Raw genomic sequence first — 115,343 nt, 5'->3', positions numbered from 1 at the left:
AGAATGGCATGATGAAAAATACAACACTTATGATATGTGCCGACCATGGGCAGGCTGACGGCATCGGCGGGCACGGGCATCTCGATGAAGGGGAACGATTCGTACCATTCTTCATCCACGGCCCTGCCATTAAAAAAGGAGTGAGAATCGACGAGAAGCATTCACTTGTTTCACTTGCTCCGACGATCGCTTATTTAATGGGTGCTCCTTATCCATCACATTCTAAAGGACCCGTGCTTACAGGAGCTTTAAAAAACAGCCGGAAATTTTCGCAATAAAGGAGCAAGTGGCAAGCATGATCGTTTCAAAACGAAAAATTATCGTCTTTCTTCCTGCGTTTAATGAAGAAGATTCAATTACAGAAGTTATACAGAACATCCCGCGTCATTTTCAACATGATCTTGAGGTAGAAGTTTTAGTGGTGGATGATGGATCAGCTGACAGCACGGTTATTGCAGCCAAAAATGCTGGAGCTGACCATATTGTTACTCATCCTGTTAACAAAGGCCTGGGAGCAGCGGTCAGGACGGGGCTTAAGGAATCTTACAGGCTTGGTGCTGACATCAGTGTCATGATTGACGCAGACAATGAATATCCGGCAGATGAAATCCCGCAGCTGATACAGCCTATTTTAGAAGGAGAGGCAGATTACACAATGGGTTCGAGGTTTCTCGGCACGATTGACGGGATGAAGCTGCACAGACGGCTGGGGAATTATTGCTTCACACTTCTTCAATGCCTGCTGCTGCAAAAGATAATTTATGACGGGCAGTCAGGTATGAGGGCATTTTCCCGTGCGGCTATGAAGGAAGCAGAAATAATCCATGACTATAATTACGCTCAGGTGGTTACGCTTAACCTAATGCGAAAAGGTTTCAGGATGAAGGAAGTGCCGATCACATATAAAGTGAGAACGACTGGCACTTCGTTTATTTCATTCAAAAAGTACATCGGAAATGTTTTGCCTGCTATATGGAAAGAGATGCGAAGACCAGTAAAAAAACGACAAATTCATGAACAGTTAGGTGAGCCGTGATTTTTGGCTCATCTTATATTGACATCGATGATGATAATCATTATCATTGAAATTGCGAGGTGCAAACATATGATACGTCTCATAACCGCAATGGCGGCATTTCTGTTTTTTTTCAACGTAACGAATAACAGTGCTTCCGCTTACTCATACGGTGACCCTGGTGAGGAAGCGATAGCTGAGTCCTACAAAGAGATAGAAGCATACACGAAAGAAAATCGATGGGATGAAGCAAAAACGGTCTACCAAGGATACGAAAAAGAATTTGATTTATATTTTAAAGAGGTAAAACCGTTTATTGACCGGGGATTTAAAGAGAAGGACCGCGAGCTTGTCCTTTCATCTTATAAGGCAGCGTTAAGGATGAATATTGAAAGACGCCTGCAGTTCGCTGAAAAAGAATTTGATAATTACGGACGCGCCAAGCTGCTGCTGGCAAAAGCAAACGGTACGTTTAAAGTGCTTTCTGGAACCCTGGACACTGAAGAAGAGAAAGATAAAGCAAAAAAAGTTGATGCTTCTCTGCAAAAAGCATTAAAGTCGCTTGGAAATCCTGGATTGTTCGGCATTGGCGAGAGCAACAGCGACAAAGCGGCATTTGACAAAGAAGTAAAATACATATCAAGCGAATTGAAACCGCTGTTTCCAGTGCCTGGTGCAGAAAAGGAATCTCAGTTTCAGGAAGAACACGGATTTTTTGATTTCGGAGATGCAGATGCAGGAGATAAAATCTGGCTTCTCATATCGGTTGGACTCGTGCTGATCCTAGCCGTTCTCATCATCATGGGGAAAATAAAGAAACGCCGTCAGCAATAATAGTAGGCTCGGGCTGCAGGCTGCAATAGGGGAGATGAAGCAAAATGAACTTTCAAGCTTTTTTAATCACGCTGCGGGAGGCGCTTGAAGCCATCCTGATCGTAGGTCTCATACTTTCGTATCTTTCCCGTCTTAAGGCGGAAAAGTTTAACAAATGGGTATATGCGGGTGTCGGTCTGGCGCTTGTTTCAAGCTTTTTAGTTGCGCTTATGTTTCAAGTCATCTTCACCGGATTTGCGAGCTTCGGTTCTGAGGTATATTTAAAAGTCGGCATTATGTTTGCTTCAGTCTTGCTGCTGACTCATATGGTTGGCTGGATGACGAAACAAACTAAAGACATTAAAGGCGATATGGAGAAAAAAATCAATGCGGCCGTTACGCTTGGAAGCGTCTCAGCTATGATCATCCATTCTTATTTAATCGTCCTGCGTGAAGGTGTGGAAACGGTTTTTTTCTTCGCTGCAATCAGCGGGGGTGAAGTACAGAAAGTCCTGACGAGCTATGGAGCGCTGAGCGGCCTCTTAACGGCTCTAATCTTAGGATATTTGTTCTTCAGCGGCACAATGAAAATCTCCCTGAAAGCATTCTTCAGAGTTACAGGAATGCTGATCATGTTTATTGCAGCTGGGCTCTTTGTACAGGCGGTCGGGATCGTTCAGGATCTCGGTCTTGTCGGCAGCGTGATGGAAACTGCAGATGGCAAGCCAAAAGAGCTTTATAACATTGTAGAATTTATGCCGGAGCATTTTGTTGATGAACAGCATTATGAACGCGATACTGGGAATGATGTTTTGATCAGCGGCCAGGTTGGGCTGTTCATGTCCGCGATGTTCGGATATAGCCACAACCCATCGGTTGAACAAGTTGCAGCTTACTGGCTGTATTTTATCGCAGTGTTCAGCTGGATCGGTTTCTATGTGAAAGGATTCGGCCGCAAGCTTTCGCCGGCGGAACAAAAGGAACAAAAGCCGGTGGAGAAGCGGGTCGCTCACTCAGCAAAGTCGGTTAATGCATAATGAAAAGGTCCGCTGTTAAAGCGGGCTTTTTTTAATGGATTTAATTTACGAAACGTGATTTTCCAATACTAATTTATCTGTTGAAAAGAGGAAGGCAGCATGGCGAAGAACAGTGAAAAAGAGAGAGGGCGCAATGGCCGCAGTTATTTTCTAGGAAATAATGTCGAAACGAAAGCTGCAGCTGCTCTTATTATTCTTTGTGTATTATATGGCTTCAGAATCTTCCAATCTGCCTCTTTTCCATCTACTTGGGACGAAGTGGATTTTGTTCTCGCTGTAGACCGTTTCAGCCTGGCAGATATGCAGCCCCATTTTCCCGGCTACCCGTATTTTATTCTTGGCGGAATGCTGTTTTCTGCATTTACTGAAAACAATACACTGTCTCTTGTACTATGGAGTCATTTTCTGCTTTTTTCTTCTGTGTTTCCTTTATTCTGGCTTTCTAAAAGAATGACTTCCTCTTTAGCTGGACGATTTTTCATAACAGGAACTGTTCAGGTCTCCTCTTATTTATGGTTTGTTTCATCTCAGCCAATATCTGAAGGTGCTGCTCTAGGAGTCATGTGGTGGTATATATGGTCGTTATGTTGGGCGGATGAGAAAAAAAATCTTGTGAAAAAATCTTTGCCGCTGTTTCTTTTCAGTATACTGATGGGAATAAGACTCTCTTATTTGCCTCTTGGAACGGGACTTTTGCTGTTATTTGTCTGGGAACTCCGAAAGCATCGTGACATTAACCGCATCGCCATCCTGCTGACCTTGGCTGTCCTCTTTCAATGGGTTTGGCTCAGTGCCTTGATTTTATCAGAAGGAGGTATTTTCTCCTTCCTGCATCTTGCATTCTCATTCACGGAAGGACATTTTACGGAATGGGGAGGGGCGATTACTGCCGCAAAGCTTACCCTTCTTGAAAGGTCATTATTGTTCATAAAGAATACTTGGTTTACAGGGATTGCAGGAGAAAATATCTTACTCCTTGTGATGAGTATCCTTCTGACCGTATTGGCCGTTAAGGAGCTGCAAGGAAAACGAATAAAAAAAGAAGGGGCATTGTTCGTTCTGCTTGCAGTTTCCTATGTTATTTATGCTTTTTTTGCCCAAAATCCAGAAAAGCCTAGGCATATGCTGCCTGTGGCCTCTTTGATTACATTTGGTGTATATGCTGTGTTAGCTGGTAAAAACAAAGGCATAAATCGATTGCTTGCCATCTTTCTTATACTGCAGGCAGCGAATGGTTTTTATTTGCTGAAGGAAGCTCGTACAGTTAGACCTGCCGTTTATCAGCTGGAAGATTACATTTCAAAGTCTGGAGAACCGTCTGTGCTTTATACGTGGGAAGAGACAAGGATGCTTCAGTACACCCGGGCTCCATTCACACATAAACGTATTGAAACGTTTGCCTTTTTTAAGGAAGATGAACAGAATTATTCAGGATATACTGTCTACCTGACCGGAAAAGCGTTAAGAGGGTTTGAACTGCAAGGTGCTGCTACTAAGGATTGTGCTAAAAAAGTGAAGACGTTTGAATCATCGCATCTTGTAGACCCTGTTTACAGCAGCATATCGCTATATGAGTGGACATGCAGACAATAAGCGGTTTTGTTTTTCGTTCAAAGCAAAAAATGGTATTCTATAGAAATGAAAAGAGGTGATATCATGGGAACGCTCAAGCAAAAGCTCGCCATTCTTCCAGATCAGCCGGGCTGCTATTTGATGAAAAATGAACACGGGAAAATCATCTATGTCGGAAAGGCAAAAGTGCTTAAAAACCGTGTGCGTTCGTATTTTACAGGTTCCCATGATGGGAAGACACAGCGCCTTGTCAGTGAAATTACAGATTTTGAATATATTGTGACATCGACTGAGATGGAAGCGCTCGTTCTTGAGATGAACCTCATAAAGAAGCATGATCCACGCTATAACGTCATGCTGAAAGACGACAAATCGTATCCTTATCTTAAGATTACGGCAGAAAAGCATCCTCGCCTCGTTTATACTAGAAAAGTTCTAAAGGACCGGGGAAAATATTTCGGTCCGTTCGTGAATGCTTTTGCCGCACAGGAGACTAAGAAGCTGCTAGACCGCCTGTATCCGCTTCGGAAATGTGACACAATGCCCAAAAAAGTCTGCCTCTACTATCATATCGGCCAATGCCTTGGCCCTTGTGTCTATGACGTGCCGGATGAAGAAAACGAAAAGATGGTACAGTCCATTCTTAGGTTCCTTAGCGGCGGTTTTGAGGAAGTTAAAAGCGACCTGACAGAAAAGATGCTTGCTGCATCAGAAGATTTGAACTTTGAACGGGCAAAAGAACTCCGCGATCAAATACAGCATATTGAAGCGGTAATGGAAAAACAGAAGATGATGACGGCGGATCTGGTGGACCGAGATGTTTTTGCGTATGACTTTGATAAAGGCTGGATGTGTGTACAGGTTTTCTTCGTCCGGCAAGGTAAAGTCATCGCACGCGACGTTTCCGTCTTCCCTTTTTACGGAGAAGCAGAGGAAGATATGCTGACTTTCATTGGTCAGTTCTACCTGCAAAAGAATCACTTGCTTCCGAAAGAAATATTGCTCCCTGCTGGTGTAGATGCAGATATGGTCAAACAGCTGCTCAACGTAAAAGCTTTACAGCCAAAAAAAGGCCAGAAAAAAGAGCTTGTTGACCTGGCTAAGCGGAACGCAACATTAGCATTAAACGAAAAGTTTTCGCTGATTGAACAAGATGAGGCCAGGACCATCAAGGCAGTCGAGCAGCTTGGAGAACAGCTTGGCATACCTGCGCCATACAGGATTGAGGCATTCGACAACTCTAACATTCAAGGAACGAACCCAGTTTCAGCCATGGTCGTTTTTCAGGATGGAAAACCGTATAAAAAGGAATATAGAAAATATAAGATCAAGACGGTCGAAGGGCCAGACGATTATGCTTCCATGAAGGAAGTTGTGCGGCGCAGGTACGCGAGAATGCTTAAAGAAGGACTCGAACCGCCAGGCCTTATTATTATCGATGGAGGGAAAGGACAGATCAAAGCTGCCCAGGACGTGCTTGAGAATGAACTGAACTTGTTTATTCCTGTTGCGGGTCTAGCAAAGGATGATAAACATAGAACATCCCAGCTTTGGACGGGCGATCCGCCGGAATATGTGCCGCTTGCACGGAACAGTCAGCCTTTCTACCTATTGCAGAGAATTCAGGATGAAGTCCATCGTTTTGCTCTGTCTTTCCATCGCCAAGTGCGCTCTAAAGGGATGTTTGAATCTAAACTTGATGAGATTGCAGGCGTGGGCGAGAAAAGAAAAAAAGCGCTCATGCGTCATTTTGGCTCGCTGAAAAAAATGAAAGAGGCTTCCTTGGAGGAGATTGTCGCTGCTGGAGTGCCAAGGCCTACAGCGGAGCTAATCGTTGCTGCGCTAAACAGTGAAGAATAAAGTATTGCAACAGCTTCTTTCATTTGATAAAATAAACACAAATTTTATAAACAAAATGCCATTCTTCTTTTTGAAGTGATGGTAGAGGAGCAAAAACCAAGAGTAAACCACCTGAGAAGCAGGAGCTTTTAAGACGGTGGCGGAAAGGGGATTTTTGCCGAAGTGCGAAGAAACTCCTGAATCTTCAAGCTGGACCTGCATTGAACAAATGCAGGGCTGTCACGCTTTTCTTCCCGGGAGGAGCGTGGAGAACTATCTCACAGAGGGGAAACAAACTTGGCTTAGCTTATAAAAGCAGCAATAAGGTTTTTTCCTTTTGCTGCTTTTTTTATTTGTTTTTCTGATGAGAGCATAAAGGTCGGAGAGGATGTTTGTATCATGGGAATCATCGTACAGAAATTTGGCGGAACGAGTGTAGGGAGCATCGAGCGCATCCGCAGCGCGGCACAAAGAGTAATCAAGGAAACGGAGCAAGGCAACCAGGTGGTCGTCGTTGTATCGGCTATGGGAAAAACAACCGATGCTCTCGTATCGCTTGCGGCTCAGCTGTCAGACAATCCATCGAAAAGAGAGATGGATATGCTGCTTTCTACTGGAGAACAAGTTACGATCGCCCTGCTGTCTATGGCGCTTCAGGCTGAAGGAAAGCAAGCGGTATCGCTCACTGGCTGGCAGGCTGGAATAGAGACGGAAGAATTTCCTTCAAACGCTAGAATTGTAAACATTAAAACAGAACGTATTATTGGACTGCTCGATAAAGGGAACATCGTCATCGTGGCAGGTTTTCAGGGAATGGTGAAAGAAAGCGGAGAGATCACAACGCTTGGACGCGGCGGATCAGATACAACGGCCGTAGCTCTCGCTGCAGCACTTGGCGCTGCTAGGTGTGATATTTATACAGATGTTACCGGTGTGTTCACAACGGATCCAAGAGTGGTATCTTCTGCTCGTAAAATTCCATCCATTTCTTATGATGAAATGCTGGAAATGGCAAACCTAGGTGCGGGTGTTCTTCATCCGCGTGCAGTAGAGTTCGCCAAAAATTATCAGGTGAAATTAGAAGTCAGGTCCAGTCAGGAAGAAGAAAGAGGAACACTAGTAGAGGAGGAAGCAACAATGGAACAAAATTTAATGGTGCGCGGATTAGCATTTGAAGGGAACATCACGAAAATAACGGTGTCAAACCTGCCGAATGGCATCGAAACATTATCGAGTCTTTTTTCCACCCTTGCAGACAATGGCATCAACGTAGATATTATTATTCAAAATGTAGTCAATGAAAGCACAACAAATATCTCTTTTTCTATTGATTCTTCTGTTCTTGCTGAAACGCAGGAAGTTCTGGCTGCTTGTCAAGAAGAGCTTGGCTTCGAATCAATCATCACGGAAGGGGGACTAGCGAAAGTTTCAATCGTAGGTTCCGGTATGATCTCTAACCCCGGAGTGGCCGCAAAAATGTTCAAAGGCCTCTCTCAAAAGGGCATCATGATCAAGATGGTCAGCACATCAGAAATTAAGGTTTCAACAGTAGTAAGCCAGGCAGATATGGTCAATGCCGTTGAAACGCTTCATGATGTATTTGAGCTTGATGTAAGACAGCCTGCTCATCAGCTTTAATAAAAACAGGCTCCAGAAGCTTACGCTTCTGGAGCCTGTTAAGCAATCAGCAAGTTTCTTTTTCAGGGAGAGCACTATATTCGATTTCAAATCCGAGGTCTTCGAGCATTTTATGATCCGCAGTGGATGCCTGGCCGTCAGTAGTCAGATAGTTTCCGACAAAGATTGAATTGGCGGCATAAAGTCCAAGCGCCTGAAGGCTCCGAAGATTCACTTCACGTCCGCCGGATATGCGGATTTCTTTTGTCGGGTTCACGAAACGGAACAATGCAAGGACCTTCAGACAGAATCGAGGATTCAATTCGTCAAGATGCTCGAGCGGCGTACCCGGTATGGCATGAAGGAAATTGACTGGAATTGAATCTGCATCTAAAGCTTTTAATGCAAAAGCCATCTTGACGAGGTCTTCATATGTTTCGCCCATTCCGACAATGACGCCCGAACAAGGTGAGATTCCAGCTTCTTTTACCTTTTCAAGCGTTGCCACTCTGTCATTGTATGTGTGAGTGGTGGTGATGGACGAATGGTGGTCTTCCGAGGTGTTGATATTATGGTTGTAACGCTCCACACCAGCTTCTTTCAAGCGCTCGGCCTGACGAGAATTAAGGATGCCGAGGCAAGCGCAGATTTTCATAGGATAGTTTTCTTTTATTTCTTTTACAGCGTCAACGACCGTCTCAAAGTCTCGCGGCAGAGGACCGCGGCCGCTTGCCACGATGCAATAAGTGCCAACCTGCAGTTCATGAGCCTGCTTTGCTCCTTTTACGATTTCCTCTTTCGTAAGCATCGTGTATTTTTCAATAGGTGCTGATGAGATAGAAGACTGCGAACAATAGCCGCAATCCTCTGGGCAGTAGCCTGATTTTGTATTGATGATCTGGTTCAGCTTTACAAGTTTTCCGTAATATCTTTTCCTGATGGTGAAAGCGGCGTGCATCAGTGGGAGCAGTTCATCGTCATCTGCTGTTAAGATGGAGAGTGCTTCCGTTTCATTTATAGGGTTTCCGTTTAAAACACTTTCAGCCAATGTGTTCCAGTTCATGTAAATCACTCCTTATGTAGATGTTCAAAAGAATCTGACAAATAAAAGATATGACAGCATCCTCTATATTGTCAACTTCTTATCGTTTCAGGTTGACAATTATCGTGTAAAAAAAACCACCCTTGAGAAGGGCGGTCCAGTTCAGTGGCACAGTGCATTTTGCATGACGCTCTTTTATTCAATGATATCTTTTTTGTCCCATTGGACAGTAATCGTGACACGTGATTTTTTCATTGTTTCATACGCTTCTGTTATACATTTTTTTTGTGACTGTATCTGTTCAGCTAGAAAACCGGCTTCGAGTCCGAATACAGGATTGCTGAAGTTTTCAAAGCGCTGCTTAACAAGCTGCGATGAAAGAATAAACACCATTTCATTCTTAGAGGCCTCTTCTAGTTCGAGTGTTCCCCAGCATGCATCCTGAAAGAAAGCCTGAACTTCTTCAAGAGACGATAGCGGAAACTTGCGTGCGAGGTGACGGCCAGTCCAGTAAAGGATGTTTCTTTCTTCCTTGCCGAGCAACTCCGGCAAGATCTCGCTGCGGAGCAATTCAAAGCCAAAGTCAGTCACGCCTGTCTGTTCACTCTGTTCGTATTGTGCTTCTGTGTTTTGTTTAGACATTTGCATCCCTACTTTCTTGTCCTATTATAGCGTGTAAATTTAGATAACTCTATACTTTGATTTGCAAGAAATGTCGAATAAAACCAGGCCGGAAAAGTGTTGATGCGTCTAGAAATTTTGGTCATTTAGGTGACAGCGTTTTCTTGACCTTGTCAAACGATGGGAGTAAAATGGACATGTTGCATAGTTTCATAGCAATAATTATTGAAACGGATTATTTTTTTATGTAAGAAGGAAACGCTTACAGAGAGATGGAGAGAATCGGTTTTAACAGCCGGAGAAAGAAAATTGAAAGGGGCAACAATTATGGCTGTCGGTAGAGATTTTGCAATCAGAAGGCTTCATTCATTGCTGGGTGTCATCCCAGTAGGACTTTTTTTAGTTCAGCATTTAGTGGTCAACCATTTTGCGACAGGAGGAGCGGAATCGTTCAACAAAGCCGCTCACTTCATGGAAAGCCTGCCTTTCCGCCTAGTGCTGGAAACATTCGTGATTTACCTTCCGCTTTTGTTTCATGCTGTTTACGGGCTTTATATCGCGTTTCAAGCGAAAAATAATACGACGCGTTACGGCTATTTCCGCAACTGGATGTTTACGCTTCAGCGGGTTTCAGGTGTCATCACTCTGATTTTCGTCGCATGGCATGTTTGGGAAACACGCGTTCAGGCAGCATTTGGAGCAGATGTAAACTTCTCCATGATGGAAGATATCTTAAGCAATCCGTTCATGGTTGCGTTTTACCTGATCGGTGTTTTATCAACTGTGTTTCATTTTGCAAATGGTCTATGGTCTTTCTTTGTCAGCTGGGGTCTTACCGTTTCGCCTCGATCACAGAGAATTTCTACTTACGTGACGCTTGGCGTTTTCATCGCATTGTCCATTGTCAGCGTCCGCACAATTTTTGCATTTATTCAATAGAGGGGTGAAACATTCATGAGCAATCAGAAAATCATTATCGTCGGCGGAGGTCTCGCCGGTTTGATGGCAACTATAAAAGCAGCTGAAGCAGGCATGAACGTTGACCTGTTTTCCCTTGTGCCGGTAAAACGGTCGCACTCCGTTTGTGCACAGGGTGGAATTAACGGTGCCGTAAATACAAAAGGGGAAGGAGATTCTCCTTGGGAGCATTTCGATGACTCTGTATACGGAGGAGATTTCCTTGCGAACCAGCCTCCGGTTAAAGCGATGTGCGATGCGGCTCCGGGCATCATTCACTTGATGGACCGCATGGGTGTTATGTTTAACCGTACAGCAGAAGGTTTGCTTGACTTCCGCCGTTTTGGGGGCACTCAGCATCACCGTACAGCTTTTGCTGGCGCAACAACAGGCCAGCAGCTTCTTTACGCTTTGGACGAGCAAGTAAGACGCCATGAAGTTTCAGGCCTTGTCACAAAGTATGAAGGATGGGAATTCCTTTCCGCGATCGTGGATGACGAAGGTGCATGCCGTGGTATCACGGCTCAAAACCTGAAGACGATGGAGATCGTAAGCTTCGCTGCAGATGCTGTCATCATGGCGACTGGCGGTCCTGGAATCATCTTCGGTAAATCTACAAACTCAGTCATTAACACAGGTGCAGCAGCTTCATCTCTATACCAGCAAGGCGTCTATTATGCGAACGGTGAGTTCATCCAGATTCACCCGACAGCAATTCCTGGCGATGACAAGCTTCGCCTTATGAGTGAATCGGCGCGCGGAGAGGGCGGCCGTGTCTGGACTTATAAAGACGGAAAACCTTGGTATTTCCTTGAAGAGAAATACCCTGCATACGGAAACCTCGTGCCGCGAGATATTGCGACACGCGAAATCTTCCACGTCTGCGTTGATCAGAAGCTTGGTATTAACGGAGAGAACATGGTTTATCTTGACCTTTCTCATAAGGACCCGAAAGAGCTTGATATTAAGCTTGGCGGAATCATTGAAATCTATGAAAAATTCATGGGTGACGATCCGCGCAAAATGCCAATGAAAATTTTCCCTGCCGTTCACTACTCAATGGGCGGTATGTGGGTTGATTATGATCAGATGACAAATATTCCTGGACTTTTTGCTGCCGGTGAATGTGAATACCAATACCATGGTGCGAACCGTCTTGGCGCAAACTCTCTTCTTTCTGCTATATTTGGCGGAATGGTAGCAGGGCCAGCTGCAGTTTCCTACGTTAAAGGACTGGATAAGGCCACTGCTGATGTTTCTTCACAAGTATTTGACCAGCAAGTCCGCAAAGATCAAGAAGTGTTCGATAACATTCTGAGCATGGATGGCTCAGAAAATGCATATGTCCTTCACAAAGAACTTGGTGAGTGGATGACAGACAATGTAACGGTTGTACGCTACAACGACAAGCTGAAAGCGACTGATGAAAAAATTCAGGAACTTATGCAGCGCTATAACAAAATCAACATTAACGACACATCAAAGTGGAGCAACCAGGGCGCTTCGTTCACACGCCAGCTATGGCATATGCTTCAGCTAGGCCGCGTCATCACGCTTGGCGCGCTTAACCGTGACGAAAGCCGCGGTGCTCATTATAAGCCTGACTTCCCTGAACGTAATGACGAAGACTGGCTCAAAACAACTAAAGCGAAATTTAATCCAGAAACAAACGGTCCTGTATTTGAATATGAAGACGTTGACGTTTCACTCATCCAGCCGAGAAAACGCGACTATTCTAAAAAGAAAAGCGGGGTGAACTAACATGAGCACAAAAACAGTGAAATTTAAAATCACTCGTCAGGACAATCCGGATACACCGTCATATGTAGAAGAGTTTGAAATCCCTCACCGCCCGAACATGAACGTGATCTCGGCGTTGATGGAGATCCGCCGAAACCCGGTCAACTCAAAAGGCGAAGCCACTACTCCAGTATCTTGGGAAATGAACTGTTTGGAAGAGGTATGCGGAGCCTGCTCAATGATCATCAACGGCAAACCTCGCCAATCGTGTACAGCGCTCGTCGATAAGCTCGAACAGCCGATCACGCTTGAGCCTATGAAAACGTTCCCTGTCGTTCGTGACCTTTCTATCGACAGAAGCCGTATGTTTGACGCTCTGAAAAAAGTAAAAGCATGGATTCCGATTGACGGAACGTATGATCTTGGACCAGGTCCGAGAATGCCAGAAACAAAGCGCCAGTGGGCATACGAGCTTTCTAAGTGTATGACATGCGGTGTCTGCCTTGAAGCGTGTCCGAACGTAAACTCCAAGTCTGAATTCATCGGACCAGCTCCTCTTTCTCAGGTGCGCCTGTTTAACGCTCACCCAACTGGAGAGATGAACAAAGCTGAACGTTTAAACGCGATTATGGATGACGGCGGACTCGCAAATTGCGGAAACTCTCAAAACTGTGTTCAGTCTTGTCCGAAAGGGATTCCGCTTACAACGTCTATCGCGGCGCTTAACCGTGACACGACGTTCCAGTCATTTAAGAATTTCTTCGGCAGTGACCGTTAATCCTGATAAGAAAATAACAAGCAGCGATAACAGAAAAGCCTTCCTCAACCGGAAGGCTTTTTTACACTTTAGACATATAAAAGCGCATGAACCAAGATCATGACTATTGGTTAGGCTGCTCTTTATTGTTTGCGGCATCAGTTTCACTTTCTACTATATAAAAGGGGGAATTTTGAATGGATGGAAGGTCTTCCTATATTGGTGAAGATAAAGAGAAGTGGGCAAGTGAATTCGAGTTCGAATACTCTTTGAGAGTAAGGTTTGGCGAGATTGACGGTTTCGGCCACGTGAATAACACTCGTGTTTTTGTTTATATGGAAGAAGCAAGGATCGCATTTTTTCGTTCTCTCGGACTTATGAATGACTGGGGCAGCCAGGGCAGCGAGTTTATTCCTGTTGTCGCGGATCTTCAATGCGATTATGTCAGACAGATACTTTATGGCGACACGGTAAATGTTAAAGTAAAGCTGAACGAGATAGGCTCGAGTTCGTTTGACCTTCATTATCACGGAGTAAACGGAGAAGGCAAAACGGTTTTCACGGGAAGAGGCCGGATTGTGCAGATCAGCCGATCTACTGGCAGACCGGCTTCATGGGAGCTAGAGACAAAAGAAAAACTTCTTCAGAGAATCGAAAAAGCCCGGGCATAAGCCCAGGCTTTTTCACATTTTATGATAAAAAGCATAATCTGTTTTTAATAAATTGAAGAAAAAATTGTGTTTAAACATTTCTTTTCATAATTTTTCAAGACCAAGTCACTCAACAAGAAAAGATTACATACTATATGTTGACTAAATACTTCCAATTGATGTTGGCAGTTCCAAAACCCTAGCAAGGAGGGGTGAATTCATTGAAGGAGAAACACTACCGGCCGAAGCCTTTACTTACAAAGAGAGAGAGAGAAGTATTCGAACTCTTGGTCCAGGATAAGACGACAAAGGAAATCGCAGAGCAGCTGTTCATCAGTGAAAAAACTGTTCGAAATCATATTTCGAATACGATGCAGAAGCTTGGTGTTAAAGGGCGGTCTCAAGCAGTAGTCGAATTGCTGCGGCTTGGAGAACTAGAGATCTAGTCTGGAAACGGCTTTCACACGAAAGCCGTTTTTGCTGTTTACCTGGTCTTTTTTCACAGTGCTGAAGGATTGCATACGGTGTAGCTTTTCGCTATGATAAAAGCACTAAAGTGATGATTTTATGTCATTACGGAAGGACTAAAACATGAATGATTCATTATTAATCAAGAAAATACTAAATAATAATGCACTGATCGTGACGGACAACTCACAAAAAGAGTCCGTAGTGATCGGAAAAGGAATCGGCTTTGGCAAAAAAACCGGCGACCTCATCCAAACTTCAAGTGCAGATAAATGGTTTGTTTTGAAAGATGAAAAAGAGCAAGAACATTATAAGCAGCTGCTTCATTCGGTTGACGAAAAAATCATAGATGTCATGAATGACGTAATTACTCATATACAAAAACGAAGCGGTTCTGATCTGGACGAGCATATCCATATCGCACTTACGGATCATATCGGATTTGCGATTAAGAGACTCGAACAGGGCCTCGATATCAAGAACCCTTTTCTTGTCGAGACGCAGACAATGTATCCGATGGAATATACGATAGCGGAAGAAGCCGTGGAGATGATAAATAAGCATCTATCCATTCATCTGCCTGAGGGTGAGATAGGCTTTGTTGCTCTTCACATTCACAGTGCTATCACCAAAAGAACGATTCACCTCATCAACCGCAACTCTTCGCTTGTCGCCAAGCTGATTTCGCTGGTCAGCTCTGGGCTTGATATTGAGATTGATCCGAAAAGCATCAATTATTTGAGGCTGGTGAGGCATCTTAGGCACGCGATCGAGAGAATTGAGCAAGGTGAGATCGTAGAGAACCAAGATAAATTAGCAAATGTATTGAAAGAAGAGTATCCTCTGTGCTACAATCTTGCTTGGAAGTTGATTAAAGTCATGCAAAATGACTTGCAAAAACCCGTTCCAAACGCAGAAGCGGTCTACCTGACCATGCATTTGCAAAGGCTCTCAAGAAAATAAAATATCACTTAACATATAGCGTGTTACTGATTCGATCAGGCATAAGCAAATGAAAAGTGTAGGAAGTGCAGAATTCGGTTATTCTAAACCATAGAATTCATGCTCAATCCTGCTTTCTTTGCTTATGTCTTTTTCTTTTTATTCTGAGTCAAATGGAAAGGGTTACAATTTAAAAGGAGGAAATAACTATGTGGAAAAGTTTTTTCGGTGTTCTGCAGCGCGTAGGTAAAGCCTTAATGCTGCCAGTCGCTATCTTGCCAGCAGCAGGACTTTTGCTTGCGTTTGGTAACGCTTTTAAGAACCCTGCACTGCTTGAAAAGCTGCCTGCATTAAATGCAGAGTGGTTCCAGCTAGTCGCGACCGTAATGGAAAAATCGGGCGACATCGTTTTCGCCAACCTTTCCCTGCTGTTCGCAGTAGGTGTAGCAGTTGGACTGGCGGGCGGTGAAGGTGTTGCCGGACTCGCAGCTATTATCGGGTATCTCATCATGAACGTAACGATGAGTGTCATTGAAGGTGTAAAGCCTGAAGACATCGGTGCAGATCCTTCATTTGCCAATGTTCTTGGTATCCCGACACTTCAGACTGGCGTTTTCGGCGGTATCATCGTGGGGATATTAGCTTCCTATCTCTATAAAAAATATTACAATATTGAATTGCCATCTTACTTAGGATTCTTTGCTGGTAAGCGTTTCGTACCGATTATCACGGCGGTTTCCGCACTTGGTCTCGGTATTGTCATGACATTTATCTGGCCATATGCTCAGACAGGACTTAATACGTTCTCAGAGAGCATGATTGACGCGAACCCTACACTCGCTGCATTTGTTTTCGGTGTGATCGAGCGTTCATTGATCCCGTTCGGCCTTCACCATATTTTCTATTCGCCGTTCTGGTTTGAGTTCGGCAACTATACAAGTCAAGCGGGTGAAGTCATCCGCGGTGACCAGAAGATTTTCTTTGCTCAGCTAAAAGACAATGTTGAACTGACTGCAGGAACATTCATGACAGGTAAGTTCCCGTTCATGATGTTCGGTCTTCCAGCAGCAGCACTTGCGATGTACCATGAAGCTCGTCCTGAACAGAAGAAGATTGTTGCCGGTATCCTTGGATCAGCAGCATTGACTTCGTTCTTGACAGGTATTACAGAGCCGATCGAATTCTCGTTCTTATTCGTAGCACCTGTACTCTTTGGAATTCATGCGATCTTCGCGGGCCTTTCATTCATGATCATGCAGATTCTTAATGTTAAGATCGGTATGACGTTCTCTGGCGGTATCATTGACTACCTGCTGTTCGGAGTGCTTCCGAACCGTACCGACTGGTGGCTGGTTATCCCGGTAGGTCTAGTGCTTGCAGTCATCTACTATTTCGGATTCCGTTTTGCGATCCGCAAATGGAACCTTAAAACGCCTGGACGTGAGATCGTTGATGATGAGGTTGAAACGAATGTCGGCCCTTCAAACAAAGATTCACTAGCAGCAAACATTCTCGAAGCGCTTGGCGGAGAACCGAACATCGCTAACCTTGATGCATGTATTACTCGTCTCCGTGTATCTGTTAAAGATGCGAAGGATGTTGACAAGAACCGTTTGAAAAAGCTTGGGGCTTCGGGTGTGCTTGAAATGGGCAACAACATTCAGGCCATTTTCGGAACGCGGTCTGATACGATCAAGAGTGAGATTCAGGATATTATTAAAGGCAAAGTTGTCGCTAAACCTAAAAATGAAGAAAAGCTTCCTGAGCAGGGCATAGTACAGGAAACACAAGAAGTTCCAGCTCCAGCTGCTGAAGATGGAGATAAATTCATCGCTCCGATTGAAGGACGTCTGCTTCCTATCACTGAAGTTCCAGACCAAGTGTTCTCTGGCAAAATGATGGGTGACGGTTTTGCAATCGAGCCATCAAGCGGTACAGTTGTTTCTCCTGTTAACGGAAAAATCGCGAACATCTTCCCTACAAAGCACGCAATCGGCATCATTTCAGACAGTGGAAAAGAAATTTTGATCCATTTTGGTATTGATACGGTAAAATTGAAAGGTGAAGGTTTCGAATCCTTTGTAAGTGAAGGGGATAAAGTTACTGCAGGTCAGAAGCTTCTCGAAGTTGACCTTGACTTTGTCGGCAAGAACGCACCATCTCTTATCACGCCAATCGTTTTCACTAACCTTTCGGGTGAAGAGATTGTTCTTGAGAAAACAGGGAATGTAACACGTAATGAGGAAAATATTATTTCTTTTAAAAAATAATCTTAAAGGAGTTTTTAACAATGGCACAAAAAACATTTAAAGTTACAGCAGACTCAGGAATTCACGCACGTCCGGCAACAGCACTAGTAAACCAGGCGGGTCAGTTTTCATCTGACATCAACCTTGAATACAACGGAAAAACTGTAAACTTAAAGTCCATCATGGGCGTTATGAGCCTTGGAATTCCTTCTGGAGCAGAGATCACTGTTAAAGCTGAAGGCAACGATGCAGATGAAGCGATCGCAGGCATCGAGAATGTTATCAAAACAGAAGGACTTGGTGAGTAATGTCTGAAATTATTTCAGGTATAGCTGCATCAGCAGGCATCGCGATCGCAAAAGCCTTCCTGCTGGAAAATCCAGAACTTGAGATTGTAAAAAAGACAGTTGAAAATACAGATCAGGAAATCAATCGCTTCCAGCAAGCGGTCGATAAAGCTAAAACAGAGCTTGCGGCCATTAAAGACCGTGCTTTCGCTGAACTTGGAGAGGACAAGGCAGCAATCTTTGCTGCTCACCTTCTTGTCTTAGATGATCCTGAACTCATTGATACGGTAAAGCAGAAAATTGAGAATGAAAAAGCGAACGCAGAAAGTGCGATGGATGAAATATCATCTATGTTCATCACGATGTTTGAACAAATGGATAACGAGTACATGAAAGAACGTGCTGCCGATATCCGTGACGTATCAAAGCGTGTGCTGTCACACCTTTTAGACGTGAAGTTCGCGACTCCAGCAAGTATCTCTGAGGAAGTCATCATTATCGCGGAAGATTTGACACCGTCTGATACGGCTCAGCTCAACCGCCAGTTTGTTAAAGGTTTTGCTACTGACATCGGCGGCCGCACTTCCCATTCAGCGATCATGTCCCGTTCAATGGAAATCCCTGCAGTGGTTGGAACAAAATCAATCACAAGCCAGGTCGAAAACGGTGTAACGGTGATTATCGATGGACTTGGTGGCAAAGTAATCATCGATCCTTCAGATGATGTTGTAAAAGAATATCAAGAAAAACAGGAAAGCTACGCACGCCAAAAAGCAGAATGGGCAAAGCTCGTGAATGAAGCAACCACTTCAGAAGACGGACATCATGCTGAGCTGGCTGCAAATATTGGTACGCCTGCTGATGTTCAGGGTGTGCTCGAAAACGGCGGGGAAGGTGTAGGTCTATACCGCACTGAATTCCTATATATGGGCCGTGACCAGCTGCCGACAGAAGAAGAGCAGTACAATGCTTACAAAGAAGTACTTGTGAAAATGGGAGAGAAGCCTGTAGTCATTCGTACGCTTGATATCGGCGGAGACAAAGAGCTACCATATCTTGATCTTCCTAAAGAAATGAATCCGTTTCTTGGCTTCCGAGCGATTCGTCTATGTCTGGAAGAACAGGACATGTTCAGAACTCAGCTCCGTGCCCTTCTTCGTGCGAGTGCGCACGGCAACCTGAAGATCATGTTCCCGATGATCGCAACTCTCGATGAGTTCCGTTCTGCTAAAGGCATCCTTCTTGAAGAGAAGGAAAAGCTTAAAGCTGAAGGAACTGAGGTATCGGACAGCATCGAGATCGGTATCATGGTCGAGATCCCTTCAACTGCTGTTATGGCTGATATATTTGCCAAAGAAGTGGACTTCTTCAGCATTGGTACAAATGATTTAATTCAGTATACAATGGCAGCCGACCGTATGAACGAACAGGTTTCTTACTTGTATCAGCCATACAGCCCGGCCATTCTTCGTCTTGTGAAGATGGTCATCGATGCTGCTCACAAAGAAGGCAAATGGGCTGGTATGTGCGGAGAAATGGCTGGTGATCCGATTGCGATCCCGATCCTTCTCGGACTAGGACTGGATGAGTTCTCGATGAGTGCAACATCTATCCTTCCTGCAAGGAGCCAGATCGCCAAGCTTTCAAAAGAAAAAATCGAGAGCAGTTTGGACCAGATTTTAAATATGAGCACTACTGCTGAAGTCGAAGCGTTCGTAAAAGAAAATTTTTAATAGTACTTTGAGGCAAACGGGGAGAACTTTCCCGTTTGCCTTTTTCTAATCCAGCTCTAAAGCAATGGAGGATTATTAGGGATTTGCTTGCATTTTTTATTTTGGATGTGCAAAATAAGAATCAGCAATTTTAAAAGAGGCGATATATTTTGGACAAAGCAATAGGTGTTATCGATTCGGGTGTGGGAGGTTTAACTGTCGCACGCGAAATCATGAGACAGCTGCCGAAGGAAAATATAATCTATCTAGGTGATTCAGAGAGATGCCCGTATGGTCCAAGACCATTTGAGGAAGTCAGAGAATACACTTGGCAGATGATTGACTTTCTTCTGAAAAAAGAAATTAAAATGCTCGTAATAGCATGCAACACAGCGACTGCTGCCGTGCTCGAGGAAGCGAAAGAAAAGCTGGACATCCCAGTGATCGGTGTAATCTCTCCCGGTGCACGGGCAGCCGTCAAGCGGACGAAAAACAAGCATGTGGGTGTAATCGGTACGCTTGGGACAATCAGGAGTGCCTCCTATGAAAAAGCACTAAAGGATATTCATAATGGAGTGACCGCAGAAAGCTTGGCATGCCCGCCGTTCGTACCTCTTGTTGAAAGCGGCATGATAGAGGGGGAAGAGACAGAAAGAATTGTCAGAGAGACTTTGAAGCCCCTTCAAGGCCTTTCCATTGATACTCTCATTCTAGGCTGTACACACTACCCGATACTAAGAGGCGTCATTTCAAAGGTTATGGGAGAACACGTATCTGTTATTTGTTCTGGTGCTGAAACTGCCAGGGAAGTGTCTGCTATACTAGAATACAGCGGCATTCTTCGCACAGACAGCAGCAAACCTGTGCACAAGTTTTTCACGACCGGAAGCGAGGAAGATTTTCTCGCCATCGCCAACCATTGGCTTGACCAGAAAATCAAACAGGTGGAAATAGCCGTCTTATCTTAATCTACAAAATTGGAGACAGGTAATGCAGAAGTTTTGCAGACCTGTTTTTTTATTTGCTCTCTTCCTCTTCCGTCAATTGGTTGTTTTCACTTTTGATATTCCTTAAACATCTTGAGTTCTTTCATAACCTATCATGATTGCGGAAAAAGCATCTTTTTTAAAACGTTTTTTGAATAATAATTGTAGATTCTTTAGTCACACCCCGTACATCACCTTGAATCCATCATTGAAAAAGTTGATCGAAGTGTAAGGCGCCGACTCCAGCGGGATCAGTGGGACAGGTGAGACCCTTTAAGTCGCGCAGCGGCAAAGGGGCTCACCGCCCGCCCCGCGGAAAGCGTGCGCCTGAAACGGAGATCAACGGCTTCTCTGATTTCTTCCAAAAAATATAGTTTACGAAAAATCTTAATTTTTTTTGCAGGTAAAGTAGTTGGTCTAAAAGAAACGAGGGCTCGTATACATAATAGTACAAACCACTGAAGGAGGGTAAAGTATGCGGAAATCATGGAGAGCCGGTATGCCGTTTGTTGCATTATCGCTGTCTTTAATGGTCACTGGATGCGGCATAGGGGGAGAAAAAACAGGGAATGAACTCGATCCCCCTAAAGTGAATTATGTAAAAGAAGGGAAATCGCTAGATAAGAACGGACAAAAGGCTGCTGCGGAAAACGGGGTGAAACGACAGCTGTACTTGTTTGACAGCAACAACATGGTCGTCCCGCAGGTTATGGCACTGCCAAAAAATGATGCTTCCGCTAAACAAGTGCTCCAATATCTCGTAAAAGACGGTCCTGTCAGTAACATGCTGCCGAATGGCTTTCAAGCGGTCCTTCCTGCTGACACCGAAGTTATGGGTGTAAGTATCAAGGATGGAACAGCGGTAGCGAATTTCTCTAAAGAATTCAAAGATTATCGCGCTGAGGATGAATCTAAGATTCTGCAGGCCATTACCTTTACACTGACTCAATTTAAAGATGTTAAAAACGTAAAAATTCAAATTGAAGGAAAAAATCAGAATGCTATGCCTGTCAACAACACGCCGATACATTCAGGTGTAAGCCGGGCTGATGGCATCAACCTTGAAATGGGAAGTACAGCTGATGTGACAAACAGCGAGCTCGTCACGCTATATTTCTTGGCGCAGACGAATGACCAGACATATTATGTTCCTGTGACACGCCGTATTGCTGATACGGGCTCAGACCGCGTTACGGCGACGATACAGCAGCTGATCGAAGGGCCGTCAGAAAGAAGCGGACTGCTTTCCGATTTTCAAGGCGATGTGAGTCTGCTAAGCACGCCTGTCGTGAAGGATGGCGTCGTTACTTTAAACTTTAATAAAGCTGTACTTGGAAACAAGGAAGAGCACATGATCACAGATGCCGTACTAAATTCAATCGTTCTGTCTCTGACAGATATTAAAGGAGTCAAGCAAGTAGCGATTCAGGTGGATGGCAAGTCGAAAGTGATGAACGAAAAAGGCAAACAGCTGACTGCACCGGTTTCAAGGCCGGAATCTGTCAATACAGGCGAGTTTTAATATAATTATTTAATGATGTGGTACGATATAGAGAGGGTGTACACCCTCTCTATTTATTTATGTTGTTCCATTGCGGAATACTGATTGAATGGAAGTTTATATGGGAAAAGACTATATATACAGATTGAGCCTGGAGGATAAATTACAATGAACACAATCGTAATCGCTACAAAAAACATTGGAAAAATTAAAGAATTCCAAACCATGTTAGAGCCTGAAGGGTTTCAAATTTTGTCTTTGCTGGATTTTGAAAGCATTACAGATGTTGAGGAAACGGGGACTACGTTTGAAGAAAATGCAAAGTTAAAAGCGGAGACGATCTGCGAATTGATTCAAAAACCCGTGATCGCGGATGATTCCGGCCTTGAAGTGGATGCTCTGAACGGAGAACCCGGCGTTTATTCAGCTCGCTATGCAGGTGCTGCCAAGAATGATGATATGAACATCGATAAGCTGCTAAAAGAACTTGAAGGTACCGAGAACAGGAGTGCAAGATTTGTTTGTGCGCTGGCTGTTGCGATCCCGGACAAGCCATCTTCCGTATTCAGAGGTACATGTGAAGGCGAAATTGCTTTAATGAGAAGTGGAAGCAACGGTTTCGGTTACGATCCGGTCTTTTATCTGCCTGATAAGAAAAAAACGATGGCCGAGCTGGAAAAGGAAGAAAAAAATAAGATCAGCCATCGTGCAGCCGCGCTCAAACATTTGCAGGAAACGCTGAACTTAAATGACTTAAAATAAAATTGGAAGGAGAGGATCTGATGAGTGTGAAAGCTTTGATTGTAAGCGACAGCCATGGCTTGACTCAGGAATTGAACATAATAAAAGAAAGACACCGCAGCGACGCGGACATTATGATTCATTGCGGTGATTCTGAACTCCATCCAAAGTCTGGGGAATTAGAGGGCTTTGTCACCGTTAAAGGCAATATGGATTACAGCAGCGAGTTTCCAGCGGAAGCGATTGAGCCGCTTGGGGATGCGGCAATGTACATCACGCACGGGCATCTTTATAACGTAAAGATGGGGCATCTTGCCCTTGCTTACAGGGCTGAAGAAACTGGTGCGAAAATTGTCTGTTTTGGACACTCGCATGTAGCCGAAGCTTTTGAACGCAGCGGTACTGTTTTCATCAATCCAGGCAGTATCCGAATGCCGAGGGGAAGAAAAGAAAAAACATATGCTTTATGCGAAATCCAAGACGGTCAGATGGTTGTTGAGTTCTATACCTTGGATGGTGAACGGCTTGAAGAAATGAAAAAAAGATTCAGCATTGCTTGAGGCATGTTGAATCTTTTTTCAAATAGATTGTTGACATAGAATTAATGATGGTGTATATTAAGTTATGTCGCTGTTACACTTCTTATTGCGGGTGTAGTTTAATGGTAAAACAAGAGCCTTCCAAGCTCTGGTCGTGAGTTCGATTCTCATCACCCGCTCCATTTGTATTTTTCTCACGCAGCAAATGGCACGAATAGGTTTGACCAACTAAAAACTTAAATTAAAATGTAGCAGTTTATAAAACAGTTTCCGAGTCGACGAGGGAAACGAACCTGTGTGCCCGCAGCGTAGAATAATAGCGGAAAGCGCATTATTTTGCGAAAAGGGCTCCAATACATATTTGTCCCAGTAGCTCAGCCGGATAGAGCATACGCCTTCTAAGCGTACGGTCGGGAGTTCGAATCTCTCCTGGGACGCCATTTTATCTCATACATAACTTTAATCTTTAGACTTCAGCTTTTATGCTGAGGTCTTTTTTGTGTTCCTGTATAGCCTCTTCTGTTAATAATGTAAGCGTTTTAAAAACATTTACAATTTGGCTGGCGTATGCCGGAAAAGCCTATTGCAGACAGAAAGAAAACGCTTGCAATATAACTTATTTTTCTGAAATTTCAAATTTGAACAAAAAAAGACGGTTGACCCCTCTTTGAAAGGGGCGTAATATAGTCAACATTATCAAGTTGTTATTTAAATATTCTAAAAATAAGACAAGGAGGATCATGATGTCCGAACAATGGGTTTATGTAAACGGTGAATTTGTTGAAAAGGAAAATGCTAAAGTATCCGTGTATGATCACGGCTTTTTATACGGAGACGGGGTGTTCGAAGGCATTCGTGTGTACGACGGGAACGTTTACCGTTTGGATGAGCATCTTCAGCGGCTTTATGAGTCGGCGCAGTCAATCATGCTTAATATTCCACACACTAAAGAAGAGTTGACGGACATCATCGTTGAAACCTTGAAAAGGAATTCACTGCGTGATGCCTATATCCGCTTGGTGATTTCAAGAGGGAAAGGCGATTTAGGACTTGATCCATTTAAATGTAAAAAGCAGGGGGTCATCATTATCGCCGAAAAACTGGCAATCTTCCCTAAGGAACTTTATGAAACAGGGCTTGAGATCATCACTGTTGCGAGCAGGAGAAACAGACCTGACGTACTTAGCCCGAAAGTGAAATCACTGAACTATTTGAATAACATTTTAGTGAGGATTGAAGCAAGTCTAGCTGGAGTAAGCGAAGCTTTGATGCTTAATGATCAAGGATACGTAGCAGAAGGTTCTGCAGACAACGTCTTTATCGTTAAAAATAACGTGATCAAGACGCCGCCGGGCTATCTCGGGGCATTGGAAGGAATCACAAGAAACGCGATCATCGAGATCGCAGCTGAACAAGGATACGATGTCAGGGAAGAGCCATTCACTCGTCACGATGTGTATGTAGCAGATGAAGTGTTTCTTACAGGAACGGCAGCTGAGGTTATCGCGGTTGTAAAGGTAGACGGAAGGACCATTGGTGATGGTTCGCCAGGACCGCATACAGCTAAAATTCTTCAATATTTTAGAAAGAGTGTCGTGAAAGAAGGAGTAAAGGTTTATCCAGAATCAGAAACCGTTCATGCGGTTTAAACGGAATAGGAGATGTAGCTGATGCGCAGCAATATGATCAAAAATGGTATAGACAGGGCGCCGCATCGCAGCCTTCTTCATGCTGCCGGGGTCAGCCCGGAAGATATGAATAAACCGTTTATCGGCGTCTGTAATTCTTATGTTGATATCATCCCGGGCCATATGCATCTGAACAAAGTGGCTGAAACGGTTAAAGAAGCGATTAGAGAAGCAGGCGGTATCCCGTTCGAGTTCAACACCATCGGGGTAGATGACGGTATTGCAATGGGACATATCGGGATGAGATATTCCTTGCCAAGCCGCGAGCTGATCGCAGATTCTGCTGAAACCGTAATAAACGCACACTGGTTTGACGGTGTTTTCTACATCCCGAACTGTGACAAGATTACCCCTGGGATGCTGATGGCAGCTGTAAGGACGAATGTACCAGCTGTGTTCGTGTCCGGCGGACCAATGGAAGCAGGGAAATCTTCAGCAGGGAAATCCTTGTCTCTCGCATCTGTTTTCGAAGGGGTAGGATCACATCTGTCAGGAAAAATGAGCCGCGAAGAGCTTCTCGAGCTTGAAACTAGTGCTTGTCCTACTTGCGGATCCTGCAGCGGGATGTTTACAGCAAACAGCATGAATTCAATCATGGAAATGCTGGGAATCGCGCTTCCGGGCAACGGGACAATTGTCGCCACGTCCAAAGAACGACAGAATTTAATAAAAGAAGCGGCAAAGCATCTGATGGATATGGTCGAGAAGGACATTCGCCCTCGTGACATCATCACGAAGGAAGCTATCGATGACGCATTTGCGCTCGATATGGCGATGGGTGGATCGACAAACACCGTGCTTCATATGCTTGCTATCGCACATGAAGCAGAAATCGACTATGACTTGCGCGGTGTCAACGGCATAGCTGAAAGAGTCCCATACTTGTCGAAGATCAGTCCCGCATCAGATTATTCAATGCAGGATGTTCATGATGCTGGCGGAGTGAGTGCGATCATTAATGAGCTATGCAAAATAGAGGGAGCAATCCATACAGACCGGCTGACGGTCTCAGGGAAAACGATCGGCGAGTCAGTCGCTCTTGCTGAAGTAAGCGAACATGATGTTATTAGGTCAAAGGAGACAGCATATTCCCCGACAGGAGGTTTGAGCATCTTGTATGGGAACCTGGCGCCTGACGGCAGTGTCATAAAAGTTGGGGCGGTTGACCCTTCTATCCGTGTCTTTGAGGGTGAAGCTATCTGTTATGAGTCTCAGGATGATGCACTTGCCGGCATCAACAGCGGTGAAGTGAAAGAAGGCCATGTGGTTGTTATCCGCTATGAAGGGCCTAAAGGAGGACCAGGTATGCCCGAGATGCTCGCTCCTACTTCAGCCATTGCTGGGCGGGGCTTAAGCACAAAGGTAGCGCTTATAACGGATGGCAGATTTTCAGGAGCATCACGAGGGATCTCCATCGGACATATCTCTCCTGAAGCCGCAGAGGGCGGCCCCATCGCATTTTTGCAAAACGGTGACCGCATCATAATTGATTTAGTAAACCGTACGCTTCATTTTTCTTTAACAGAAGAAGAGCTTTCGAAGCGGGCTGAGGGCTGGGTAGAGCCTCCGCCAAAAATTAAATCAGGTTATTTAGCCAGATACTCAAAGCTTGTTACTTCCGCCAATACTGGGGGAGTTCTGAAAATTTAACATTTCAAAACGATGACGGAGAATAATGGTATGAACAGATGCCCGCAGAGAGCCGGAATTGCTGGGAACCGGCGGCATTGCATTCCAGGACATCCCTCCCGAGTGACTCTTTGAAAGCTAGTGCGATTAGGAGAGTCCGGGTGCAGCATCCCGCTGTACCTGTTATAAAACGAGCGATAATTGCTCATGAGGCGGCATTTGAAGCCGTGAATAAGGGTGGTACCGTGGAAATAAGCTTTTCACCCCTTATGACAGGAGAAATCTGTCATAAGGGGTGGAAGGCTTTTTTTCTTCATTTTTTTTAATAAAAGGAGGAATGAGAATGAGAGCCAGCAGTTGGGCTGGAGAAGAAAAAACAGACTGGCAGCCTGAAAAGGTATCCGGTGCAGACCTTTTGATCCAGCTTCTCGAAGAGCAAGAAACAGAAATGGTGTTTGGCTATCCCGGCGGAGCCGTGCTGCCGATCTACGATTCGATTTACAGGCATCCAATCAAGCATGTTCTTACACGGCATGAGCAAGGCGCCATCCATGCTGCTCAAGGTTATGCAAGAGTGACAGGGAAGCCTGGTGTTGTTATCGCTACGTCTGGTCCTGGTGCAACCAATCTAGTAACTGGCATTGCGGATGCGATGATCGATTCGATTCCTCTTGTTATCTTTACTGGTCAGGTAGCGACAAGCGTCATTGGAACAGATGCATTTCAGGAGGCAGACATCGTCGGAATCACGATGCCTATTACGAAACACAACTATCAGGTCCGCAGTGTCGACGATCTGCCGCGTATCGTTAGAGAAGCATTTCATATCGCTAAGTCAGGCCGGCCAGGCCCTGTTGTAATCGATATACCTAAAGATGTTTCCGTGTCTGAAGGGGTGATGGAACAACCGACTGAAATCAGCCTTCCTGGCTATCAGCCGAATACTCAGCCAAACCTGCTGCAGGTAAAAAGACTGCTAGAAGCGCTTCAGCAATCACAAAAGCCTGTTATTTTAGCAGGTGCAGGAGTACTCGCGGCAGGGGCGAACAGTGAACTGCTGTTGTTCGCCGAGCAGCATCATATTCCCGTTGCTAATACACTGCTCGGTCTCGGAAGCTTTCCAGGAGATCATCCGCTTCATCTAGGAATGGCCGGGATGCACGGAACATACAGCGCAAATATGGCCATCTATGAATGCGATCTGCTGATCTCTATCGGTGCACGCTTTGATGACAGGCTGACAGGCAACCTCGCCCATTTTGCTAAACAGGCAGTAGTTTCTCACATTGACATTGATCCGGCTGAGATCGGCAAGAATGTTTACACACATATTCCGATTGTAGGCTGTGCCGAGGCCACCCTGACAGCTTTGCTGCAAGAGGGACCTGCAGCAAATGATACGCAAACCTGGAGACAATATTTGGAGCAGATGAAGGATGAATATCCACTCTGGTATAGAAGCGAGCCGCAAACGTTAAAGCCTCAAAGGCTGATACAGCTTATTCATGAAGCGACTTCCGGTGATGCAATCGTTACGACAGATGTTGGGCAGCATCAAATGTGGGCAGCTCAGTATTACCCGTTCCGCAATCCTAACCGCTGGGTGACGTCAGGGGGGCTTGGGACGATGGGATTCGGTTTCCCGGCTGCCATCGGAGCTCAGCTGGCACAACCTGAATCACCAGTCGTCGCGATCGTTGGTGACGGAGGATTTCAGATGACGCTGCAGGAACTATCCGTTGTTCGTGAACTGGAGCTTCCAATCATCATTGTCATCGTCAATAATGCATCACTCGGGATGGTCAGGCAGTGGCAGGAGATCTTTTATGAAGAAAGATATTCAGAATCAATCGAAAGCCATCAGCCTGATTTTGTGAAGCTCGCGCAGGCATACGAAATTGAGGGAATGAAGGTCACAGCTGAAGATCAAATTACAGCCTGCATAAAAAAGGCGCTAAAGCTGAAGAAGCCTATTCTGCTAGACTGCCGAGTGACAAAAGAAGAAAACGTTTATCCGATGATCGCTCCCGGAAAAGGGATTCATGAAATGATTGGAGTGAAACCATGAGAAGAATCATTTCAGCAACAGTACTAAATAGAAGCGGTGTGCTGAACCGGCTTACCGGACTGCTCACTAAGCGCCAATTCAACATTGAGAGCATCACCGTCGGTCAGACAGACCAGCCAGATGTTTCAAAGATCACAATGGCGGTTCATGTGAACGATGACAATAAAGCAGAACAGCTCGTCAAACAGCTGCACAAACAGATTGACGTTTTAAAAGTAAAGGATCTGACAGAATTAGCAGTAGTGACGAGGGAACTGGCACTCATTAAAGTGATGACGGTTCCTGAAACGAGAAGCGAGATCAAGATGCTGATCGAGCCCTTCAGGGCAGTCGTGCTTGATGTCAGCCACGAAAGCATCACAGTCGAAGTAACAGGGGAAAGCAAGAAGATCGAAGCGCTTATCGAACTGCTTCGGCCCTATGGAATCAAAGGCATCTCACGTACAGGAATCACTGCGATGCCACGAGGAAGCCAGAAATCGGTGTTGGAATTTAACAGCTACTACATTGTCTAAAAGGAGAGGATTTAAGATGGCGAAAGTATTCTATGAAAACGAAGTAAATGAAGGTGTATTAAAAGGGAAGAAAGTAGCTGTCATTGGCTACGGGTCTCAAGGCCATGCGCATGCGCAAAACTTGAATGAAAGCGGCTATGATGTCGTTGTCGGGGTAAGGCCAGGGAAATCAAGAGCACAGGCTGAAGCAGACGGCCTTCGTGTATATGACGTCAGCGAGGCAGCAGAACAGGCGGATGTCGTAATGGTCCTGCTGCCGGATGAGCTGCAGCCGGCTGTGTATAAAAATGAAATCGCTCCATACTTATCCCCAGGAAACGCTTTGGTTTTTGCACATGGATTTAATGTCCATTTTCATCAGGTTGTGCCTCCTGAAGATGTTGACGTGTTCTTAGTCGCTCCTAAAGGGCCAGGTCATCTAGTCCGCAGAACGTACGAATCCGGTGCGGGAGTGCCCGCTCTTGTGGCTGTCTACCAGGACGTAACAGGTACAGCGAAGGAGACCGCCCTTGCTTATGCAAAAGGAATCGGATCCGCCCGTGCAGGTGTATTGGAAACGACTTTCAAGGAAGAAACAGAGACTGATTTATTCGGAGAACAGGCCGTCCTTTGCGGAGGATTGTCATCTCTCGTAAAAGCAGGATTTGAAACACTGACAGAAGCGGGGTATCAGCCTGAAGTCGCTTATTTTGAATGTTTGCATGAATTAAAACTGATCGTGGACCTTATGTATGAGTCAGGTCTTGAGGGGATGCGCTACTCCATTTCGGATACTGCTCAGTGGGGAGACTTCCAATCAGGGAAACGAATCGTAACGGATGAGACGAAAGCTGCGATGAAACGTGTACTGCAGGATATCCAGTCAGGAGAATTTGCAAAAGGGTGGATTCTTGAAAACCAGGCGAACCGTCCGGTATTTAACGCTGTAAATGAACTGGAGAAGACGCATCCGATCGAAACTGTCGGAAGGGAGCTAAGGGCAATGATGCCGTTTGTTAAGCCTGTCCGAAAAGAAAAGGAGGCAGTAGGCGGTGCGTAAAATAGATATCTTTGACACGACACTCAGGGATGGAGAACAGTCTGCCGGTGTGATGCTGACGCTGCAGGAAAAGCTGGAAATCGCAAGGCAGCTTGAACGTCTCGGAGCAGATGTGATCGAAGCAGGATTTCCTGCCGCTTCAAAAGGCGATCAAGAAGCAGTAAGAAAAATAGCCAGCATCGTAAAAGAGTCCTCTGTCACTGGATTAGCGAGAGCGAATAAGAAGGATATTAACACAGCCTGGGAATCTTTAAGGAACTCGGCTGAACCTAGGATTCATTTGTTCATCGCCACTTCTCCAGTTCACATGACATACAAGCTGAAGAAAACACCTGATCAAGTTCTTGAAGAAGCTGTTCAATCCGTAGCTTATGCAGGCAGGAATTTTCCGGTCGTGCAATGGTCCGCAGAAGACGCTTGCCGCTCCGATAAAGCCTTTTTAGCCAAAATTATTGAAAAAGTGATCGATGCAGGCGCGTCCGTCATTAATATTCCAGATACGGTCGGTTTCATAAATCCGATAGAATACGGGCAGCTGTTCCGGTATTTGAAAGAAAATGTAAAAAACATTCACAGAGTTAAACTTTCGGCACATTGCCATGATGACTTGGGGATGGCTACCGCCAACTCGCTGTCAGCCATCGAAAATGGCGCAGATCAAATTGAATGCACGATTAACGGGATAGGAGAGCGTGCAGGAAACGCCTCGTTGGAGGAAGTGGCCGTCGCATTAAAAATAAGAAGTGAACATTATCAGGCATATACAGATCTTTCTCTTCATGAGATAAGCAGAACAAGCCAGCTAGTCAGCAGATTGACCGGTTTGGCTGTACCGCCAAACAAAGCCGTTGTCGGCAAGAATGCCTTCGCCCATGAATCCGGTATCCATCAGGATGGGGTGTTAAAAGAGAGATCCACTTACGAGATCATCACGCCAGAACTTGTCGGGCTATCATCCAATTCTCTTGTGCTTGGGAAGCATTCAGGCCGTCACGCGTTCCGTAAACAAATTACACAAATGGGCTTCTCTCCAGCTGAGGATAAAGTTAACGAGCTATTCTCGGAGTTTAAGAATCTTGCAGATAAGAAAAAGGAGCTCACGGAAGAAGATTTATACGCGCTTCTTATGGAACATCAGATGAAGCCTGCGATTCCTGTATATGAGCTTTTGGACGTGCAAGTCACGTATGGCACTAATAATATTCCTACTGCGACTGTGCAGCTGAAAACACCACAAGGAAAAAAGGTACAGGAAGCTGGAACGGGTACAGGAAGTGTTGATGCCATCTATCATACACTCGATAAAATGATGCCGCTGGAAGTGAAGCTGAAAGATTACCGGCTGCAGTCTGTCGGATCTGGGCGTGATGCACTCGCGCAGGTTCATGTACTTCTTGAAAAAGAGAACAAAGAATATAACGGAAGCGGAACAGCGCAGGATGTTCTAGAAGCTTCTGCGAGAGCGTATGTGTATGCCTTTAATAAAGTATGGATGAATGCGGCAGAACCTCAGCAGGAAAGAGCAACGATTTAAAAAACGAGGAGGGCGGAACATGAAAAAGACGATAGCGTTATTGCCGGGAGACGGAGTTGGGCCAGAAGTAATGAAAGGTGCCGTACAGGTGCTTAAGGCGATCGAAAAACGGTTCGGCCATGAATTTAACATGAATGAAATGCCGGTAGGAGGCAGCGGAATTGATACATCAGGAACTTCTCTTCCTGATGAAACATTGCAGATGTGCAAAAACAGTGACGCTGTACTGCTCGGAGCAGTTGGCGGACCAAGATGGGATGGACACAGCGAGCGGCCCGAAAAAGGGCTGCTGAAACTCAGGAGCGAGCTTGGAGTATACGCCAATTTTCGCCCGGTCAAATCAAATGCGGCTTTTCAGGATATGTCTCCTCTGAAAAAAGAGATCGTAAAAGATACGGATTTACTGATCGTTCGGGAATTGACAGGCGGCATATACTTTGGAGAAAAAACGAGGGTAGATGAACGGGCAGAGGATTCTCTTGTCTATCATAAATACGAGATTGAAAGAACAGTAAGAATCGCTTTTGAAGAAGCACGAAAAAGAAAGAAAAAGCTGACGAGTGTAGATAAGGCGAATGTACTGGAATCCAGCAGGCTGTGGCGCGAGACGGTGGTAGAACTGTCAGCTGAATACAGCGATGTAGAAACAGAACATCTGCTTGTAGACCATGCGGCAATGAAACTCATCCAGGATCCGTCGCATTTTGATGTGATCGTGACGGAGAACATGTTCGGCGATATTTTAAGCGATGAAGCTTCCGTCTTATTAGGATCAATCGGGGTATTGCCATCTGCTTCTTTAAGAGAAGACGATTTCGGGCTGTTTGAGCCTGTTCACGGCTCTGCGCCTGATATCGCAGGGAAAGATCTGGCAAATCCTGCAGGGATGATCATGTCGGCTGCGATGATGCTGAAATATTCGTTTCATATGAATCAGGAATCTGAAGCCGTAGAAAAAGCATTGCAGGAGGCATTCAATGCGGGCTACAGGACAGGTGATATGAGGACAGGAAAGTTTCAGCACGTTTCCTGCAGCCAGCTGATAGATCAGGTTGTTTACAGGATTGAAGAAGATGCAGTCTCTGCTTCATTGTTAGAACTTTATGTGTGAGGGGTGTAAGGATGGGTAAAACAATCGTCCAAAAAATTTGGGAAAACCATCTTGTAGCTGCTGAAGAAGGCAGACCTGATCTGTTATATATAGACTTGCACCTTCTGCATGAAGTGACCTCGCCGCAAGCGTTTGACGGTCTGAGGGAGAAAGGGCGCACTGTCAGAAGACCGGAGCTTTGTTTTGCTGTGATGGATCATAATGTACCGACGATAAACCGTTCAGTGATAGAGGATGAGACAGCGAGGAAGCAGCTCGCTGCACTTGAAACGAACTGCCGCGAGTTTGGCATCAAGCTTGCAGGACTGGATTCCGAAGAACAAGGAATCGTTCATGTTACAGGACCTGAGCTTGGGCTTACATGGCCCGGGAAAACAGTTGTGTGCGGAGACAGTCATACGTCAACGCACGGAGCTTTTGGAGCTCTTGCCTTTGGGATCGGAACAAGCGAAGTAGAGCATGTTCTCGCTTGTCAGTCGCTTTATCAGAAACGTCCGAAAGTGCTGGAAGTTCATGTTTCTGGGAAAAGGCCGTTCGGCGTTACGGCAAAGGATATTATCCTCAATTTTATTGCTCAGAATGGAACGAATGCAGGAACAGGATTTGTAATCGAATTTACAGGAGACACCATTGCTGAACTGACGATGGAAGAAAGAATGACGGTTTGCAATATGGCCATCGAAGCGGGTGCGAAGGCAGGATTAATCAGCCCTGATGAAACAACATTCCGTTATTTAAAAGACCGTAAATATGCACCTAAAGACAGTGAATTTGAAAAATATAAGCAGCAGTGGAGTGGGCTCGCATCAGATCAAGATGCTGTTTATGATAAAACGATTAAAATGGATGCAGCGGATATTGCCCCAATGGTCACTTGGGGCACGAACCCTGGGATGGCGGTGCCGATAACCGGACATGTACCGGACGTCAGCGGTACAGATTCGAAATATAAGGCTGATGAAATCCGGCATGCTGCTTCTTATATGGGGCTGTCGCCAGGAGAACAGCTTGAAGGCATCCCAGTTCAGCATGTGTTTATTGGATCTTGCACGAACGCCCGCCTCAGTGATTTGAGAGATGCGGCAAATGTAATTAAAGGAAAAAAAGTTTCCTCCGGTGTCAGAGCTCTTGTTGTGCCTGGTTCGCAATCAGTCAAAAGAGCGGCCGAAAAAGAAGGGCTGCACGAAATCTTCTTGAATGCAGGCTTTGAATGGAGAGAGTCGGGATGCTCCATGTGTCTTGGGATGAATCCTGACATTGTTCCTCAAGGAGAAAGGTGTGCCTCCACTTCCAACCGGAACTTTGAAGGCAGACAAGGAAAAGGAGCGCGCACCCACCTTGTCAGTCCGGTTATGGCAGCAGCAGCTGCAGTCGAGGGGCATCTGGCTGACGTGAGAAAGCTCTCAATTCAGGAGGAGGTGCTTCATGCGACATTATAAAAGCATCCAAGCAAAATGTGCCGTTTTAAAAAGAGACAATATCGATACTGACCAGATCATTCCAAAACAGTTTTTAAAACGAATCGAGAAAACAGGATTTGGAGATTACTTGTTCAATGACTGGAGGTACTTGGATGACGGAGCGGAGAACCCGGATTTCGAGCTGAACAAAACACATGCAAAAGGAGCTGAGATCCTCATTGCCGGAGCCAACTTCGGCTGCGGTTCATCAAGAGAGCATGCCCCATGGGCGCTGAAGGATTATGGATTCAAAGCGGTCATTGCTCCAAGCTTTGCTGACATCTTCTATAATAATTGTCTTAAAAACGGGATTGTTGCAGTTTCTCTCGATGAAACAGTGATCTCCGGATGGATTCGGCAATACGAAAAACAGGTCGTTGAAATTGACGTTGACCTTGAAAAACAAGTGATATCAGGTCCTGACGGAAAGAAGCAGTCCTTTGAGTTCGATCCTTTCTGGAAAGAGATGATCATGAACGGATGGGATGAAATTTCTTATACTTTGCAATCTGAATCGAGCATCACACAATATGAAGATGAAAAGGAAGTGGATAAATTGGGAATTCGATCGTAACGGGAAGTATGGTACTTGAAGCTGCGGAACTCGTGATGAAAAGCGCTAAACGAACGCCGCTCAAAACCTCATCTACGCTAAACACGCTTTGCGGCAGAGAAGTTTACTTAAAGCTCGAAAATCTGCAAAAGACGGGTTCATTCAAGATCAGAGGCGCAGCCAATAAAGTGCAGCGTCTTACGGAAAAGGAAGCAGAGCTTGGTGTTATCGCGGCTTCTGCGGGAAATCATGCCCAGGGCGTTGCTTACTCTTCTTTTAAAAAGGGGATATCTGCTGTGATCTACATGCCTGAGTCTGCTCCCCTTGCCAAAATAGAGGCGGTAAAAGCATACGGAGCAGAAGTCGTCATTTCGGGGCAAACCTATCAAGAATCTTACCGAGCGGCGCTTCAGAAGCAAAAAGAAAGCGGACGATATTTTATTCATGCATTCGATGATCCAGATGTTATTGCGGGTCAGGGAACGGTTGCGGCAGAAATGCTCCAGCAGCAGCCGGAACTGGATACAATCGTGATTCCTGTAGGAGGCGGAGGGTTGATCGCCGGAATGGCAGCCTGCATCAAAACGCTCAAGCCAAGTGTCAAGGTAATAGGCGTTCAAGCTGCGGGTGCCGCCGCTTCTTATAACCGGTTCAAACGAAAGTTTCCTTACACACTTGTAAATGCCGTTTCTATTGCCGACGGCATCGCTGTAAAGGAACCTGGCATGGTAACTTTTCCTCATATTGAAGCATACGTGGATGACATGGTGACTGTAAGTGATGAGGAAATTGCTTCAGCGATCGTCTTTATGGCAGAACGTGAAAAAATGCTAACAGAAGGGGCAGGGGCTGCGAGTCTTGCCGCAGTCTTGTATAAATCACATCTGTTCAGCAGCAGTGCAAAGACCGGTGCTGTAATCAGCGGGGGGAACATGGATATCGATACGATGCTTGCATGCAGGAGATTAAACGCAGCATTCAAAAAAAGCCAGAAGATTGTTTAGTAAATAGTCTCTACCATAATAGTGTGGCGCCACGCCCTGCGGAAAGCGTGCGCCTGAAACGGAGATCAACCTCTTCTATGAGTTCTTTAAAAGCGGAACAACATTAATGAAAGTAAAGACCGGCTTAAGAATATGAAGCCGGTCTTTGCTGTTCTTTCATATGCGGAAACGGCCTTTCTTGAGTTAAAAACGGCAAACTGTTACACTATTTCAAACGACACTGCATATGGAGAAAAATGCATGACAAACGAAATGGAGAAAGACAAGAAAATTGTTCCATTCCCCAACTTGGATTCCAGGCTTGTTGAAAAGGGGATGAGTTCGCTAAAAGCGAAAAAATTCAGGGAAGCATTAAACTGTTTCGAACAGCTTCTCGAAATTGATCCTGTACATCCGCAAGGCCATCTTGGGACGGTACTTAGCCTAGTTGAGCTAGGAGAGCTGACAAAGGCGAAAGTACGCGCTGAAAAGATGCTGAAGCAGGATATCGGTGATTATTTTGATGTTCTTCAGATTTATTTAAGTATTTTAATACAGCTGTCAGAATATAAGACAGTCGTGAGCACGATAGAAGCCGTATTAGAAGAAAATCAGCTGCCTGCTGATAAGGCTGAAACCATCTATCAGCTTCTTCATTTCAGCCGGAGAGTAATGGAGCAGGAAAACTGGCCGCATGCAGCAGAACAGCCTGGCAGAGCGGAGCAGGAGAATGACCTTCATACATATCAGAACATGCTTGAAAGCGATAAGCCATCCTTTCAATGGCTGGCGGTGCAGCAGCTCAAATCCTTCCCGGCAGATGACACGTATGAACTTTTTATCCGTTTTCTCTCAGATGAGAAAAAGCACCCTGCCGTTAAAAGTCTGATTCTGCAGTATTTTAAAGAACAAGGAATCAGCAGGACAATACCCGTACATAAAAATGGTGACATTATACAAGTGAACGTGCAGGAGCTTTATCAGTGGGACGCTCATCCATTTCATTTAGAAGTGAAAAAGAGAATTAAAAGCATTCTCGAGCAAGAAAACCCATCATTAATGGATTTTGCCGAAGCTGTATGGCGGGATTATATGCTTTCATCTTATCCGGTCGTCCCTGATGAAGGGACTGAACAATTATGGGCGAATGCTGCCGTAGGTGCGGCTGAGATTTTGTGCGGGCAGAAAGAGCTTCCTTCAGAGCAAGAAATACAGAGTAATGAACTGGACCAATGCATACATAAGCTCCTTGAGATGGAGCGCATCTTTTTAGAAAACGGTTAATGAGTGTAAGCTGTTGAAATACATGTTTCGTATGCTATAATGAAGTGGTTGTAATTTATAAGGTATATTCAGAAATACCGATGTTGGAGGGAATAATTTTATGAGCGCAAAGTGGGAAAAGTTAGAAGGCAACCAAGGGGTCTTAACGATCGAAGTTGAGGCTGCTGAAGTAGATACAGCTCTAGACCAGGCATTTAAGAAAGTTGTTCAAAAAGTAAACGTACCAGGATTCCGTAAAGGGAAAATGCCGCGCAAACTTTTCGAACAGCGCTTTGGTGTAGAATCTCTTTATCAGGATGCATTAGATATCATCCTTCCAAAGGCTTATGGCCAGGCGATTGAAGAGACTGGAATCGAGCCGGTTGACCGTCCAGAAGTAGACGTTGAAAAAATGGAAAAGGGCAGCACACTTGTTTTCACAGCTAAGGTTACGGTTAAGCCAGAAGTTAAGCTCGGTGAATACAAAGGCCTTGAAGTTCCGGCTGTAGATACTAACGTAACGGATGAGGATGTAGACAACGAATTGAAGCGTCTTCAAGAGCAGCAGGCCGAGCTTGTTGTTAAAGAAGAAGGCACAATTGAAAATGGCGACACTGCTGTTATCGATTTCGAAGGATTCGTAGATGACGTAGCTTTCGAAGGCGGAAAAGGCGATAACTATTCTCTTGAAATCGGATCTGGTTCTTTCATTCCAGGATTTGAAGAGCAGCTAGTAGGCGAAAAAGCAGGCGCTGAAAAGGATGTTAACGTAACATTCCCAGAAGAGTACCATGCAGCAGAGCTTGCAGGGAAATCTGCAGTTTTCAAAGTGAAAATCCATGACATCAAAGCGAAGCAGCTTCCAGAACTTAACGACGATTTCGCTAAAGAAGCGGATGAGGAAGTAGATTCTCTTGATGCGCTTAAGACAAAGCTTCGCACAAAGCTTGAAGAAAGCAAGAAGCACGAAGCTGAGCACACAACTCGTGACACAGTTGTGGAAAAAGCGGCTGAAAACGCTGAAATCGAAATCCCTGAAGCAATGGTTAACACAGAGCTTGACCGTATGATGCAGGAATTCGCACAGCGTCTTCAAATGCAGGGAATGAATCTTGATCTTTACTTCCAGTTCTCAGGTACTGATGAAGCAGCACTTCGCGAACAAATGAAAACGGACGCTGAAAAACGCGTACGCACTAACCTTGTTCTTGAAGCAATCGCAGAAGCAGAAAACCTTGAAGCTACTGAAGAAGAGATCAACGCTGAGTTCGAAAAGATGGCTGAGATGTACAATCTTGAAGTTTCTAAAATCAAGGAAATGCTTGCTGCGCAAGGCGGAGAATCTGCTGTTGCAGCAGACCTTAAGGTCCGTAAAGCAATTGACTTCCTTGTAGAAAACAGCAAAACAGCTGCATAAATCATATAGGAAACAAGGCGCGATTTAATCGTGCCTTGTTTTCTACCTATATACATAAAAAGAGCGTTATTATGAAATACAGGTTTTAAAACGTGCGCGTTTGTTCATACTTATATAATACACAGCACCTCTTAAGGGTTTTCATTTCCGTTAATAGGGTAAAATGTGTTAAAATCCATACATACAAAATCGGTAATGATTAACGGGAGAACGTATCGTTTATAACGATTGCCCGAGATATTCGCACTGTTTTTAAATAGATAGTGCAGAGGCACACGTTTCATCCATATTAATGTTTTAGGGGTGATCTCATTGTTTAAGTTTAATGATGAAAAAGGACAGCTTAAATGTTCATTCTGCGGGAAAACACAAGATCAGGTAAGAAAACTGGTAGCAGGTCCAGGTGTATATATTTGTGATGAATGTATCGAGCTATGCACGGAAATCGTTGAAGAAGAGCTTGGCACTGAAGAGGATGTTGAACTGAAGGAAGTTCCAAAGCCAATGGAAATCCGCAAGATCCTGGACGAGTATGTCATCGGTCAGGAGCAGGCTAAGAAATCCCTCTCGGTTGCCGTTTACAATCATTATAAGAGGATCAATTCTTCACAGAAATCTGAAGATGTTGAGCTCTCTAAAAGTAATATCGCGATGATCGGACCGACAGGAAGCGGTAAAACCTTACTTGCTCAGACGCTTGCGCGTATCTTGAACGTGCCTTTCGCCATCGCCGATGCGACATCACTTACAGAAGCTGGTTATGTTGGGGAAGATGTTGAGAACATCCTTCTAAAGCTCATTCAGGCAGCTGATTATGATGTTGAAAAAGCAGAAAAAGGCATCATTTACATTGATGAAATTGACAAGATCGCGCGTAAATCGGAAAATCCTTCTATTACTCGCGATGTATCTGGTGAAGGCGTTCAGCAGGCACTGCTCAAGATTCTTGAAGGTACAGTTGCGAGTGTACCTCCACAAGGCGGACGCAAGCATCCGCATCAGGAATTCATTCAGATTGACACAACAAATATCCTCTTTATATGCGGAGGAGCGTTTGATGGGATTGAACAGATCATCAAGCGCCGTCTCGGGAAGAAAGTGATTGGATTCAGTTCTGAATCCCGTCAGACAGATTTAAAAGCAGGGGAATATTTATCTAAAGTACTTCCTGAAGATTTGCTCCGCTTCGGGCTGATCCCTGAATTTATCGGGCGTCTTCCGGTTATCTCTAACTTGCTGCCGCTTGATGAAGAAGCACTCGTGCAGATTTTGACAAAGCCGAAAAATGCGCTAGTTAAGCAGTATCAAAAGCTATTGGATATTGACGGAGTGGAGCTTGAGTTTAATGAAGAAGCCCTTCTGGAAATCTCCAAGCAGGCGATTGAGCGTAAAACTGGAGCGCGCGGACTGCGTTCCATCATCGAAGGAGTCATGCTTGATGTTATGTTCGAGCTGCCATCCCGAGAAGATGTTGTGAAATGCATCGTTACGAAAGAGACAATCGCCAATAAGGTTCCTCCGATTCTTGAGCTAGAGGACGGAACAGTAGTGAAACAGAAGAAAGAAACACCAAAAGAAAGCGCGTAAATACCATACGAAAAACCGGCCATTGGCCGGTTTTTTTGTATTCTAAATAAAGGGGGTACGGTACCATTCAAGCAGCAGAAGCTTAACAGCTGCATTATTGAGGAATGGTACCGTACCCCAAGCCTTTACAAGCCTTTAAACATGCTCTTTTATAATTTGACCGTTTAGCAAAGAAGTGAGGGGGAGATACTAGTCCCATAAGATGTTACATAACGGGAGGATTTATATGAACTGGACGACGATAGCGCTTATTATCCAGCTCTTTTTTGGAGTGGTGATCGGGCTGTACTTCTGGAACCTGTTAAAAAGCCAGCGGACTCAGAAAGTAAGCATAGACAAGGAATCAAGAAAAGAGATGGACCAGTTAAGAAGGCTGCGCTCTATCTCGCTGTCTGAACCTTTGTCAGAAAGGGTCAGGCCAGGTGATTTTTCTGATATTGTCGGGCAGGAAGACGGCATTAAAGCATTAAAAGCGGCAATATGCGGGCCGAATCCGCAGCATGTCATTGTATATGGTCCTCCCGGTGTAGGAAAAACAGCAGCAGCAAGACTAGTACTAGAAGAGGCGAAACGGAATAAAAACTCACCATTCAGACCTAGCGCTGTGTTTGTAGAACTTGACGCTACTACAGCAAGATTTGACGAACGCGGAATCGCAGATCCGCTTATCGGTTCTGTTCATGATCCAATTTATCAGGGTGCAGGTGCCATGGGGCAGGCAGGCATACCGCAGCCAAAGCAAGGCGCAGTAACAAATGCTCACGGTGGTGTATTGTTTATCGATGAAATAGGAGAGCTTCATCCGATTCAAATGAACAAGCTGCTTAAAGTTCTCGAAGACCGTAAAGTGTATCTTGAAAGTGCTTATTATCATGAGGAGAATGTAAATATCCCGCCGCACATACATGATATCTTTCAAAATGGACTGCCCGCTGACTTTCGCCTGATCGGTGCGACAACAAGGATGCCGGAAGAAATTCCGCCCGCCATCCGCTCACGCTGCTTAGAAGTTTTCTTCAGTGAACTGAAGCCCGGAGAAGTCAAGCGAATTGCCAGAAGGGCGTCTGAAAAGATAAAACTGGGAATGGAAGACTCAAGCATCGATTTTATTTCACAGTATGCGAAAAACGGACGTGAAGCGGTGAATATGGTACAGATTGCTGCTGGTCATGCAATCACCGAAAACCGTGATCATATCGAGAAATCGGATGTAGAATGGGTCGTGCATTCAAGCAGAATGTCTCCAAGACCAGAAAGAAAGATCGGAGACGAAGCGAAAGTTGGACATGTAAACGGCCTGGCTGTTTATGGTCCAGCAAGCGGCGCCCTTCTTGAAATAGAAACAACGGTTTTGCCGGCGAAGTCAAAAGGTGCTATTACTATTACAGGAATAGTTGAAGAAGAAAGCATTGGCAGCCAGTCGAAATCGATTCGCAGAAAAAGTATGGCTAAAAGCTCAGCTGAAAATGTGCTGACTGTTCTTAAAATGATGGGGGTCAACACGAGCAGCTATGATATACACGTGAATTTTCCGGGCGGCGGTCCTGTTGACGGTCCTTCTGCAGGAATAGCGATGGCCGTTTCGGTTTACTCAGCCATTCATGAAATTAAAGTAAGCCATGAAGTGGCGATGACTGGTGAATTGAGTATTCATGGAAAAGTAAAGCCTGTCGGCGGTGTACTTGCAAAAGTGCAGGCAGCAAAGGAAGCCGGTGCCAAACGGGTCATTATTCCAGAGGAGAACTATCAGAAAATCCTTGAGTCGGTGGAAGGTATAGAAATCCTTCCGGTAACAAAGTTAAGCCAGGTGTTTCATTATGCATTCACGGAAGAAGAAACGGAAATGTCTATCACCGCCTCAGCCATATTAAAGAACCCTCCTGCTTCCTTATGATAGGAGGGTTTTACTTTGTTGAATGCAGCGTTCTGAATAATGAAGGAATGAAGAGGCAAGGTTCAAGGCGCAATAGTAAAACCAGAGCCAGGATTTTAGTTAATAAATAAACAGTGAGTCTTTTTTTCAGTGAATACTGGAATTAGACAAAACCGCGCTTTATCGGTAGAATTGTACAAAGGCTCACACTTATTACATTAAGCAACTAGTATGTTCGGAGGTGTTTTTTATGGGGGAAATCCGTACCCTTCCGCTGCTTCCTTTAAGAGGATTGCTTGTTTATCCGACGATGGTGCTTCATCTTGATGTGGGTCGGGAGAAATCGGTACAGGCTCTGGAGAAAGTTATGCTAGATGACCAGACGATCTTCCTGGCTACACAGAAAGAAGTATCGGTTGAGGATCCGGCACAGGATGAAATATATGAGATCGGAACACTGTCAAAAGTAAACCAGATGCTGAAACTGCCTAACGGGACGATCCGTGTCCTCGTAGAAGGAATCAGCCGGGGCAAGATCAGCCAGTTTACAGACTTGGAAACGCATATTGAGGCGGAAGTAGAAATTATCGAAGAAACAGAAGAAGCGGGTGCTGAAACGGAAGCGCTGATGCGTTCTGTTCTGGCTCAGTTCGAGCAATACATAAATCTATCGAAAAAAGTAACGCCTGAAACATTGGCGTCTGTACAGGATATATCAGAGCCGGGCAGACTGGCTGATGTTATCGCTTCTCATCTGTCGCTGAAGATCAAAGAAAAACAAAAGATTCTCGAGATGACTGACGTTAAAGAGAGATTAAACCATCTTATTTCTATCCTTAACAACGAAAAGGAAGTTCTCGGACTGGAGAAAAAGATCGGACAGCGTGTGAAAAAGGCGATGGAAAAGACGCAGAAAGAATATTATTTGCGAGAACAGATGAAAGCCATTCAAAAGGAACTCGGAGATAAGGAAGGCAAAACAGGAGAAGCGATGACGCTGAAGGAAAAGATTGAGGCGTCTGATATGCCGGAAAATATCCGGGCTATTGCCTTGAAGGAAGTAGACCGATATGAAAAGATGCCTGGTTCTTCTGCCGAAAGCTCTGTTATCCGCAATTATATCGACTGGCTGCTGAACATTCCATGGAAAAGCGAAACGAAGGACAATCTTGATATACGTCATGCACAGCAAGTTCTTGACGAAGATCATTATGGACTAGAGAAGGTAAAAGAGCGGGTTCTTGAATACCTTGCTGTCCAGCAGCTGACGAACTCCCTTAAAGGTCCTATCCTTTGTCTTTCAGGTCCTCCAGGTGTCGGGAAAACCTCCCTTGCCCGTTCTATCGCACGTGCTCTCGGCCGTAATTTTGTCCGTATCTCCCTTGGCGGTGTGCGCGATGAAGCTGAAATCCGCGGGCATAGAAGAACATATGTCGGTGCCATGCCGGGACGGCTGATACAAGGGATGAAGAAAGCCGGAACCGTCAATCCTGTGTTCCTTCTCGATGAGATCGATAAGATGAGCAGTGATTTCAGAGGTGATCCATCATCTGCACTGCTTGAGGTGCTTGATCCAGAACAGAACAATACGTTCAGCGACCACTATATCGAGGAACCGTATGACCTTTCGAAAGTTATGTTCATCACAACAGCTAATTCTCTTGCGACGATACCAGGTCCTCTTCTAGACCGTATGGAAATCATTTCGATCGCGGGCTATACAGAAGTAGAAAAGCTTCATATTTCTAAAAATCACTTGCTTCCTAAACAGCTGAAAGAACACGGAATGAAAAAATCTCAGCTGCAGATGAAGGACGAAGCCGTGCTGAAGCTAGTACGAAACTATACTCGTGAAGCTGGTGTCCGCGGCCTCGAACGCCAGATTGCGGGCATTTGCCGTAAAGCCGCAAAGCAGATTGTCGGCGAAGATAAGAAAAAGGTGACCGTGTCAGCTAAAACACTTGAGGCACTTCTAGGAAAACCTAAATTCCGCTTCGGCCAGGCTGAGCTAGAAGATCAGGTCGGTGCGGCTACAGGTCTAGCGTACACAACTGCAGGCGGTGATACACTTTCCATCGAAGTCGCACTTTCTCCAGGGAAAGGCAAGCTAATTCTTACTGGAAAGCTTGGCGATGTGATGAAAGAATCTGCACAGGCTGCATTGAGCTATGTCAGGACAAGAGTTGAAGCGTTCGGCATCGAACCGGATTTTTATGAAAAAACCGATATTCATATACACGTTCCTGAAGGCGCTACGCCAAAGGATGGTCCGTCCGCAGGGATAACAATAGCGACAGCACTCGTTTCTGCACTGACCAAACGCCCCGTTAGGCGGGACGTCGGTATGACGGGTGAGATCACTCTCCGCGGAAGAGTTCTTCCGATCGGAGGATTAAAGGAAAAATCACTGAGCGCGCACCGTGCGGGCATTCATACAGTCATTCTTCCAAAAGAAAATGAGCGGGACATCGACGATATTCCAGACACAGTAAAAGAAGGACTTAACTTCATTCTCGTGTCCCATCTCGATGAAGTGCTCAAGCATGCATTGTCAGGAGATAAATTATGAAAGTAACAAAAGCAGAAATTGTAATATCAGCTGTTAAACCTGAGCAGTATCCAGAAGGCGGGCTGCCCGAAATTGGGCTTGCTGGCCGTTCCAATGTTGGAAAATCGTCGTTCATCAATAAAATGATCGCCCGTAAAAATCTCGCAAGGACCTCTTCACGTCCTGGTAAGACACAGACGCTAAATTTTTATATCATCAATGATGGTTTATATTTTGTCGATGTGCCAGGATATGGTTTTGCAAAGGTATCTAAAACGGAGCGTGAGGCATGGGGTAAAATGATCGAACGCTACATCATGCAGCGTGAACAGCTGAAAGCGGTCGTTCTTCTCGTTGATATCCGCCATGCTCCATCATCAGAGGACGTTATGATGTATGAGTGGCTCAAACACTATGAGATACCTGTTATTGTTGTTGCCACTAAATGTGACAAGATTCCTAAAGGGAAATGGGAGAAGCATTTAAAGGTTGTCAGAGATACATTGAAAAAGCATCCTGATGATCCGCTAATCAAGTTTTCTTCTGAAACCGGACAAGGAAAAGATGAAGCATGGGGAACAATCATGTCTTATATTAAGAAGAAGTAAAAAAACAGCCTGAACGGAGCAACCCGTTCAGGCTATTTTTTCTTTTTAAATATAAAGATTGCTCCAACGGCGATAAGCGCTGCCGGCCATAAACCTTCAACTCCTGAAAACAAGTCCTGAACAGGAGACGAGTTAGTCTTGAAGAATAGAAGCCACATTGAGATGGCAAACATGATGATTCCGGCGATAAGACCTTCCTTTGTTTTTTTATACTGATAGAAAAAGGCGGCTGCCATGATAAGGATGAACATTCCGAGACCCTGCGGCCAGCCTTCAACTCTGCCGGAAGCGTAGAAATGAATCCCTAATCCTGTCAGAAGGATGCCGCTGAACGCACCCGATCCATCTTTTGCTGAAGCGCTCTGTACGAGAAAAGCGACCCCTACGATTGCTAAGAGTGCAGGCCAGGAAAGATACGGCAGAAGTGCTGTCACCTGCATCTGTGTAGCTAGAAAAAACAATCCTGTACCGAGTATGACAATACCTGAAAAGACTGACTGCTGTTTCATTTTCTCCTCCAATGTACAACCTTTGCTAATCCGGTCGAAATTTGGTATTTTATATAGTGTTGGTTTTCTTATTTAGGGAAACTTAATATGTAAGGCTGACACATGTATCATAACATAAACGTTTAAAGACTGTTCACAATTCTAAAGGAGTGCTGACAGGAGCACATGTTATACTATAAAAAGACAAAGACGTACATAAAGGAGGTGAGCGCATGCATATCGTCATTATTGGACTGAACTATAAAAACGCACCTGTTGAAATTCGCGAAAAGGTTTCTTTTCAGCCAGCAGAACTTCCAGAAGCGATGAAGCAGCTGAGAAGCAAGAAAAGCTTGCTTGAATGTGTGATCGTATCCACTTGCAACCGCACGGAAGTATATGCGGTTGTGGATCAGGTCCATACTGGACGCTATTATATCAAAACATTCCTGGCGGACTGGTTCGGCATAGCACAAGAGGAGCTCTCTCCATATTTGATGATCAGAGAAAGCGATGCCGCGATCGAGCATTTGTTCAGGGTCGCAGCTGGCCTTGATTCCATGGTTCTAGGAGAAACTCAGATCCTTGGACAGCTGAAGGACAGCTTTCTTGCCGCACAGGCAGAAGGTACAACAGGTACGATTTTTAACCGTTTGATGAAGCAGGCGGTCACCTTCGCTAAGAAATGCCATTCAGAAACTGAAATAGGCGAGAACGCTGTTTCTGTCAGCTATGCAGCTGTGGAACTGGCGAAAAAGATTTTTGGCGGGCTGCAGGATAAAAATATTCTCGTAATTGGTGCTGGCAAGATGGGGGAACTTTCAGCCAAGCACTTGCAAGCAAGCGGGACAAACAAGGTTAATGTAGTCAACAGAACATTTGAAAAAGCAAAAGAACTTGCCTCTAAGTTCCAAGGCATCGCTCATCCGATGGAAAACCTTCCTGTTCTTCTGGCAGAGTCTGACATCGTGATCACATCAACAGGTGCAACTGATTATGTGGTAACGAAGCAGATGATGCAGCCGGTAGTGAAAAAGCGCAAAGGGAAACCGCTGTTCATGGTAGATATCGCCGTGCCAAGAGACCTTGACCCTGCAATTAACGACCTTGACGGACTGTTTTTGTATGACATCGATGACCTTCAGGGAATTGTTGATGCCAACCTTGAGGAGCGGAAAAAAGAAGCTGAGAAAATCGGTATTCTTATTGAAGAAGAGATTGTCGTATTCCAGCGCTGGGTGAACATGCTTGGAGTTGTACCGCTTATTTCGGCATTGCGGGAAAAGGCGCTGAACATTCAGTCTGAGACGATGGAGAGCATCGAACGCAAGCTGCCTCATCTGACAGACAGAGAGAGAAAAATCTTAAACAAACATACAAAGAGCATCATCAATCAACTTTTAAGAGATCCGGTCACACGTGTTAAGGAGCTCGCGGATTCCCCCGGAGCGGAAGAGAACTTACAGCTATTCACGAAACTATTTGCTCTCGAGGAGCTTGCAGACAAGCACCGCCAGGCAGAAAACATCAAGCAAGTACAGCGGGAAGATTCTCAAGAAACATTAGGCAGTCCGGCTTCTGCTGCAAAAGGGATGACACTCCGTTCATAAATGACAGCCGGACATGCCCGGTAGGTGGGCTGATAAAGAGATGAATTTGATTTATGATTTTACCATCGTGCTGTATGCACTGAGCATTATTGGATATTTTATTGATTTTTTGCAAAACAACCGGAAAGCAAACAAGTTTGCTTTCTGGTTGCTTTCTATTGTCTGGGTACTGCAGTCGGTCTTTTTTGTGATGAGAATTGTGGAGTATAATAGATTCCCAATCTTAACACCTTCTGAAGGCCTGTTTTTTTATGCCTGGATATTGGTCACTTTTTCGCTGATCATGAACCGGTTTTTTAGAGTCGATTTCTTTGTGTTCTTCACGAACTTGCTTGGCTTTATGCTGTTATCCATCCATTTATTCGCACCGAGTGAACAAGTCAGTGAAGTGCTCTCACAGCAGCTTGTGTCTGAACTGCTGATCATTCATATCACGATGGCATTCGTATCTTATGGGGCATTTTCATTATCATTTATTTTTTCGGTCATGTATTTAATTCAGCACAGCATGCTGAAACGGAAAAAATGGAACAAACGCCTTCAGCGTTTCGGCAGCCTCTCACAGCTAGACCGGCTGCCGTTCATGCTTAATATGGTAGGTGTTCCGCTGCTCCTGCTCAGCCTGATATTAGGGGTTATCTGGGCCCATCTGAAAGTCCCTGATTTCTCATTTTTTGATGCGAAAGTAGTTTCATCCTTTATCGTCATCGCTGTTTACAGCACGTTTCTGTATCAGAAAACAGCGCGCGGGCTGCAGGGGAAAGCTCTCGCTCAATGGAATGCGGCAGCGTTTCTTATCGTCCTCATCAACTACTTTTTATCATCTGCATTTACGGAATTTCACTTTTGGTACAGATAAATTATTCGGAGGTAATATTACATGAGGAAAATCATTGTTGGCTCAAGAAGAAGCAAACTGGCTCTCACTCAGACCAACTGGTTTATCAGCCAGCTTAAGGAACTTGGTCTTCCTTACGAATTTGAGGTGAAGGAAATCGTCACAAAGGGTGACATCATCCTCGATGTCACGCTTTCAAAAGTAGGAGGCAAGGGACTTTTTGTAAAAGAGATCGAGCAGGCTATGCTTGATAAGGAAATTGACATCGCGGTTCATTCGATGAAAGATATGCCTTCAGAACTTCCTGAGGGGCTTGAGATCGGATGCACGCCAAAACGTGTTGATCCAAGAGATGCCTTTATTTCAAAGAACTACAGCAGCCTGCGCGAGCTTCCGGAAGGTGCGGTCGTCGGGACAAGTTCATTGAGACGAGCTGCACAGATTCTTGCTATCAGACCAGATGTGGAGATCAAATCCATTCGCGGGAATATTGATACACGTCTAGGAAAGCTTGAAAATAAAGAGTTTGATGCCATTATTCTTGCTGCTGCAGGGTTAGAGAGAATGGGCTGGAGCAAGGAGACGGTTACAGAGTTTTTAAATGTGGAAGATTGTCTTCCGGCGGTCGGCCAAGGCTCACTCGCCATTGAATGCAGAAGCGAAGACACTGATGTGAAAGCGCTTTTGGACAAGTTGAACGATGCTGAAACAAGAGAGACGACAACGGCAGAAAGAACGCTCCTTCACGCTCTTGAAGGCGGATGCCAAGTTCCTATCGCTGCATTCGGCATTCAAAAAGACAGCATGATTGAATTGACGGGTCTCGTTGCAACACCAGATGGTAAAGATATCATTAAAGAAACACTGCAGGGAAGTGATGCAGCCGCACTTGGGCTTGATCTAGCAGACAAGCTGAAACAGCGCGGAGCCGCAGAGATCTTAGATGCGGTCAAGCGCGACCTGAACAGTTAAATGCCATCTGAAAAATGGTTAAAAGGAAAACAGATCGGAATCATGAGGGAAGCAGAGAAATCGGCTTTCCTTTCTTCTCAAATTCATGAGTATGGTGGCACGCCGCTTTTTTTTCCGCTCATCAAGGTATCGTTAGCGGAAAGCCGTGAAGCATATGAGAAGATACGCAGTCTTGACCGCTATGACTGGGTCGTGTTTACAAGCTCTAACGGTGTAAAATTCTTTTTTGAGCATCTTAATAAGTGGCAAAGGATCTGGCCTGAACACGTTAAGGCAGCAGCTGTTGGACCAAGCACAGCACGTACACTGGCTGAATATGGAGTAAAAGCAGACAGTGTCCCAGAAAGCTTCAGCGGAGCAAATATGGCCAGCACATTAAAAAAAGAAGCACATGGAAAAAAGATTCTTTTTCCGAAAGGCAATCTCGCTCCACAGCTCTTAAAAGAAGAACTTCAAGGGATCACAGACGTTGATGAATGGATCGTTTATAATACCGCTGCTTCAGACACTGTTCTTGATGGAGTCGAGGAAATGGACAGTCTCGTGTTCATGAGTCCTTCAGCTGTATCAGTATTTGCTGAAAAAAAGCCGTTCCTCTCATTTGACTGGAGCAAGCCGGTATTCTGCATTGGTCCATCTACTGCCATACAGGCAAAAAAGGCAGGCTTTTTGCAGGTGAGAGCACCGGAAGAATATACTCAAGAAGGCATTTTTCATAGTATTTGCCGTTATTACAAGGAGGAGTAAGTATATGATGTTTCAGCGAAACCGCAGGCTGAGAAAAACAGATTCAATGAGGGCGCTTGTGAGGGAAACCCAGCTCGCCAAAGAAGATTTTATATATCCAGTATTCGTCGTAGAAGGAAATAACGTTAAGAACGAAATTCCGTCCATGCCTGGTGTGCATCATCTATCGATGGATATGCTGAAGACAGAGATGGAAGAGGTCGTTTCTTTAGGCATCCAATCGGTCATTGTGTTCGGCGTGCCAGATGAAAAAGACGAGTGCGGAACTTCTGCATATGACGACAACGGCATCGTCCAGAGGGCATTGAAGCAAATAAAAGAATGGCATCCTTCTCTTACACTTATCGCGGATACTTGTCTCTGTCAGTTTACAGACCATGGGCATTGCGGCGTTATTGAAAACGGCGAGGTGCTGAATGATGAAACGCTCGAACTGCTTGCCAGAACCGCGGTTTCACAAGCAAAAGCTGGCGCAGATATCATCGCTCCTTCCAACATGATGGACGGCTTTGTTGCAGCGATCCGCCACGGACTCGATGAAGCAGGCTTTTATGATGTTCCGATCATGTCATACGCTGTAAAATATGCATCATCGTATTACGGGCCGTTCAGAGACGCAGCTCACAGCACACCTCAGTTCGGCGACAGAAAAACGTATCAGATGGACCCGGCTAACCGGATGGAAGCTCTGCGCGAGGCGGAAGCCGACATGCAAGAAGGTGCAGATTTCCTCATGGTCAAACCAGCGCTTTCGTACATGGATATTATCCGCGAGCTAAAGGACCGGTATCCTGTTCCAATTGTGGCGTATAACGTGAGCGGAGAGTATTCCATGATTAAAGCGGCTTCACAGAACGGATGGATTGATGAACAAAAGGTGGTCTTAGAGACATTGACGAGCATGAAACGGGCAGGCGCGGACCTGATCATCACCTATCATGCGAAGGATGCTGTAAGATGGTTGCAGCAAAATAAATAAAAAAAGGAGTGGAGAGCATGAGGCAGTTCGATAAGTCCAGCGCGGCATTTGCTGAAGCGAAAAAATATATGCCAGGCGGCGTAAACAGCCCTGTGAGGGCGTTTAAATCGGTTGAGATGGATCCTGTTTTTATGGAAAGAGGAAAAGGCTCTAAGATATACGATATTGACGGCAATGAATATATCGATTATGTCCTTTCTTGGGGACCTCTCATTTTAGGTCACGCGGATGATGAAGTTGTAGAAGCGCTTAAAAAAACCGCAGAGATGGGTACGAGCTTTGGTGCTCCGAGTGAATGGGAAACAAAGCTAGCTAAGCTTGTCATCGACCGTGTTCCTTCGGTTGAAGTGATTCGGATGGTGAATTCTGGTACAGAAGCGACGATGAGCGCACTTCGTCTTGCAAGAGGATACACTAGCCGAAGCAAGATCTTGAAGTTTGAGGGCTGCTATCATGGACATGGAGATTCACTTTTAATAAAGGCAGGTTCCGGTGTTGCGACACTTGGCCTCCCGGATTCTCCAGGTGTTCCTGAAGCTGTTGCCAGCAATACGATTACTGTGCCATATAATGACCTTGAAAGCATAAAATACGCCTTTGAACAATTCGGTGAGGATATCGCTTGTATTATCGTTGAGCCGGTAGCAGGCAACATGGGGGTTGTTCCTCCACAGCCAGGTTTCCTTGAAGGCCTCCGCTCTATCACGGAACAGCATGGCTCACTTTTAATCTTTGATGAAGTTATGACAGGATTCCGTGTGGACTATGGGTGTGCACAAGGGTATTTTGGGGTTACACCAGACCTGACTTGCCTTGGAAAAGTGATCGGAGGCGGACTTCCGGTTGGTGCATATGGCGGAAAACGCGAGATCATGGAACAGATTGCCCCGAGCGGTCCGATTTATCAAGCTGGAACATTGTCGGGGAATCCGCTTGCGATGGCAGCGGGCTATCATACATTGAGTCAGCTTACTCCAGATACTTACAAAGAATTTACAAGAAAAGGGGACAGACTTGCACAGGGAATTGCGGAAGCCGCTGCCAAATACAGCATCCCGCACAGCATTAACCGCGCAGGCAGCATGATCGGCTTCTTTTTCACAGATGAAGAAGTGACGAATTATGACAGTGCAAAATCGTCTAACCTGGATCATTTCAAAAAATATTTTAAGCTTATGCTTGAGAATGGCATCTCACTTCCTCCTTCTCAGTTTGAAGGACTGTTCTTATCGACAGCGCACAGTGACGAAGACATTGAAAAAACGATTGCTGCGTTCCACACTGTTTTTGCGCAGCTTTAGAATAAACAAAAAGAAAAACCGGCCCTGGCTGGTTTTTCTTTTTTTTTTTGAACTACTCCACTGTACTTGATAAAAAACAACCTGTAATCATACCTCAGAAGGTTGGAGCATATACCTTAAGTGTATAACTATATGCATTGAAAGGAGGAGAAGGGCATGAATCAATCCAAATTGCGTTTCTCCATTGAGGAGTCTGTCTGGCTAAAGAAGGGACAGGAAGTGGCAGAGGTTTACGCATTATCGCTGGATCCAGAGATAACTATTACGGAAGAAAGCGGTCAAATTTCCATCACTGGTGCTCTGGTGCTGAGCGGGGAATACGAGCCTGCTAATACGGTAGAAAATGAGAATTCGGATATGGGTTCAAGCAGTTTCAGCGAGCAGGTTTCATACCGTTCGCTAACACAGCTTTCTGTTAAAGAAGATGGTTTAATGGGGATCAAGCATCGTTTTCCAGTAGATATTACGATCCCATCCTACCGGGTAGAGCGTGCAGATCAAATAATGGTTGCGGTAGAATCGTTTGATTATGAACTCCCGAATCCTGCTTGTCTCGAGCTATCCGCTTCTATCTGCATTACAGGTATTAAAGATGAAAGACCTGCAGAGCCAGAAACAAAACCTGCCGCAGAGGTTAACAGTACTGAACAGGCTGAATACAGTGCGCCTGGAAAAATGCAGGCAAAGGGTGAGTCATCGTCTATATTTGCACCTTTTCAATTCGAAGCAAGAGCGAAATATTCAGAAGAGGACAGTGTGACTCCAGAGCCTCTGTATTTTGAACCTGCTGAAGCAAGAAATCCCATCAAGGAAACGGTATTTGAATTTAAAGCACAGGGTGAGGATAAAGAAGGATATTATGACAATTCGCTTCACTCGTTAAAATCTATCGCATTTCAAGATGCGGCTGATACTCAATATGCTAGAAATGAGGAAGCAGAAGAAACACCGGATGTCCAAGAAGAGTTTGAAGGACAGCCAAATGAAGAGTCATCATATGAACAGCAGCAGTACGAAGAACTAGCGTATGAAGAACAAACATATAATGCGGCTTATGAAGCTCATTATGAGCCTGTCTCCTACCAAGAATCCTATTCTTCTTCCTATAATCCTAATCACCGCCCGCAACAATGGGCCGAACAGCAGCAATGGGGTGCCGAACAGCAGCAGCAATGGGTTCCGGAACACCAGCAGCAATGGGGTGCCGAACAACAGCAGCAATGGTCAGCCGAACAGCAGCCTGCAGCTGAAGAATACGCAGAGGAAACGGTCTACACAGCTCCTCCTGTGCAGCAGACAGAACAGGAAAAACCGAAAAAATCATACACTCAAGATGAAAATGCGCTTTACTTGACTAAGATGCTTGACAGGAATGAAGAGAAATTTTCAAAAATGAAAATGTACATTCTGCAGCGCGGCGATTCACTGGATAGAATTTGTGACCGTTATGATGTTTCAATCAATACACTGCTGAGAGTTAACCGTTCCATCCAGCAAGACCAGGTTTGCGCAGGACAGATCATATATATTCCTGTATCTTCATCCAGGTAGCCGGCAGAGCTATGGATATTCTTGACATTGTCAAAGAAGAATACGGTCTCCGCGAAGTATCCTGGATGGAGAACCCTTTTATTCTGCTCACAGACAGCGGGTGTAAGAGGATCCGGTATTGGGCCGACGAAAGTCTGCTGAAATGGCATACAGAATGGCGTGATGAAGCAGGTAAAAAAGATGGTCCTATGCTTGACCGGATGATACGCACGAAAAAAGGAGAAAGCAGGATTTCTGTTAACAAACAATGGATTACACTTCATGACAGCTGCATCGAGCCATTTGGACTGCTGGGAAATGAAAAGCAGTGGGGGGCACTTGTTGCAAAAATTTTAGCCGCGGGGGAAATGGAGGCACGCGGGCTGGAAGTTTTAGCAGAGACGGATGAGTTTGATTTCCAGTCACTGCTGGAGCTTGCTAAGCCCGTGGCCAGCAGCGGCGGAAGCTTCAGTTTGATCAGAATGAGTCTGACAGAAGCAAGGAAGAGGGCAGTGCAGGCTAATAAGTTGATTGAACTGGCTGGAAACAGCGTCCCGCCTCTTCTTGATCCTCAGCTAAGCACGGACAGCGGCCGGAAAGTCATGGATTTTCTTTTCTATGAAGCTGGTGACCAGATGCCAGTGCGAACCTATAAACCGTTAAGGAGATTTCTGCAGGAATGGATAGCTGCATGCGGTACTCCATCTTTAAAAAGACTGCTGACTGCAGCAGATCGTGATTATCCATTGCATTCAGAACAGGGGTTTCTGCTGGCTGCTGAGATTATGATCCCTTGGGAACTGAAGGAATGCCTGCTGAACCTGCAGGGTGGAGATCTTGAAGAAGCCGTTTCCAGTCTTGACCGTTTTTCAAGAGAATGGGAAATCAACCGGCGTCTGCTTATGGCAGTCACAGAATGGATGGATGAAAACAGAAAGAAGGTGGCCCTGTGACAACAGGAGGGGAAATTCAGAATTACGGGCCTGTGCTGTTTTATTACGATCTGTACCCAGAGAAAATCGAATCAATTGGAAAAGTAAAAAAAGTAATAACGAAAAGGGGAACGTTCGCGTTAAAAGAAGCGGTGATGGAGGATGGAGAAAGAGAGTGGTTCACTCATGTGATACAAAGACTTTCTGAAATCGGATTCCATCAAGTGGTCCCCTTGTATCCTACCAAATATGGTGATTATACGGTAAAGCAAGGCTCTAAAGTATACTACCTGATGCCGTGGTTCCCTTCTTCTGGAGAAAGAAGAGGAGCTTATCAGGATGAAGTGCTCATCGATCACATTGCAAGGATCCATGCACTGACCGTAAAAGAACAAGATTTCTCTCCAGAAGTAGCTGAGCATTCATTGCAATACTTGATGGGGCGGTGGGAGAGCCGGCAGTATGAAATGGAGCGTTTTACGGAAATGGCGGAGCAAAGGACATATATGTCGCCATTTGAGCTGACATATTTGAGCCATTTTCATCAGACGATGAGGATGGCTGAGGATGCCAAACGGTCTCTGAATAACTGGTATGAAGGATGCAAACGTGAAAAGAGGTACCGCAGTGTACTGTGTCATGGCAAAGTTTCAAGAAGCCACCTCTTATACAGCCAGACAGGAGAAGGCCATCTTTTTAACTTTGAAAAAGCTGTGCTTGATACGCCAGTCCGTGATCTGGCCATGTATTTCCGAAAAGCTGCGCATAAAAGCTCCTGGAACAGAGACGACGGATTATCGATGCTCAGACAATATGAAAAGCAATTCCCATTAGTTTATGAGGAAAGAGAGCTTCTGATCAGTTATCTTTCCTTCCCAGAGCCGATCTTTAACGCCGTTGACGCTTATCAGAATAATTCAAAGCTGTCTCAGATTGAAATGGTCCATGTGCTGGAAAGCAGGCTATCGGCCATGAAAAGAATCCGCGATTTTTGTGAGCACTTATCCCGATTTCCGCTTGCAGGCGAGCAGAATCCTGCAGATCCAAACATTCATAATAAAGATGGTCACATATAGGATTGCTATATGTGACTTTTTTTGTTCTTTAAGCAAATTTGATTTTTTACAAGGATGTTTCGTAAACTATATTGCTTTCAGAAACCATAGAAGCGGTTGATCTCCGTTTCAGGCGCACGCTTTCCGCGTGGCGAAAAGCAGAAACGGCTCGTTCAGCCCCGACAAGCAAAAGGGAACGGGGCCGGTAAGTCGCTCTTTGACTTATTGGACACTTGCCCTTTTGACCTCGAGGGGCTAGCCGTTTTCTGCTGGACAGGTGAGCCCCTTTGCCGCTGTGCGCCCTAAAGGGTCTCACCTGTCCCACTCGTCCCGCAGGATAAGGAAGGCGACGCAGCAAGACATCGCACGAAGAAAATGCGACCTTCATTTTCGAGGAGTCGGCACCTTACACTCCAATCAACCATATCAATGATGAATTCAGGTTGATCAAACGAAATAATGATTGAAACGGCCAATGTATCTACGAGAGGTTTAAAACACTTCTCACGCTTTAAACGTTGGATTATTAAGAGGTATCACGATGAACTTTCTTAATAAACAAGTCGTTCAATTGCAAAAAGCTTTAGGAAAGTGCTTTTTACAAAGAAGAGACTCGGTGTCTTCAAAAAGATTTCAAAGTCTTTTCGACAGCCGGTGTTTTCTAATCAAAGTACTTCATAAGAAAAGATAATGTGAAAAATCAGCAGGACGAAAAGCAGGAAAAAATCGACGGATGTTGGAAAAAGGATTGTTCTGATCAGTTGAAAGATAAAAAGAGGGATCGTCAGCTGGCCGACCGCTGCTTTTAACGACTGAAACCATCTAGGACTCCTGAAGCGGGCTGTAAAACGGCGTCTCATACTATCACCCTCACCTATTATTAGTTCTAGCCTATAGGCATATGGCCATATGGATTTATTGTAGTGTATGCAAAACGGTTTTTCTGGTGAAAATGACTATACTAATTCTAATAAACAGCATATACTGATCCTCACAACCCTTTTTCTATTGACGGGGCTGTGAATTGCATTATAAAATAATGACATATTTCATATGAACGCTAAGAAGGGGAAGAGTACATTTCCGCACCTTTAAAGAGAGGGAAACACATGGTGAAAGTTTCCTAAGGACTGCGGCATGGAAGGTCGCCCTGGAGCATTTTCTTTGAACAGGTCTAACCTGCTAGAAGAAGACGGGTTCAGCCGTTATCTGTTAAGAGTGCACATTTTTTGATGTGCAAATTAAGGTGGTACCGCGGAAACAGCTTCTTTCGTCCTTTGTGATGAGAGGAGCTTTTTATGTTTAAATGAGCTTTTAAAGAGCTTTTAAAAGGAGGAAGTTGTATGACAACGGAACAGAATGAACTGACAATGCCTACAAAGTATGATCCAAAAGCAACAGAGAGCAGCTGGTATGAATATTGGCTTAAGGGAAAATTTTTTGAAGCGACTGGTGATGAAAAGAAAAAGCCTTACACCGTTGTAATCCCGCCGCCGAACGTAACAGGGAAACTTCACCTCGGGCACGCCTGGGATACGACACTACAAGACATCCTGACAAGAACAAAAAGGATGCAAGGCTATGACGTATTATGGCTTCCAGGGATGGACCATGCTGGTATTGCCACTCAGGCAAAGGTTGAAGGAAAGCTGAAAGAAGAAGGAATTTCCCGCTATGATCTTGGACGCGAAAAGTTTCTTGAGAAATCATGGGAATGGAAAGAAGAGTATGCGGAATTCATCCGCAAGCAATGGTCGAAGCTCGGTCTTGGCCTCGATTATTCAAGAGAGCGTTTCACGCTGGATGAGGGACTTTCTGACGCGGTTAAAGAAGTATTCGTCAAGCTTTATAATAAAGGCTTAATCTACCGCGGGGAATATATCATCAACTGGGATCCGCAGACGAAAACGGCACTTTCCGATATCGAGGTTATCCACCAGGATGTGCAGGGAGCCTTCTATCATATGAAGTATCCTCTAGCTGACGGAAGCGGCCACATTGAAGTGGCAACAACCCGTCCGGAAACGATGCTTGGCGATACAGCGATCGCTGTTCATCCAAAAGATGAGCGCTATCAGCATCTGATTGGCAAAAAAGCAATCCTGCCGATCGTTGGACGCGAGATCGAGATTGTCGGCGATGATTATGTTGACATGGAGTTCGGTTCAGGCGCAGTTAAAATTACACCGGCTCATGACCCGAACGACTTTGAAATTGGAAACCGCCATAATCTTGAGCGTATTCTCGTAATGGATGAAGGCGGAAAGATGAACGATAATGCAGGTGTCTATAAAGGAATGGACCGTTTCGAGTGCCGTAAACAGATCGTCAAAGACCTCCAGGAGCAGGGCGTTCTTTTCAAAATTGAAGAACACATGCATTCTGTCGGACATTCTGAAAGAAGCGGAGCAGTTGTTGAGCCTTATCTTTCAACACAATGGTTCGTTAAGATGAAGCCGTTGGCTGAAGAAGCGATCAAACTTCAGTCATCCGATAATAAAGTCAATTTTGTTCCGGACCGTTTCGAGAAAACGTATATGCGGTGGATTGAAAACATCCGTGACTGGTGCATCTCCCGCCAGCTTTGGTGGGGGCACCGTATTCCTGCCTGGTATCACAAAGAAACAGGCGAGATTTTTGTAGGGCACGAAGCACCTGAATATATCGAAAACTGGGAACAGGATACAGACGTGCTTGATACATGGTTCTCTTCAGCGTTGTGGCCGTTCTCAACAATGGGCTGGCCAGATAAAGAGAGTGCAGACTTTAAGCGCTACTTCCCGACCGATGTACTTGTAACAGGATATGACATCATTTATTTCTGGGTTGCGCGCATGATCTTCCAGTCACTTGAATTCACTGGTAAGCAGCCGTTCAACGATGTGCTGATCCACGGACTGGTGAGGGATTCTGAAGGCCGCAAGATGAGCAAGTCGCTTGGCAACGGTGTCGATCCGATGGATGTTATCGAAAAGTACGGAGCAGATGCTCTCCGCTTCTTCCTCTCAACAGGAAGCTCGCCGGGCAACGACCTCCGCTTCTATTGGGAGAAGGTTGAATCGACTTGGAACTTTGCTAATAAAATCTGGAACGCCTCCCGCTTTGCGCTCATGAACATGAACGGAATGACATACAGCGAGATTGATCTTTCAGGTGGAAAATCCCTTGCTGACAAGTGGATTTTAACAAGACTCAACACGACAGCAGAGGAAGTTACCCGTCTGATCGACGCCTATGAGTTTGGCGAAGTAGGAAGACTGCTTTACAACTTCATCTGGGATGATCTTTGTGACTGGTATATTGAAATGGCTAAGCTTCCTCTTTACGGTGAAGATGAAGCGGCGAAGAAAACGACACGCTCTGTTTTGGCACATGTGCTTGATCAGACGATGAGGCTTCTTCATCCGTTCATGCCGTTCATTACAGAAGAGATCTGGCAGCACCTTCCTCATGAAGGAGAGTCAATCACAGTTGCTTCATGGCCGGTAAAAAGAGAAGATCTCCATTTCCCTGAAGCGGCAAAAGACATGGCGCTCATTACAGAAGTGATCCGTTCTGTGCGAAACATCCGCTCAGAGATGAACGTTGCGCCAAGCAAGCCGATCGAGCTTCAGATCAAGCCGAAGGACGCCGAAGTTCAGAAGGCATTGGAAGCGAACCGCACGTATCTTATGCGTTTCTGCAACCCGAGTGAGCTCGTGATTGACGAAAAAATCACTGCGCCGGAAAAATCTATGAGCTCTGTACTGACAGGGCTTGAGATGTATCTTCCGCTTGAAGGCTTGATCAATATCGATGAAGAGATTCAGCGCCTGGAAAAAGAGCTGGAGAAATACAATAAAGAAGTAGAACGTGTTCAGAAGAAACTGAGCAATGAAGGTTTCGTAAAGAAAGCACCAGAAAAGGTGATTGAAGAAGAACGCGCGAAAGAAAAGGATTATATTGAAAAACAGCAGCTCGTCAAGCAGCGCATCGCTGAACTAAGAGTTTAAAGTTAATAAAAAACCCGGCAGATCAGTGATCTGCCGGGTTTTTAAGTGTGTCGGTGATATGTTCTAAATACAGTCTGACGATGTTGATGTCAGAGCAGGCTGACAAGGTACGGCTGCCCGCCACATCCTCGATCTCGTTAAAAAGGAACTTCCCGTTCTCATCAAACAAAAAATCAATGCCTGCCATTCCGACCGGAAGCAGCGATGCAATGTTTTCAACAAGCGTCTTTTCTTCATCGTTCAGATAGTAAAGTTCGGCCGTTCCGCCAAGTGAAAAATTTGCCCTGAAATCTGACTCTGAACTCCGGAGAACGGCTCCCGCTATTTTTTGTCCTACTATAAATACACGAACATCCTTTCCAGGGGTCCCAGCCAGCCGCTGTGCCACCCAGCTTCTGCTTTCAGATGATGTTACAAGTTCCTGCAGCTCTTCTATGGTATGAACAAGGTGAACATTTTTTCCGCCTCTTCCACCGGATTCTTTTAGTACGAATGGAAAATCAAGAGGAATAAGTTCTTGTTTGCAATGCACTTTATCAATAAAGTATGTTTCTGTCATCGGAATATGATGCTGGGCAAGGAACTGGTGTGTTCTTGCTTTATCATTTGCAATTTCAGAAACAAGTGACGGGTTAAAGACCTTTATATCCATAATTTCCAGGTGATGAGAGAACAAAGAATCGATGCATCTCACTACAGCAAAATCGGGCAAATTCAGCTCTTTCCCGTCATATAACAGGCAATTGCGGCCGTTTTTCACACCGATGATAAATCGTTCCCTCTCCAACAACCTTAAAGAAAGCTTAAGCAATGAAGCTTCTTTTAAAAACCATTCAATATATTCTTTGTTTGTCTGCGCATCTTGTTTTGTATAAATGATCCAGCCTGACGCATTCGTTTTTAACTCAGCCATACATTTTCTCCTTTATATATGAAAGGATATGGTCAGCTACATTTATCCCTGTACAGCTGTAAATACTGCGAATATGCGCGTTTGAGTTCACTTCGCAGACAGTCGGCGAGCCGTCTTCAGTAAAGAGCAGGTCGACTCCTGCAAAATCAGTGCCGGCTGCTCTAGCAGCGGCTGCGGCAAGTTCTGATTCTTCCTTTGTAGGTGCATAGGGCTCCATCGTACCTCCTGCGCTTACGTTCGCGCGGAAATCAGTTAAAGAACGGCGAAGCATGGAAGCGACTGGACGGCAGCCGACGATGTTGACTCTTATATCTCGGCCGCTGCTGGCTTTGATAAATTCCTGTACGATATATTCTTTAGAGCCGAGCTCCTGTATTTTTTCCTGCAGCTCTTCTTTTGTTGAAACAAGGTACACTTGCTGTCCGAACGAACCGTAAGCTTCTTTCAGCACCATCGGAAATCCGATTTCCTTGGTGAACGACTCTAAATGAATATCATCTGTTACATTTCCGAAAATTTTAGGAGAGACTGCGGTTTTCGGAAATGGAATTCCTTCCAGCGCTAGCCTTTCATACATCAATATTTTGTTATCGCATATTTCAATGGCAGAAGAAGAGTTAAAGACACGTATTCCCATTCTTTCAATCTGCCTTGCAAGCAAAATGTCCTTATCAGTAAAAAGCACGAAATCAGGAAGCGGGCTGTTCTGTTTGTTGCCTGCCAAGAAACAGCTGCCGTTTTGGAAAAAAGTCAAGATTTCATTGTTTGCGATAAGTTCGGCGGTGATGCCAGCTTTTCTTGCTGCTTCAGCAAGCCACTGTGCATAGTCTAAAAACTTCTCTGTTTTCAAGTTGCCGTTATAAACGATCCAGCAATTTCGTTTCATTCAAGTGTCTCCTTGTTTGCGGGGTAGAATGCAGGAAAGCTATACTGTTAAAGAAATAGTTTGAGTTAAATACCTTCCATATTCACTATAAACAAGCATAGAGCTGATGAAAAGGATATATAAGAATGGAGCAGGAGAGAAATGAAAAGTTATCAGGAAATGAACGAATTTTTAGGACTTGTAAAAGGAGGCAGGATCAACCCCGGTCTTACTGGTATGGAACGGCTGCTGCAAAAGCTGGGGAATCCTCATGATCACTTAAAGATCATTCATATAGCCGGAACGAATGGAAAAGGATCAACAAGCGCTTTTATTCAGAGCGTCCTTTTACAATCTGTCTATAGTGCAGGCTCGTTTACCTCTCCTTTTTTAAACAGTGTGAATGAACATATTCAATTTAACGGTGAAAGCATCAGCGAGAGTGATTTTCTCAGGGTGCTGAATGATATGAAATCTGTAATGGACGATGAAGATAGGACGCTGACTGAATTCGAAGCTGTCACAGCGGCAGCTTTATATTATTTTGGTGCTGTTGCAAAACCGGATTTCTGTATCATTGAAGCTGGTATGGGCGGGCGATGGGATTCAACGAATGTCGTGAGCCCGATTTTATCTGTCATCACGAATGTAGGGATGGATCATTGCGGTTTTCTTGGAAACACGCTGCAAGAAATCGCAGCAGAAAAAGCGGGTATCATCAAAAGCGGCGTACATGCTGTTGCAGGGTATACGAGTTCGGAAGCTTTAGCTGTCATAAGACAGCAAGCCGAAGCGAAACAAGCGCCACTTTTTACTTGGGGAGATGATTATTCTGCAGTACGAACAAAGGACATTTCTGGCGGGCAAACTTTTACGTACCGATCGCTTTATTCGATAGAAGGACAAAATTACAGTGTGTCGATGCTTGGGAATCATCAGATCCGCAATGCTGCACTGGCATTGATGGTGCTTGAAAACCTGCAGCAACGTTTTCTCTTGAACATCAGCAGCAAAAACAAAGCGGAAGGACTTAAGCTCGCGTTCGTGCCTGGAAGGTTTGAACAGATGTCAGACCATCCGCTTGTATTTATAGACGGTGCTCATAATCCTGAGGGAGCTGCCGCTTTAAAAAACACTTTAAAAGAAAATTTTATTTCGAAAAAAATACATGTTATTTTTGCAGTTCTTGCCGATAAAGAAAAGGAAGAGATGCTGAGTCATCTGTATTCTGCCGCTTCCACACTTACTTTTACTGATTTTGAACATCCGCGGGCAGGCAGCATGAAAGAGATGTATGAAAAATCCTCGTTTCCTTTTAAGCGCTATAAAAAGGATTGGAAAGCAGCAATTGCTGAGTCTGTTGAATCCGCTTCTGAAGACGAAGTTATCATCATAACCGGTTCGCTGTACTTTATTGCCGAAGTCCGAAGATTTTTGAAAGATTTTTCACTTTATAATTGAAATTTTCCGAACTTTTGGTAAAATGAATGAATAATACAATTTACCTATAATTTTACAATTATCATACTTTCGGAGTCCTGCTTTAGAATCAGGGAAGGAGACAAGACATTAATGGAGAAAACGATGCGGTTGTACGTTATAGCAGGATGGCTCGTTTTATATCCGATTGCTATATATATAGCTTATCAATCAAGCGGCTCTCTAGCAAACTTAAGTACCACCAGACTTATCGACATCGTTATTTTTGGCGCTCTGGCTGTCGTGGTCTCAATGTTCCCGATTAAAGTATTGGATTCTAACATCTCTCTTATTCAAGGGATCTCGCTCGCTGTGTTTCTGTCATATGGATTGTTTGTTTCTTTCTTCATCACCCAGCTCTCGGTGATTGCGCTTTTTTTAATCTTAAAGAAATCGCTTATTAAAGAATATTATCGGTATCTGGCGATGACGCTGATGTTCGGGTGGATTACCGTTTCATCCGGCTACGTATTCCAGCTGCTTGGCGGTGACACTGGTCCTTTAGGCAAGGGAGAGGCTTTTCCGCTCCTTCCGACGATTGGGTACATAGTGACTTATTTCATACTGAATCACATATTACTTTATCTTATCTCAAATTATTTATATAAAATGAAGAGCGCGTTTATTGACCGTGACATGTGGTGGGATATTGCATCTGAGATTGTTGTCCTTCCAGTAGGCATCTTGCTATTCATGATGTATTCTCAATATGATCGTTCTGCAATCTTTTATGTCGGCTTCCCATTCCTTTCATTATCGATCATCATCAACCTTTATCACTCCTCTCAGCAGGTGAACGTCCTTCTTCAAAAATCATCTGAAATAGGACAGCAGCTGACAGAGCATTTAAAAGTGAACGATATCCTTGATGTGTTTATTGAAAAGATGATCACGATCATGAAAGCAGATTATGTGTTCATTTTTGATACAGAGAATGGAGAGTATTTTAAAACCATCCGCAAATACGAGAAAGAGCCGGGAATCATACCGTTTATTAGGCTGAAGCGGCATGAAGGGGTGAGCGGCAGAGTATGGTCAACGGGCAGAAGTGTAAGGTATAGTACCGCAAAGCAATGGGGAGAGATATCTAACCGCTACTTCCAGGGAAAAGCTCAATCTATCATGTCGGTTCCTATGATCCGGAACCAGCAAATCGTTGGAATCATCACATTTGCTTCAAAAGACAAATGGGCTTATCAAAAGCATCATCTGATGATCATGGAGATATTAGCTAACTATCTTGCCGTAGCCATCGATAACGCGAAAAATTATGAATCAACAAAGCTCAAGAGCGAGCAATGTCCTCTAACGGGGTTATATAATTATCGTTATTTCGAAAATGTATTAAGCGGTATGTTTCAGCAATATGACTATTTAAGAAGACAGTTTTCTATCATTCTTCTCGATATTGACCATTTTAAGAGAGTGAACGATACATACGGCCACCAAAGCGGCAATGAAGTGCTGTGCCAGCTCGCTGAGAGGCTTGAGAGCACGATTGGAAAGAAAGGTACGGTTGCCCGCTATGGCGGCGAAGAGTTTATCATCCTTCTGCCGGAAACAGGCAGCACGGAATGCTTTGAAATGGCGGAGAGGCTTAGGTTTATTATTTCCAATCAGGCATTCCGGATTAAAAATGATCTGACTGACAAAACAGATACATCGCTTTTCATTACAGCGAGTATTGGAATCGCCACAGCTCCAGACCAAGGTGAAGACGCTCTTACCCTTATCCGAAACGCAGATAGAGCAATGTACACTGGAGCAAAGCAGCAAGGAAGAAACAAGGTAGCCTGCTATTCAGGTTAACTTTTTGGAAGAAGGCTTAGTTAGCCTTCTTCTTTTTTTGCAGAGTTTTACAGTTCTATTAAAAGTCGCCGCTGCATACCATTTACTAGATACTAGAAAAGGAGCGGTGGACTGTGGAAGACAAAAATAGAATCACGATACTGATTAACGGCAAGGAAAGATCGCAGCAGCCAGAACAAACCGTTGTACTTGTGGAAGAGCAAAATGGACGAGCAGAGGCCGCTGCTGCTTTGGCTGATTATCATAGTGTGAGAGCATCTTTTGCAGCGAAAGTGAAGGCACTTGCAAAACGGAAGAACAGGACATATGGGCTGCTTAAGAGACCGCAGCAGCCTATATGGAGAGGCAACATGTTCTGGAGGAAGAAGATTGCTGTTTCAATTGCTGGAGCAGTTGTGACCGGACTGCTTTTTGGAGCAATCGTCTTAATGGTTTTCTCTTCACCTGCTGCAGAATCGGAAGCAAAAGAGATACCTGCTGCAGCAGCAGATAATCAAAACAAACAGCATGTTCAGCTGTCTGATATATCTCTATCTTTTTCTATCGTACAATCAGGTGTTTTTACCTCTAAAGAGCGGGCCGAGAAAAGAGCAAAAGAAATAAAGAGCAGCATCGGCGCAGCGGCGGTTGTCAAAATAGAAGATGAAAAGTATGCCATCATCAGCGGAATCGGCAACGAAAAGCACCAAACGTCATCACTCGTTTCTTCTTATGAAGAACAAGGCATTGATGTATGGGAAAAGAAACAGGAATTCACATTTAAAAATCTATACACAGCCGACAAACTCGATGAACCATATTTCGTGAATGGGAAAACGCTTTTGCAAAATGTGATCACTTTGTCGTATCTGCCAGCTGGGGATAACCGGTCCAAAGCAGTAGCCTCCACGCTGCGGGATTATGAAAAATGGAAGACGTTTGGGAGTCAGCAGAGTAAAAATTGGAGTACCGGAGTAAAAAAACAATCGTCTGCTTATGAGAAGAACATGTCAAACCTGCTTGAGATGATCAAGCAGGAAAAAGATAAGAAAGACATTCAGCCTCGATTTCAGCAGGAAGCACTCGATGCGCTGCAAAATTATGAACAGCTTATGAAAGCCATGCAAAAAGGAGCATAATTGCTCCTTTTTCGCATTTTAGCAAAAAATGAGGATGATATTCTCTGTTTTTGAGTATTTTTTTAGGGGAAATCGTCATAAAAGAGCAAGGTTTGCCGAAAGATTAAAAGAAACAATTGTTTATTATGTATAGGTTTGTCTAATGAAACTGGTTCTGCTATGCTGAAGTCAGCCTTCAACATTAGACAGGACCCTAATCCTGCATTGAAGGGTGATGCAATGAAACGCCTCATTTTAGCCTCTTCTTCACCTCGAAGAAAAGAACTTCTGTCTTATGCACTTCTCCTATTTGATGTCTGTCCCAGCAAGATCGAAGAAGTGATGGATCCGGGATTATCGGCCGAAGAACTGGTCTGCTCGCTTGCAGAACAAAAGGCGAGAGATATTTTCTCTCAGCATCCTGATGCTGTCATTGCTGGTTCAGATACGATTGTAGTACTCGATGGAAAACCTTTAGGAAAACCGAAGGACAAGCAAGAAGCACGCGATATGCTGCAGATGCTTTCTGGGAGGACTCACGAGGTATATACGGGTGTCTGTCTGATAGATAGTGACCGGTCCAGCGTTTTTGCGGAAAAGACGGAAGTCCGTTTCTGGCCGCTGACAGCAGAAGAAATCGAATGGTACATATCAACCAAAGAACCATTTGATAAGGCTGGTGCTTATGGCATCCAAGGCAAGGGTGCTGTATTTGTTCATTCCATTACAGGAGATTACTATAATGTGATGGGGCTTCCTATTTCGAGGGTAGTAAGAGAATTAGAGGGCTTCGGCATCTTTCGCCATCTCGGTCAGTCATAAAACCGCAGATACAGGAGGAAGATGAAATGGTAAATGCTCCCGCTTTGATTAAAGATTATCCCGTACAAGAGAGGCCTCGTGAACGTCTCGTTGCTGAAGGCCCGGAAAGTCTCGCCAATCATGAACTGATCGCTATCTTGCTTCGTACAGGCACGAAGAAGATGTCGGCACTTCAGCTTTCTCACCATATTATCCAGCAGTTTGAAGGACTTCGTTATTTGAAGGATGCAACTATTGGAGAGCTCACTCAGATTAACGGCATCGGCACTGCGAAAGCGGTAGAACTTCTCGCAGCAGTCGAGATCGGAAAACGAGTAAGCAGGCTTCAGTTTGAAGAACGGTATGCGGTGAGGTCGCCGGAGGACGGCGCGAAGTACATGATGGATGATCTTCGTTTTTTGCAGCAGGAGCACTTTGTCTGTCTGTACCTGAATACGAAGAACCAGATTCTTTATAAGAAAACAGTCTTTATCGGAAGCCTCAACACCTCCATCGTTCATCCGCGGGAAGTGTTCAAGGAAGGCTTTAAGAGATCTGCCGCTTCCATCATCTGCTTCCACAATCATCCGAGTGGAGATCCGACGCCCAGCAAGGAAGATATAGACGTGACGAAACGTCTGGTAGAATGCGGAAAGCTGCTTGGTATTGATGTGCTTGACCATATTATTATCGGTGACAAAAAATACGTTTCGCTTAAGGAAAAAGGATATGTTTAACATTGTCTTTTTCGCTTTTGTTAGCGTATAATCTAATCTATGAGTTTTGCTCGATGAAAGGAGTTTACATATATGTTTGGTGGATTTTCAAGAGATTTAGGAATTGATTTAGGAACTGCAAACACACTTGTTTACGTGAAGGGCAAGGGTGTTGTTGTGCGTGAACCTTCCGTTGTAGCGCTGCGAACGGATACAGGATCTATCGAGGCAGTAGGAAACGCTGCAAAAAACATGATCGGCCGTACGCCAGGTAACATCGTGGCAGTCCGCCCGATGAAGGACGGAGTCATCGCAGACTTCGAAACAACAGCAACGATGATGAAATATTTCATTCAGCAGGCACAGAAGAACCGTTCTGTTTTTGCCCGCAAACCGAATGTGATGGTATGTGTTCCTTCTGGTATAACAGCGGTTGAAAAACGTGCAGTTGAAGATGCGACAAAGCAGGCAGGTGCTCGTGAAGCATATACAATCGAAGAACCTTTTGCAGCGGCAATCGGTGCAGACCTTCCGGTTTGGGAGCCGACAGGAAGCATGGTTGTTGATATTGGCGGAGGAACGACTGAGGTCGCTATCATCTCATTAGGCGGAATCGTAACGAGCCAGTCGATTCGAATCGCAGGAGATGAGATGGATGATGCTATCATTCAGTACATTAAGAAAACATATAACCTGATGATCGGTGAACGTACTTCAGAGACACTGAAGCTTGAAATCGGTTCTGCAGGTTCTCCTGAAGAAATCGAAGATATGGACATCCGCGGACGCGATCTGTTAACTGGTCTTCCTAAAACGATCACAATTACAGCTGATGAAGTAGCCGGCGCCCTGCGCGATACGGTAAACAGCATCATGGACGCAGTAAAAGTTACGCTTGAAAAAACACCGCCGGAACTTGCTGCAGATATTATGGACCGCGGTATTGTTTTGACTGGCGGAGGCGCACTGCTGCGCAACTTGGATAAAGTGATCAGTGAAGAAACAAAGATGCCAGTTATCGTGGCTGAGAACGCCCTTGACTGTGTAGCTGTCGGTACTGGACGTGCATTAGAAAATCTGCATCTTTTCCGTTCAAAAGCTGGAATTACTTCACGTTCTAAATCCAAGTAAGAAGGTGTAACTAATGCCTCAATTCTTTTCCAACAAACGGCTGATTATATTACTGGCGAGTATCATTGTTCTCGTTGCCATGATTGGCTTTTCAATGAAGCAGCGCGAAGAATTATCCTGGCCGGAACAGTTTTTGAAAGATACCGTCGGTTGGACTCAATCAGTCTTTTATAAACCCGCTAATTATATAGCGGGTTTCTTTGAGAATGTCAGTGAAATGAAACAGATCTATCATGAAAATAAGCTATTAAAAGCAAGACTCGATGAGTATGCTCAGCTTTCAGCGGATTATCAGGAGCTGAAAGACACGAATGACACCTTGAAAGCCCAATTGGACAAACAAGAAGACTTGACGGACTACAAGATCAGAGAAGCTTCTGTGATCGGCAGGTCTCCAGACAGCTGGAACCAGTTTGTTTTCATCAATAAAGGCTCAAAGGACGGGATCGAGCCGAAGATGGCAGTTATTTCTCCTCAAGGATTCATTGGCAAGATTAGCAAAGTATCACCCTTCCATTCTACTGTCCAGCTGATCAGCGACAATGACAGAACGAACCGTTTTTCTGCTATCGTACAGGGGAACGATCGTATTTTTGGAACGATTGAAGGATATGATTCGAAAAAGCAGAAGCTGATGTTTAAGAAGATCCCGATGGACGCTAAAATTAAAAAGGGACAGCAGGTCATTACTTCGGGCCTCGGCGAGGTGTTTCCGCGCGGCTTGCTGATCGGTGAAATAACAGAGGTTGAACCTGATGAGGTCGGACTTACACAAACCGCTTATCTTAAGCCTTCTGCTAATCTATTTGACCTTGATCATTTAATGGTCCTTGAACGGAAAATGGAAACACTTGATGAAGATGAATTTACAAAGGAGGAAGAATGATGAACCGTATTCTTCTTCCTTTTCTTGCCTATGTTGCTTTTGTAGCAGAGAGTACAATCATGCAGGTCATGCTGCCTGAATATAACGGAGAAGGCTGGCTCATGGTGCCAAGATTCACTTTAGTAATCATCCTCTTTATCTCGATGTACCTTAAGCCTCAGGTTGGAATCGCTTATGCACTTGTGTTCGGCCTTCTTACTGATCTGCTGTATACTGATATTATCGGTGTGTATATGTTCTCTATGGCCTTGACTGCCTATTTGACTTCAGTATTTTCCCGATTAGTTTTCGGGAACGTCTTTGTGGCTTTCTTTTTATCATTGATCGGAGTGACATGCCTTGAAACCCTTGTGTTCGGCCTGAACTCATTGGTCGGAGTAGCGGATATGGCATGGGGTATCTACCTTTATGACAGACTGCTTCCTACACTCCTGTTAAACGGAGTATTTACGCTGGCAATCTATTATTTTATTGATAAGCACCTGCAAAAAATCAAGGATAGGTTGAACTAATTTAAAAGGATTTTTCTTCTCTCTGTCGAATCCTTGTATCTTGAGGTGAATTATGGGAATGGCACAGAAAATGCATCATTATGTAACGATAAAAGGTACAAAAAACGGCCTCGTTCTGATTCTTGATGATACATGTTCGTTTCAGCAGATGCTAGATGAACTCTATGACAAACTGACGGCAGACAGCGGTCAATTTCTTGACGGTCCTGCAGTCTCGGTAAGAGTACAGGCGGGGAACCGTTTTTTAACGGATGATCAGGAGAAAAAAATCATCAGCGTGCTTCAAAATAAAAAAAACCTTCTTCTAGAACGGATTGAATCCAACGTCATTTCCCGTGCAGAAGCAGAAGAAATGCAAAAAGAAAAAGAAGTTACGACTGTATCGAAAATTATCAGGTCAGGACAGGTTCTTGAAGTTCAGGGGGATCTCCTTCTTATTGGAGACGTGAATCCTGGCGGAACGGTCATGGCTTCAGGTAATATATTTGTTATGGGGGCAATCAAAGGCATCGCGCACGCAGGCTGCAAGGGAAACAGTGAAGCCGTGATTGCATCATCTGTAATGAAACCTTCACAGCTGCGCATCGCAGATATGATTAACAGGTCTCCTGACCACTATCCGGCAGGAGGGCATGAAATGGAATTTGCTTACATATCTCATGATGAGAACCAGATCAGAATTGACCGCATCAGTAATGTATACAGAATCAGGCCAGGCTTAAACAGCTTGCTGCAGAAAGGGGAATAATGCATGGGAGAAGCTATTGTAATTACTTCGGGTAAAGGCGGAGTCGGTAAAACGACAACGTCTGCAAATATTGGAACTGCTCTGGCTCTGTCCGGGAAAAAGGTCTGTCTCGTCGATACTGATATCGGGCTTCGCAATCTCGATGTTCTGATGGGTCTTGAAAATAGAATTATTTACGATCTGGTAGATGTAGTGGAAGAGCGCTGCAAGCTGAACCAGGCGCTTATTAAAGACAAGCGCTTTGAATGTCTGTTTTTGCTGCCTGCTGCTCAGACGAAAGATAAAAGTTCAGTACAGCCTCACCAGATGAAAAAAATTATTCAGGAACTGAAGCAGGATTATGATTATGTTATCATCGACTGTCCTGCGGGAATAGAGCAAGGATTCAAAAATGCGGTGGCCGGAGCAGATAAATCTATCGTAGTTACGAATCCAGAAAAATCATCAGTTCGTGACGCGGACCGTATCATAGGACTGCTCGAGCAGGAGGAAATGGAGCCTCCTAAACTGATTGTCAACAGGCTGAGAAATCATCTAGCGAAAAGCGGGGATATGCTTGAAATCGACGAGATCGTTGCCGTGCTTTCTATTGAACTTCTTGGCGTTGTTATAGACGACGAGAGCGTGATAAAAGCAGCCAACAAGGGAGAGCCAGTAGCCCTGCATCCTGACTCGAAAGCTTCAATCGCATACCGCAACATCGCACGCAGAATACTTGGTGAATCCGTGCCGCTTCTTTCACTTGATGAAGAAAAAGGATTTTTTACTAAAATTAAAACACTTCTCGGAATGAGATAATAAGAACAGCGCCAATATGGCGCTGTTTTTTATTTTCACCAACTTTTTATAATTAATGAGGTTTATCTAATGCTGAATGAATGCCATCGAGCCGGTCATATCCTCCGCGGACAAGTCATAGAATGACATATAACGAGTATGAGCGGGGGTTGAGAGATGAGGAATCGAGCGGATGAGATACGCAAAAGGCATGAAGCTCGCATGAAAGCAGGGGGCGGGAATAATAAACCTGACAGAGCACCGGTAATTGCAGGCGGAGGACATCCTTTATTTAAAGGTCATTTGTTTTTAATGCAGGTGATGGGTGCAGTCTGTTTGTTCCTTCTTGCTGGAATTCTATTCAAACATGATAGTGCGGCAGCTTTGAAAGGCCAATCTTATATTAAAGAAGCGTTCAGTGAGGAATTTCAGTTTGCTGCAGTAAAAGGTTGGTACGAAAAGCAGTTCGGAAAGCCTCTCGCTCTACTCCCTGGCGGTTTAGAGGAGAATTCTGGAAAAAAAGAGACCGCTTCTCAAAAGCCATATGCGATACCGGCTGCTGGCGGGAAGGTTTATCAGTCATTCAATAAAAACGGAGAGGGAGTTGTGGTTTCAACCGGAGAGAGGCAGACAGTGGAAACCGCCAATGAGGGCTACGTCATTTATGCAGGAAAGAAAGATAAAACAGGATATACCGTGATCATCCAGCATGAAAACGAAGAAGAATCATGGTATGGAATGCTTGAAGAAATTGATGATTCGATTAAATTATACGATTACATCAAACAAGGTACGGTGCTCGGCCGTGTCTCGCAAAGTGAAGACGAAAAGAGCGGCAGATTTTACTTTGCTCTTAAGAAAGGTGATGAATTTATTGATCCGAGTAAGGTGATTCCTTTTGATTAAACTATTTTTACACTTTTTTTATAAATTAAAAATCAGTCCGCTGCTCTGGCTTTTAGCAGCAGGGGCGATTATTACAGGACATTTCAGGGAAATTCTTATTTGGTATGTTGTCGTCCTGGTGCATGAGATGGGTCATTTTGCCGGGGCTCATCTTTTTAAATGGAGAATACAAAAAATCGAGCTCATGCCGTTCGGCGGGGTAATGGCGGTTGATGAAATTTCCGCTAAGCCGCTGCGGGAAGAAGCCGTAGTGACCATACTAGGTCCTCTTCAGCATATATGGATGATAGGGCTATCCTATTTTTTGGCTGAAATATCGGTATTGGATCAATCGTCGCATCAATGGTTTGTTTATGTGAATCTTGCCGTTTTTACCTTCAATCTTCTGCCGGTCTGGCCGCTGGATGGCGGCAGGCTCCTGTTTTTATTTTTTGCTAGCATCCTTCCTTTCCATAAGGCGCAAAATCTTTTTCTTTTATTTTCATTCATCTTTTTTATGGTACTTTTTCTATTTTATATCCTGAATTTTGAATTTCATCTAAACTTATGGCTGATCGCTATATTCATGCTTACAACTCATTATATTGAATGGAAGCGGAGGAAGTATGTATTTATGCGCTTCCTGTTGAACCGCTATCATCACCCGCGAAGCTGCAAAAAAAAGGTGAGGGTCCTCGTTCATGGAAGCACCGAAGTCGCCGCCGTCCTTAACTTATTTTATAAATCGTGCAATCATGAAATTGTTGTGAAAGACATGGCTCCTCTTCAGCTGAAAGAACACGATTTGCTGCACGCATTCTTCCATAAAGGGCAGATGAGATGTGCATTACGGGAGATTTTCCGCTAAAATAACTATAAATCGAGCAGGCGGAGGACTTACATGCATCACATTTTAATTGAAGCACGCGGAATTGAAAAAAGAATAGCACTTTTAAAGAATAAAGTATTGCTTGAATGCCATATTTTCAGACCAGATAACCACCCCAAGTCCGGACAAGTTTATAAAGGAAGGGTGCAAAAGGTGCTTCCAGGCATGCAGGCGGCTTTTATTGATATAGGTATGGAGAAAAACGGATTTATTCACCGTGACGAAATCCCTGCATTTCAGGAAATGTCTAAAGAAAAACAAAAGAACTCTTCTGTTTCACATCTGGTGCGCCAAGGAGAAGAAATTATTGTCCAGGTCATTAAAGAAGAGAACAGCGAGAAAGGCGCTCGTCTAACCGGCATTCTTTCTTATTCCGGACAGAACCTTGTTTATTTTCCGACCGGTTCTTATATTGGAGTTTCAAAAAAAATGAGTGAGACTGAGCGAGAGGATTGGAGAGAATGGGGAGAATCGGCAAAACATGGATCGGAAGGCATGGTTTTACGGACTTCCTGTGCAGCAGCAGGTAAAGAGGCTGTCCTCGATGAATTGAATGAACTGCGGCAAAGACATCAAGAGCTGCTGAACGCTGCCGGCCAGAAAAAGACGCCTTCTCTTATTAAGGATGAACCCTTTTATGTTCCTCTGCTGAAAAAATGGAGCTCCATAGAAAGCGAGATAACGGTTGATGACACGGCTATTTTAAAACAGATAAAGGAACTCCATACAGGGAGTGTTAACCTTCATCGCGGGCATGAAATGCTGTTTGAGCACTGGAATATTGAAACCGAACTTGTAAATGCCGGAAACCCGCAGGTGCATTTGAAAAATGGAGCTTCGCTCGTGTTCGATCATACAGAAGCGCTAACCGTCATAGATGTGAACTCAGCCAAATTTACAGGGAAATCTGACCGTCAAAAAACCGTGCTGCATGTAAACTTAGCAGCTGCTGAAGAGATTGCCAGGCAGCTGAGGTTAAGGGGCATCGGAGGAATGATCGTCATCGATTTTATCACCATGACCTCTAAGGAAGATCAGTTAAAGGTAACAGAACGGATGAAAGCGCTGATGAAGGAAGATCCGGTCACAACGAACCTTCACGGATTTTCTGCGATGGGTGTATTTGAGATGACGCGGAAAAAGGAAAGACCGCCGCTGAGGCAGTTTCTGCCGGTTCAAAAATCGGAGAATACGGATGAAAGAGAGCGTCAGCATAATGAAGCACTATTTTTTCAGCTTGACCGAAATATACGTTCGCTTCAGTTTGATGAAAGTGAAGCGATTTGGTTTGAACTCCCCTCAAGCCTCCTTGCTTTAGGTAAGGAGGCTGTGTATAAGCTGATTATCAATCAGTGGCTTGAGGAGATGCCATTTAAACTTTACCTGACAGAGCGTGTTGGCGCGGCTTCATTTTCATTGCGCCATAAAGGAACGATCGCAGAAATTGAAAAGCGAATTTCTAATGAATAAGGTTGACTCAAAGGAAGGCGCTATGGTATGATTTTTCCGTTAGTGTTTTGGGGCACCCGCTCCAACCGCACATGACACAGGTTCTGGAAGATTCTCTTTCTTGAAGAGGACACCTGCGATGGCGAGTCTGAGTATAAGAGGAGGTGCAAGTATGTACGCAATCATTCAAACAGGTGGAAAGCAAGTCCGTGTTGAAGAAGGACAAGTAATCTACATTGAAAAGCTTGATGTTGAAGCTGGTGAAACTGTAACTTTTGAAGATGTTCTAATGGTAGGCGGTGACAGCCTTAAGGTTGGTGCTCCACTAGTAGAAGGTGCTTCTGTAACAGGAACAGTTGAAAAGCATGGCCGCGGAGAGAAAATCGTCGTTTACAAGTTTAAAGCGAAGAAAAACTACCGTCGTAAGCAAGGTCATCGTCAGCCATACACAAAAGTTGTAATTGGAAAAATCAACGGTTAATTCCGTATGATTACAGTGCGAATTTACCGGAACAAAGCAGATGAGATTACCTCGTTTGTGATGACCGGCCACGCTGATTATGCGCCTCATGGACAAGATCTTGTCTGTGCAGCTGCTTCGGCAGTCTCGATTGGAACGATTAATGCGATTGAGAAACTTTGCCACATCACTCCCGATGTTTCGATGCGTGATGAAGGCGGGTATCTTACGCTTAACGTTACACGTGATGGCTTGGAACCGGATACTTACAGCAGTATTCAATTGCTTTTGGAAGGCATGATCGTCTCGCTTGAATCCATTCAAGAGGGATACGGAGAATACATCACCATTCTTAAAAATGAAGGAGGTGCAACGAATGATTAAATTAAACCTTCAATACTTTGCATCCAAAAAGGGTGTAGGTAGCACAAAGAACGGACGTGACTCACAGTCTAAGCGTCTTGGCGCTAAGCGTGCGGACGGACAGTTCGTTTCAGGAGGATCAATCCTTTACCGTCAGCGCGGTACAAAGATTTATCCAGGTCTAAACGTTGGTAAAGGCGGAGACGACACATTGTTCGCGAAAGTGGACGGCGTTGTGAAGTTCGAGCGTTACGGACGTGACCGTAAAAAAGTAAGTGTATACCCAGTCGCACAAGAAGCGTAAGAGGGATAAGAAGCTCTAACCACTGATGGGTTAGAGCTTTTTTATATGAGGAAGCAAGGAAGAAACAACATGGGGTGGATCAACTTTGGGGTCCGGCACCATCTTGAGGAAATACAGCGTCAGCGGCTGTCAGCCGCGAATCGTACCGGACCCCTGACTATATAAGCTAGATAGCCAAAACTTGTACGGGGAGTGCGATTATGGCAGATAAGTGGACACCAGTAGAACTGCTTCGTCATGCTAGGCATGACTGGCTGAATCAGGTTCAATTGATCAAAGCAAACCTGTCAATGAACCGTCCTGAACGTGTAAAAGAAATCATTGAAGAAATCATTGAAGCATCCAGGGAGGAAGCGCGCCTTTCCAACCTGAAAATGCCGAAATTTGCTGAGTTCCTGCTTCTGTTTAACTGGAATAATAACGCACTGAGGATTAAATATTCAGTAGAAAGTGAGCAGGCAGACCTTTCAGAGAAGGATGATATTCTGTTTCATGCCGCTTCATATATTGCTGAAGCAATCGTTCCTCATCTTTCAGGATTTGATGAACCGGTGCTGACCATTTCGCTTGATCCAGAAGCCATGCAGACAGAGTTTATTTTTCATGGCGGACTATCCGGGCACGATGCTTTAAGTGACAAAGTAAAGAGCTATTTTCTTGCACATAAAAGCTTAAAGGTTATCGAAACCTATACAAAGGAAAAAGAATTTTATACGTGTATTTCGTTTTAATATGTTAAACATAAATGCACGGGAGGAGGGCTGAAAGATGTTTGTCGATCAGGTAAAAGTATATGTAAAAGGCGGAGACGGCGGCAATGGTATGGTTGCCTTCAGACGCGAAAAGTATGTTCCGGATGGCGGACCTGCCGGCGGAGACGGCGGTAAAGGAGCAGATGTCATCTTTGAAGTAGAAGAGGGTCTGCGTACACTTATGGACTTCCGTTTTACGCGTCACTTTAAAGCTCAGCGCGGTGAACACGGGATGTCAAAAGGGATGCACGGGCGAAAAGCCGAGGATATGATCGTGAAAGTTCCGCCGGGAACAATTGTCACAGATGCGGAGACAGGACAGGTTATCGCGGATCTTGTTCATCACAAGCAGCGTGCAGTAATTGCCAAAGGCGGACGCGGAGGACGCGGGAATACCCGTTTTGCGACACCTGCTAACCCAGCGCCAGAAATTGCTGAAAAAGGTGAACCAGGAATCGAGCGGGACATCGTGATGGAATTGAAAGTACTGGCAGACGTAGGTCTTGTCGGTTTCCCGAGCGTAGGGAAGTCTACACTGCTTTCAGTAGTTTCATCTGCCAAACCAAAAATTGCGGCTTACCACTTCACGACGATCACGCCAAATCTTGGAGTTGTCGCAGTTGATGAAGGCAGAAGCTTTGTCATGGCTGATCTTCCGGGATTGATTGAAGGAGCTCATGAAGGCGTCGGTCTCGGTCACCAGTTCCTTCGCCACATTGAACGCACGCGGGTTATCCTGCATGTGATTGATATGAGCGGAATGGAAGGACGCGATCCTTATGAAGACTACTGCAAGATCAACGATGAGCTTCGTCAGTATAATATGAGGCTGACAGAACGGCCGCAGATCATCGTGGCAAACAAGATGGACCTTCCTGATGCAGAAGAAAACCTTCAGGCCTTTAAGGAAAAAGTAGGAGATGAAGCGCTTGTCTTCCCTATCTCAGCTGTTACCCGCCAAGGTTTGAAAGAAGTATTGTATGCTACTGCCGATCTTTTAAAAGTCACACCGGAATTCCCGATGATTCATGAAGAGAAAGAAGAAGGCAGCCACCGAGTGATCTTCAAACACGAAAAAGAAGAATCCGGATTCTATATTACACGCGATTCTGACGGTACGTTTGTCATTAACGGACCGAAGATTGAAAAGCTATTTAAGATGACAGACTTCACAAGAGATGAGACAGTCAAGCGTTTTGCACGCCAGCTGCGCTCACTTGGCGTTGACGAAGCGCTCCGTGCAAAAGGCGCAGAGCACGGCGACAGCGTAAGGATCTTAAAATACGAATTCGAATTCGTGGAATAGACTATCAGCTGATAGTCTATTTTTTTTGTGGTTTTTTTATAGATTTTTTTATGGGGTACGGCACCATTGAGTATTCCTATTGTTTTTGCGCCGTTTTCAAATAATGGTACCGTACCCCGCACTTGTGCCTCAGGCTTGTACTAAGCTTGCTCTGCCGTATGTAGACAACCCTTTTAAGACTGTCTATACTGAAGATATGACTACGTTTTGAGAGGGTTATTATCATGAAGGATGAGAAGCAATTTTACATGGTCCGTGAAGATTTACTGTCAGAATCAATGCAGAAGGCTTTAGAAGCAAAGTCTATGCTTGAACGGGGAAAGCTGAAGACGGTCGCAGAGGCAGCGGAGCATGTGGGGTTAAGCAGAAGCGCTTTTTACAAATATAAAGACGGGATTTTCCCTTTTCATACGATGGTGAAGGAAAAGATCATAACGCTTTCTGTCCACCTCGAAGACCGTTCAGGTGCACTCTCTGGCCTGCTGACAGTTGCAGCATCGATGGGGTGCAACGTACTGACGATCCATCAGACGATACCGCTGCAAGGACGCGCCCATGTTACGCTTACAATCGAAACGAACGCCATTCAAGGCAGCATCAAAGAGTTTCTTGCCACAATCAGCCGCATGGAAGTAGTAGAGCGTGTTGAAGTGCTCGGTACAGGAGCTTAACAAGCTTAATAACAGCATACGCTTTCTAATCTGCTTAACTAAAAAAGCCTTCCGCTGCCGGAAGGCTTTTTAATGCGGTCATTTTCAGCTAAGAATATACCCTTTTTGCCTGAGGGCTTCGATTGCAGAGTTCAATTTGGCAGTGCTGTCGGCAGATAGTGTATGCAGGTGAACTCCCTCTGTTAGTTCACTGAGCAGGCTTGCTTTTGTATCCTGCAGCTTTTTGATAAAATTCCTGACTTCGTTCCTGTTGGAGAGCATCAAGGATGCGGTTAAGTGCCCATATACAGGGTGGTCGACGATAACATCCCGTATCAGCACCCCATGATCAACCATAGTATTAAGTTCATCTTCCGTTTCTTCAGGACTATGACGAGAAGCAACGACAGCGCAATGTTCCTGCTTTTCCTCAGCCTGCATATAAACGTACCCTTGTGCGGTCGCCATGATCGGTTCGTTTGCAGCCTTCAGCAGGGAGATATCTTGTACGATTACCTGACGGCTGACGTTCGTTTTTTTTGCAAGCCATGAACCTTTTAATGGCTGAGAATTTTCTTTCAGCCATTGAAGGATCAGTTCTCTGCGATCGCTTCCTTTTATCTTTTCATCTGATTTCATCTGGTATATCCCTCACTTTATGGCGGCGGCGGTTTTGGACACTTCAAGCAGGCTCAAACCAAGCTCGGTGACCTGCTGTTCTGTATTTTTCGTTCCTAGCGTGATGCGGACGAGCTCGCGGGCTTCATCTTCCGTTCTTCCGAGTGCAAGCAGCGCTTTTGACGGCTCCTGATGACCTGCCTTGCAGGCGCTGCCAGGGGAGACTGCATGCCGCCTTCTGTTCAGCTCAAGCATGGCATACTGTCCTTCCATCCCTTTTATCCTGACAGGGATAAAATGAGGCAATACAGAAGCGTGGTTCCTTTCCACAGCAATATGCTCATTGTCCATTATAATCGATAAAAGAATGTTGCGCATGCTGTTAATACGTTCTTGCCATAATGGAAACTCCTCGATGGCAAGCATAGCCGCTGTCACAAATGCAGCAACAGCCGGGACGTCAACCGTTCCTTGTTTAAAGCCTTTTTCATGCACGGCATTTGGAACGATCGGGCTGAATCTGATTCCTGGTGATATGAAAACGGCACCTGTTCCTTTCGGGCCGCCAATTTTATGAGAGGAAATGGTTAAAGACCCTGACCATCGAGCAGCAGAAAGAAGAGGTGCCTTGCCAAAGCTCTGGCAGCAATCACTGTGCAGCAGCACGTTTCTTTCCTGCAAGAACGCTCCTATCTCCTCGATCTTCTGAATAGTGCCGATTTCGCTGTTCGCATGCTGTACTACGGCAAGGATGGTATCTGGACGAATAAGCTCAGCGATATCTTCAATGTGTATTAACCCATCCTTCCTCACGGGAAGAAACGTGATCTCAAAGCCTTGTGACTGTAAAAAACGAAGGGTGTTCAATACAGAGGGATGTTCAAGAGGCGATGAGACGATATGCTTTCCTTCATGCTGTCTTCCGTACGCGAGCGATGTAATCGCTAAAAAATTCCCATCTGATCCTCCGCTAGTAAAATAAATTCCGTCCGGACTTACCTTCATCATCTCAGCGAGTTTATTTCTAGCATGTAAAAGAAAGTCCTGAGAAGCAGCTCCCAAATCATGCAGGCTCTCTGAGTTGGCAAAAAATTGCTCAGAAGCGTCACAAAAGGCTGCTAATGCTTCGGATCTCATGGGTGATGATGCCGCAAAATCAAAATAGTTCATCTCTCTGGTGTCCTCTCCTGAAAAATTCTTGTCATTAGTTTAATATTGTGTAAATATAGGTGTCAAGACACATATAAAGACATGAGGTGCGGACATGAAAGCCGTTTATACTGATGTGCTGATCATTGGGTCTGGCATTGCGGGACTCGTTTGCGCTGAAAAACTCAGCAGGACTTTGAATGTGAGAGTTGTCACACATTCGAAAATGCAGTCGTGCAACAGCTATTTTGCACAAGGAGGAATCGCCGCAAGTATTGGCAGCGAGGACAGCTGGGAAGAGCACCTTGCGGATACGATGGAAGCTGGTGCAGGCCATTGTAACTTTCACGCGGCTCATCTTTTATTAAAAGAAGGAAAAAACATATACCAATATTTATCCGAGATAGGTGTAGAGTTCGATACGAACGAAGACGGGTCTATTATATTCGGACTTGAAGGCGGTCATAGAAAAAAGAGAATCCTCCATGCAGGGGGAGATCAGACAGGAAAATTTATTGTCAATGCCCTGTACAAGAAACTTCAAGAACGAAAGGTTTTTACTTACGGAACAGCTGCAGATCTCATCATGAAGGACGGAAGGTGCTGTGGAGCATGGTACAAAACAGAATCTGGAGCTGATATAGCAGTTTTCGCTGCATACACCATAATGTGCACAGGCGGTTTTGCGGGACTTTATGACACAACAACGAATGTACGGCAGGCGTCAGGCAGTGGTATTGCTATGGCGTATAGAGCGGGAGCAGCCTTGTGTGACCTGGAGTTTGTGCAGTTTCATCCTACATTGTTAAAACAAAACGGCAAGGTATGGGGGCTTATTTCTGAAGCAGTAAGAGGTGAAGGGGCTCGGCTGATCGATAATACAGGCAAGTTATTAATGGAGAAAATCCATCCGCTGAAGGATCTCGCTCCAAGAGATGTTGTTGCCAGAGAAATTCAGCGGGCTCTGGAAGCAGGGAAATCAGTATTTTTGGACATTTCGGTGATAGCGGACTTTGAAAGCCGCTTTCCTTCTATCACTAAAATGTGCCGGGCTGCTGGTATAGAGCCGGGACAAGGAATGATTCCGGCAGTCCCTGGTGCCCATTTTACAATGGGCGGCATTATAACCGATGACAGGGGCAGATCCACAATAGAAGGTCTTTATGCAGCTGGAGAGTGTGCACGGACCGGAATACATGGTGCAAACAGGCTAGCGAGCAACTCCTTGCTTGAAGGAGCGGGAATGGCTATGAAAATATCAGAAACGATTCTGCAGCAGACAGCACTTGAAAAAATGCCCGAGAACCACGGAAATGCTGCTTTTCCAGTTGAATTTGCGGGTAACGGAGGCTGCAGCCTTCCTGAACTTCATGTTATCAAAGAAGGACTGAGCCGCTGTGCAGGTATCGTAAGAAAAGAAGAAACAATGGCCGGGTTTGCAGATTTTTTAGAGCGGTATCCTTCTATAAAACCTGACGTCAATCACAGTCTTTCAGATTTAGAGAAAATCAACGCTCATGTTATGGCATGGCTGGCAGTGACATCTGCTTTGAAGAGGTGCGAGAGCAGAGGCGGTCACTATAGAAGTGATTATCCGCATCCAAGAGAAGAATGGCATTTCAAAATAATAGAAAGAAGGATTGATATAGATGAACAGACTGCTGCTCTCAGAGAAGCTGCGGGAATTTTTTATTGAAGATATCGGGACTGGAGACTTGTCAGCAAGCGTCTTAGCCAATCAAGAGATACGTGCTTCTTTTATCGCAAAGGAAGATGGTGTTTTTTGCGGAAAAATCATCGTGTTAGAAGGATATCGCATGCTGGACTCTGCAATTCAAATCACCTGTCTGGCTGAGGACGGAGAAAGCGTAAAAGCTGGGTCTGTGCTGATCGAGGTGTCCGGTCCTGCGGAAGCCATACTTTCTGGAGAACGTGTCATCTTGAACCTTGTTCAGCGGATGTCTGGCATTGCTACAGAAACAAAGCGTGCATGTGTGATTGCTGGCGATCAAGTTAAGATCGCTGATACTCGCAAAACAGTTCCGGGGCTCCGGATGTTCGATAAGTATGCAGTAAAATGCGGAGGCGGACATAACCACAGGTTCGGATTATATGACGGCATCATGCTGAAAGAAAATCATATTGCCGCTGCAGGAGGAATCATGAAAGCTGTTTCTGAAGCTAAAGAAAAATCAGGGCATATGCAGAAAATAGAAGTCGAGATTGAGACTTATGAACAGCTGTCTGAAGCGGTAAAAGCAGGAGCGGATATTATTATGTTTGATAATGTTACTCCGGAAGTGATAGCAAACTGGCTTTCAATTGTTCCTGATCATATTCTGACAGAAGCTTCCGGCGGCATCACATTGGAAAACTTGAGCATGTACGCTGGTTCCGGCGTAGATGTAATATCACTTGGATACTTGACGCACTCGGTGAAAAGCCTCGATATAAGTTTAGTTGTGAAAGGAGCGGTCAAACATGACACTGCTGCAGTCCTATAAGAAAAATGCTGTTCTGCCGAGCGAATATTATCAGTTGCCGGAACAAGAGATGAGAGATCGAATCAAAAAAATAAAGGAAAAGATGGGAGAATCGCTGTATATTCCTGGTCATCATTATCAAAAAGATGAAGTTATCGATTTTTCTGATGATGCGGGGGATTCTCTTCAGCTCGCTCAGCTGTCTGCGAAAACAAAAGCAGAGTACATAGTCTTTTGCGGTGTTCATTTCATGGCAGAAACGGCGGATATGCTCTCTAGCCCAGATCAGACTGTCATTCTGCCTGATTTAAGAGCCGGATGTTCGATGGCAGACATGGCTGATATCTATCAAACGGAAAGAGCTTGGAGTAAATTAACAGAGTTCTTCGGGAACAGCATTCTGCCACTCACATATGTGAACTCCACAGCGGATATTAAAGCGTTCTGCGGAATGAACGGCGGGGCTACTGTCACCTCTTCCAATGCAGAGAAAATGCTGAAATGGGCGTTCAGCGAAAAGGAGAGAATCCTGTTCTTGCCCGACCAGCACCTTGGACGCAACACAGCTTACAACATGGGAATCCCTCTCGAAGAAATGGCGGTGTGGAACCCTCAGACTGAAGAGCTGGAAACAGAACAGCCGATTGAAAACATTAAAGTGATTTTATGGAAAGGGCATTGTTCTGTCCATGAAAAGTTTACAGTAGAGCATATTAGAAGCTTCCGCTTGCGTGATGATAATTGGAATATAATCGTTCATCCAGAATGTACACACGACGTCGTTACGGCAAGTGATTTCAGCGGATCTACTCATTACATTATTGAAACTCTGAAAGCAGCTGAAAAAGGAAGCAAGTGGGCAGTCGGGACGGAGATGAACCTCGTGAACAGACTTTCATCACAATATCCTGATATTGACGTTCAATCATTGAACCCGAACATGTGTCCTTGCCTCACTATGAATAGAATTGATCTGCCTCATTTACTATGGAGCTTGGAAAATATAGAAAACGGAAATCCGCAGAATATCATCACAGTTAATGGAGAAACCAAATCTTTTGCTTTAATGGCATTAAACCGGATGCTTCAGCGGGCTTAATTGACCGCTGTCGGCTCCTCCCTGTCTGTCATACCGTTGATTCAACGGGCATATGGTATTAAGGATGAAGCAATGGCTGCTTATTTGCAAAAACATAAGTAGCACGATGCCCAATTTTTCATATACTGTAATGAAATTAGGCAGGAGGGGAGTTTTGGACGTGAGAATTCACATAGTTCAAAAAGGGGATACATTAGAACGGATTGCAGAGAAATACAAGGTACCGCTATCAGATTTACGTAAAGCAAACAATGGATTGGCACATTCAAGCGGCGAGCTTGAAAGAGGAGCAAAAGTTAAAATTCCTGTGGCCGAAACAGCTGCCAGAGCGGAAAAAATGAAAATGCCTTTCATGTCTCCGCAAAAAAAGAAAGAAATGCCTATCAAGAAAGAGGCTCCTGTAGCACCGGTTCAGGAAACAAAGCCAGCACCTGCACCTGCTCCTAAACCTGAGGTAAAGCCAGAAATGAAGCCTGCGCCTAAGCCGGAAATGAAACCTGCACCCAAGCCAGAAATGAAGCCGGAAATGAAACCAGAATTGAAACCGGCGCCTCCTAAACCAGATTACAAGCCAGCACCGCCAAAAATGGATATGCCTTCTTATCCAGCAAAAAAAGATAACGTTATGAAAGCACCTTTAGCTCCAATATCAAATAAAGACCATGCGTCCATGATGGAATCATCGGCACATATGCCTTGGAATCCCAACATGGCGCCTATGCATGGAATGGGAAAGGACAATTATGGTGTAAAACATCCATATTTAAAAGATGAATCATCTGGGATGATGAATCATATGTATGGCGGATATCCGTCCATGTTTCCTAAACCGCAGCCTTATGGAGCTATGCCTCAAGGATATGGCATGATGCCTCAGCAGCAGGGTTACGGCGGCAGTCAGCAATACCCGCAAATGGGTTATATGCCTCAGCAAGGTGCACAAGGATATGGGCAAAGCCAAGGTATGCCGCAGCAAGGCTCACAAATGATGCCTGATCAGCTGCAGCCTGTTGCAGGTGCACAGCAAGGGCAAATGTTCGGGGAGTTTCCTCAGTCCATGATGGACCAATTGAGCACCGGCGGTCAGCAGCAAGGCGGAATGCCACAGATGGGTGGAGACATGCAAGGCGGAATGCCGCAAATGGGCGAAATGCCGCAGATGGGCGAAATGCCGCAAATGGGCGGAATGCCGCAGATGGGCGGAATGCCGCAAATGGGCGGAATGCCAGGAATGGGCGGAATGCCACAGATGGGCGGAATGCCACAGATGGGCGGAATGCCGCAGATGGGCGGAATGCCAGGAATGGGCGGAATGCCGCAGATGGGCGGAATGCCAGGAATGGGCGGAATGCCGCAGATGGGCGGAATGCCAGGAATGGGCGGAATGCCACAGATGGGCGGAATGCCAGGAATGGGCGGAATGCCGCAGATGGGCGGAATGCCGGGAATGGGCGGAATGCCGCAGATGGGCGGAATGCCAGGAATGGGCGGAATGCCGCAGATGGGCGGAATGCCGGGAATGGGCGGAATGCCGCAGATGGGCGGAATGCCAGGAATGGGTGGAATGCCGCAGATGGGCGGAATGCCGGGAATGGGCGGGATGCCGCAGATGGGCGGAAACGAGCCGGGCGGAATGCCGCAGATGGGCGGGATGCCAGGAATGAGCGGACTGCCGCAAATGGGAGATCAGCAAGGCACGATGCCATGGATGACCGGAATGCCAAATCCTTATCAGGGAGCACAAAGCCGATCACAAGATCAAGAGAACGAAAATGAAAACGAATAAACCGCAGCCGGACGAAAACGGATGGGAACGTTTATTTTCCAAGATATTACCGGGAAATGGTGTAAATGTAACCAACTATATGTTTTACAGAGATAATGTTGTTAAAGTTATAACGGAAAATGGAACGTTCATCATGAAAGGTTTCGAAAGCAAATATGAATGCAAGCTGCAGCTGGAGCTATCTGAATGGTTTAAACAGTACGAAAAGCCGTCTATCGGTCCGATCGGTAATTTTCCTTCCAAAAAGGAGTCAATAAAATACGGTGAGTATCATTGGGTGATCATGCCTTTTTACGAAGGAAGAGATCTTCATTACGGTAATATAGATGATGTTCGCTATGCAGCTGAAGCGATCGTTTCTTTTCATGAGCAAGGGCGTGTTACAAGCGAGCTGCATGAGCAGGTTTCTGAGTATAAGCTATTTGAAAAGTGGAAAAAAAGACTTGCCAGCTTTAAAGAACGAGCACAGGAAGTTGAATGGCCGAAAGAAATTGCGCCGCTTTTGCCAGAAATAATATTCTGGGGAGATTATGCACTGGATGAATTCAACCATAAGCAGTATGAAAAGCTGTTTCAGTCCGAAAAGCTTGACTGCCAGCTTTGCCATGGTGATGTCGCTCCCCATAATTTTCTGCTGCCGCGGAATGGAGAAGCCATGCTGATTGATTATGATCTGATAACAGCGGCACCTCGCGTGATTGACTGGCTGCAGTTCACGAACCGCATCCTGCCTTTTTGGAAGTGGCGGTACGAAAAAATCGTGCCAGCTCTTCCTGATGAATGTCTGCAATACTTCAAGAAAAGGTGGTTCCTGCAGGCGCTTGTTTTTCCTACCGATCTATACCGAGAATGGAACAGGGCGTTCTCCAGCAGCTCGCCGATCAGTGTGGATCAGGTAACGAGGTTTACGCTTAGTGACTTTGCCCACAGAAAAAATTTTATTAAAAAGATCATTAATCATCTTGAACAAAAACAAACAGGATGATGTGAGAGCTATCCTATATTTTACAGATATAATTTTAGCCTCCGATTGCCATTCTAGTGGTGAAAGGAGGTTTTTGCATTGAACAAAAAATTAGCAGGAATTGCCGCCCTTTTGCTGGCTGGAGGTCTAACAGGCTGTAACGGTGGTGACAAAGGCGCCATGGACCGAAATTATGGGAATGACGCACGCCCGATCGGCTACAACACCAATGAAGGTGATAGAGGGGTCGACATGAACCGCGACATGATTGATCAGAATGCGGGTTATGACGAAGGTTATAATGGTGATCTGGCACAACGAATTCAAAAGAAGGTCAATGACATGAACAACGTAGACGATGCTCACGTTATTTTGGATGATAACAACGTCATTGTCGGAATAGATACGAGCGAAAAGAACAAGGGCGCGATGGATCGTAAAGTTGAGAGAGAAATCAAGCCTTTGGCTGCTGGACGCGATGTTAAGGTGACTACGGATGATTCGATTGTCGGACGTATCGAGAACGTTGATATGGACCTTCAAAACGGCAAGGCCTATAACGAGGTTCAAAGTGACGTCAAAGCCATTATGACTGATATCGGAAATGCAGGAACAGATCTTGGGAATGCAATCAAGCGTCCTTTCGAGAATAATCGTTAAAGAGAGCATTTTGCTCTCTTTTTCTTTTTGTACCCTCTTGTACGTTTAGAGCCGTATAACTTCAATATAAAAATATCTCTCTCTTATGGTACAATAAAAATAGAAACGTATGTCCGCTTAAGGGAGAGGTTAAGGTTTGATCGAGTGTTTGTCAGGAAGAATTGAACATGTAGCGGCAGGGTACATCTCTGTGCAGATCGGCGGGATCGGATATAAAGTTTTTTGTCCTAATCCGTTTGCGTACCGCGCAGGTTCAGAGACTAAGGTATATACATATCAGTACGTGCGAGAAGATATATTGGCATTGTATGGCTTTTCATCAAGGCAGGAAAGGGACATGTTCATCAAGCTGCTAAACGTATCAGGAATAGGCCCAAAAGGAGCAATGGCGATCATGGCTTATGGCCAGCCAGAACAGGTGGCTTGTGCCATCGAGGATGAAGATGAGCGCTTTTTAACGAAGTTTCCCGGCGTCGGCAAGAAAACAGCCAGACAGATCATTTTAGATCTGAAAGGAAAGCTGGCTGATTTTACTAATGGCGTTCCAGTTACTGAAGGGCTGTTTTCAAATGACAGCTTTACAGATGAAGCTTCGGCACAGCTTGACGAGGCTGTCGAAGCTCTAATTGTATTGGGCTATGCTAAAAAAGAAATTCAAAAGATTCTTCCAGATTTAAAGAAGGAAACCGGGACGGCTGATGAATACGTGAAAAGAGCGCTCCGAAAACTGATGACTGTATAGGGGGTGGCACACATGGAAGACCGTATGCTTTCGTCTGAAGAAAGCCATGAAGACGCCGCAATTGAGCTGAGTCTTAGACCGGAACGCTTAAAGGAATATATAGGGCAGACTGCTGTAAAGGATAATTTAAATGTCTTTATCAAGGCAGCGAGGCTGAGAAACGAGCCGCTGGACCATGTGCTGCTGTATGGCCCCCCAGGGCTTGGTAAAACGACTCTGGCCGCTATAATCGCCAAGGAGATGGATGTGGGGTTCAGGACGACAAGTGGTCCTGCAATTGAGCGGCCAGGAGATCTCGCCGCCATTTTGACTTCTCTTGAAGCAGGAGATGTGCTGTTTATAGACGAGATCCATCGGTTATCAAGAGCGATAGAAGAGATCCTTTATTCAGCGATGGAGGATTTTTGCCTTGATATCGTCATTGGCAAAGGAGATACAGCAAGGTCAGTCAGGCTTGAGCTGCCTCCTTTCACTTTAGTCGGCGCCACAACAAGGGCGGGCTCGCTGTCATCGCCTCTGCGCGATCGATTTGGCGTTATGGCAAGGCTAGAATATTATCAGGAAAGCGATTTGAAAGAAATCGTTAAAAGAACAGGTGATGTTTTCGGTGTTACTGTCGGTGATGAATCAGCAGAAGAAATAGCACGCCGTTCTAGGGGAACTCCGCGGATCGCAAATCGTCTGCTGAAAAGGGTACGTGATTTCGCACAGGTAGAAGGAATGGATCATATACCCGTTCAGACTGCCCATAAGGCGCTTGAACTTCTGCAGATTGACCGTTTAGGACTTGACCATATTGACCATAAATTATTACAAGGGATCATCCACATCTATAAGGGCGGTCCTGTCGGCCTTGAAGCTATTGCGGCAAGCATCGGAGAAGAATCCGAAACGATTGAGGATGTTTATGAGCCATATCTTCTTCAGGTCGGCTTATTGCAGCGGACTCCGCGCGGTCGGATGGTCACTCCGAAAGCGTATGAATATTTTGGTCTGGAGGACATACAGCGTACATGAATAAAATGCTGATTGTTGCAGGCATCGTACTAATTGTTATAGGATTATTATGGTCGTTCGTCGGAAAATTGCCTGGAGACTTTGTATGGAAAAAAGGAAACACAACTGTGTATTTCCCTCTTGTCACTTCCATCATTGTTTCTATTGTGCTGTCCTTGATTTTTATGCTGATCGGCCGCTTTAAATAGACAGGAGTATTTTATAATGGATTTGAACTTATTTGATTTCGATCTGCCGGATGAACTGATCGCACAGACGCCATTAAAGGACAGGACGAGCTCTCGCCTTATGGTGCTCGACAAACATACCGGTGATGTTACACACGATATCTTTTCAAATGTTACACAATATTTAAAGGCTGGAGACTGCCTAGTATTGAACGATACGAGAGTATTGCCTGCAAGGCTTTATGGCCAAAAAGAAGACACTGGCGCTAAGATTGAGGTTCTACTGTTAAAAGAACAGAACGCTGATGAATGGGAAACTCTCGTTAAACCTGCAAAAAGGGTAAAAGTCGGAACAAAGGTTATGTTCGGCGACGGACGTCTTTCAGCTGTCTGCACCGGAGAGCTTGAAAATGGAGGACGAGTGCTGAAGCTTCTTTATGAAGGTATCTTATATGAGCACCTTGATGCACTAGGCGAGATGCCCCTGCCTCCATATATAAAAGAACAGCTAGAAGAGAAAGACCGCTATCAAACGGTTTTCGCCCGTCATCAAGGCTCTGCGGCTGCACCGACAGCCGGTCTTCATTTTACCGAAGAACTTCTGCAGGAACTTAAGGACAAAGGAATTCATGTCGCATTCATCACTTTGCATGTAGGGCTTGGAACTTTCCGTCCAGTTGCGGTTGAAAATATTCTGGAGCACGATATGCATGCCGAGTTTTACCAGCTTACAGCTGGCACGGCAGCACTGCTGAACAAGGTGAAAGAAGAAGGTGGACGCATCTATACTGTGGGCACTACGAGCACTCGCACTCTTGAAACGGTAGCTTCGCGTCACGACGGCCGTTTTCAGGAAGAATCAGGCTGGACGGATATTTTTATTTATCCAGGTTATGAATTCAAAGCGATCGACGGCCTTATCACTAATTTTCACTTGCCAAAATCAACACTCATCATGCTGATCAGTGCGCTGGCAGGAAGAGAAAATGTTTTAAACGCATACAGAAAAGCCGTGGAAGAGAGATACCGGTTCTTCAGTTTTGGGGATGCCATGCTCATTCACGAGGGAGGAAATACATTAAAATGAAACCTGCAGTAACGTACGAATTAATTAAAACATGCAAGCAGTCGGGAGCAAGGCTCGGAAAAGTCCACACTCCGCATGGCACGTTTGAAACGCCTGTCTTCATGCCGGTCGGAACGCTGGCTACCGTAAAGACATTAAGCCCTGAAGAATTAAAAGAAATGGACGCAGGGATAATCTTGAGCAACACATATCATCTTTGGCTGAGACCAGGTCACGAAATTATTAAAGAAGCTGGCGGGCTTCACAAGTTCATGAATTGGGACCGTGCGATTCTGACAGATTCAGGCGGCTTTCAGGTGTTCTCCTTAAGCGACCTGCGCAAGATCACAGAAGAAGGTGTCCATTTCCGCAACCACCTGAACGGAGAGAAGCTTTTCTTGAGTCCTGAAGGGGCGATGGAAATTCAGAACGCCCTTGGATCCGACATTATGATGGCTTTTGACGAATGTCCTCCGTATCCCGCTGAGTATGATTATATGAAAGCATCAGTTGAACGGACGAGCCGATGGGCTGAGCGCTGTCTTGCCGGTCATAAAAGACCTGAGGATCAAGCTCTTTTTGGAATAGTTCAAGGCGGGGAATATGAAGAGCTCCGAAAACAGAGCGCGAAAGACCTCGTATCTCTTGATTTTCCTGGCTATGCAATCGGAGGTCTTTCTGTCGGAGAGCCGAAAGATGTCATGAACCGTGTACTTGATTTTACGACGCCATGGCTGCCTGCCGACAAGCCTCGCTACTTGATGGGAGTCGGATCTCCTGATTCATTGATTGACGGGGCCATCAGAGGTGTCGATATGTTTGACTGTGTGCTGCCGACCAGGATCGCACGAAACGGCACGTGCATGACAAGTGAAGGAAGGCTTGTCGTCCGCAACGCGAAATACGCAAGAGACTTCCGTCCGCTTGATGAGAACTGTGATTGCCATGTGTGCAAGACATATTCTAGGGCATACATTAGACATCTGGTCAAAGTAAACGAAACATTCGGATTCCGTCTGACAAGTTATCACAACCTGTACTTCCTGGCTAATCTTATGAAACAAGTGAGACAGGCCATCATGGATGACCGTCTGCTTGATTTTAAAGAAGAATTTTTTGAGAAATACGGATTTAATAAAGAAGGCGCGAAGAATTTTTAATTTATAGAAAGGGGTGAAAAAAATGAATTTAGGTGGTTTGCTTCCTCTATTGCTGATGTTCGTCATTTTCTATTTCTTATTGATCCGTCCTCAGCAAAAAAGACAAAAAGCAGTTCGTGAAATGCAGACGAACTTGAAAAAAGGAGACGCAGTCGTCACGATTGGCGGCCTTCATGGCACAATCGATACGATTGATGAAAACACGGTTTCAGTCCGTTCAAAAGACGGATCTGTCCTGACTTTTGACCGTCAGGCTGTAAGAGAGATCAAACAAGCATAAACACAAAAAAAACGCCGTTATCAGGCGTTTTTTTTTGTGGGCTCCAAAACCTGCGAGGGGGTACGGTACTCGATCGAAAAAAATAATGATTAGAGCTGAAAAACGCTAATGGTACCGTACCCTCCAGGTTTATTTCCGAGATTATTTTTTGTACGTGCTGTGGCTGCTGAAATTGACGCCCATAATGCCTCCGATCATGCAGAGAAGCATAAAGAGCCCATGGTGAAGATACTGCATAGAATTGAATGTTGTCTGATAGCCTAGATATTGGACGAGAAAAACAAGCATTGAAAACATCAGGCTTGTTCCAGCTCCAAGCATCCACCCTTTAACTTGTGCTTTTTTTCCAGTTAAAAATCCGCCAGCAAACATTGAAATAAGTGAAAGAGCCAATGTTACCCATTTTAGCGACTGTTCTGTCGCAGATGTGAACCTTAGGATTAAGGAAAGAACAATACTGCTGATCACAATGAAAATAAGGATGGCGAGCAGCCCTTTAAACATGGAAGAAAGCATATGTTTAGCACCCATTCAATTATCCCCCTTTGATAAAACAAGCCTTTACTTACACCTTATTCCGCAAAAAAAGAAATAGAAGTACAGGCAGAGGAATAACAATATTTTTCCTGTTTGGCAAAACATTACCCTAATGTTTATCAAGAAACATCTCATACTAATAAGAGCATGCGGAAGGAGGAAAGCATGGAGCTGTATACGATCTTGCTTAGGACGGTATTTATTTATTTTTTGATCCTTGTGGTGTTCCGGGTGATGGGGAAGCGTGAGATGGGGAAACTGTCAGTGATTGACTTTGTTGTTTCGATCATGATTGCCGAGCTTGCCGTGATTTCAATTGAGGATCCAAAAATTCCGATGATAAATTCATTAATGGCGATATTGATTTTGCTTGCTATCCAGCTTGGTCTGGCTCTTGTTTCATTGAAAAGCAGGAAGATGAGGGACTGGGTGGACGGAAAACCTTCCCTCATAATAGACAGGGGGAAAATCAACGAACAAGAGATGAAAAAGCAGCGCTACAATTTTGATGATCTTCTGACTCAGCTGCGCGAAAACAACATCCGCAGTGTAGCTGAAGTGGAATTCGGTGTTCTGGAGACTTCTGGAAAACTTTCTGTTATAAAAAAAGACGAATGTACAGGCGGGAGTCCTCTGCAGATGATCTTGCCGCTTATTCTTGACGGCAAGGTGCAGGATAAACACCTCGAAAAATTAAACAAAACATCGCTTTGGCTGCGTCAGCAGCTAAAAAAAATGGGGTATCCTGATATTAAGAAAATTGCTTTTTGTTCCCTGAATGATGATGGAACGCTTTATGTTGATGAAAAAGACAATCCGTGATGAAACAGGCTTTTTTCATACTGAGCCAATTCATCACGGATTTTTTATTTCACCCATTTTTTTATGATTGGGATATGTTTGGCATCTTCTTTTAAGAACAGCCGGAAGAACACGAGCAAGAAAAGATAAAGGAAGATTGTAGCCAAGATACAAACCGCTGTGCCGATGCTTTGTGAAAACTTCGGGAAAATATAGGTATACAAGTAAAGTGAACCGGCTCCAGTTGCTGTGATGCAAAGGATGCAGCGGGCGAACTCTCCGGCAACGATTGTATAGCTGATCGCTTTTGCAACGGTGGCGAAATGAAGGACAGTAACGACTACGATGCCAAGGACGATACCTAGCGCCGCCCCCATGATGCCGAACTCTGGGCGGGTGGCGAGCGCAAAGATGGCAGCGAGCTTAACTGCAGCACCGATCAGACTGTTGATCATGGCTGCCCGAGCAAGATTTAAAGCCTGAAGCACTGCTTGCAGGGGTCCTTGAAAATAAAGAAAAAAGAACAATGGAGTCATCACCTTAACGTATGATGCTGTTGCCGGAGAATCGTACATCAGATCCATGATAGGCTCTGCATAAACAAATGTAATGACTGCTGCAAGGCCGCCGGATAGCATAGAGAGCCTGATAGCCTGGTTTAAGCGGTGTTCAATAACACTGTATTTTTTTTGTGCATTCGCTTCGCTTATGGCAGGTACAAGCGAAACTGAAAGAGAATACGTAATAAATGTCGGAAGAAAAAGCAGCGGTATGACAAATCCAGCGAGTTCGCCGTATTGCTTTGTCGCCATCGCAGTGGTGACACCGGCTATAGCCAAGCTTCTTGCCACAACAATCGGCTCAAAAAAGTAGGAGACCGAACCGATCAGCTGGCTTCCGGTCGTAGGGAGTGCAATACTGAGCAATTCATTGAGTGTTTGCCGCCCGCCTTTAAGCTGAGTGAAAAATCCCTTCCTGATCTTCATGGATTTTTTCATCTTAAACATGGAGAACATGTAAAGCAAAGAAGCGAGTTCTCCGATGATAACCGAGATCATTGCACCAGCTGCTGCGTATTCAACACCGTAAGGAAGCAGCCATCCTGTCAGGAGGGCGACAAGTGTAATCCTGACAACCTGTTCAATGACCTGGGAATAAGCAGACGGCCTCATGTTCTGAAGTCCTTGAAAATATCCGCGCAGAACGGATGAAATGGCAACAACTGGGATGACAGGTGCGATTGCAATCAGCGGATAAAACGTCCGGTGATCGGTAAAGAAATATTGAGAGAGAAGCGGGGCAAGGGCTATCATGCTGACCGTGATCAGTATGCTTAGCACACCTGTGACGGCCAGTGATACGATTAAAATCTTTCGGATGTTCCGTCTATCACCCCTTGCATCTGCCTCAGCAACAAGCTTAGAGATGGCAACCGGCAAGCCAAGTCTTGTAAGAGTTAGAGCGAGCAAGAGGGTAGGCACAGCCATCATGTAAAGACCGACCCCCTCCTGGCCCATTATCCTCGCCACGACCATTTTGTTCACAAATCCGAGGACACGGGTTATTAGTCCGGCTATAATAAGGATTATCGTACCTTGAATCAGTGTTTGTTTTGACATGTTTCTATTCCTTTCTCTGAACAGCCATAGGGTAGACATGCTTTATCCATGTATATGCAAACGTGTCCTGCTTCAATGACAGCTTGTATTTAAAAAGGAGGGTGAATAAAATTGAGTACTGAAGAGTTTCAAAAATGGAAATTAGAGACTGAGCCTGCTCTCCAGAGCAAGATGGAAGAATTTCATTATCTTGGTTATGAAAGCGCAACGATCGAAGAAATATGGGAATGCGTTATGGCAAAGGCGAAGAAAAAGAAAACGGAAGCCAGGCTGCACAAGCTTGTCAGCTTGATCTTGACGCTTACAGTGAACGATTTTATGAACTGGCTGACGATAAAGGCTTATACAGAACAATCCTCTCCACTCAAATAAGCGGCGGCTGCCGCTTTTTTTACTGCCATTATCATTAATGTGAAAATCCACAAATCTTCTGATGAGGTTTTTTAATACTTTTTTATCAAAATATTCCTATATTTTCACAACTCAAATTGACATGAAAAATTAGAAGTAGCTATAATAGATAAGATTGATGACTTATACATAGCTGCCGATTTGTTTGACACAACATGAGGAGGATTACCATGGTAAAGAAGAGTAAGATCGTGTTCTTTTTTGTTTTGTTGTTCATAGCCGGGCTAGTCATGGCTTTTACTTCAAAAGACATCGTAAAGAACACGCGGCTGGGCCTAGATCTTCAAGGAGGCTTTGAGGTTCTATATAAAGTTGAGCCAATCAAAAAAGAGCAGAAGATTAACGAAAATACACTTAAAGCAACGGTACAGGCTCTTAATAACCGTATCAACGTGCTGGGTGTATCAGAGCCTGAAATTCAGATCGAAGGCAAAGACCGGATCCGCGTTAAGCTTGCCGGCGTAAAGGACCAGAACAAGGCGCGCGAGCTTCTTTCCACAGAAGCACAGCTTTCGTTCCGAGACGTGAATGATAAAGTGCTTCTCGACGGTTCTGATCTGAAAGAAGGCGGGGCAAAGCAAACCTTTGATCCGAACAACAATAATCCAATTGTTACTCTGAAGTTAAAGGATGCGGACAAGTTCGCAAAAGTGACAGATCAAGTGTCTAAGATGCCTCCTGGGCAGAACAGGCTTGTTATCTGGCTTGACTATGAAAAGGGAGATTCATATAAGGCAGAAGCTCCAAAAGAAGCGGCCGATAAACAGAAGTATATCTCCGCTCCTAACGTTGACAATACAATTGACAGCAAGGATGTTATGATCAGCGGCCAGTTTACGATTGAAGAAGCACAAGCGCTTGCGGATATTTTAAATGCCGGAGCTCTTCCAGTAAAAATGGACGAAGTATATTCAACTTCTGTCGGAGCTAAGTTCGGGGAAAAAGCACTAAAGGAAACGGTGTTTGCGGGCTATATTGCAGTAGCTGCAATCTTCCTATTCATGCTGTTGTTCTACCGTGTTCCTGGCTTGGTAGCGGTTATTACGCTGACCATTTACGTATACTTGATACTCCTCATCTTTGACTTGATGAACGGGGTGCTCACACTGCCTGGTATTGCAGCACTTATCCTTGGAATCGGTATGGCTGTTGATGCAAATATCATCACATACGAACGGATTAAAGATGAATTAAGAAGCGGAAAATCAGTCTTGAGTGCCTTTAAGGCAGGAAACAGGCGTTCATTCACGACGATTTTTGATGCAAACATTACGACGATCCTTGCTGCAGCTGTACTTTTCATTTTTGGTACAAGCTCTGTTAAAGGATTTGCACTTGTTCTGATTATTTCAGTGCTCGCGAGTTTTGTTACGGCTGTATTCGGTTCAAGGATATTCCTCGGACTGCTCGTGCAGAGCCGCGCACTCGATAAGAAACCAGGACTGTTCGGCGTGAAGGAGAGTGACATCCGTGATCTTTAAATATGATTTTGTAAAAAACCGAAACATCTTTTTTATTTTTTCCGCTGCTATTACCGTGATTGGGCTTGTTTTTCTTTTAACAGCCGGTCTAAAGCTCGGTGTTGATTTTGAGAGCGGAACAGGAATGAATGTGGAAACGGGTAAAAAAATCACAGCAGAAGAGATTCAAAAGGATCTTGAGGAACTTCAGCTTGAAGCAGGAAGCATCGTCTTGACCGGGAAAAACAACACCGGTGCGAATGTAGTTTTCGAAGAGGTTCTGTCAAAAGATAAAATTGCTGAAGTGAAAAGCTTCTTTAATAATAAGTACGGCCAAGAACCGAACATAAGCACGGTGTCGCCGGTAGTTGGCCGAGAACTTGCTAAGAATGCTATCTACGCGGTCCTTATCGCAACGATCGGGATTATCCTTTATGTGACGGTCCGTTTCGAATGGCTCATGGCGGTTGCCGCGATCGTGGCACTTATGCATGATGCGTTTATGATCAACGCGATTTTCAGCATGTTCAGACTTGAAGTGGATCTTCCGTTTATCGCGGCAGTTCTGACGATTATCGGTTATTCGATCAATGATACGATCGTAACGTTTGACCGTATCCGCGAGCACGTGAAGCTTGAAAAGCCAAGTACACGTGAAAAGCTAGCTGATATCGTGAACCGAAGCATCCATGAAACACTGACAAGATCAATAAATACAGTAATGACAGTTGTTTTCGCTGCTCTCGCTATTTTAGTGTTCGGTAGCGAAACGATCCGTAATTTTTCTATAGCGCTCATGATCGGACTTACATTCGGAGCGTACTCATCGATCTTTATCGCTTCTCAGCTATGGTTCGTATGGAAATCCAGACAGCTGAAAAACAAACGGGTTAAGACTGCGGAAGCCGAAATTTAATACACGAACAAATTGTCACCTCTTGCCCGCTCTTGTATAATAGACGGGTTAAGAGGTGATTTTTTAATGCTGCAACCAAAGACGCGCTGGATAACATCACATGCGCCTAAAGACAAAATCGATGCGCTCGCATCAAGCATGAACCTTCCTGAAGCCGTTGCGCAGCTTCTGATTTCAAGAGGCATGGAGACGGAAGCAGCCGTGGAGAAATTTTTAAAAGGCGGCGTTGATGATTTTCACAATCCTTTTTTGATGGACGGAATGAAAGAAAGTGTAGATCGGATTATTTCTGCGATCGAAAATAATGAAAAAATACTCGTTTTCGGAGATTATGATGCTGACGGAGTGAGCAGCACTTCGGTAATGTGGTACACACTTAAAGAGCTCGGGGCGGACTTTGATTATTACATACCAAACCGCTTTACTGAAGGCTACGGTCCTAACGAGCCTGCCTTGAGAAAGGCGAAAGAAGACGGCTTTTCACTTGTTATTACGGTTGACACCGGAATTTCGGCCGTCGATCAGGCTGCAGCTGCTCGTGAGATGGGGCTGGATTTTATTATCACAGATCACCATGAAGCACCGCCGGTATTACCCGATGCCTACAGCATTATCAATCCGAAAAAGCCTGGATGTTCTTATCCGTTTAAAGGGCTTGCCGGTGTTGGAGTCGCACTGAAAGTAAGCCAGGCGCTGCTTGGCCGTGTGCCTGTTCACTTGTTTGATATTGGCTGCATCGGTACGATTGCAGACCTTGTCCCGCTCGTCGATGAAAACAGGCTGATTGCCAGAGAAGGCATCAAAGCTCTTTCGCGCACGAATAAAAAAGGCCTGATCGAACTGCTGAAAGTGTGCAACATTAAAGATAAAGAATTGACAGCTGAGCATATCGGCTTTGCCGTAGGACCAAGAGTGAACGCTGCGGGGAGACTTGATTCTGCTGACCCTGCAGTCGAGCTATTTATTACAGATGACAGCGAAACGGGAGAACGCCTCGCTAAGCAAATCGACAGCATCAACAAAGAGCGTCAGGCAATCGTCAATGAAATCACCGAAGAAGCAGTGAAAATAGTTGAAGAAGAGTTTCCGCCTGCCGAGCAGTCTGTGCTGGTTATTGCAAAAGAAGGATGGAATGCCGGCGTTATCGGAATTGTAGCTTCAAGGCTGGTTGAGAAATACTACAGACCGACAATCGTTTTGAGTATTGATCATGAAAAAGGGACAGCGAAAGGGTCAGCCCGAAGTATCGCTGGTTTTGATATGTTTGAAAACCTGTCCCTATCCCGAGATATCCTGCCGCATTTTGGAGGACATCCGATGGCAGCTGGTATGACCCTCTCGCTTCATGATGTAGATGAACTGCGAAACCGGCTGAACAAACAGGCAGAAGAACAGCTATCACCAGAAGATTTTCAGCCGATAACTGCAGTCGATCTCGAGCTTGAGCTTTCTGACATCTCACTCGAAACGGTCGAACTGATGGAGAGACTTGCGCCATTTGGCACGGGGAATCCAGCTCCAAAAGTTTGCTTGCGTAATGTACCGGTAAGGGAGATGAAGAAAATCGGCAGCCAGAGCAACCATCTGAAGATGCAGGTGGGTGATTCACCATCGAAGCTGCTCGACTGTATCGGTTTCTTTAAAGGAGCTGTGATTGACGAGATCGCTCCATACTCTCTTGTTTCCTTCGTTGGAGAGCTTAATGTGAATGAATGGAACGGATTCCGCAAGCCGCAGCTGATGGTACAGGATATTGCCGTAACCGACTGGCAGTTATTTGACTACCGCGGCCTTAGAGATATTGCTTCAAGGCTGGCTGATCTGCCGGAAAAAAGAACGGTGTATGTGAGATTTTCACAAACAGCACTTATCAAGCACGTTCAAGAAAAACCATTTGTATTTGAAGCAGAAGAAAATCAACTGCCTCCAAAAGGGCTGCTTGAAGGAAAATATGCCGTCTTTTTGGATGTCCCTTCTTCACTAGCTCACTTTAAAGAATGGCTGGAAGAGGCAGGACAGCCTGACAGGATCTATGCTGTTTTCCATCACGAATCAGATCACTTTTTCTCTACCATTCCTTCAAGAGACCAATTTAAATGGTATTATGCATTCCTGATGAAAAAGGGACTGTTTCATATCGATAAACAAGGTGAAGAGTTAGCAAGATGGAAGGGATGGTCAAAAGAGACAGTAGATTTTATGTCAAAGGTGTTTTTTGAACTTGATTTTGTTACAATAGAAAATGGTGTCATTACTGTTAAACATCAGCCGGTGAAAAAAGATCTAGAAAGTTCTGAGCTTTACCGGAGAAAACTCAATTTTGCTGAACTGGAAAGCGGTCTAGTCTACTCTTCCTACCAGCAGCTGAAGCAGTGGTTTACAGACATTAAACAGCATGAGAAGATCGTGTTTTAACAGATTTTCAGGAGGATTTATATAATGGATTATAAAAAGTACATTTCAGTAGTGTCTGATTTCCCGATCGAAGGAATTCGTTTTAAAGACATCACATCGCTTATGATGGACGGAGAAGTATATAAAAAAGCGATGGATGACATTGCAGAATATGCGAAAGATAAGCAAATCGACGTGATCGTCGGACCTGAAGCGAGAGGCTTTATTGTCGGCTGCCCAGTTGCTTACACACTCGGCCTCGGGTTTGTTCCTGTGCGCAAAGCAGGCAAGCTTCCGCGTGAAGTGATCAAAGTGGATTATGGCCTGGAATATGGAAAAGATGTGCTTACGATGCACAAGGACGCAATCAAGCCAGGTCAGCGAGTTCTCATCACAGATGACCTCCTCGCTACAGGAGGTACGATCGAAGCAACAATCAAGCTGGTTGAAGAGCTTGGAGGAGTTGTGGCAGGAATCGCGTTTATGATCGAGCTTACTTACTTAGATGGACGTAACAAGCTTTCAGGTTATGATATTTTCACATTGACACAATACTAAGACATAAAAGAAGTACCCTTTTTTGAGGGTGCTTTTTTTAAATAAGACTTCTTTCTAAAAGATGTTGCTTTAAAAAGTTCAGTGTAAGTGCCTCTGAGTGTAGGTTAAAATTTAATTTAACTATGAGGAAATCGATTGTATAATATTTCAACTGTTTTGCCTGACGCTTTTATCACTCGTCATCTTGAATCCATCATTGATAAAGTTGATCGGAGTGAAAGGTGCCGACTCCTACGTGCGATGTCTTGCTGCGTAGCCTTCCTTATCCAGCGGGATGAGTGAGACAGGTGAGACCTTCCAAAGGCGCGTGCGACGGAAGGGCTCACCTTGTCCAGCAGAAACGGCTAGCCCCTCGAGGTCAAATGAGAAAGTGCCCAATAAGTCAAAGACCGACTTACCGGTCCCTTTCTCATTTGCTTGTCGGGGCTGAACGAGCCATTCCTGCTTTTCGCCTCACCCCGCGGAAAGCGTGCACCTGAAACGGAGATCAACCACTTCTTTGAATTCTTAATTCTTAAAAAGTCACATAGATAACGAAAACAGCTTTATTTATAAAGGGAATTCGACATTTTTCTTATATTGCTTTACATGGGTGAAGTTTTTAAAGATAATAGAAGCAATATACATTGATAAACATTAGGTGATTCTATTGACGATCGAGCAAGTGCTGCAAAAAGCGGAGAGCTATCTTTCGGATAAAGACCTTGCTTTTATTAAAAAGGCATATGAATATGCGAGAGACGCACATGAAGGGCAGTTCCGCAAATCCGGAGAGCCTTATATCCACCATCCCGTGGCTGTTGCGGGTATTTTGGTAGGACTTCAAATGGATCCTGTAACGGTAGCGGCAGGGTTTCTTCACGATGTTGTTGAAGATACGTCTGTAACGCTGAAAGATATCAGCGAACAGTTTAATGAAGAAGTGGCCATGCTCGTTGATGGTGTGACCAAATTAAAGAAAATTAAATTTAAGTCCAAGGAAGAGCAGCAGGCAGAGAACCACCGCAAAATGTTCGTTGCGATGGCTCAGGATATACGCTGTATCTTAATCAAGCTTGCTGACCGCCTTCATAACATGAGAACGCTGAAGCATATGCCGAAAGAGAAGCAGATCCAAAAAGCGAATGAAACACTTGAGATTTTTTCTCCCCTCGCTCACAGGCTTGGTATCTCTACGATAAAGTGGGAGCTGGAAGACGTAGCTCTTCGCTACTTAAACCCGCAGCAATACTATCGTATCGTTAACCTGATGCAGCAGAAGCGGGCAGAACGTGAAGAATATGTACAGGAAGTCATGAACGAAATAAAAGACAAGCTTCAGGAAGTCCATATCAATGCGGAAATCTCGGGGCGTCCAAAGCATATTTACAGCATATATCGTAAGATGGCGATTCAGGGAAAGCAGTTTAACGAAATTTATGATCTGCTCGCTGTCCGTATTATCGTGAACAGCATAAAAGACTGTTATGCTGCGCTTGGCATCATCCATACATGCTTCAAGCCGATGCCTGGCCGCTTTAAGGACTATATTGCGATGCCGAAAGCGAATATGTACCAGTCTCTTCACACAACAGTGATCGGCCCGAAAGGTGATCCGCTGGAAGTTCAGATTAGAACTTCTGATATGCACCATATCGCCGAATACGGGATTGCCGCCCACTGGGCGTACAAAGAAGGGGCTCCTAAAGCTCCAGTCAATTCGTTCGAGGATAAACTTTCTTGGTTCAGGGAGATCATCGAATGGCAGAACGATGCCACAAACGCTGAAGAATTTATGGAATCGCTCAAGGTGGATTTGTTCTCTGATATGGTCTTCGTTTTCACACCAAAGGGTGATGTGATCGAGCTGCCAGCAGGTTCTGTACCCCTTGACTTTGCCTACCGCATCCATACAGAGATCGGAAACAAATGCATCGGTGCGAAAATAAACGGCAAGATGGTCACTCTGGACTATAAGCTGAAGACTGGGGATATCATTGAGATTCTCACAAGCAAACATTCATACGGGCCAAGCCAGGACTGGCTCAAGATCACTCAGAGCTCTCATGCCAAAAACAAGATCCGCCAATGGTTTAAGCGTGAGCGGCGTGAAGAGAACGTAGCAAAAGGCAAAGAGATGATTGAACGCGAGCTTAAGGATCGCGGCTTTGACCTGAAAGAAGTCTTTACGTCTGATAACCTGCAGACCGTTGCGCAGAAATACAATTTTTCCGGCGAGGAAGATATGTATGCTGCTGTCGGTTATAACGGCATCACAGCTGCTCAGGTCGCTACAAGGCTTACAGATAAGATACGGCGCAAAAAAGAACAAGAAGCGGATCCGTCCGCACTGCTTGATTCTATCAGAGAATCAAGACCGCCTGTCCCGAAAAAGAAAACCGACTCCGGCATCGTTGTTAAAGGCATTGATAACATGCTGATCCGCCTTTCTAAATGCTGCAATCCGGTTCCAGGAGACGATATTGTCGGCTATATTACAAAAGGCAGAGGGGTCTCAGTGCACCGGAAGGACTGTGTCAACGTCCTGACAGATGATGCACAGGTCAGGCTGCTTCCTGTTGAGTGGGAAGGCAGCGAAGAACAGCCTAAAAATTATAACGTAGATATCGAGATTAACGGATTTGACAGAAGAGGTCTTCTGAATGAAGTTCTCCATGCTGTTGCAGAGACAAAGACCAATATCACGGCAGTATCGGGGAGATCAGACAAGAACAAGATGGCGACCATCAATATGTCAGTATCTATTCAAAATGTTAACCATCTTCAGAAGGTAGTTGAAAGAATCAAGAGAATACCTGATATTTACGCGGTTAGACGTGTGATGCAATAAAACGGAGGTATCCATCATGAGAGTTGTTTTACAGCGCGTGAAAGACGCTTCTGTAACCGTCGAAGGCCAAGTCGCAGGAGAAATAGGCATGGGTCTCATGCTGCTTGTCGGCGTTACTCACGAGGATTGTGAAAAAGAAGCAGACTACCTTGCTGAAAAGATCGTAAACTTGAGAATTTTTGAAGATGACGAACAGAAGATGAACCTTTCTTTGAAAGATATCGGAGGGAGCATTCTTTCAGTTTCTCAGTTCACGCTATATGGAGACACGAAAAAAGGCAGGCGTCCAAATTTCATGAGTGCCGCCCGTCCAGACCATGCTGAACCTCTATACCATTATTTCAATGATGCTCTTCGGAAGCACGGGGCAGAGGTGCAGACAGGCGTTTTCGGTGCGATGATGGATGTTTCATTGACCAACTCAGGCCCAGTGACACTTATTTTAGAAACTTGAAATAAAACGATATTCTCTGGCTACACTAACTAAAAGATTATTTGGTTGTGAGCCGGAGGATGGTACATATGAAAAAAGACAGAAAAAGAAACATAGAACTGATGAGTGTCGATTTCCACCAGTTCCTTTTGAAAGAACAAAAAGCGAATTCGGTTGAACTCGCAGAAGAGTTCGGCCTTTCTCTTCAGCACATCAGAACTTTAAGAAAAAAGATGAAACGATAATAATTTAGGTTGACAATTATCACTATGCGGCAGTATTATAGAAAACAATTCTAACAAAGAAAACTGATGACGGGGAAAAGTACCATTGCTCCACAGGGATAGAGAGGGAACGCCGCGGCTGAAAGCGCTCCTGCCTGATGACACTGGGAAAGACACTCCTGAGGCTTAAATTCGAACGGTATTTTATACCCTGTAGAGTGAAACGTGGGCAATCGTTACTTGCAACAGAGCGGAAGCAGTCTTTAATACTGCTTCAACCAGGGTGGCACCGCGGGGTTATAACTTCCGTCCCTTTTGAACAAAGAAATTTGTTCAGGGGATGGGAGTTTTATTATTTTTATACAGTTGGAGGGTATGAGATGAACATTAATATACCTAGAGGAACGCAGGATATTCTTCCTGGCGAGGTAGAAAAGTGGCAGTACATCGAACAGAAAGCAAAGGACATCTGCGGGCGTTTCCGTTACAGCGAAATCCGAACGCCGATCTTTGAACATACTGATCTGTTTGCCAGAGGAGTAGGAGATACAACGGATATTGTGCAGAAGGAGATGTATACGTTTCAGGATCGCGGCGACCGCAGCCTGACGCTCAGACCGGAGGGAACAGCACCTGTCGCACGTTCGTACGTTGAAAATAAAATGTTCGGGCAGGTTTCGCAGCCTGTAAAGTTATTCTATATCGGGCCGATGTTCCGCTACGAGCGTCCTCAAGCTGGGAGGTACAGACAATTCGTCCAGTTCGGGATCGAGGCGATGGGATCTAATGACCCGTCCATCGATGCGGAAGTAATGGCTCTTGCTATGACGATGTATCAGGAACTTGGATTGAAAAGCATCAAGCTTGTACTGAACACCCTTGGTGATTTAGAAAGCCGCAAAGCGCACAGAGAAGCGCTGATCGCTCACTTTAAACCGCGCATCGAAGAATTTTGCAGTGACTGTCAGAACAGGCTTGAAACGAATCCGCTGAGAATTCTTGACTGCAAAAAAGACCGCGGACACGAGCTGATGGCGAATGCGCCTTCCATCCATGACTATTTAAACGAAGAGTCGAGCGCATATTTCAGCGCTGTTAAAGAGTCTCTTGATCTTATGGGCATCACTTATGTTGTCGATCCGACACTTGTCAGGGGCCTTGATTATTATAATCACACTGCCTTTGAGATCATGAGCGATGCAGAAGGGTTCGGTGCGATCACAACCCTAAGCGGCGGCGGCCGGTACAACGGACTAGTCGAGGATCTTGGAGGACCAGCCACACCTGGGATTGGTTTTGCGATGAGCCTTGAGCGGCTGCTGCTGGCACTCAAAGCGGAAGGCGTTGAGCTGCCGGTTACGAACAAGCTTGACTGCTATCTTGTAACGATGGGTGAGGAAGCTAAGAGCAAAGCACCTGGCATCCTTTTCGATCTTCGTAAAGCTGGGATATCTGCAGAAAAAGATTATCTTGATAAAAAAATGAAAGCACAATTTAAAGCAGCAGATCGAGAGAATGCCAAATTTGTGGCTGTTCTTGGAGATGATGAGCTGGCAAATGAACAGATTAACATTAAAGACTTGAGTACAGGGGAACAGGTTCAAGTTCCACTGGACGAAGCTGCACAATACATGAAAGACCGTTTATAGGAGGAAATAACATGGAGCTAAGAACACATCATTGTGGAAAAATTACAGAAAAGCTAACCGGAGAAAAAGTAACGATTAACGGATGGGTACAGAAGAGAAGAGACCTTGGCGGGCTGATCTTTATTGATCTGCGGGACCGTTCAGGCGTTGTGCAGGTTGTATTCTCTCCTGACGTTTCGGCTGAATCATTAGCTGCAGCAGAAAAGGTGCGCAGTGAATACGTTCTTTCTGTTTCTGGGACAGTTGTTGCACGCAGCGAGGGCACAGTGAACGAGAACATTGAAACGGGAAGAATTGAAATACACGGTGATTCTTTAGAGATAATAAATGCTTCTAAAACACCGCCATTCCAAATTGCAGAGGATTCTGATATCGCAGAAGACATCAGACTTAAATACCGTTATCTCGACCTTCGCCGTCCGATCATGCAGGAAACGCTGAAGATGAGATACGAAGTGACAAAATTCATGAGAAACTTCCTCGATTCTTACGAGTTTATGGAAATGGAAACACCAATGCTCACAAAAAGCACACCTGAAGGAGCGCGTGACTATCTTGTTCCAAGCCGTGTTCATCCAGGTGAATTTTACGCACTGCCGCAATCGCCGCAAATTTTCAAGCAGCTGCTTATGGTGTCTGGTTACGAGCGTTATTTCCAGATAGTCCGCTGTTTCCGTGACGAAGATCTTCGTGCAGACCGCCAGCCTGAGTTCACACAGGTCGATATTGAAACATCATTCATGAGCCAGGAAGAACTGCTGAACATGATGGAAGATATGATGTCGAGCTTAGTTCAGCAAGTAAAAGGAATGGAGATTCCAAAGCCATTCCCGCGCATGACGTATAAAGAAGCAATGGAACGGTATGGATCTGACAAGCCTGACACAAGATTCGGACTTGAGCTTACAGATGTTTCATCTCTCGTTCAGCAATCCGGATTTAAAGTCTTCGCCTCGGCGGTCGAAAACGGCGGTTATGTAAAAGGCCTTAACGTCAAAGGGAAGGCAGCAAACTATTCCCGCAAGGATATCGATACACTAGGTGAGTTTGCGGCACGCTACGGAGCAAAAGGGCTTGCTTGGCTGAAGGTTGAAGAAGGCGCGCTAAAAGGACCGATCGCAAAATTCTTCGATCAAGAAGAGGCAGAGGCACTTCTAAAAGCCTTTGATGCTGAAAACGGAGACTTGCTTCTATTTGTGGCCGACAAGCCGTCAGTTGTGGCTGACAGTTTAGGTGCACTTCGTCTTCATCTTGGAAAAGAGCTGGGCTTAATCGACGAAAGCAAATTTAATTTCCTTTGGGTTGTTGATTTCCCGCTCGTTGAGCATGACGAGGCAGCAGGACGCTATGTTGCGCTTCACCATCCGTTCACGATGCCAAAAGAAGAAGATCTGCATTTGCTTGAAACAGATCCCGCAAACGTCAGAGCTAAAGCGTATGACCTCGTTCTGAACGGCTATGAGCTTGGCGGCGGTTCTCAGCGTATCTATCAGCGAGATGTGCAGGAGCTGATGTTTAAAACTCTAGGCTTTACTGAGGAAGCTGCACGTAAGGAGTTTGGCTTCTTGATGGAGGCTTTTGAATACGGTACTCCGCCGCACGGCGGCATTGCGCTTGGGCTTGACCGTATAGTGATGCTCTTGGCAGGAAGAAGCAATCTAAGAGACACGATCGCCTTCCCGAAAACAGCTTCTGCAAGCTGTCTGCTGACAAACGCTCCATCAAGTGTAAGCAGCCAGCAGCTCGATGATCTGCACCTAAAAGTCAACATAAAAGAGACTGTTGAACAAAAATAGGTAAAAAGTTTGAAATGTTAGAATATTTCGCGAAAAGCTTGTTTCTGTATTGAATGGAGCAGCGTTCTGTGCTATTCTTTTCTTACAACAAAGTCCTAAGATGTTCGTTATGACCGAATGTTTTGAGCCAACATTTTTTACTAGGGAGTCTGCGTTTCTGCCTGGCGTACATGCCTCATACGAGGACTTACAAATTGCGGAACGGGGCACCCACCTGCTGAGCAGGTTCAAAACTTAGGGAAAGACGGCATTCTTGGGACTTTCCCAATTTAAATGAACAAAACCTCGCCAATTTTGGCGAGGTTTTTTTAGGGTGAAAATTTTATTGATCAAGCCGCAGCTTCTAGATTAATCTTTTAGAAAGTAAATCCTTGTAATTCCATATATAAAGTTGATTTTAGAATAAAAAGTGGCTATTCTTAATTAATGAACGTCAAGAGATACGAAGGGAGTTTCTTTTATGCTTCATCAATTTTCAAGAAACGAGCTTGCTATTGGCAAGGATGGATTACAGGCATTAAAAAACAGCACGGTCGCTGTATTAGGCATCGGGGGTGTCGGCTCCTTTTCAGCTGAAGCGCTAGCCCGTTCAGGTGTGGGCCGCTTGCTGCTCGTTGATAAAGATAATGTAGATATCACGAATGTGAACAGACAAATACATGCGCTCATTTCAACGGTTGGAGAACCGAAAGTTGATTTGATGAAGAAAAGGATTGCAGAGATCAACCCGGACTGTGAAGTGATTGCATTAAAAATGTTTTATACAGAAGAAACGTATGAGCAGTTTTTTGGTTACGGACTGGATTTTGTGGTTGATGCTTCTGACACGATCACTTACAAAATTCATCTTATGAAAGAGTGCTTGAAGAGAAAAATTCCGATCATCTCGAGCATGGGTGTGGCGAACAAACTGGACCCTACCAGACTCCGCATCACAGATATTTCTAAAACAAGCTACGATCCAATCGCTAAGGTGATCCGCCAGCGGCTGCGCAAAGAAGGGATACACAAAGGGATCCCTGTTGTGTTTTCTGACGAAAAGCCAGTTCAGATCCGTGAAGAAATTCGTTCCGAAATCGTTCCGGAAAATGCACCAGGTATCAGGAAGGCAAAGATGCCGCCATCGTCCAACGCGTTCGTTCCATCTGTTTCAGGTCTTTTTATGGCAGGCTATGTAATAAATAAGCTTCTCGAGAGCCATAACATCACAGTCGAACGTATACGCTAAAAGAAGCAGCAAAAAGCAGGAACCAGTGAGAGCACTGAAAAGTTTTTTACTAACAGGTATGAAGCGGTGATTTCCGCTCCAAGGTGCTGAGCTTTCCGCGGGGCGTGCGGTGAGCCCCTGCAGGAGTCTCGCACCCTTCCGCTTCACAACGAAATCTCATTACAAATGAATAGAAACAAACCTTAAAAATGCTCAAGATCAAGGGCTTCTCATGAACAATCACATGTGAAGCCCTTGATCTTTCTTTATTAAAAGTTTTTTAAAAAAGATGATTGTTTTGATCGATTTGTTTTTTTACAAGTTCAGCGGGGTGCTCTGAACAATTTTAATTGCTTTAGCTAATTCTTTCATTACGTTCGCTTAATCTTCTTGAATCCATCATTGATAAAGTTGATCGGAGTGTAAGGTGCCGACTCCTGCGGGACGAACGGTCAGGTGAGACCACTTAGGCGCATAGCGGCAAGGGGGCTCACCGCCCGCCCCGCGGAAAGCGTGCGCCTGAAACGGAGGTCAACCGCTTCTCTGATTTCTATCACTGCATGCAGAATACCTTACGAAAACAGTAATACATAAAGAAAAACCGGTGAAATTCTACCGATTTTTCAGTGGCTTCCGCTAAGGATCCTGCTCTTTATTTTGCAACTCTTTCAAGATTTCCGTTCTTGTCCATACGAAAGCTTTGGTTGGCAGGATCTGTTTCATCCTGCAGCAGCACCATTTTTCGGGCGCGGTCCATGATCTGTATTAAAGCCTGGTAATCTTCCTGAATGGTTTTGTATTCTTTTTCAAGAAGTAAGACTTGATCTCTCAAAGTCCGGTTTTCCTGCTTCAGTTCAATTAACTGCAGCTTCAGCTCTGAATTTTCTGCTGCAGCTTTTCCTGAAGAAAGGCCGTTGTGCTTGAGGTTCTCTAAGAAACTAATTACCTCATCCAATGAAGTAACGCTTGATTGCTCAGAGGAACCAGATGGCGTTTCATATACTGGCGCGGGTTCTTCCATACTGGAAGAAGAGTGCGCAGTATAAGCCGTTTTGAAAAATTCGTCCGGGTTGTATACCTCATCATCTAGCAGACGGCTTGGCACCATTTCACCGCCAAACATAGGTTGAGAGGAAGGTGCTGGCTGGACGACAGGCGGCGGGACCGTCTCATGTACATGCCTTGGCTTTTGCTGCTGCTTTGCAAGAGAACGCTGTCGTTCTTTACGCTGTTTTTTTGCTATTTTTAATGCCTGCTCATATCGTTTGCGAACGATTGCGTTCCATCGGAATCCGACCGCGGCCGATGTGCGCTCCAATTTATCTCCTACCTCTTCAAAAGCATGCAGCTGTGTGCTTCCCTCTCTGACGTGGCGGAGTACGGTTTCCGCAAGCAGTAGATCATCTTCTTCAGACCAGGCGTCCTGTCTTAGTTTTGACACTATCATCAACTCCTTGATTCGTTAATTTAGGATGATAGTGTCATTTTTGCCAGAGCGTTCTATTTATATACGTACTTATCACTAAACTTTACTAGTTTGAGAAAAAAGGATAAAAGAGTGATAGATTACTTTTCTTTCTTTTTACGGTCATTAAAATATTCAAGCCTTTTCTGCACGTTTTTTTCATATCCTCTGTCTGATGGCCGGTAGAAGGTTTTGTTTTTAAGTGAATCTGGCAAATATTGCTGAACAGCATAGCCATCGGGATAGTCGTGCGGATATTTATAGCCTTCACCATGACCGAGTGAGCTTGCGCCTTTATAATGAGCATCGCGAAGGTGAAGCGGAACTTCTCCCGTCTTTTCCTTTTCAACCGTTCTTAATGCAGCATCTATGCCTGAAATAACAGCGTTGCTTTTGGGTGCTGTTGCAAGATATAGAGCTGCTTCAGCGAGCGGTATCCTGGCTTCAGGCATGCCGATAAAATCTGCAGCATAGCTAGCTGCCTGAGCGACTAATAGTGCGTTCGGGTCCGCTAGCCCTATGTCTTCTGCTGCATGAACCATAAGACGTCGAGCGATAAAGCGAGGATCTTCACCCGCATAGATCATTTTTGCCAGCCAGTAAAGGGTAGCATCCGGATCCGAGCCGCGGATGCTTTTTATGAAGGCAGAGATCGTATCATAATGGTTGTCGCCTTTTTTATCATATTGAAGGACGCGCTTTTGAATGGATTCTTCGGCAGTTTGAAGAGTGATCTTAATGCTGCCGTCAGCATCCGGTTTTGTGGTGAGGACAGCCAGTTCGACCGCATTAAGAGCGGTCCGTGCATCTCCGTTCGCGACATTCACGATATGCTCCATTGCTTCGCCGTCGATTGAAACAGTGTGCTTTCCAAAGCCTTTCTCCTTGTCAGACAAGCTTCTATTGATCACATCTTTAATATCTTCATCCGTCAAAGGCTCGAAGCGAAAGAGACGGGAGCGGGAAAGCAGGGCTGGATTAATCTCAAACATCGGACTTTCTGTAGTTGCTCCGATCAAGATGACTGTTCCGTCTTCTACGAATGGGAGGAGTGCATCCTGCTGGCTTTTATTAAAACGGTGAATCTCATCAATGAACAAAACCGTTTTTTCTTCATCAAATTTCAGTCTGTCTTTTGCTTCTGATGTCAGCCGTTTAATATCCGCAACACCAGAAGTTACGGCATTCAGCTGTTCAAAATGAGCTGAAGTCGTATTGGCGATCACTCTTGCAAGTGTTGTCTTTCCAGTACCTGGCGGACCGAAAAAAATGATCGGTGTAAGCTGATCGGCCTCGATCGCGCGGCGAAGGAGCTTGCCTTCCCCGACAATATGCTTCTGCCCGAAAAATTCATCCAGTGTCTGCGGCCGGAGACGGCTTGCCAGCGGCTGGCCGGTATTACCGCCAGAACGAGTTTGATAATCAAATAAGTCCATAATTGTTCTCCTGTATCGTACGTCTGTTCTCTTATGCTCTGACATTACTATACAAGCACCCTAAATGCAAACAGCTGGTTTTTCATGCTATAATAAGCAAGATTTAAATAGAAAAGCTGACGGAGTGAACGCATAGATGACAGATAAAAATAGGTCCATGACCCGCAAGTCCATTCAATGGCTTGTGTTTTTTTCAGGACTGCTGATTATGGCGTTCGGTGTTGCTTTAATGATTTCAGCGGAGCTTGGAAGTGCTCCATGGGACGTACTGCATATCGGCTTATTCAAGCAGTTTGGGCTTAGCATCGGTTCATGGTCCGTTATAGTCGGCTTTGGGATTATTGCAGCGACGGCATTGATGGAACGGAAGCCTCCGATGGCAGGAGCGTTCTTGAATATGCTTTTCGTCGGTGTGTTTATCGATGGATGTTTATTACTTCCTTTTATGAAAACCCCTGACTCGCTTCTTTTGAAAATGACGATGCTGTCTGCAGGGATTATTATTTTGGGTTTTGGTATAGGACTTTACATAGCGTCTGACTGCGGTGCTGGACCGAGGGACCATTTTATGCTCGTCATGACTGAAAGAACGGGCGTGAAGGTTTCTAAAATCAGGCTATATATGGAGCTCGCTGTCCTTTTTCTTGGTTGGGTGATGGGCGGCCCTGTCTCTTACGGAACGATAATATTTTGTCTGGCGATCGGAAGCATCGTCGGTATCACCCTTCCATTTTGCAGAAAAAGAGTGAACGTAATTTTAGACTGGAGTGAACATGGTGAAAATATCAACAAAGGGAAGATACGGCTTGACCATCATGATGGCATTAGCGAAAAAGTCAGGTGAAGGGCCGATTGCATTAAAATCTATTGCTAAAGAACATAGCCTTTCTGAGCATTATCTGGAGCAGCTGATCGCACCGCTGCGGAATGCAGGACTCGTAAAAAGCATTAGAGGAGCTTATGGCGGCTACGTTCTTGCTAAAGAGGCAGCAGATATCACAGCCGGTGACATAATCCGTGTGTTAGAAGGGCCGATCACGCCTGTCGAGGTTTTGGATGACGAAGAGCCGGCAAAACGCAACCTTTGGATCAAAATCCGTGATGCCGTTAAAGATGTTCTGGATCATACGACATTAGAAGACCTTGCTGCTTATGAAGATGAAGGCGGCCAAGATTCGTACATGTTTTATATTTAGAGCTGGGAAGTAGGGATATTTCATGAATAGAATTTATTTAGACCACGCAGCGACGTCTCCTGTTCATCCAGAGGTCGTTGAAGCGATGCTTCCGTATTTTACGCAGCATTTTGGCAATCCTTCTAGCATTCACTTTTATGGAAGAGAAACAAGAAAGCTGCTGGATGACACGAGAGCTGCAGCCGCTAGAAGTATCGGCGCAAAACCGAATGAGATCATATTTACGAGCGGCGGAACAGAAGCTGATAACATGGCGGTCATCGGGACAGCGGAGGCAAGGAAGTCTGATGGTAATCATATTATAACGTCAGCAGCTGAGCATCATGCGGTGCTTCATGCATGTTATGAACTCGAGAAAAAAGGTTTCGAGGTGACGTACCTGAAGACCGATGAGGAAGGGCGTATTTCGTTAAGTGAGCTTAAGGAATCATTAAGAGAAGATACGATACTCGTTTCCATCATGTACGGGAACAATGAAACAGGAACGGTTCAGGATATACAAGAGATCGGTACGATTCTAGGCAGCCACAAAGCTTATTTTCATAGTGATGCGGTACAAGCTTATGGTCTTGCGAGCCTCGATGTAAACGAGTTGTCACTCGACCTTATGAGCGTTTCTGGACATAAGATCAATGCTCCGAACGGCACAGGCTTTTTATATGTGCGTGATGGAGTCAGATTATCTCCGCTTGCATTTGGAGGAGAGCAGGAAAGAAAGCGGCGAGCTGGTACAGAAAACGTCGCGGGTATCGCTGGCTTTAACAAAGCTGTTGAGCTGATGATTACCCAGAGAGAAAGCCGTGTAGAGCTATACCGCTCGTTCCGCATTAAGCTGCAGGATGTTTTAAAAGAAAACGATGTTGAATTTTTATATAATGGCAGCAGCGAACATTTCCTGCCGCATGTGCTGAACATCAGTTTTCCGGGAGTGAAAACAGAAGTACTCCTTGTGAACCTTGATATGGCAGGCATCGCTGTATCTAGCGGATCGGCATGCACTGCCGGAACGATGGAGCCTTCTCATGTGCTGACTTCCATGTTCGGCAAAGATGAGCGGACGCGTTCTGCCATCCGCTTCAGCTTCGGTTACGGAAACACAATGGAAGAAATCGAGAAGGCTGCAAATGAGACAGCAAAAATCGTGAAAAGACTGAAGAAATAATGTACACTGTTTCTCATATGCAGTTAACAGGGGGTGTTTTTATTGCATACAAGATTAAACGGAAAGACTCCTGAAGAAACAAGAGTCGTCATCGGCATGAGCGGAGGCGTGGATTCTTCAGTTGCAGCTTTAATGCTGAAAAAACAAGGATATGATGTGATCGGCATATTCATGAAGAACTGGGATGACACGGACGAGTTTGGCGTTTGCACCGCGACAGAGGATTATAACGATGTCATCGCGGTCTGCAACCAGATCGGCATACCGTATTATGCGGTTAACTTCGAAAAAGAGTACTGGGATAAAGTGTTCACTTATTTCCTGGATGAATATAAAGCAGGACGTACGCCTAACCCTGATGTAATGTGCAACAAGGAGATCAAGTTCAAAGCCTTTCTTGATCACGCTTTAGATCTAGGAGCTGATTTTGTAGCTACCGGACATTATGCCAGGGCGGCCTTCAACGGCGAAGAAGTGCAGATGCTGCGCGGCGTGGATAACAACAAAGATCAGACATATTTCCTGAACCAGCTGTCTCAAGAACAGATGGAAAAAGTAATGTTTCCGATCGGAGAGCTGACAAAGCCCGAACTTCGTAAAATCGCTCAGGAAGCAGGCTTGGCCACAGCTTCCAAAAAAGATTCTACAGGCATCTGTTTTATCGGAGAACGTGATTTTAAAGAGTTTTTAAGCAACTATCTGCCAGCTAAACCAGGCGAGATGCAGACGCTGGAAGGTGAAGTAAAGGGCAAACATGACGGCCTGATGTATTACACGATCGGGCAGCGCCACGGACTGGGCATCGGTGGTAGCGGTGAACCTTGGTTTGTTGTAGGGAAGAACCTTGAAGAAAACGTTCTTTATGTTGAACAAGGCTTTCATCATGACGCATTGTACTCGGAAAGCCTGACAGCGGTCAAAGCAAGCTGGATATCGGCAAAAAGTGTGCCTGGTCAGTTTACATGTACAGCAAAATTCAGATACCGCCAGCCGGATATGGGTGTGACTGTGAACGTAAAGGAAGACGGAACATTGAATGTCGTGTTTGATGAACCGCAGCGGGCAATCACGCCTGGACAAGCTGTCGTTTTCTATGACGGTGACGTCTGCCTTGGAGGCGCAACGATCGATACAGTCTTCAAGAACGGCGAGCCGATTTCTTATCTGTAACAAGAAGGGACAAGCGATAAGCTTGCCCTTTTTTTTGTATCAATTATGTTAAAATAAAGAATGAAAAAAAGGTCGGCTTTGTATGTATGACGATTGATGTATCTGGAGGTAAACATGGATAAAGGAATGGAGTATTTACAAAAAGGAAAGTATCAGGAAGCTGCTGCGGCGCTTGAAAAGAACATACAGGATGAACCATCCAACCCGGTTCATTATATTAATTTCGGCAATCTGCTTTCTTCCGTGCACGAGCATGATAAAGCGCTCGTTTTCTTTCAAAAAGCTCTAGAATTGGACCCTGGTGCTGCGGCGGCTTATTACGGTGCAGGTGTTTCCTGTTACAAAGCAGAAAAGTTCAAGGAAGCAGCATATTTGTTTCAGCAGTCTTTAGGACGCTTCCCTGATGATGCTGATACGCTTTTTATGGCTGGTATGAGCTATTTACAATGTGATGAACCGAGAAGGGCTCTGCCTTTTCTTATGCGATCGAGTGAACTGAACAGCGGTGATTCTGAAGCATTGTTTCAATACGGTCTGTGTCTGGCTCATCTGAATAATGTTGAAGAAGCATCAAAGATTTTTAAAAAGGTAACAGAACTACCAGAGGAGCACGCAGATGCGTTCTATAACCTTGGTGTATGTTATGCCTTTTTTGAAGAGTATGAGGAAGCACTGCAATGCTTTGAAAAAG

The 115,343-nt window shown here is 44.9% G+C and carries 104 protein-coding genes, 2 tRNA genes, 1 other RNA gene, 1 pseudogene, 1 riboswitch and 3 other annotated features (2 of these 112 only partly in view); of the genes and pseudogenes, 96 read left to right on the top strand and 12 right to left on the bottom strand.

Annotated elements, in window-relative coordinates; genetic code table 11:
• The 7 genes from CGZ90_RS09595 to CGZ90_RS09565 all read left to right on the top strand — a co-directional run.
• Positions 1-278, top strand: the final stretch of a protein-coding gene (locus CGZ90_RS09595) for an alkaline phosphatase family protein (RefSeq protein ID WP_094252210.1). It extends 1,183 nt beyond the left edge of the window; only the last 278 of its 1,461 coding nucleotides appear in the window; its start codon lies beyond the left edge, outside the window; it ends in the stop codon at positions 276-278.
• Positions 279-295: 17 nt separating this feature from the next.
• Positions 296-1,036, top strand: coding sequence for a glycosyltransferase family 2 protein (locus tag CGZ90_RS09590; RefSeq protein WP_094252208.1), 741 nt, complete (start codon positions 296-298; stop codon positions 1,034-1,036).
• A gap of 69 nt (positions 1,037-1,105) precedes the next feature.
• A complete protein-coding gene (locus tag CGZ90_RS09585) occupies positions 1,106-1,849 on the top strand; it encodes a hypothetical protein (RefSeq protein WP_133063575.1) in 744 nt (247 codons plus the stop codon).
• 44 nt (positions 1,850-1,893) lie between these two features.
• A complete protein-coding gene (locus CGZ90_RS09580; protein WP_094252204.1) occupies positions 1,894-2,865 on the top strand; it encodes an FTR1 family iron permease in 972 nt (323 codons plus the stop codon).
• Positions 2,866-2,964: 99 nt separating this feature from the next.
• Positions 2,965-4,458 carry a hypothetical protein gene (locus tag CGZ90_RS09575; protein WP_094252203.1) on the top strand — a complete coding sequence of 498 codons (1,494 nt, stop codon included), beginning with the start codon at positions 2,965-2,967 and terminating at the stop codon, positions 4,456-4,458.
• A gap of 63 nt (positions 4,459-4,521) precedes the next feature.
• On the top strand, positions 4,522-6,297 hold the full coding sequence (gene uvrC / locus CGZ90_RS09570) for an excinuclease ABC subunit UvrC (protein WP_379675143.1): 1,776 nt from the start codon (positions 4,522-4,524) through the stop codon (positions 6,295-6,297).
• A 74-nt stretch (positions 6,298-6,371) separates the two neighbouring features.
• Positions 6,372-6,560: riboswitch (Lysine riboswitch) on the top strand.
• 115 nt (positions 6,561-6,675) lie between these two features.
• On the top strand, positions 6,676-7,914 hold the full coding sequence (locus tag CGZ90_RS09565) for an aspartate kinase (RefSeq protein ID WP_094252201.1): 1,239 nt from the start codon (positions 6,676-6,678) through the stop codon (positions 7,912-7,914).
• A 46-nt stretch (positions 7,915-7,960) separates the two neighbouring features.
• Here CGZ90_RS09565 and bioB read toward each other — a convergent pair whose 3' ends face one another.
• Both bioB and CGZ90_RS09555 read right to left on the bottom strand, forming a co-directional pair.
• Positions 7,961-8,956: a biotin synthase BioB gene (gene bioB / locus CGZ90_RS09560; protein WP_094252199.1), complete on the bottom strand. Its 996-nt coding sequence runs from the start codon at positions 8,954-8,956 to the stop codon at positions 7,961-7,963.
• Positions 8,957-9,130: 174 nt separating this feature from the next.
• Positions 9,131-9,577, bottom strand: a complete 447-nt coding sequence (locus tag CGZ90_RS09555) for a YslB family protein (protein WP_240515401.1) — start codon at positions 9,575-9,577, stop codon at positions 9,131-9,133.
• 306 nt (positions 9,578-9,883) lie between these two features.
• On the opposite strand from CGZ90_RS09555, the gene CGZ90_RS09550 reads away from it, so the two are divergent.
• From CGZ90_RS09550 to yihA, 31 genes are all read left to right on the top strand, one after another.
• Positions 9,884-10,495, top strand: a complete 612-nt coding sequence (locus CGZ90_RS09550; protein WP_094252195.1) for a succinate dehydrogenase cytochrome b558 subunit — start codon at positions 9,884-9,886, stop codon at positions 10,493-10,495.
• 15 nt (positions 10,496-10,510) lie between these two features.
• Positions 10,511-12,274, top strand: a complete 1,764-nt coding sequence (gene sdhA, locus CGZ90_RS09545; RefSeq protein WP_094252193.1) for a succinate dehydrogenase flavoprotein subunit — start codon at positions 10,511-10,513, stop codon at positions 12,272-12,274.
• A 1-nt stretch (position 12,275) separates the two neighbouring features.
• Complete coding sequence (sdhB, locus tag CGZ90_RS09540) at positions 12,276-13,031, top strand: succinate dehydrogenase iron-sulfur subunit (protein WP_094252191.1); 756 nt, start codon at positions 12,276-12,278, stop codon at positions 13,029-13,031.
• 176 nt (positions 13,032-13,207) lie between these two features.
• Entirely contained in the window at positions 13,208-13,681 is a 474-nt protein-coding gene (locus tag CGZ90_RS09535; RefSeq protein WP_094252190.1) for an acyl-CoA thioesterase, read from the top strand.
• A 200-nt stretch (positions 13,682-13,881) separates the two neighbouring features.
• Positions 13,882-14,106 carry a helix-turn-helix domain-containing protein gene (locus CGZ90_RS09530; protein ID WP_007202417.1) on the top strand — a complete coding sequence of 75 codons (225 nt, stop codon included), beginning with the start codon at positions 13,882-13,884 and terminating at the stop codon, positions 14,104-14,106.
• 145 nt (positions 14,107-14,251) lie between these two features.
• Positions 14,252-15,091, top strand: coding sequence for a glucose PTS transporter transcription antiterminator GlcT (gene glcT, locus CGZ90_RS09525; protein ID WP_094252189.1), 840 nt, complete (start codon positions 14,252-14,254; stop codon positions 15,089-15,091).
• 188 nt (positions 15,092-15,279) lie between these two features.
• Positions 15,280-17,340: a glucose-specific PTS transporter subunit IIBC gene (gene ptsG, locus CGZ90_RS09520; RefSeq protein ID WP_094252188.1), complete on the top strand. Its 2,061-nt coding sequence runs from the start codon at positions 15,280-15,282 to the stop codon at positions 17,338-17,340.
• A gap of 20 nt (positions 17,341-17,360) precedes the next feature.
• On the top strand, positions 17,361-17,627 hold the full coding sequence (locus CGZ90_RS09515; RefSeq protein ID WP_094252187.1) for a phosphocarrier protein HPr: 267 nt from the start codon (positions 17,361-17,363) through the stop codon (positions 17,625-17,627).
• A complete protein-coding gene (gene ptsP, locus CGZ90_RS09510; protein ID WP_094252186.1) occupies positions 17,627-19,339 on the top strand; it encodes a phosphoenolpyruvate--protein phosphotransferase in 1,713 nt (570 codons plus the stop codon). Before CGZ90_RS09515 ends, ptsP begins: the two co-directional genes overlap by 1 nt.
• A 149-nt stretch (positions 19,340-19,488) precedes the next feature.
• Positions 19,489-20,286 (top strand): glutamate racemase, encoded by a 798-nt coding sequence (gene racE, locus CGZ90_RS09505; protein ID WP_094252185.1) that lies wholly within the window; start codon positions 19,489-19,491, stop codon positions 20,284-20,286.
• 493 nt (positions 20,287-20,779) lie between these two features.
• Positions 20,780-21,826 carry a GerMN domain-containing protein gene (locus CGZ90_RS09500; RefSeq protein ID WP_094252183.1) on the top strand — a complete coding sequence of 349 codons (1,047 nt, stop codon included), beginning with the start codon at positions 20,780-20,782 and terminating at the stop codon, positions 21,824-21,826.
• Between the two features lie 147 nt (positions 21,827-21,973).
• Positions 21,974-22,567: an XTP/dITP diphosphatase gene (locus tag CGZ90_RS09495; RefSeq protein ID WP_094252181.1), complete on the top strand. Its 594-nt coding sequence runs from the start codon at positions 21,974-21,976 to the stop codon at positions 22,565-22,567.
• Between the two features lie 26 nt (positions 22,568-22,593).
• Positions 22,594-23,106: a metallophosphoesterase family protein gene (locus tag CGZ90_RS09490; RefSeq protein ID WP_094252459.1), complete on the top strand. Its 513-nt coding sequence runs from the start codon at positions 22,594-22,596 to the stop codon at positions 23,104-23,106.
• A gap of 87 nt (positions 23,107-23,193) precedes the next feature.
• Positions 23,194-23,267, top strand: a tRNA-Gly gene (locus CGZ90_RS09485).
• 181 nt (positions 23,268-23,448) lie between these two features.
• A tRNA-Arg gene (locus CGZ90_RS09480) sits at positions 23,449-23,525 on the top strand.
• Between the two features lie 303 nt (positions 23,526-23,828).
• The gene (gene ilvE / locus CGZ90_RS09475; RefSeq protein ID WP_094252179.1) at positions 23,829-24,734 is read left to right on the top strand and encodes a branched-chain-amino-acid transaminase; all 906 of its coding nucleotides are present in this window, start codon (positions 23,829-23,831) and stop codon (positions 24,732-24,734) included.
• A gap of 21 nt (positions 24,735-24,755) precedes the next feature.
• On the top strand, positions 24,756-26,423 hold the full coding sequence (ilvD, locus tag CGZ90_RS09470) for a dihydroxy-acid dehydratase (protein ID WP_094252177.1): 1,668 nt from the start codon (positions 24,756-24,758) through the stop codon (positions 26,421-26,423).
• A gap of 322 nt (positions 26,424-26,745) precedes the next feature.
• Positions 26,746-28,470, top strand: a complete 1,725-nt coding sequence (gene ilvB, locus CGZ90_RS09465; protein ID WP_094252175.1) for an acetolactate synthase large subunit — start codon at positions 26,746-26,748, stop codon at positions 28,468-28,470.
• Positions 28,467-28,985 carry an acetolactate synthase small subunit gene (gene ilvN, locus CGZ90_RS09460; protein WP_094252173.1) on the top strand — a complete coding sequence of 173 codons (519 nt, stop codon included), beginning with the start codon at positions 28,467-28,469 and terminating at the stop codon, positions 28,983-28,985. Before ilvB ends, ilvN begins: the two co-directional genes overlap by 4 nt.
• Positions 28,986-29,001: 16 nt before the next feature.
• The gene (gene ilvC / locus CGZ90_RS09455) at positions 29,002-30,024 is read left to right on the top strand and encodes a ketol-acid reductoisomerase (RefSeq protein WP_094252171.1); all 1,023 of its coding nucleotides are present in this window, start codon (positions 29,002-29,004) and stop codon (positions 30,022-30,024) included.
• Positions 30,017-31,558, top strand: a complete 1,542-nt coding sequence (locus CGZ90_RS09450) for a 2-isopropylmalate synthase (RefSeq protein WP_094252169.1) — start codon at positions 30,017-30,019, stop codon at positions 31,556-31,558. Before ilvC ends, CGZ90_RS09450 begins: the two co-directional genes overlap by 8 nt.
• A gap of 19 nt (positions 31,559-31,577) precedes the next feature.
• Complete coding sequence (gene leuB, locus CGZ90_RS09445; protein WP_094252167.1) at positions 31,578-32,669, top strand: 3-isopropylmalate dehydrogenase; 1,092 nt, start codon at positions 31,578-31,580, stop codon at positions 32,667-32,669.
• Between the two features lie 11 nt (positions 32,670-32,680).
• Positions 32,681-34,108, top strand: a complete 1,428-nt coding sequence (gene leuC, locus CGZ90_RS09440; protein ID WP_094252166.1) for a 3-isopropylmalate dehydratase large subunit — start codon at positions 32,681-32,683, stop codon at positions 34,106-34,108.
• Positions 34,095-34,703, top strand: coding sequence for a 3-isopropylmalate dehydratase small subunit (gene leuD / locus CGZ90_RS09435; protein WP_094252164.1), 609 nt, complete (start codon positions 34,095-34,097; stop codon positions 34,701-34,703). The genes leuC and leuD overlap by 14 nt, the downstream gene beginning before the upstream one ends.
• 8 nt (positions 34,704-34,711) lie before the next feature.
• Positions 34,712-35,686, top strand: a complete 975-nt coding sequence (gene ilvA, locus CGZ90_RS09430; protein WP_165766824.1) for a threonine ammonia-lyase — start codon at positions 34,712-34,714, stop codon at positions 35,684-35,686.
• 240 nt (positions 35,687-35,926) lie between these two features.
• A complete protein-coding gene (locus CGZ90_RS09425) occupies positions 35,927-36,949 on the top strand; it encodes a tetratricopeptide repeat protein (RefSeq protein WP_133063574.1) in 1,023 nt (340 codons plus the stop codon).
• Between the two features lie 100 nt (positions 36,950-37,049).
• Positions 37,050-38,345: a trigger factor gene (gene tig, locus CGZ90_RS09420; RefSeq protein ID WP_094252160.1), complete on the top strand. Its 1,296-nt coding sequence runs from the start codon at positions 37,050-37,052 to the stop codon at positions 38,343-38,345.
• A gap of 312 nt (positions 38,346-38,657) precedes the next feature.
• Positions 38,658-39,932 carry an ATP-dependent protease ATP-binding subunit ClpX gene (clpX, locus tag CGZ90_RS09415; RefSeq protein WP_094252158.1) on the top strand — a complete coding sequence of 425 codons (1,275 nt, stop codon included), beginning with the start codon at positions 38,658-38,660 and terminating at the stop codon, positions 39,930-39,932.
• Between the two features lie 226 nt (positions 39,933-40,158).
• A complete protein-coding gene (gene lonB, locus CGZ90_RS09410; RefSeq protein ID WP_094252156.1) occupies positions 40,159-41,826 on the top strand; it encodes an ATP-dependent protease LonB in 1,668 nt (555 codons plus the stop codon).
• Between the two features lie 229 nt (positions 41,827-42,055).
• Entirely contained in the window at positions 42,056-44,374 is a 2,319-nt protein-coding gene (lon, locus tag CGZ90_RS09405; protein WP_094252154.1) for an endopeptidase La, read from the top strand.
• Positions 44,371-44,961, top strand: coding sequence for a ribosome biogenesis GTP-binding protein YihA/YsxC (yihA, locus tag CGZ90_RS09400; protein WP_094252152.1), 591 nt, complete (start codon positions 44,371-44,373; stop codon positions 44,959-44,961). Before lon ends, yihA begins: the two co-directional genes overlap by 4 nt.
• Positions 44,962-44,993: 32 nt before the next feature.
• Here yihA and CGZ90_RS09395 read toward each other — a convergent pair whose 3' ends face one another.
• Positions 44,994-45,470 carry a hypothetical protein gene (locus CGZ90_RS09395; RefSeq protein WP_094252151.1) on the bottom strand — a complete coding sequence of 159 codons (477 nt, stop codon included), beginning with the start codon at positions 45,468-45,470 and terminating at the stop codon, positions 44,994-44,996.
• Between the two features lie 212 nt (positions 45,471-45,682).
• On the opposite strand from CGZ90_RS09395, the gene hemA reads away from it, so the two are divergent.
• From hemA to ysxE, 9 genes are all read left to right on the top strand, one after another.
• Complete coding sequence (gene hemA, locus CGZ90_RS09390) at positions 45,683-47,059, top strand: glutamyl-tRNA reductase (protein WP_094252150.1); 1,377 nt, start codon at positions 45,683-45,685, stop codon at positions 47,057-47,059.
• A 40-nt stretch (positions 47,060-47,099) separates the two neighbouring features.
• Positions 47,100-47,918, top strand: coding sequence for a cytochrome c biogenesis protein (locus CGZ90_RS09385; protein ID WP_240515400.1), 819 nt, complete (start codon positions 47,100-47,102; stop codon positions 47,916-47,918).
• Positions 47,919-47,939: 21 nt separating this feature from the next.
• A complete protein-coding gene (hemC, locus tag CGZ90_RS09380) occupies positions 47,940-48,869 on the top strand; it encodes a hydroxymethylbilane synthase (protein ID WP_094252148.1) in 930 nt (309 codons plus the stop codon).
• Complete coding sequence (locus CGZ90_RS09375) at positions 48,870-49,616, top strand: uroporphyrinogen-III synthase (protein ID WP_094252147.1); 747 nt, start codon at positions 48,870-48,872, stop codon at positions 49,614-49,616.
• Between the two features lie 4 nt (positions 49,617-49,620).
• On the top strand, positions 49,621-50,595 hold the full coding sequence (hemB, locus tag CGZ90_RS09370; RefSeq protein ID WP_094252146.1) for a porphobilinogen synthase: 975 nt from the start codon (positions 49,621-49,623) through the stop codon (positions 50,593-50,595).
• 17 nt (positions 50,596-50,612) lie between these two features.
• Positions 50,613-51,896, top strand: coding sequence for a glutamate-1-semialdehyde 2,1-aminomutase (gene hemL, locus CGZ90_RS09365; protein ID WP_094252145.1), 1,284 nt, complete (start codon positions 50,613-50,615; stop codon positions 51,894-51,896).
• 156 nt (positions 51,897-52,052) lie between these two features.
• Positions 52,053-53,447 (top strand): stage VI sporulation protein D, encoded by a 1,395-nt coding sequence (spoVID, locus tag CGZ90_RS09360; protein ID WP_094252144.1) that lies wholly within the window; start codon positions 52,053-52,055, stop codon positions 53,445-53,447.
• A gap of 11 nt (positions 53,448-53,458) precedes the next feature.
• Entirely contained in the window at positions 53,459-54,379 is a 921-nt protein-coding gene (locus tag CGZ90_RS09355) for a hypothetical protein (RefSeq protein ID WP_094252143.1), read from the top strand.
• A complete protein-coding gene (gene ysxE / locus CGZ90_RS09350; RefSeq protein ID WP_094252142.1) occupies positions 54,376-55,434 on the top strand; it encodes a spore coat protein YsxE in 1,059 nt (352 codons plus the stop codon). The genes CGZ90_RS09355 and ysxE overlap by 4 nt, the downstream gene beginning before the upstream one ends.
• Positions 55,435-56,078: 644 nt before the next feature.
• Here the strand turns inward: ysxE and CGZ90_RS09345 are convergent.
• On the bottom strand, positions 56,079-56,273 hold the full coding sequence (locus CGZ90_RS09345) for a hypothetical protein (protein ID WP_094252141.1): 195 nt from the start codon (positions 56,271-56,273) through the stop codon (positions 56,079-56,081).
• A 193-nt stretch (positions 56,274-56,466) separates the two neighbouring features.
• Positions 56,467-56,694: a binding site (T-box leader), on the top strand.
• A gap of 62 nt (positions 56,695-56,756) precedes the next feature.
• Here CGZ90_RS09345 and CGZ90_RS09340 point away from each other — a divergent pair.
• Positions 56,757-59,405, top strand: a complete 2,649-nt coding sequence (locus CGZ90_RS09340) for a valine--tRNA ligase (RefSeq protein ID WP_094252140.1) — start codon at positions 56,757-56,759, stop codon at positions 59,403-59,405.
• 22 nt (positions 59,406-59,427) lie between these two features.
• Here CGZ90_RS09340 and CGZ90_RS09335 read toward each other — a convergent pair whose 3' ends face one another.
• Both CGZ90_RS09335 and CGZ90_RS09330 read right to left on the bottom strand, forming a co-directional pair.
• Positions 59,428-60,318 carry an ATP-grasp domain-containing protein gene (locus CGZ90_RS09335; RefSeq protein WP_094252139.1) on the bottom strand — a complete coding sequence of 297 codons (891 nt, stop codon included), beginning with the start codon at positions 60,316-60,318 and terminating at the stop codon, positions 59,428-59,430.
• Positions 60,311-61,204 carry an ATP-grasp domain-containing protein gene (locus CGZ90_RS09330; protein WP_094252137.1) on the bottom strand — a complete coding sequence of 298 codons (894 nt, stop codon included), beginning with the start codon at positions 61,202-61,204 and terminating at the stop codon, positions 60,311-60,313. Before CGZ90_RS09330 ends, CGZ90_RS09335 begins: the two co-directional genes overlap by 8 nt.
• A gap of 141 nt (positions 61,205-61,345) precedes the next feature.
• Between CGZ90_RS09330 and CGZ90_RS09325 the strand changes: the two genes are divergently transcribed.
• The 19 genes from CGZ90_RS09325 (at position 61,346) to CGZ90_RS09235 (ending at position 78,218) form a co-directional block, all read left to right on the top strand.
• Positions 61,346-62,644 (top strand): bifunctional folylpolyglutamate synthase/dihydrofolate synthase, encoded by a 1,299-nt coding sequence (locus tag CGZ90_RS09325; RefSeq protein WP_094252135.1) that lies wholly within the window; start codon positions 61,346-61,348, stop codon positions 62,642-62,644.
• A gap of 111 nt (positions 62,645-62,755) precedes the next feature.
• On the top strand, positions 62,756-64,471 hold the full coding sequence (locus CGZ90_RS09320) for a GGDEF domain-containing protein (RefSeq protein WP_094252133.1): 1,716 nt from the start codon (positions 62,756-62,758) through the stop codon (positions 64,469-64,471).
• A 113-nt stretch (positions 64,472-64,584) separates the two neighbouring features.
• Positions 64,585-65,589, top strand: a complete 1,005-nt coding sequence (locus tag CGZ90_RS09315) for a hypothetical protein (protein WP_094252131.1) — start codon at positions 64,585-64,587, stop codon at positions 65,587-65,589.
• Between the two features lie 219 nt (positions 65,590-65,808).
• Positions 65,809-66,390 carry a Maf family protein gene (locus CGZ90_RS09310; protein ID WP_094252129.1) on the top strand — a complete coding sequence of 194 codons (582 nt, stop codon included), beginning with the start codon at positions 65,809-65,811 and terminating at the stop codon, positions 66,388-66,390.
• A 26-nt stretch (positions 66,391-66,416) separates the two neighbouring features.
• Positions 66,417-67,106 carry a RadC family protein gene (gene radC, locus CGZ90_RS09305; RefSeq protein ID WP_094252127.1) on the top strand — a complete coding sequence of 230 codons (690 nt, stop codon included), beginning with the start codon at positions 66,417-66,419 and terminating at the stop codon, positions 67,104-67,106.
• Between the two features lie 72 nt (positions 67,107-67,178).
• Positions 67,179-68,216 carry a rod shape-determining protein gene (locus tag CGZ90_RS09300; protein WP_094252125.1) on the top strand — a complete coding sequence of 346 codons (1,038 nt, stop codon included), beginning with the start codon at positions 67,179-67,181 and terminating at the stop codon, positions 68,214-68,216.
• A gap of 13 nt (positions 68,217-68,229) precedes the next feature.
• Complete coding sequence (gene mreC / locus CGZ90_RS09295) at positions 68,230-69,102, top strand: rod shape-determining protein MreC (RefSeq protein WP_094252123.1); 873 nt, start codon at positions 68,230-68,232, stop codon at positions 69,100-69,102.
• Positions 69,099-69,614, top strand: a complete 516-nt coding sequence (gene mreD, locus CGZ90_RS09290; protein ID WP_094252121.1) for a rod shape-determining protein MreD — start codon at positions 69,099-69,101, stop codon at positions 69,612-69,614. The genes mreC and mreD overlap by 4 nt, the downstream gene beginning before the upstream one ends.
• 58 nt (positions 69,615-69,672) lie before the next feature.
• Positions 69,673-70,362 carry a septum site-determining protein MinC gene (minC, locus tag CGZ90_RS09285; protein ID WP_094252119.1) on the top strand — a complete coding sequence of 230 codons (690 nt, stop codon included), beginning with the start codon at positions 69,673-69,675 and terminating at the stop codon, positions 70,360-70,362.
• A 3-nt stretch (positions 70,363-70,365) separates the two neighbouring features.
• A complete protein-coding gene (minD, locus tag CGZ90_RS09280; protein ID WP_094252117.1) occupies positions 70,366-71,160 on the top strand; it encodes a septum site-determining protein MinD in 795 nt (264 codons plus the stop codon).
• 156 nt (positions 71,161-71,316) lie between these two features.
• A complete protein-coding gene (locus CGZ90_RS09275) occupies positions 71,317-72,045 on the top strand; it encodes a M23 family metallopeptidase (protein ID WP_094252115.1) in 729 nt (242 codons plus the stop codon).
• Positions 72,038-72,892, top strand: coding sequence for a M50 family metallopeptidase (locus CGZ90_RS09270; RefSeq protein WP_094252113.1), 855 nt, complete (start codon positions 72,038-72,040; stop codon positions 72,890-72,892). The genes CGZ90_RS09275 and CGZ90_RS09270 overlap by 8 nt, the downstream gene beginning before the upstream one ends.
• A gap of 33 nt (positions 72,893-72,925) precedes the next feature.
• Entirely contained in the window at positions 72,926-74,383 is a 1,458-nt protein-coding gene (locus tag CGZ90_RS09265) for an Rne/Rng family ribonuclease (RefSeq protein ID WP_094252112.1), read from the top strand.
• A 53-nt stretch (positions 74,384-74,436) separates the two neighbouring features.
• Positions 74,437-74,522 (top strand) — a sequence feature (ribosomal protein L21 leader region).
• A 12-nt stretch (positions 74,523-74,534) separates the two neighbouring features.
• Positions 74,535-74,843, top strand: coding sequence for a 50S ribosomal protein L21 (gene rplU / locus CGZ90_RS09260; RefSeq protein ID WP_094252110.1), 309 nt, complete (start codon positions 74,535-74,537; stop codon positions 74,841-74,843).
• Between the two features lie 6 nt (positions 74,844-74,849).
• Positions 74,850-75,206, top strand: coding sequence for a ribosomal-processing cysteine protease Prp (locus CGZ90_RS09255; protein ID WP_094252108.1), 357 nt, complete (start codon positions 74,850-74,852; stop codon positions 75,204-75,206).
• A complete protein-coding gene (gene rpmA / locus CGZ90_RS09250; protein WP_094252107.1) occupies positions 75,199-75,489 on the top strand; it encodes a 50S ribosomal protein L27 in 291 nt (96 codons plus the stop codon). The genes CGZ90_RS09255 and rpmA overlap by 8 nt, the downstream gene beginning before the upstream one ends.
• A 200-nt stretch (positions 75,490-75,689) precedes the next feature.
• Entirely contained in the window at positions 75,690-76,220 is a 531-nt protein-coding gene (locus CGZ90_RS09245; RefSeq protein ID WP_094252105.1) for a Spo0B domain-containing protein, read from the top strand.
• A 37-nt stretch (positions 76,221-76,257) separates the two neighbouring features.
• Positions 76,258-77,547 (top strand): GTPase ObgE, encoded by a 1,290-nt coding sequence (gene obgE / locus CGZ90_RS09240; RefSeq protein WP_094252103.1) that lies wholly within the window; start codon positions 76,258-76,260, stop codon positions 77,545-77,547.
• A gap of 224 nt (positions 77,548-77,771) precedes the next feature.
• A complete protein-coding gene (locus CGZ90_RS09235; protein WP_094252101.1) occupies positions 77,772-78,218 on the top strand; it encodes an ACT domain-containing protein in 447 nt (148 codons plus the stop codon).
• An 84-nt stretch (positions 78,219-78,302) separates the two neighbouring features.
• On the opposite strand, the gene CGZ90_RS09230 is transcribed toward CGZ90_RS09235, so the two are convergent.
• Positions 78,303-78,836, bottom strand: a complete 534-nt coding sequence (locus CGZ90_RS09230; RefSeq protein ID WP_094252099.1) for a transcription repressor NadR — start codon at positions 78,834-78,836, stop codon at positions 78,303-78,305.
• A gap of 12 nt (positions 78,837-78,848) precedes the next feature.
• The gene (locus tag CGZ90_RS09225; RefSeq protein ID WP_094252097.1) at positions 78,849-79,985 is read right to left on the bottom strand and encodes an IscS subfamily cysteine desulfurase; all 1,137 of its coding nucleotides are present in this window, start codon (positions 79,983-79,985) and stop codon (positions 78,849-78,851) included.
• Between the two features lie 94 nt (positions 79,986-80,079).
• On the opposite strand from CGZ90_RS09225, the gene nadB reads away from it, so the two are divergent.
• The 12 genes from nadB (at position 80,080) to yajC (ending at position 91,388) form a co-directional block, all read left to right on the top strand.
• On the top strand, positions 80,080-81,660 hold the full coding sequence (gene nadB / locus CGZ90_RS09220; RefSeq protein WP_094252096.1) for an L-aspartate oxidase: 1,581 nt from the start codon (positions 80,080-80,082) through the stop codon (positions 81,658-81,660).
• Positions 81,614-82,468 (top strand): carboxylating nicotinate-nucleotide diphosphorylase, encoded by an 855-nt coding sequence (gene nadC, locus CGZ90_RS09215; RefSeq protein ID WP_094252094.1) that lies wholly within the window; start codon positions 81,614-81,616, stop codon positions 82,466-82,468. Before nadB ends, nadC begins: the two co-directional genes overlap by 47 nt.
• Positions 82,446-83,546 carry a quinolinate synthase NadA gene (gene nadA / locus CGZ90_RS09210; RefSeq protein ID WP_094252093.1) on the top strand — a complete coding sequence of 367 codons (1,101 nt, stop codon included), beginning with the start codon at positions 82,446-82,448 and terminating at the stop codon, positions 83,544-83,546. The genes nadC and nadA overlap by 23 nt, the downstream gene beginning before the upstream one ends.
• A gap of 154 nt (positions 83,547-83,700) precedes the next feature.
• Positions 83,701-85,332: a LysM peptidoglycan-binding domain-containing protein gene (locus tag CGZ90_RS21055; protein WP_165766823.1), complete on the top strand. Its 1,632-nt coding sequence runs from the start codon at positions 83,701-83,703 to the stop codon at positions 85,330-85,332.
• Positions 85,319-86,317 (top strand): phosphotransferase, encoded by a 999-nt coding sequence (locus CGZ90_RS09200; RefSeq protein ID WP_094252089.1) that lies wholly within the window; start codon positions 85,319-85,321, stop codon positions 86,315-86,317. Before CGZ90_RS21055 ends, CGZ90_RS09200 begins: the two co-directional genes overlap by 14 nt.
• Positions 86,318-86,476: 159 nt before the next feature.
• Entirely contained in the window at positions 86,477-86,956 is a 480-nt protein-coding gene (locus tag CGZ90_RS09195; protein WP_133063573.1) for a YhcN/YlaJ family sporulation lipoprotein, read from the top strand.
• Positions 86,957-87,092: 136 nt separating this feature from the next.
• On the top strand, positions 87,093-87,698 hold the full coding sequence (ruvA, locus tag CGZ90_RS09190) for a Holliday junction branch migration protein RuvA (RefSeq protein ID WP_094252085.1): 606 nt from the start codon (positions 87,093-87,095) through the stop codon (positions 87,696-87,698).
• 12 nt (positions 87,699-87,710) lie between these two features.
• Complete coding sequence (gene ruvB / locus CGZ90_RS09185) at positions 87,711-88,715, top strand: Holliday junction branch migration DNA helicase RuvB (RefSeq protein ID WP_094252084.1); 1,005 nt, start codon at positions 87,711-87,713, stop codon at positions 88,713-88,715.
• Positions 88,712-88,903, top strand: coding sequence for a DUF2905 domain-containing protein (locus tag CGZ90_RS09180; RefSeq protein WP_094252082.1), 192 nt, complete (start codon positions 88,712-88,714; stop codon positions 88,901-88,903). Before ruvB ends, CGZ90_RS09180 begins: the two co-directional genes overlap by 4 nt.
• A 16-nt stretch (positions 88,904-88,919) precedes the next feature.
• Positions 88,920-89,969 carry a tRNA preQ1(34) S-adenosylmethionine ribosyltransferase-isomerase QueA gene (queA, locus tag CGZ90_RS09175; RefSeq protein WP_094252080.1) on the top strand — a complete coding sequence of 350 codons (1,050 nt, stop codon included), beginning with the start codon at positions 88,920-88,922 and terminating at the stop codon, positions 89,967-89,969.
• Entirely contained in the window at positions 89,966-91,108 is a 1,143-nt protein-coding gene (gene tgt, locus CGZ90_RS09170; protein ID WP_094252078.1) for a tRNA guanosine(34) transglycosylase Tgt, read from the top strand. Before queA ends, tgt begins: the two co-directional genes overlap by 4 nt.
• Positions 91,109-91,130: 22 nt before the next feature.
• Positions 91,131-91,388, top strand: a complete 258-nt coding sequence (yajC, locus tag CGZ90_RS09165; protein WP_094252076.1) for a preprotein translocase subunit YajC — start codon at positions 91,131-91,133, stop codon at positions 91,386-91,388.
• Between the two features lie 141 nt (positions 91,389-91,529).
• Here yajC and CGZ90_RS09160 read toward each other — a convergent pair whose 3' ends face one another.
• Positions 91,530-91,919, bottom strand: a complete 390-nt coding sequence (locus CGZ90_RS09160; protein WP_094252075.1) for a TIGR04086 family membrane protein — start codon at positions 91,917-91,919, stop codon at positions 91,530-91,532.
• A gap of 171 nt (positions 91,920-92,090) precedes the next feature.
• Between CGZ90_RS09160 and CGZ90_RS09155 the strand changes: the two genes are divergently transcribed.
• Complete coding sequence (locus tag CGZ90_RS09155) at positions 92,091-92,747, top strand: DUF421 domain-containing protein (RefSeq protein WP_094252074.1); 657 nt, start codon at positions 92,091-92,093, stop codon at positions 92,745-92,747.
• Between the two features lie 44 nt (positions 92,748-92,791).
• Here CGZ90_RS09155 and spoVB read toward each other — a convergent pair whose 3' ends face one another.
• The gene (gene spoVB / locus CGZ90_RS09150; protein ID WP_094252073.1) at positions 92,792-94,345 is read right to left on the bottom strand and encodes a stage V sporulation protein B; all 1,554 of its coding nucleotides are present in this window, start codon (positions 94,343-94,345) and stop codon (positions 92,792-92,794) included.
• Positions 94,346-94,456: 111 nt separating this feature from the next.
• Between spoVB and CGZ90_RS09145 the strand changes: the two genes are divergently transcribed.
• The 11 genes and pseudogenes from CGZ90_RS09145 (at position 94,457) to CGZ90_RS09100 (ending at position 108,244) form a co-directional block, all read left to right on the top strand.
• The gene (locus CGZ90_RS09145; RefSeq protein ID WP_240515399.1) at positions 94,457-94,717 is read left to right on the top strand and encodes a post-transcriptional regulator; all 261 of its coding nucleotides are present in this window, start codon (positions 94,457-94,459) and stop codon (positions 94,715-94,717) included.
• A gap of 209 nt (positions 94,718-94,926) precedes the next feature.
• A pseudogene (gene secDF, locus CGZ90_RS09140) lies at positions 94,927-97,132 on the top strand (protein translocase subunit SecDF).
• Positions 97,133-97,198: 66 nt separating this feature from the next.
• On the top strand, positions 97,199-99,547 hold the full coding sequence (gene recJ, locus CGZ90_RS09135) for a single-stranded-DNA-specific exonuclease RecJ (RefSeq protein WP_094252072.1): 2,349 nt from the start codon (positions 97,199-97,201) through the stop codon (positions 99,545-99,547).
• 24 nt (positions 99,548-99,571) lie between these two features.
• Positions 99,572-100,084, top strand: coding sequence for an adenine phosphoribosyltransferase (locus CGZ90_RS09130; RefSeq protein WP_094252071.1), 513 nt, complete (start codon positions 99,572-99,574; stop codon positions 100,082-100,084).
• A 640-nt stretch (positions 100,085-100,724) separates the two neighbouring features.
• The gene (locus tag CGZ90_RS09125) at positions 100,725-102,914 is read left to right on the top strand and encodes a RelA/SpoT family protein (RefSeq protein WP_094252070.1); all 2,190 of its coding nucleotides are present in this window, start codon (positions 100,725-100,727) and stop codon (positions 102,912-102,914) included.
• A 16-nt stretch (positions 102,915-102,930) separates the two neighbouring features.
• A complete protein-coding gene (gene dtd / locus CGZ90_RS09120) occupies positions 102,931-103,368 on the top strand; it encodes a D-aminoacyl-tRNA deacylase (protein WP_094252069.1) in 438 nt (145 codons plus the stop codon).
• Between the two features lie 68 nt (positions 103,369-103,436).
• Positions 103,437-103,592 carry a hypothetical protein gene (locus CGZ90_RS20725; protein WP_165766805.1) on the top strand — a complete coding sequence of 52 codons (156 nt, stop codon included), beginning with the start codon at positions 103,437-103,439 and terminating at the stop codon, positions 103,590-103,592.
• 57 nt (positions 103,593-103,649) lie between these two features.
• Positions 103,650-103,888, top strand: a binding site (T-box leader).
• 63 nt (positions 103,889-103,951) lie between these two features.
• A complete protein-coding gene (hisS, locus tag CGZ90_RS09115) occupies positions 103,952-105,220 on the top strand; it encodes a histidine--tRNA ligase (RefSeq protein WP_094252068.1) in 1,269 nt (422 codons plus the stop codon).
• Between the two features lie 11 nt (positions 105,221-105,231).
• Positions 105,232-107,016, top strand: a complete 1,785-nt coding sequence (gene aspS / locus CGZ90_RS09110) for an aspartate--tRNA ligase (RefSeq protein ID WP_094252067.1) — start codon at positions 105,232-105,234, stop codon at positions 107,014-107,016.
• A gap of 89 nt (positions 107,017-107,105) precedes the next feature.
• Positions 107,106-107,280, top strand: a non-coding RNA gene (gene ssrS, locus CGZ90_RS09105) — 6S RNA.
• A 196-nt stretch (positions 107,281-107,476) separates the two neighbouring features.
• On the top strand, positions 107,477-108,244 hold the full coding sequence (locus CGZ90_RS09100; protein ID WP_094252066.1) for a tRNA threonylcarbamoyladenosine dehydratase: 768 nt from the start codon (positions 107,477-107,479) through the stop codon (positions 108,242-108,244).
• 631 nt (positions 108,245-108,875) lie between these two features.
• Here the strand turns inward: CGZ90_RS09100 and CGZ90_RS09095 are convergent.
• Complete coding sequence (locus tag CGZ90_RS09095; RefSeq protein ID WP_338032232.1) at positions 108,876-109,670, bottom strand: RsfA family transcriptional regulator; 795 nt, start codon at positions 109,668-109,670, stop codon at positions 108,876-108,878.
• 119 nt (positions 109,671-109,789) lie between these two features.
• A complete protein-coding gene (locus tag CGZ90_RS09090) occupies positions 109,790-111,124 on the bottom strand; it encodes an AAA family ATPase (RefSeq protein WP_094252064.1) in 1,335 nt (444 codons plus the stop codon).
• A 136-nt stretch (positions 111,125-111,260) separates the two neighbouring features.
• Here CGZ90_RS09090 and CGZ90_RS09085 point away from each other — a divergent pair, with 136 nt between their 5' ends.
• The 5 genes from CGZ90_RS09085 to CGZ90_RS09065 form a co-directional block, all read left to right on the top strand.
• Positions 111,261-111,968, top strand: coding sequence for a YczE/YyaS/YitT family protein (locus tag CGZ90_RS09085; protein ID WP_094252063.1), 708 nt, complete (start codon positions 111,261-111,263; stop codon positions 111,966-111,968).
• Positions 111,901-112,320, top strand: a complete 420-nt coding sequence (gene cymR / locus CGZ90_RS09080; RefSeq protein WP_094252062.1) for a cysteine metabolism transcriptional regulator CymR — start codon at positions 111,901-111,903, stop codon at positions 112,318-112,320. Before CGZ90_RS09085 ends, cymR begins: the two co-directional genes overlap by 68 nt.
• A 22-nt stretch (positions 112,321-112,342) precedes the next feature.
• A complete protein-coding gene (locus tag CGZ90_RS09075) occupies positions 112,343-113,482 on the top strand; it encodes a cysteine desulfurase family protein (RefSeq protein ID WP_094252061.1) in 1,140 nt (379 codons plus the stop codon).
• 96 nt (positions 113,483-113,578) lie between these two features.
• Entirely contained in the window at positions 113,579-114,652 is a 1,074-nt protein-coding gene (gene mnmA, locus CGZ90_RS09070) for a tRNA 2-thiouridine(34) synthase MnmA (RefSeq protein ID WP_094252456.1), read from the top strand.
• A 114-nt stretch (positions 114,653-114,766) separates the two neighbouring features.
• On the top strand, positions 114,767-115,343 hold the 5' portion of the coding sequence (locus CGZ90_RS09065) for a tetratricopeptide repeat protein (RefSeq protein ID WP_094252060.1). It continues 74 nt past the right edge of the window; 577 of the gene's 651 nt are visible here — the first part of the coding sequence; its start codon is at positions 114,767-114,769; its stop codon lies beyond the right edge, outside the window.

This window comes from Fictibacillus aquaticus (assembly GCF_002245695.1).
Classification (GTDB): Bacteria; Bacillota; Bacilli; order Bacillales; family Fictibacillaceae; genus Fictibacillus; species Fictibacillus aquaticus.
Note: the sequence above shows the minus strand (reverse complement) of the source record. Positions and strands in the feature narration are given on the sequence as shown.

Excerpts from the sequence above, each read along its gene's own strand:
- hemC (WP_094252148.1), top strand. The coding sequence starts at position 47,940 with ATGAGGAAAATCATTGTTGGCTCAAGAAGAAGCAAACTGGCTCTCACT.
- aspS (WP_094252067.1), top strand. The coding sequence starts at position 105,232 with ATGGAGCTAAGAACACATCATTGTGGAAAAATTACAGAAAAGCTAACC.
- sdhB (WP_094252191.1), top strand. The coding sequence starts at position 12,276 with ATGAGCACAAAAACAGTGAAATTTAAAATCACTCGTCAGGACAATCCG.
- nadB (WP_094252096.1), top strand. The coding sequence starts at position 80,080 with ATGAAAGCCGTTTATACTGATGTGCTGATCATTGGGTCTGGCATTGCG.
- nadC (WP_094252094.1), top strand. The coding sequence starts at position 81,614 with ATGAACAGACTGCTGCTCTCAGAGAAGCTGCGGGAATTTTTTATTGAA.
- minD (WP_094252117.1), top strand. The coding sequence starts at position 70,366 with ATGGGAGAAGCTATTGTAATTACTTCGGGTAAAGGCGGAGTCGGTAAA.
- ilvD (WP_094252177.1), top strand. The coding sequence starts at position 24,756 with ATGCGCAGCAATATGATCAAAAATGGTATAGACAGGGCGCCGCATCGC.
- CGZ90_RS09200 (WP_094252089.1), top strand. The coding sequence starts at position 85,319 with ATGAAAACGAATAAACCGCAGCCGGACGAAAACGGATGGGAACGTTTA.
- ilvB (WP_094252175.1), top strand. The coding sequence starts at position 26,746 with ATGAGAGCCAGCAGTTGGGCTGGAGAAGAAAAAACAGACTGGCAGCCT.
- ilvN (WP_094252173.1), top strand. The coding sequence starts at position 28,467 with ATGAGAAGAATCATTTCAGCAACAGTACTAAATAGAAGCGGTGTGCTG.
- CGZ90_RS09495 (WP_094252181.1), top strand. The coding sequence starts at position 21,974 with ATGAACACAATCGTAATCGCTACAAAAAACATTGGAAAAATTAAAGAA.
- CGZ90_RS09160 (WP_094252075.1), bottom strand. The coding sequence starts at position 91,919 with ATGGGTGCTAAACATATGCTTTCTTCCATGTTTAAAGGGCTGCTCGCC.
- minC (WP_094252119.1), top strand. The coding sequence starts at position 69,673 with ATGGCACAGAAAATGCATCATTATGTAACGATAAAAGGTACAAAAAAC.
- hisS (WP_094252068.1), top strand. The coding sequence starts at position 103,952 with ATGAACATTAATATACCTAGAGGAACGCAGGATATTCTTCCTGGCGAG.
- queA (WP_094252080.1), top strand. The coding sequence starts at position 88,920 with ATGGATTTGAACTTATTTGATTTCGATCTGCCGGATGAACTGATCGCA.
- CGZ90_RS09255 (WP_094252108.1), top strand. The coding sequence starts at position 74,850 with ATGATTACAGTGCGAATTTACCGGAACAAAGCAGATGAGATTACCTCG.
- bioB (WP_094252199.1), bottom strand. The coding sequence starts at position 8,956 with ATGAACTGGAACACATTGGCTGAAAGTGTTTTAAACGGAAACCCTATA.
- CGZ90_RS09230 (WP_094252099.1), bottom strand. The coding sequence starts at position 78,836 with ATGAAATCAGATGAAAAGATAAAAGGAAGCGATCGCAGAGAACTGATC.
- recJ (WP_094252072.1), top strand. The coding sequence starts at position 97,199 with ATGCTGCAACCAAAGACGCGCTGGATAACATCACATGCGCCTAAAGAC.
- CGZ90_RS09425 (WP_133063574.1), top strand. The coding sequence starts at position 35,927 with ATGACAAACGAAATGGAGAAAGACAAGAAAATTGTTCCATTCCCCAAC.
- CGZ90_RS09550 (WP_094252195.1), top strand. The coding sequence starts at position 9,884 with ATGGCTGTCGGTAGAGATTTTGCAATCAGAAGGCTTCATTCATTGCTG.
- CGZ90_RS09585 (WP_133063575.1), top strand. The coding sequence starts at position 1,106 with ATGATACGTCTCATAACCGCAATGGCGGCATTTCTGTTTTTTTTCAAC.
- CGZ90_RS09375 (WP_094252147.1), top strand. The coding sequence starts at position 48,870 with ATGCCATCTGAAAAATGGTTAAAAGGAAAACAGATCGGAATCATGAGG.
- CGZ90_RS09340 (WP_094252140.1), top strand. The coding sequence starts at position 56,757 with ATGACAACGGAACAGAATGAACTGACAATGCCTACAAAGTATGATCCA.
- CGZ90_RS09155 (WP_094252074.1), top strand. The coding sequence starts at position 92,091 with ATGGAGCTGTATACGATCTTGCTTAGGACGGTATTTATTTATTTTTTG.
- leuC (WP_094252166.1), top strand. The coding sequence starts at position 32,681 with ATGGGTAAAACAATCGTCCAAAAAATTTGGGAAAACCATCTTGTAGCT.
- mreD (WP_094252121.1), top strand. The coding sequence starts at position 69,099 with ATGATGAACCGTATTCTTCTTCCTTTTCTTGCCTATGTTGCTTTTGTA.
- CGZ90_RS09095 (WP_338032232.1), bottom strand. The coding sequence starts at position 109,670 with ATGATAGTGTCAAAACTAAGACAGGACGCCTGGTCTGAAGAAGATGAT.
- CGZ90_RS09590 (WP_094252208.1), top strand. The coding sequence starts at position 296 with ATGATCGTTTCAAAACGAAAAATTATCGTCTTTCTTCCTGCGTTTAAT.
- CGZ90_RS09555 (WP_240515401.1), bottom strand. The coding sequence starts at position 9,577 with ATGTCTAAACAAAACACAGAAGCACAATACGAACAGAGTGAACAGACA.
- leuB (WP_094252167.1), top strand. The coding sequence starts at position 31,578 with ATGAAAAAGACGATAGCGTTATTGCCGGGAGACGGAGTTGGGCCAGAA.
- ruvB (WP_094252084.1), top strand. The coding sequence starts at position 87,711 with ATGGAAGACCGTATGCTTTCGTCTGAAGAAAGCCATGAAGACGCCGCA.
- CGZ90_RS09575 (WP_094252203.1), top strand. The coding sequence starts at position 2,965 with ATGGCGAAGAACAGTGAAAAAGAGAGAGGGCGCAATGGCCGCAGTTAT.
- rplU (WP_094252110.1), top strand. The coding sequence starts at position 74,535 with ATGTACGCAATCATTCAAACAGGTGGAAAGCAAGTCCGTGTTGAAGAA.
- leuD (WP_094252164.1), top strand. The coding sequence starts at position 34,095 with ATGCGACATTATAAAAGCATCCAAGCAAAATGTGCCGTTTTAAAAAGA.
- radC (WP_094252127.1), top strand. The coding sequence starts at position 66,417 with ATGGTAAATGCTCCCGCTTTGATTAAAGATTATCCCGTACAAGAGAGG.
- lon (WP_094252154.1), top strand. The coding sequence starts at position 42,056 with ATGGGGGAAATCCGTACCCTTCCGCTGCTTCCTTTAAGAGGATTGCTT.
- CGZ90_RS09310 (WP_094252129.1), top strand. The coding sequence starts at position 65,809 with ATGAAACGCCTCATTTTAGCCTCTTCTTCACCTCGAAGAAAAGAACTT.
- mnmA (WP_094252456.1), top strand. The coding sequence starts at position 113,579 with ATGAGCGGAGGCGTGGATTCTTCAGTTGCAGCTTTAATGCTGAAAAAA.
- CGZ90_RS09275 (WP_094252115.1), top strand. The coding sequence starts at position 71,317 with ATGAGGAATCGAGCGGATGAGATACGCAAAAGGCATGAAGCTCGCATG.
- CGZ90_RS09085 (WP_094252063.1), top strand. The coding sequence starts at position 111,261 with ATGACAGATAAAAATAGGTCCATGACCCGCAAGTCCATTCAATGGCTT.
- mreC (WP_094252123.1), top strand. The coding sequence starts at position 68,230 with ATGCCTCAATTCTTTTCCAACAAACGGCTGATTATATTACTGGCGAGT.
- lonB (WP_094252156.1), top strand. The coding sequence starts at position 40,159 with ATGAACTGGACGACGATAGCGCTTATTATCCAGCTCTTTTTTGGAGTG.
- CGZ90_RS09265 (WP_094252112.1), top strand. The coding sequence starts at position 72,926 with ATGCATCACATTTTAATTGAAGCACGCGGAATTGAAAAAAGAATAGCA.
- CGZ90_RS09300 (WP_094252125.1), top strand. The coding sequence starts at position 67,179 with ATGTTTGGTGGATTTTCAAGAGATTTAGGAATTGATTTAGGAACTGCA.
- yihA (WP_094252152.1), top strand. The coding sequence starts at position 44,371 with ATGAAAGTAACAAAAGCAGAAATTGTAATATCAGCTGTTAAACCTGAG.
- ilvE (WP_094252179.1), top strand. The coding sequence starts at position 23,829 with ATGTCCGAACAATGGGTTTATGTAAACGGTGAATTTGTTGAAAAGGAA.
- CGZ90_RS09355 (WP_094252143.1), top strand. The coding sequence starts at position 53,459 with ATGGATATTCTTGACATTGTCAAAGAAGAATACGGTCTCCGCGAAGTA.
- CGZ90_RS20725 (WP_165766805.1), top strand. The coding sequence starts at position 103,437 with ATGAAAAAAGACAGAAAAAGAAACATAGAACTGATGAGTGTCGATTTC.
- CGZ90_RS09245 (WP_094252105.1), top strand. The coding sequence starts at position 75,690 with ATGGCAGATAAGTGGACACCAGTAGAACTGCTTCGTCATGCTAGGCAT.
- CGZ90_RS09225 (WP_094252097.1), bottom strand. The coding sequence starts at position 79,985 with ATGAACTATTTTGATTTTGCGGCATCATCACCCATGAGATCCGAAGCA.
- nadA (WP_094252093.1), top strand. The coding sequence starts at position 82,446 with ATGACACTGCTGCAGTCCTATAAGAAAAATGCTGTTCTGCCGAGCGAA.
- CGZ90_RS09580 (WP_094252204.1), top strand. The coding sequence starts at position 1,894 with ATGAACTTTCAAGCTTTTTTAATCACGCTGCGGGAGGCGCTTGAAGCC.
- dtd (WP_094252069.1), top strand. The coding sequence starts at position 102,931 with ATGAGAGTTGTTTTACAGCGCGTGAAAGACGCTTCTGTAACCGTCGAA.
- CGZ90_RS09100 (WP_094252066.1), top strand. The coding sequence starts at position 107,477 with ATGCTTCATCAATTTTCAAGAAACGAGCTTGCTATTGGCAAGGATGGA.
- CGZ90_RS09180 (WP_094252082.1), top strand. The coding sequence starts at position 88,712 with ATGAATAAAATGCTGATTGTTGCAGGCATCGTACTAATTGTTATAGGA.
- spoVID (WP_094252144.1), top strand. The coding sequence starts at position 52,053 with ATGAATCAATCCAAATTGCGTTTCTCCATTGAGGAGTCTGTCTGGCTA.
- hemA (WP_094252150.1), top strand. The coding sequence starts at position 45,683 with ATGCATATCGTCATTATTGGACTGAACTATAAAAACGCACCTGTTGAA.
- CGZ90_RS09515 (WP_094252187.1), top strand. The coding sequence starts at position 17,361 with ATGGCACAAAAAACATTTAAAGTTACAGCAGACTCAGGAATTCACGCA.
- sdhA (WP_094252193.1), top strand. The coding sequence starts at position 10,511 with ATGAGCAATCAGAAAATCATTATCGTCGGCGGAGGTCTCGCCGGTTTG.
- CGZ90_RS09395 (WP_094252151.1), bottom strand. The coding sequence starts at position 45,470 with ATGAAACAGCAGTCAGTCTTTTCAGGTATTGTCATACTCGGTACAGGA.
- CGZ90_RS09345 (WP_094252141.1), bottom strand. The coding sequence starts at position 56,273 with ATGAGACGCCGTTTTACAGCCCGCTTCAGGAGTCCTAGATGGTTTCAG.
- CGZ90_RS09335 (WP_094252139.1), bottom strand. The coding sequence starts at position 60,318 with ATGGCTGAGTTAAAAACGAATGCGTCAGGCTGGATCATTTATACAAAA.
- CGZ90_RS09330 (WP_094252137.1), bottom strand. The coding sequence starts at position 61,204 with ATGAAACGAAATTGCTGGATCGTTTATAACGGCAACTTGAAAACAGAG.
- obgE (WP_094252103.1), top strand. The coding sequence starts at position 76,258 with ATGTTTGTCGATCAGGTAAAAGTATATGTAAAAGGCGGAGACGGCGGC.
- ptsP (WP_094252186.1), top strand. The coding sequence starts at position 17,627 with ATGTCTGAAATTATTTCAGGTATAGCTGCATCAGCAGGCATCGCGATC.
- CGZ90_RS09235 (WP_094252101.1), top strand. The coding sequence starts at position 77,772 with ATGAAGGATGAGAAGCAATTTTACATGGTCCGTGAAGATTTACTGTCA.
- CGZ90_RS09565 (WP_094252201.1), top strand. The coding sequence starts at position 6,676 with ATGGGAATCATCGTACAGAAATTTGGCGGAACGAGTGTAGGGAGCATC.
- tig (WP_094252160.1), top strand. The coding sequence starts at position 37,050 with ATGAGCGCAAAGTGGGAAAAGTTAGAAGGCAACCAAGGGGTCTTAACG.
- ilvA (WP_165766824.1), top strand. The coding sequence starts at position 34,712 with ATGGTACTTGAAGCTGCGGAACTCGTGATGAAAAGCGCTAAACGAACG.
- CGZ90_RS09090 (WP_094252064.1), bottom strand. The coding sequence starts at position 111,124 with ATGGACTTATTTGATTATCAAACTCGTTCTGGCGGTAATACCGGCCAG.
- CGZ90_RS09325 (WP_094252135.1), top strand. The coding sequence starts at position 61,346 with ATGAAAAGTTATCAGGAAATGAACGAATTTTTAGGACTTGTAAAAGGA.
- spoVB (WP_094252073.1), bottom strand. The coding sequence starts at position 94,345 with ATGTCAAAACAAACACTGATTCAAGGTACGATAATCCTTATTATAGCC.
- CGZ90_RS09075 (WP_094252061.1), top strand. The coding sequence starts at position 112,343 with ATGAATAGAATTTATTTAGACCACGCAGCGACGTCTCCTGTTCATCCA.
- CGZ90_RS09535 (WP_094252190.1), top strand. The coding sequence starts at position 13,208 with ATGGATGGAAGGTCTTCCTATATTGGTGAAGATAAAGAGAAGTGGGCA.
- uvrC (WP_379675143.1), top strand. The coding sequence starts at position 4,522 with ATGGGAACGCTCAAGCAAAAGCTCGCCATTCTTCCAGATCAGCCGGGC.
- glcT (WP_094252189.1), top strand. The coding sequence starts at position 14,252 with ATGAATGATTCATTATTAATCAAGAAAATACTAAATAATAATGCACTG.
- CGZ90_RS09195 (WP_133063573.1), top strand. The coding sequence starts at position 86,477 with ATGGACCGAAATTATGGGAATGACGCACGCCCGATCGGCTACAACACC.
- tgt (WP_094252078.1), top strand. The coding sequence starts at position 89,966 with ATGAAACCTGCAGTAACGTACGAATTAATTAAAACATGCAAGCAGTCG.
- ilvC (WP_094252171.1), top strand. The coding sequence starts at position 29,002 with ATGGCGAAAGTATTCTATGAAAACGAAGTAAATGAAGGTGTATTAAAA.
- CGZ90_RS09130 (WP_094252071.1), top strand. The coding sequence starts at position 99,572 with ATGGATTATAAAAAGTACATTTCAGTAGTGTCTGATTTCCCGATCGAA.
- CGZ90_RS09385 (WP_240515400.1), top strand. The coding sequence starts at position 47,100 with ATGAATTTGATTTATGATTTTACCATCGTGCTGTATGCACTGAGCATT.
- CGZ90_RS09320 (WP_094252133.1), top strand. The coding sequence starts at position 62,756 with ATGGAGAAAACGATGCGGTTGTACGTTATAGCAGGATGGCTCGTTTTA.
- ptsG (WP_094252188.1), top strand. The coding sequence starts at position 15,280 with ATGTGGAAAAGTTTTTTCGGTGTTCTGCAGCGCGTAGGTAAAGCCTTA.
- hemB (WP_094252146.1), top strand. The coding sequence starts at position 49,621 with ATGATGTTTCAGCGAAACCGCAGGCTGAGAAAAACAGATTCAATGAGG.
- yajC (WP_094252076.1), top strand. The coding sequence starts at position 91,131 with ATGAATTTAGGTGGTTTGCTTCCTCTATTGCTGATGTTCGTCATTTTC.
- CGZ90_RS09500 (WP_094252183.1), top strand. The coding sequence starts at position 20,780 with ATGCGGAAATCATGGAGAGCCGGTATGCCGTTTGTTGCATTATCGCTG.
- hemL (WP_094252145.1), top strand. The coding sequence starts at position 50,613 with ATGAGGCAGTTCGATAAGTCCAGCGCGGCATTTGCTGAAGCGAAAAAA.
- rpmA (WP_094252107.1), top strand. The coding sequence starts at position 75,199 with ATGATTAAATTAAACCTTCAATACTTTGCATCCAAAAAGGGTGTAGGT.